Source organism: Ruegeria sp. R13_0 (assembly GCF_017743995.1).
Classification (GTDB): domain Bacteria; phylum Pseudomonadota; class Alphaproteobacteria; order Rhodobacterales; family Rhodobacteraceae; genus Ruegeria.
Map to the genome: position 1 here is coordinate 223829 of NZ_JAGHRB010000004.1, position 101178 is coordinate 325006.

95 protein-coding genes and 1 tRNA gene (1 of these 96 running past the window's edge) are annotated in these 101178 nt (G+C 56.9%); 60 read left to right on the plus strand and 36 right to left on the minus strand.

Translation table 11 applies throughout. The annotated features are described in order from the left end of the window. The 4 genes from gcvP to J7394_RS07210 form a co-directional block, all read left to right on the plus strand. Positions 1–1232 carry the end of an aminomethyl-transferring glycine dehydrogenase gene (gcvP, locus tag J7394_RS07195; RefSeq protein WP_209251923.1) on the plus strand. Its footprint begins 1624 nt before the window's first position, so only the last 1232 of its 2856 coding nucleotides appear in the window; the start codon falls outside the window, past its left edge; the stop codon is at positions 1230–1232. Between the two features lie 195 nt (positions 1233–1427). Beyond that, positions 1428–2582 (plus strand): phosphoserine transaminase, encoded by a 1155-nt coding sequence (locus J7394_RS07200; RefSeq protein WP_209251925.1) that lies wholly within the window; start codon positions 1428–1430, stop codon positions 2580–2582. A gap of 57 nt (positions 2583–2639) precedes the next feature. Beyond that, the gene (gene serA, locus J7394_RS07205; RefSeq protein WP_170482243.1) at positions 2640–4235 is read left to right on the plus strand and encodes a phosphoglycerate dehydrogenase; all 1596 of its coding nucleotides are present in this window, start codon (positions 2640–2642) and stop codon (positions 4233–4235) included. A gap of 121 nt (positions 4236–4356) precedes the next feature. After that, complete coding sequence (locus tag J7394_RS07210; protein ID WP_209251928.1) at positions 4357–5082, plus strand: metallophosphoesterase family protein; 726 nt, start codon at positions 4357–4359, stop codon at positions 5080–5082. On the opposite strand, the gene J7394_RS07215 is transcribed toward J7394_RS07210, so the two are convergent. Next, positions 5069–6586: a malonyl-CoA synthase gene (locus J7394_RS07215; protein ID WP_209251930.1), complete on the minus strand. Its 1518-nt coding sequence runs from the start codon at positions 6584–6586 to the stop codon at positions 5069–5071. The two genes, J7394_RS07210 and J7394_RS07215, sit on opposite strands and share 14 nt — an antisense overlap. A 144-nt stretch (positions 6587–6730) precedes the next feature. On the opposite strand from J7394_RS07215, the gene serB reads away from it, so the two are divergent. Then, the gene (gene serB, locus J7394_RS07220; RefSeq protein ID WP_209251932.1) at positions 6731–7606 is read left to right on the plus strand and encodes a phosphoserine phosphatase SerB; all 876 of its coding nucleotides are present in this window, start codon (positions 6731–6733) and stop codon (positions 7604–7606) included. On the opposite strand, the gene J7394_RS07225 is transcribed toward serB, so the two are convergent. Beyond that, complete coding sequence (locus tag J7394_RS07225; protein ID WP_209251934.1) at positions 7603–9849, minus strand: caspase family protein; 2247 nt, start codon at positions 9847–9849, stop codon at positions 7603–7605. The two genes, serB and J7394_RS07225, sit on opposite strands and share 4 nt — an antisense overlap. Before the next feature lie 74 nt (positions 9850–9923). Further along, entirely contained in the window at positions 9924–10226 is a 303-nt protein-coding gene (locus J7394_RS07230; RefSeq protein ID WP_209251936.1) for a hypothetical protein, read from the minus strand. Between the two features lie 184 nt (positions 10227–10410). On the opposite strand from J7394_RS07230, the gene J7394_RS07235 reads away from it, so the two are divergent. The 3 genes from J7394_RS07235 to J7394_RS07245 are packed head-to-tail and all read left to right on the plus strand — an operon-like array spanning position 10411 to position 11499. Continuing rightward, on the plus strand, positions 10411–10740 hold the full coding sequence (locus J7394_RS07235; RefSeq protein ID WP_209251937.1) for a helix-turn-helix transcriptional regulator: 330 nt from the start codon (positions 10411–10413) through the stop codon (positions 10738–10740). After that, positions 10728–11156, plus strand: coding sequence for an SRPBCC domain-containing protein (locus tag J7394_RS07240; protein WP_209251938.1), 429 nt, complete (start codon positions 10728–10730; stop codon positions 11154–11156). Before J7394_RS07235 ends, J7394_RS07240 begins: the two co-directional genes overlap by 13 nt. Before the next feature lie 22 nt (positions 11157–11178). Continuing rightward, a complete protein-coding gene (locus tag J7394_RS07245; RefSeq protein WP_209251939.1) occupies positions 11179–11499 on the plus strand; it encodes a YciI family protein in 321 nt (106 codons plus the stop codon). Between the two features lie 5 nt (positions 11500–11504). Here J7394_RS07245 and J7394_RS07250 read toward each other — a convergent pair whose 3' ends face one another. Continuing rightward, a complete protein-coding gene (locus J7394_RS07250; protein WP_209251940.1) occupies positions 11505–12503 on the minus strand; it encodes an asparaginase in 999 nt (332 codons plus the stop codon). Between the two features lie 181 nt (positions 12504–12684). On the opposite strand from J7394_RS07250, the gene J7394_RS07255 reads away from it, so the two are divergent. The 4 genes from J7394_RS07255 to J7394_RS07270 all read left to right on the plus strand — a co-directional run bounded on the left by J7394_RS07255 (position 12685) and on the right by J7394_RS07270 (position 15759). Continuing rightward, positions 12685–13218 (plus strand): invasion associated locus B family protein, encoded by a 534-nt coding sequence (locus J7394_RS07255; RefSeq protein ID WP_209251941.1) that lies wholly within the window; start codon positions 12685–12687, stop codon positions 13216–13218. A gap of 55 nt (positions 13219–13273) precedes the next feature. Continuing rightward, positions 13274–13651, plus strand: coding sequence for a lysozyme inhibitor LprI family protein (locus tag J7394_RS07260; RefSeq protein WP_209251942.1), 378 nt, complete (start codon positions 13274–13276; stop codon positions 13649–13651). A 93-nt stretch (positions 13652–13744) separates the two neighbouring features. Next, complete coding sequence (gene rlmN, locus J7394_RS07265; protein WP_209251943.1) at positions 13745–14935, plus strand: 23S rRNA (adenine(2503)-C(2))-methyltransferase RlmN; 1191 nt, start codon at positions 13745–13747, stop codon at positions 14933–14935. 200 nt (positions 14936–15135) lie between these two features. Beyond that, positions 15136–15759, plus strand: a complete 624-nt coding sequence (locus tag J7394_RS07270) for a cytochrome P460 family protein (RefSeq protein ID WP_209251945.1) — start codon at positions 15136–15138, stop codon at positions 15757–15759. 2 nt (positions 15760–15761) lie between these two features. On the opposite strand, the gene J7394_RS07275 is transcribed toward J7394_RS07270, so the two are convergent. Then, positions 15762–16100, minus strand: a complete 339-nt coding sequence (locus J7394_RS07275; protein ID WP_170375995.1) for a hypothetical protein — start codon at positions 16098–16100, stop codon at positions 15762–15764. Then, positions 16097–17017, minus strand: a complete 921-nt coding sequence (locus tag J7394_RS07280) for a DnaJ C-terminal domain-containing protein (RefSeq protein WP_209251947.1) — start codon at positions 17015–17017, stop codon at positions 16097–16099. Before J7394_RS07280 ends, J7394_RS07275 begins: the two co-directional genes overlap by 4 nt. A gap of 159 nt (positions 17018–17176) precedes the next feature. Here J7394_RS07280 and J7394_RS07285 point away from each other — a divergent pair, with 159 nt between their 5' ends. Then, positions 17177–17560 carry a hypothetical protein gene (locus J7394_RS07285; RefSeq protein WP_170644204.1) on the plus strand — a complete coding sequence of 128 codons (384 nt, stop codon included), beginning with the start codon at positions 17177–17179 and terminating at the stop codon, positions 17558–17560. On the opposite strand, the gene J7394_RS07290 is transcribed toward J7394_RS07285, so the two are convergent. Together J7394_RS07290 and J7394_RS07295 are read right to left on the minus strand one after the other, a co-directional pair. Continuing rightward, on the minus strand, positions 17561–18658 hold the full coding sequence (locus tag J7394_RS07290) for a cystathionine gamma-lyase (RefSeq protein WP_209251949.1): 1098 nt from the start codon (positions 18656–18658) through the stop codon (positions 17561–17563). A 3-nt stretch (positions 18659–18661) separates the two neighbouring features. Continuing rightward, positions 18662–19504 (minus strand): TIGR00730 family Rossman fold protein, encoded by an 843-nt coding sequence (locus J7394_RS07295; RefSeq protein WP_170644200.1) that lies wholly within the window; start codon positions 19502–19504, stop codon positions 18662–18664. A gap of 79 nt (positions 19505–19583) precedes the next feature. Between J7394_RS07295 and J7394_RS07300 the strand changes: the two genes are divergently transcribed. The 15 genes from J7394_RS07300 (at position 19584) to J7394_RS07370 (ending at position 34107) form a co-directional block, all read left to right on the plus strand. Beyond that, the gene (locus tag J7394_RS07300; RefSeq protein ID WP_209251951.1) at positions 19584–20495 is read left to right on the plus strand and encodes a threonine/serine dehydratase; all 912 of its coding nucleotides are present in this window, start codon (positions 19584–19586) and stop codon (positions 20493–20495) included. A 44-nt stretch (positions 20496–20539) separates the two neighbouring features. Further along, on the plus strand, positions 20540–21139 hold the full coding sequence (locus J7394_RS07305; protein ID WP_209251953.1) for a GntR family transcriptional regulator: 600 nt from the start codon (positions 20540–20542) through the stop codon (positions 21137–21139). 109 nt (positions 21140–21248) lie between these two features. After that, entirely contained in the window at positions 21249–22076 is an 828-nt protein-coding gene (gene dapD, locus J7394_RS07310; protein ID WP_209251955.1) for a 2,3,4,5-tetrahydropyridine-2,6-dicarboxylate N-succinyltransferase, read from the plus strand. 108 nt (positions 22077–22184) lie between these two features. Continuing rightward, the gene (locus J7394_RS07315; protein ID WP_209251957.1) at positions 22185–22811 is read left to right on the plus strand and encodes a LysE family translocator; all 627 of its coding nucleotides are present in this window, start codon (positions 22185–22187) and stop codon (positions 22809–22811) included. Positions 22812–22859: 48 nt separating this feature from the next. Next, on the plus strand, positions 22860–23204 hold the full coding sequence (locus tag J7394_RS07320) for a hypothetical protein (protein ID WP_170375977.1): 345 nt from the start codon (positions 22860–22862) through the stop codon (positions 23202–23204). A 70-nt stretch (positions 23205–23274) separates the two neighbouring features. Next, on the plus strand, positions 23275–24660 hold the full coding sequence (locus J7394_RS07325) for a trypsin-like peptidase domain-containing protein (protein WP_209251960.1): 1386 nt from the start codon (positions 23275–23277) through the stop codon (positions 24658–24660). A 3-nt stretch (positions 24661–24663) separates the two neighbouring features. Then, positions 24664–25977: a replication-associated recombination protein A gene (locus J7394_RS07330; protein ID WP_209251962.1), complete on the plus strand. Its 1314-nt coding sequence runs from the start codon at positions 24664–24666 to the stop codon at positions 25975–25977. Positions 25978–26071: 94 nt separating this feature from the next. Then, on the plus strand, positions 26072–26878 hold the full coding sequence (locus J7394_RS07335; RefSeq protein WP_209251964.1) for a crotonase/enoyl-CoA hydratase family protein: 807 nt from the start codon (positions 26072–26074) through the stop codon (positions 26876–26878). Between the two features lie 117 nt (positions 26879–26995). Further along, positions 26996–28039, plus strand: coding sequence for an RluA family pseudouridine synthase (locus tag J7394_RS07340; RefSeq protein WP_170459807.1), 1044 nt, complete (start codon positions 26996–26998; stop codon positions 28037–28039). After that, a complete protein-coding gene (locus J7394_RS07345; protein ID WP_209251966.1) occupies positions 28036–28707 on the plus strand; it encodes an HAD-IA family hydrolase in 672 nt (223 codons plus the stop codon). The genes J7394_RS07340 and J7394_RS07345 overlap by 4 nt, the downstream gene beginning before the upstream one ends. Positions 28708–28711: 4 nt before the next feature. Further along, complete coding sequence (locus tag J7394_RS07350; protein ID WP_209251968.1) at positions 28712–29419, plus strand: ATP12 family chaperone protein; 708 nt, start codon at positions 28712–28714, stop codon at positions 29417–29419. A gap of 207 nt (positions 29420–29626) precedes the next feature. Further along, the gene (locus J7394_RS07355; RefSeq protein ID WP_209251970.1) at positions 29627–30643 is read left to right on the plus strand and encodes an amino acid ABC transporter substrate-binding protein; all 1017 of its coding nucleotides are present in this window, start codon (positions 29627–29629) and stop codon (positions 30641–30643) included. A gap of 125 nt (positions 30644–30768) precedes the next feature. Further along, positions 30769–32001: an amino acid ABC transporter permease gene (locus J7394_RS07360; protein ID WP_170375961.1), complete on the plus strand. Its 1233-nt coding sequence runs from the start codon at positions 30769–30771 to the stop codon at positions 31999–32001. Positions 32002–32004: 3 nt separating this feature from the next. Beyond that, positions 32005–33303 carry an amino acid ABC transporter permease gene (locus tag J7394_RS07365; RefSeq protein ID WP_209251972.1) on the plus strand — a complete coding sequence of 433 codons (1299 nt, stop codon included), beginning with the start codon at positions 32005–32007 and terminating at the stop codon, positions 33301–33303. Positions 33304–33315: 12 nt separating this feature from the next. Continuing rightward, complete coding sequence (locus J7394_RS07370) at positions 33316–34107, plus strand: amino acid ABC transporter ATP-binding protein (RefSeq protein ID WP_170375957.1); 792 nt, start codon at positions 33316–33318, stop codon at positions 34105–34107. A 46-nt stretch (positions 34108–34153) separates the two neighbouring features. Here the strand turns inward: J7394_RS07370 and J7394_RS07375 are convergent, their stop codons facing one another. The 10 genes from J7394_RS07375 to ttcA form a co-directional block, all read right to left on the minus strand. Continuing rightward, complete coding sequence (locus J7394_RS07375; protein WP_209251973.1) at positions 34154–34651, minus strand: histidine phosphatase family protein; 498 nt, start codon at positions 34649–34651, stop codon at positions 34154–34156. Continuing rightward, the gene (locus J7394_RS07380; protein WP_209251974.1) at positions 34648–35322 is read right to left on the minus strand and encodes a ferredoxin; all 675 of its coding nucleotides are present in this window, start codon (positions 35320–35322) and stop codon (positions 34648–34650) included. The genes J7394_RS07375 and J7394_RS07380 overlap by 4 nt, the downstream gene beginning before the upstream one ends. An 18-nt stretch (positions 35323–35340) precedes the next feature. Beyond that, complete coding sequence (argB, locus tag J7394_RS07385) at positions 35341–36204, minus strand: acetylglutamate kinase (RefSeq protein WP_209251975.1); 864 nt, start codon at positions 36202–36204, stop codon at positions 35341–35343. A gap of 114 nt (positions 36205–36318) precedes the next feature. Further along, on the minus strand, positions 36319–37722 hold the full coding sequence (locus J7394_RS07390) for a PepSY domain-containing protein (RefSeq protein ID WP_209251976.1): 1404 nt from the start codon (positions 37720–37722) through the stop codon (positions 36319–36321). A 69-nt stretch (positions 37723–37791) separates the two neighbouring features. After that, positions 37792–38160 (minus strand): DUF2946 domain-containing protein, encoded by a 369-nt coding sequence (locus J7394_RS07395; protein ID WP_247748102.1) that lies wholly within the window; start codon positions 38158–38160, stop codon positions 37792–37794. Continuing rightward, positions 38157–38810 carry a ribosome biogenesis GTP-binding protein YihA/YsxC gene (yihA, locus tag J7394_RS07400; protein WP_170482335.1) on the minus strand — a complete coding sequence of 218 codons (654 nt, stop codon included), beginning with the start codon at positions 38808–38810 and terminating at the stop codon, positions 38157–38159. Before yihA ends, J7394_RS07395 begins: the two co-directional genes overlap by 4 nt. Continuing rightward, positions 38807–39544: an MOSC domain-containing protein gene (locus tag J7394_RS07405; protein ID WP_209251977.1), complete on the minus strand. Its 738-nt coding sequence runs from the start codon at positions 39542–39544 to the stop codon at positions 38807–38809. The genes yihA and J7394_RS07405 overlap by 4 nt, the downstream gene beginning before the upstream one ends. Beyond that, positions 39541–41370, minus strand: a complete 1830-nt coding sequence (gene yidC, locus J7394_RS07410) for a membrane protein insertase YidC (RefSeq protein WP_209251979.1) — start codon at positions 41368–41370, stop codon at positions 39541–39543. Before yidC ends, J7394_RS07405 begins: the two co-directional genes overlap by 4 nt. 126 nt (positions 41371–41496) lie before the next feature. Further along, positions 41497–43032, minus strand: coding sequence for a bifunctional diguanylate cyclase/phosphodiesterase (locus tag J7394_RS07415; protein ID WP_209251981.1), 1536 nt, complete (start codon positions 43030–43032; stop codon positions 41497–41499). A gap of 66 nt (positions 43033–43098) precedes the next feature. Continuing rightward, a complete protein-coding gene (gene ttcA / locus J7394_RS07420) occupies positions 43099–43992 on the minus strand; it encodes a tRNA 2-thiocytidine(32) synthetase TtcA (RefSeq protein WP_209251983.1) in 894 nt (297 codons plus the stop codon). Positions 43993–44106: 114 nt separating this feature from the next. Between ttcA and J7394_RS07425 the strand changes: the two genes are divergently transcribed. Next, positions 44107–45042, plus strand: a complete 936-nt coding sequence (locus J7394_RS07425; RefSeq protein ID WP_209251985.1) for an alpha/beta fold hydrolase — start codon at positions 44107–44109, stop codon at positions 45040–45042. Here J7394_RS07425 and yidD read toward each other — a convergent pair. From yidD to rpmH, 3 genes are read right to left on the minus strand one after another with little or no spacing between them, the layout of a single operon-like run. Next, on the minus strand, positions 45039–45275 hold the full coding sequence (yidD, locus tag J7394_RS07430; protein ID WP_209251986.1) for a membrane protein insertion efficiency factor YidD: 237 nt from the start codon (positions 45273–45275) through the stop codon (positions 45039–45041). The genes J7394_RS07425 and yidD overlap by 4 nt on opposite strands. Further along, positions 45272–45697 carry a ribonuclease P protein component gene (gene rnpA, locus J7394_RS07435; RefSeq protein ID WP_209251987.1) on the minus strand — a complete coding sequence of 142 codons (426 nt, stop codon included), beginning with the start codon at positions 45695–45697 and terminating at the stop codon, positions 45272–45274. Before rnpA ends, yidD begins: the two co-directional genes overlap by 4 nt. Before the next feature lie 26 nt (positions 45698–45723). Continuing rightward, complete coding sequence (rpmH, locus tag J7394_RS07440; protein ID WP_005980833.1) at positions 45724–45858, minus strand: 50S ribosomal protein L34; 135 nt, start codon at positions 45856–45858, stop codon at positions 45724–45726. Positions 45859–46154: 296 nt separating this feature from the next. Here rpmH and J7394_RS07445 point away from each other — a divergent pair, with 296 nt between their 5' ends. From J7394_RS07445 to J7394_RS07460, 4 genes are all read left to right on the plus strand, one after another. After that, a complete protein-coding gene (locus J7394_RS07445) occupies positions 46155–46886 on the plus strand; it encodes a TVP38/TMEM64 family protein (protein WP_209251988.1) in 732 nt (243 codons plus the stop codon). 5 nt (positions 46887–46891) lie between these two features. Then, positions 46892–48310 carry an NAD(P)/FAD-dependent oxidoreductase gene (locus J7394_RS07450; protein ID WP_209251989.1) on the plus strand — a complete coding sequence of 473 codons (1419 nt, stop codon included), beginning with the start codon at positions 46892–46894 and terminating at the stop codon, positions 48308–48310. A gap of 18 nt (positions 48311–48328) precedes the next feature. After that, positions 48329–49711, plus strand: a complete 1383-nt coding sequence (locus tag J7394_RS07455) for a HAMP domain-containing sensor histidine kinase (RefSeq protein WP_247748103.1) — start codon at positions 48329–48331, stop codon at positions 49709–49711. 64 nt (positions 49712–49775) lie between these two features. After that, positions 49776–49852: transfer RNA gene (locus J7394_RS07460), tRNA-Arg, on the plus strand. Positions 49853–50319: 467 nt separating this feature from the next. On the opposite strand, the gene J7394_RS07465 is transcribed toward J7394_RS07460, so the two are convergent. The 3 genes from J7394_RS07465 to J7394_RS07475 form a co-directional block, all read right to left on the minus strand. After that, the gene (locus tag J7394_RS07465) at positions 50320–52506 is read right to left on the minus strand and encodes an ATP-binding protein (RefSeq protein ID WP_209251990.1); all 2187 of its coding nucleotides are present in this window, start codon (positions 52504–52506) and stop codon (positions 50320–50322) included. A 91-nt stretch (positions 52507–52597) separates the two neighbouring features. Then, on the minus strand, positions 52598–53083 hold the full coding sequence (locus J7394_RS07470; RefSeq protein ID WP_209251991.1) for a hypothetical protein: 486 nt from the start codon (positions 53081–53083) through the stop codon (positions 52598–52600). 523 nt (positions 53084–53606) lie between these two features. Beyond that, a complete protein-coding gene (locus J7394_RS07475) occupies positions 53607–54212 on the minus strand; it encodes a helix-turn-helix transcriptional regulator (protein WP_209251993.1) in 606 nt (201 codons plus the stop codon). Positions 54213–54480: 268 nt separating this feature from the next. Between J7394_RS07475 and J7394_RS07480 the strand changes: the two genes are divergently transcribed. The 8 genes from J7394_RS07480 to J7394_RS07515 all read left to right on the plus strand — a co-directional run bounded on the left by J7394_RS07480 (position 54481) and on the right by J7394_RS07515 (position 65085). Continuing rightward, positions 54481–54720, plus strand: coding sequence for a helix-turn-helix domain-containing protein (locus tag J7394_RS07480; protein WP_247748104.1), 240 nt, complete (start codon positions 54481–54483; stop codon positions 54718–54720). A 190-nt stretch (positions 54721–54910) separates the two neighbouring features. Beyond that, positions 54911–55624, plus strand: coding sequence for a hypothetical protein (locus J7394_RS07485; protein WP_209251995.1), 714 nt, complete (start codon positions 54911–54913; stop codon positions 55622–55624). Further along, on the plus strand, positions 55621–57816 hold the full coding sequence (locus J7394_RS07490; protein ID WP_209251997.1) for a DDE-type integrase/transposase/recombinase: 2196 nt from the start codon (positions 55621–55623) through the stop codon (positions 57814–57816). The genes J7394_RS07485 and J7394_RS07490 overlap by 4 nt, the downstream gene beginning before the upstream one ends. Further along, complete coding sequence (locus J7394_RS07495) at positions 57809–58771, plus strand: TniB family NTP-binding protein (RefSeq protein WP_209251999.1); 963 nt, start codon at positions 57809–57811, stop codon at positions 58769–58771. Before J7394_RS07490 ends, J7394_RS07495 begins: the two co-directional genes overlap by 8 nt. After that, positions 58768–60573: a TniQ family protein gene (locus tag J7394_RS07500; RefSeq protein ID WP_209252001.1), complete on the plus strand. Its 1806-nt coding sequence runs from the start codon at positions 58768–58770 to the stop codon at positions 60571–60573. Before J7394_RS07495 ends, J7394_RS07500 begins: the two co-directional genes overlap by 4 nt. Next, positions 60566–60859 (plus strand): hypothetical protein, encoded by a 294-nt coding sequence (locus J7394_RS07505; RefSeq protein WP_209252003.1) that lies wholly within the window; start codon positions 60566–60568, stop codon positions 60857–60859. The genes J7394_RS07500 and J7394_RS07505 overlap by 8 nt, the downstream gene beginning before the upstream one ends. 814 nt (positions 60860–61673) lie before the next feature. Continuing rightward, positions 61674–63500 (plus strand): GAF domain-containing protein, encoded by a 1827-nt coding sequence (locus J7394_RS07510; RefSeq protein WP_209252005.1) that lies wholly within the window; start codon positions 61674–61676, stop codon positions 63498–63500. A 1261-nt stretch (positions 63501–64761) separates the two neighbouring features. Beyond that, complete coding sequence (locus J7394_RS07515; protein WP_209252007.1) at positions 64762–65085, plus strand: Atu4866 domain-containing protein; 324 nt, start codon at positions 64762–64764, stop codon at positions 65083–65085. A gap of 130 nt (positions 65086–65215) precedes the next feature. On the opposite strand, the gene J7394_RS07520 is transcribed toward J7394_RS07515, so the two are convergent. The 3 genes from J7394_RS07520 to J7394_RS07530 form a co-directional block, all read right to left on the minus strand. Next, positions 65216–66052 (minus strand): ergot alkaloid biosynthesis protein, encoded by an 837-nt coding sequence (locus J7394_RS07520; protein WP_209252009.1) that lies wholly within the window; start codon positions 66050–66052, stop codon positions 65216–65218. Next, a complete protein-coding gene (locus J7394_RS07525) occupies positions 66045–66500 on the minus strand; it encodes a nuclear transport factor 2 family protein (RefSeq protein WP_209252011.1) in 456 nt (151 codons plus the stop codon). The genes J7394_RS07520 and J7394_RS07525 overlap by 8 nt, the downstream gene beginning before the upstream one ends. Before the next feature lie 69 nt (positions 66501–66569). Then, entirely contained in the window at positions 66570–67031 is a 462-nt protein-coding gene (locus tag J7394_RS07530) for a DMT family transporter (RefSeq protein WP_209252013.1), read from the minus strand. A 105-nt stretch (positions 67032–67136) separates the two neighbouring features. Here J7394_RS07530 and J7394_RS07535 point away from each other — a divergent pair, with 105 nt between their 5' ends. Continuing rightward, the gene (locus J7394_RS07535) at positions 67137–67748 is read left to right on the plus strand and encodes a TetR/AcrR family transcriptional regulator (RefSeq protein ID WP_209252015.1); all 612 of its coding nucleotides are present in this window, start codon (positions 67137–67139) and stop codon (positions 67746–67748) included. Positions 67749–67824: 76 nt separating this feature from the next. Here the strand turns inward: J7394_RS07535 and J7394_RS07540 are convergent, their stop codons facing one another. Beyond that, positions 67825–69234: a PLP-dependent aminotransferase family protein gene (locus tag J7394_RS07540; protein WP_247748105.1), complete on the minus strand. Its 1410-nt coding sequence runs from the start codon at positions 69232–69234 to the stop codon at positions 67825–67827. A gap of 120 nt (positions 69235–69354) precedes the next feature. On the opposite strand from J7394_RS07540, the gene J7394_RS07545 reads away from it, so the two are divergent. Next, positions 69355–69744, plus strand: a complete 390-nt coding sequence (locus J7394_RS07545) for a DUF983 domain-containing protein (RefSeq protein WP_209252017.1) — start codon at positions 69355–69357, stop codon at positions 69742–69744. A gap of 350 nt (positions 69745–70094) precedes the next feature. Here J7394_RS07545 and J7394_RS07550 read toward each other — a convergent pair whose 3' ends face one another. Beyond that, positions 70095–70583 carry a GNAT family N-acetyltransferase gene (locus J7394_RS07550; RefSeq protein WP_209252019.1) on the minus strand — a complete coding sequence of 163 codons (489 nt, stop codon included), beginning with the start codon at positions 70581–70583 and terminating at the stop codon, positions 70095–70097. 274 nt (positions 70584–70857) lie between these two features. On the opposite strand from J7394_RS07550, the gene J7394_RS07555 reads away from it, so the two are divergent. From J7394_RS07555 to J7394_RS07565, 3 genes are all read left to right on the plus strand, one after another. Next, positions 70858–71847, plus strand: coding sequence for an AraC family transcriptional regulator (locus tag J7394_RS07555; RefSeq protein WP_209252021.1), 990 nt, complete (start codon positions 70858–70860; stop codon positions 71845–71847). A 124-nt stretch (positions 71848–71971) separates the two neighbouring features. Further along, the gene (locus J7394_RS07560; protein ID WP_209252023.1) at positions 71972–72799 is read left to right on the plus strand and encodes an oxidoreductase; all 828 of its coding nucleotides are present in this window, start codon (positions 71972–71974) and stop codon (positions 72797–72799) included. Between the two features lie 47 nt (positions 72800–72846). Next, positions 72847–74448 carry an aldehyde dehydrogenase family protein gene (locus J7394_RS07565; protein WP_209252025.1) on the plus strand — a complete coding sequence of 534 codons (1602 nt, stop codon included), beginning with the start codon at positions 72847–72849 and terminating at the stop codon, positions 74446–74448. 272 nt (positions 74449–74720) lie between these two features. Here J7394_RS07565 and J7394_RS07570 read toward each other — a convergent pair whose 3' ends face one another. Next, positions 74721–75743: a permease gene (locus tag J7394_RS07570; RefSeq protein WP_209252027.1), complete on the minus strand. Its 1023-nt coding sequence runs from the start codon at positions 75741–75743 to the stop codon at positions 74721–74723. A gap of 85 nt (positions 75744–75828) precedes the next feature. On the opposite strand from J7394_RS07570, the gene J7394_RS07575 reads away from it, so the two are divergent. Then, positions 75829–76686 (plus strand): LysR substrate-binding domain-containing protein, encoded by an 858-nt coding sequence (locus J7394_RS07575; protein ID WP_209252029.1) that lies wholly within the window; start codon positions 75829–75831, stop codon positions 76684–76686. Between the two features lie 472 nt (positions 76687–77158). Here J7394_RS07575 and J7394_RS07580 read toward each other — a convergent pair whose 3' ends face one another. The 5 genes from J7394_RS07580 to J7394_RS07600 all read right to left on the minus strand — a co-directional run bounded on the left by J7394_RS07580 (position 77159) and on the right by J7394_RS07600 (position 82815). Further along, positions 77159–77830, minus strand: a complete 672-nt coding sequence (locus J7394_RS07580) for a response regulator transcription factor (protein WP_209252031.1) — start codon at positions 77828–77830, stop codon at positions 77159–77161. A 99-nt stretch (positions 77831–77929) separates the two neighbouring features. Further along, complete coding sequence (locus J7394_RS07585; protein WP_209252033.1) at positions 77930–79513, minus strand: ATP-binding protein; 1584 nt, start codon at positions 79511–79513, stop codon at positions 77930–77932. A gap of 1 nt (position 79514) precedes the next feature. Then, positions 79515–81044: an ABC transporter transmembrane domain-containing protein gene (locus J7394_RS07590; protein WP_209252034.1), complete on the minus strand. Its 1530-nt coding sequence runs from the start codon at positions 81042–81044 to the stop codon at positions 79515–79517. Continuing rightward, a complete protein-coding gene (locus tag J7394_RS07595) occupies positions 80954–82105 on the minus strand; it encodes a hypothetical protein (RefSeq protein ID WP_209252035.1) in 1152 nt (383 codons plus the stop codon). Before J7394_RS07595 ends, J7394_RS07590 begins: the two co-directional genes overlap by 91 nt. Positions 82106–82338: 233 nt before the next feature. Next, complete coding sequence (locus J7394_RS07600) at positions 82339–82815, minus strand: EF-hand domain-containing protein (RefSeq protein WP_209252036.1); 477 nt, start codon at positions 82813–82815, stop codon at positions 82339–82341. A gap of 1015 nt (positions 82816–83830) precedes the next feature. On the opposite strand from J7394_RS07600, the gene J7394_RS07605 reads away from it, so the two are divergent. Beyond that, entirely contained in the window at positions 83831–84358 is a 528-nt protein-coding gene (locus J7394_RS07605) for a roadblock/LC7 domain-containing protein (protein ID WP_209252037.1), read from the plus strand. 1357 nt (positions 84359–85715) lie between these two features. Here J7394_RS07605 and J7394_RS07610 read toward each other — a convergent pair. After that, positions 85716–86369 carry a GntR family transcriptional regulator gene (locus tag J7394_RS07610; RefSeq protein ID WP_209252038.1) on the minus strand — a complete coding sequence of 218 codons (654 nt, stop codon included), beginning with the start codon at positions 86367–86369 and terminating at the stop codon, positions 85716–85718. Between J7394_RS07610 and J7394_RS07615 the strand changes: the two genes are divergently transcribed. The 12 genes from J7394_RS07615 to J7394_RS07670 all read left to right on the plus strand — a co-directional run bounded on the left by J7394_RS07615 (position 86368) and on the right by J7394_RS07670 (position 100648). Beyond that, positions 86368–87669, plus strand: coding sequence for a Gfo/Idh/MocA family protein (locus J7394_RS07615; protein WP_247748106.1), 1302 nt, complete (start codon positions 86368–86370; stop codon positions 87667–87669). The two genes, J7394_RS07610 and J7394_RS07615, sit on opposite strands and share 2 nt — an antisense overlap. Positions 87670–87759: 90 nt before the next feature. Continuing rightward, positions 87760–88770, plus strand: a complete 1011-nt coding sequence (gene dctP, locus J7394_RS07620) for a TRAP transporter substrate-binding protein DctP (protein WP_209252039.1) — start codon at positions 87760–87762, stop codon at positions 88768–88770. Positions 88771–88800: 30 nt separating this feature from the next. Beyond that, entirely contained in the window at positions 88801–89376 is a 576-nt protein-coding gene (locus J7394_RS07625; protein WP_209252041.1) for a TRAP transporter small permease, read from the plus strand. Beyond that, the gene (locus J7394_RS07630) at positions 89373–90668 is read left to right on the plus strand and encodes a TRAP transporter large permease (RefSeq protein WP_209252042.1); all 1296 of its coding nucleotides are present in this window, start codon (positions 89373–89375) and stop codon (positions 90666–90668) included. The genes J7394_RS07625 and J7394_RS07630 overlap by 4 nt, the downstream gene beginning before the upstream one ends. Continuing rightward, positions 90668–92560, plus strand: coding sequence for a bifunctional sugar phosphate isomerase/epimerase/4-hydroxyphenylpyruvate dioxygenase family protein (locus J7394_RS07635; RefSeq protein WP_209252043.1), 1893 nt, complete (start codon positions 90668–90670; stop codon positions 92558–92560). The genes J7394_RS07630 and J7394_RS07635 overlap by 1 nt, the downstream gene beginning before the upstream one ends. Further along, the gene (locus J7394_RS07640; protein WP_209252044.1) at positions 92557–93384 is read left to right on the plus strand and encodes a citryl-CoA lyase; all 828 of its coding nucleotides are present in this window, start codon (positions 92557–92559) and stop codon (positions 93382–93384) included. The genes J7394_RS07635 and J7394_RS07640 overlap by 4 nt, the downstream gene beginning before the upstream one ends. Further along, complete coding sequence (locus J7394_RS07645; RefSeq protein ID WP_247748107.1) at positions 93374–94561, plus strand: Gfo/Idh/MocA family protein; 1188 nt, start codon at positions 93374–93376, stop codon at positions 94559–94561. Before J7394_RS07640 ends, J7394_RS07645 begins: the two co-directional genes overlap by 11 nt. Then, positions 94551–95225 carry a hypothetical protein gene (locus J7394_RS07650; RefSeq protein WP_209252045.1) on the plus strand — a complete coding sequence of 225 codons (675 nt, stop codon included), beginning with the start codon at positions 94551–94553 and terminating at the stop codon, positions 95223–95225. Before J7394_RS07645 ends, J7394_RS07650 begins: the two co-directional genes overlap by 11 nt. After that, positions 95218–96408 (plus strand): Gfo/Idh/MocA family protein, encoded by a 1191-nt coding sequence (locus J7394_RS07655; RefSeq protein WP_209252046.1) that lies wholly within the window; start codon positions 95218–95220, stop codon positions 96406–96408. The genes J7394_RS07650 and J7394_RS07655 overlap by 8 nt, the downstream gene beginning before the upstream one ends. A gap of 154 nt (positions 96409–96562) precedes the next feature. Continuing rightward, positions 96563–97477 carry a sugar phosphate isomerase/epimerase gene (locus tag J7394_RS07660; RefSeq protein WP_209252048.1) on the plus strand — a complete coding sequence of 305 codons (915 nt, stop codon included), beginning with the start codon at positions 96563–96565 and terminating at the stop codon, positions 97475–97477. Then, positions 97458–98867 carry an aldehyde dehydrogenase family protein gene (locus tag J7394_RS07665; protein ID WP_209252050.1) on the plus strand — a complete coding sequence of 470 codons (1410 nt, stop codon included), beginning with the start codon at positions 97458–97460 and terminating at the stop codon, positions 98865–98867. The genes J7394_RS07660 and J7394_RS07665 overlap by 20 nt, the downstream gene beginning before the upstream one ends. Continuing rightward, on the plus strand, positions 98867–100648 hold the full coding sequence (locus tag J7394_RS07670) for a thiamine pyrophosphate-binding protein (protein WP_209252052.1): 1782 nt from the start codon (positions 98867–98869) through the stop codon (positions 100646–100648). The genes J7394_RS07665 and J7394_RS07670 overlap by 1 nt, the downstream gene beginning before the upstream one ends. The last annotated feature ends 530 nt before the right edge of the window (positions 100649–101178 follow it).

A 101178-nucleotide genomic window follows, 5' to 3' on the forward strand; every position in this document is an offset into this window, starting at 1 on the left:
TTGCCGATCTGAACGATAAGCTGTGCCAGATCACCGGCTATGACGCGATCTCCCAGCAGCCCAACTCGGGCGCGCAGGGCGAGTACGCAGGCCTGCTGACCATCCGTAACTATCACTTCGCCCGCGGCGAAGGGCACCGCAATGTCTGCCTGATCCCTACCTCGGCGCACGGGACCAACCCGGCCTCGGCGCAGATGGTGGGCTGGCAGGTGGTCCCGATCAAGGCCGACGAGAACGGCAATATCGATCTTGTCGATTTCCGCGAAAAGGCCGAGAAACACTCGGATCATCTGGCCGGTTGCATGATCACCTACCCCTCGACCCATGGCGTGTTCGAGACCACCGTGCAGGAGGTCTGCCAGATCACCCATGATCACGGCGGTCAGGTCTATATCGACGGGGCCAACATGAACGCCATGGTCGGCCTGTCGCGTCCCGGTGACATTGGCGGCGACGTCAGCCACCTGAACTTGCACAAGACCTTCTGCATCCCGCATGGCGGTGGTGGCCCCGGCATGGGTCCGATCGGCGTCAAGGCGCATCTGGAAGAGCATCTGCCCGGCCACCCGGAATACGGCACCGCTGTGGGTCCGGTCTCGGCGGCGCCCTTTGGCTCTCCGTCCATTCTGCCGGTCAGCTGGGCCTATGTGCTGCTGATGGGCGGCGCGGGCCTGACGCAGGCGACCAAAGTGGCGATCCTGAACGCCAACTACATCGCGGCGCGTCTGCAGGATGCCTATCCGATCCTCTACACCTCCGAGACCGGACGCGTGGCGCATGAATGCATCCTCGACACCCGTCCGCTGGACGAGGCAGCGCATGTGACCGTGGATGACGTCGCCAAACGGCTGGTCGACAGCGGCTTCCACGCGCCGACCATGTCCTGGCCGGTGGCGGGCACCCTGATGGTGGAGCCCACCGAGTCCGAACCCAAGGACGAGCTGGACCGTTTCTGCGACGCCATGCTCTCGATCCGGGCCGAGGCGCATGACATCATCGACGGCAAGATCGACGCGGAAAACAACCCGCTGAAAAACGCCCCCCACACGGTGCGTGATCTGGTCGGCAACTGGGACCGCCCCTACACTCGCGAACAGGCCTGTTTCCCGCCGGGTTCCATGGGCGTCGACAAATACTGGTCACCCGTCAACCGCGTCGACAACGCATACGGAGACCGAAACCTCGTCTGCACATGCCCACCAATGGAAGCATACGAAGAAGCCGCCGAATAAAACTAATAGACCCCGCCGCGAAATCGGCGGGGTTTTCGCTTATCGGAAACCTGCGTTCTGATTTGTACGCCTCAGGCATGTCGTTTTATGTCGCAATAGCGTCTTTTCCGCTTGCTGCATCTGCAAAGCCACCATAGCTCTGTCCGCGGGACACCCCTCCCCAACGAGGGGCGTGTATCTGGAAGGGTAAAACAGATGAGCAATACTACACCGGCGACGCGGCCGGCGAATCCGCGTTTTTCCTCGGGCCCCTGTGCCAAACCCCCCACATTTGATCTGTCCAAACTGGCCGATGCCGCGCTTGGTCGTTCGCACCGCGCGGCCGTTGGCAAGGACAAGCTGAAGGCGGCCATCGAAGGCACGCGTGAGATTCTAGGCATTCCAGCGGATTACAAGATCGGCATCGTTCCCGCCTCGGATACCGGCGCGGTCGAGATGGCGCTTTGGTCTCTGCTGGGCGAACGCAAGGTTGAGATGCTGGCCTGGGAAAGCTTCGGCGCGGGCTGGGTGACCGATGTGGTCAAACAGCTGAAGATCGACGCTGAGGTGAAGACCGCTGACTATGGGCAGCTGGTCGGTCTGGCCTCGGTCGATTTTGCCAATGACGTTGTGTTTACGTGGAACGGTACCACTTCGGGCGTGCGGGTTCCCAATGGCGACTGGATCGCGGATGACCGTCAGGGTCTGACGATTTGTGATGCGACCTCGGCGGCCTTTGCGATGGACTTGCCCTGGGACAAACTGGATGTGACAACCTTCAGTTGGCAGAAAGTGCTGGGTGGAGAAGCGGCTCACGGGATGCTGATCCTGAGCCCGCGCGCTGTTGAGCGGCTGGAAAGCTATACCCCCGCATGGCCCCTGCCGAAGATTTTCCGCCTGACCAAGGGTGGCAAGCTGATCGAGGGTATCTTTACTGGGGCCACGATTAACACGCCCTCGATGCTGGCGGTTGAGGACTACCTGTTCGCTCTGGATTGGGCACGCTCGGTTGGCGGGCTGCAGGGGCTGATTGCGCGTGCCGATGCCAATGCCGGGGCGGTGCATGCCTTCTGCGACCAGAACGATTGGATCGCCAATCTGGCCGAGGATGCGGCGACGCAGTCGAACACCTCGGTCTGCCTGAAATTCACAGATGGGCGCATTCAGGACGGTGCAGCATTCGCGAAAGCCGTGGCCAAACGGCTTGAGGCCGAGAACATCGCCTTGGACATCGGTGCCTATCGTGACGCGCCTGCGGGCCTGCGCATCTGGTGCGGTGGTACGGTCGAGACCTCGGATATAGAGGCGATGCTGCCATGGCTCGCATGGGCCTTCGAGGCCGAGATCGCGGCGCAGTCTGAGGCTGCCTGATTTTTCACCGGGCCGTCCAAGGCCCGGACCTTCCATACAATTCAAGGACCAGAGAATATGGCCCCCAAAGTACTCGTATCTGACAAGCTCAGCGAAACCGCCGTGCAAATCTTCCGCGATCGCGGCATCGACGTGGATTTCATGCCCGATCTGGGCAAGGACAAAGACAAACTGGCCGAGGTGATCGGTCAGTATGACGGTCTTGCCATTCGTTCGGCCACCAAGGTCACACCGACCATTCTGGAGAAGGCCGACAAACTGAAAGTGATCGGTCGTGCCGGGATTGGTACTGACAATATCGACAAGGATGCGGCCTCGAAAAAGGGTGTGATCGTGATGAACACGCCCTTCGGCAACATGATCACTACCGCTGAGCATGCGATCGCGATGATGTTCGCCGTGGCGCGGCAGATCCCCGAGGCCAGCACCTCGACCCATGCGGGTAAATGGGAAAAGTCCAAGTTCATGGGCATCGAACTGACCAACAAGACCCTCGGCGTGATCGGGGCAGGCAATATCGGCGGTATCGTTTGCGAACGCGCGCTTGGCCTGAAGATGAAGGTTGTGGCCTATGACCCCTATCTGGGTGAAGAGAAAGCCGCGCAGATGGGTGTTGAAAAGGTCGAGCTGGACGAGCTGCTGGCCCGCGCTGACTTTATCACTCTGCATGTGCCTCTGACCGATCAGACACGCAACATCCTGAGCCGAGAAAACCTGGCGAAAACCAAGAAGGGCGTACGGATCATCAACTGTGCCCGTGGTGGTCTGGTCGACGAAGACGCGCTGGCCGAGGCGCTGCAATCGGGTCATGTCGCAGGCGCAGCGTTTGACGTGTTCAGCGAAGAGCCGGCGAAAGAAAACGCTCTGTTCAACCTGCCCAACGTGGTCTGCACGCCGCACCTTGGCGCGGCAACGACCGAGGCGCAGGAGAACGTGGCTCTGCAGGTGGCCGAGCAGATCTCGAACTACTTGCTGACCGGCGCAGTGGAAAACGCGCTGAACATGCCCAGCGTGACGGCGGAAGAGGCCAAGGTCATGGGGCCGTGGATCAAACTGGCGGGCCATCTGGGCAGTTTCATCGGCCAGATGACCGATGAGCCGGTTCAGGCGATCAACATCCTCTACGATGGTGTGGCGGCTGAAATGAACCTTGCCGCGCTGAACTGTGCTGTCGTTGCGGGCATCATGAAGAAGTTCAATCCCGAGGTGAACATGGTCTCGGCCCCGGTTGTCGCCAAAGAGCGTGGCATCAAGATCTCGACCACCAATCAGGACAAATCCGGTGCGTTTGAGGGCTATATCAAGGTCACTGTGGTGACCACCAAGCGCGAACGCTCGATCGGTGGCACAGTGTTCAGCGACGGCAAGCCTCGCTTCATCCAGATCAAAGGCATCAATATCGACGCCGAGATCGGGGCGCATATGCTCTACACCACCAACGAGGATGTGCCGGGCATCATCGGTGCGCTGGGTCAGACCATGGGCGAGAACGACGTCAATATCGCGAACTTTACCCTCGGCCGGTCCGAGGCGGGGGGTGAGGCGATTGCGCTTCTGTATGTGGACGAACCTGTGCCGGCCGAGGCGCGCGCCAAGCTGGCGGAAACGGGCCTATTCACGCAGATCAAACCGCTGGAATTCGACGTCGCCTGATGGGCGCCCTGTGACATTTCAGACAATTTGACACCCGCGCCAAGGACCGGCGCGGGTGTTCCTGATTGCGCTATCAGCACTTTCGTCGCTAAACTGCCGTGACAGCAGCCGAGACCTTTTCATGACCAAACCGATCTACGCCATCGGCGACCTGCACGGGCAGAGCGCCGAGTTCGACCGACTCCTTTCTCTGATCGACCGCGACGGCGGGCCAGAGGCTCAGGTGGTGTTTCTGGGCGACTATACAGACCGGGGGCCAGATAGCCGGGGTGTTCTCGACCGCTTGATCGCGGGATGCGCCGAAGGGCGGGACTGGATCCCTTTGATGGGCAATCATGACCGGATGTTTGCATGGTTTCTTGAGGATTTCCCCCGCCATGATCCGCATCTTCTGGTCGGCTACCACTGGTTGCATGAACGTCTGGGCGGGGTGGAAACACTTGCCAGCTACGGGGTCGTGTTCGAGGGGCAAACCCGGCTTGAGGATCTGCACGCCATGGCGTTGCAGGCGGTGCCCGAGGATCATCGTGCGTTCCTGCAGGGGCTGGTTTTGATGCACCAGACACCCGATCTGGCTTTTGTTCATGCGGGCATCCGCCCCGGTATCGCGCTGGATCAACAGGACGAAAACGATCTGGTCTGGATCCGGCAGGAGTTTTTGAAACATACCGCGCCGCATCCCAAGCTGATCGTTCACGGCCATACTCCGGTCGACCGGGTGACGCATTGCGGCAATCGCGTGAACCTGGATACCGGCGCGGGGTATGGGCGCCCGGCCAGTGCCGTTGTCTTCGAAGGCCGTTCCTGCTGGGAAGTGACTGAAAAGGGACGGGTCAGCCTTGCGTAAAGCTGTCTTTATAGGTCTCGCGCAGGGCGTTCTTTTGCACCTTGCCCATGGTATTGCGCGGTAGCTCATCCAGCACGATCAGTTTGCGCGGATGTTTGAACCGGGCCAGTTGATCCTGAACGCGCGCCAGAATGGCGTCCAGATCAAGGGCCTGTCCGGGCTGAGGCACCAGAATGCCCAGCACGGTTTCGCCAAAATCCGGATGCGGCACACCGATGACCGCGCTTTCCAGAACGCCGGGTTGGTCATCCAGCAGAAGCTCGATTTCCTTTGGGTAGATATTGTAGCCGCCCGAGATGATCAGGTCTTTGCCACGGCCGACGATATGGACATAGCCATCCTCGTCCACCCGGCCCAGATCGCCGGTGATAAAGAACCCGTCCTCGCGTAGCTCGGCGGCGGTTTTCTCGGGCATCTGCCAATAGCCCTTGAAGACGTTCGGACCGCGCACCTCGATCATGCCGATCTCGCCTTGGGGCAGAGGCGCACCGGTTTCGGGGTCCGTGACCTTCAACTCGACATCCGGCAGCGGGAACCCGACGGTCCCGGCGCGGCGTTCGCCGTCATAGGGGTTTGAGGTGTTCATATTGGTTTCTGTCATGCCATAGCGTTCGAGGATACGATGCCCGGTGCGGGCCACGAACTGCTCATGAGTTTCCGCCAGCAGAGGCGCCGAGCCCGAAATGAACAGCCGCATATGGCGCGCCAGATCACCGGTAAACCGGTCATCGCCCAGCAGGCGAGTGTAGAAGGTTGGCACACCCATCATCGAGGTGGCCTCCGGCATCAGACGCAGGATATTGTCAAGATCGAACTTGGGCAGAAAGATCATCGACCCGCTAGAGGCCAGCACCACATTGGTCGCTACAAACAGGCCATGGGTGTGAAAGATCGGCAGCGCATGCAGCAGTACATCGTCCTTGGTGAAGCGCCATTCCTGCACCAGCGTTTCGGCATTGGACAGCAGGTTGGCCTGCGTCAGCATCGCACCTTTCGACCGCCCCGTGGTGCCAGAGGTATAAAGGAACGCGGCCAGATCATCCTCGGACCGGCTGACAGGTTCGAACGCAGGCAGCATCCCCAACGCTCGGCGCATCAGGCTGCCGCTGCCATCGGCGTTCAGCGTCGCAAGATGGGCGTTCTGCGCTTGGGCTATCGGGGTCAGGCCAGCCTCATTCGAGGTATCGCAGACCACCAGCTTTGCGCCGCTGTTTTCGATGAAATACTGCAGCTCAGTAGTTGTATAGGCGGTGTTGAGCGGCAAGAAGATAAGCCCGGTCTGCGCGCATGCTGCGTAGAGGGCAAGCGTCTCGGGCGATTTTTCGACCTGAACCGCGACGCGATCTCCGGGCTCAAGCTCCAGCCCCATCAGCGCGTTGGCCAGCCGCGCGGCCATGTCGAGAAAGGCGGCATGGGTCAGAACCTGACCGTCGGGCAGATGCAGGAACGGCGTGGCTTTCCCGGCGTGAATGCCAAACAGACGATCATAAAGCGAGTTGGCCATTCGGTGTTCCTTTCCGTGCGTCGCGGGCTGAATCTGGCTGGGAAAACCGGGACCGTAAAGCCCCGTTTGCCAGATATTTCCAACCAACTCTGGCGAAAATGCTGCACCTGCGATATGCGCTATGCAGATTGCCGGAGACCTGCCATGTACGTTGCCACCTTGCTCACAAATCCCACCACGCCCTCGCTTGAGGTCCCGATGGTGGACGCGCTGCGAAATGCGTGGGGCGGGGGCGAGGTCACGTGGCTAAACCCTGGTGAGGCGGCCGAGTTCACGCTGCCCGAGATGCCAGACAATCGTTGGGACGTCTGGGCCGATCTGCAAGAGATGGGCGTTGATCTGGTCGTTCAGCCATCCGAGGGGCGGCGCAAAAAAATGCTGCTGGCGGATATGGACAGCACCATGATCCAGCAGGAATGCATTGATGAGTTGGCGGATGAGGCGGGTGTTGGTGAGCGCGTCAAAGACATCACCGCCCGCGCGATGAATGGTGAACTGGACTTCGAAGGCGCGCTGATCGAACGGGTCGGCCTGTTGAAAGGTCTGGACGAGGCGGTCATTGACCATGTTCTGAACACGCGGATCACCTTCATGCCCGGCGGGCGCGCGTTGGTGGCGACCATGCGCACGGCTGGCGGCTATGCGGCCTTGGTCTCGGGCGGGTTCACAGCGTTTACAGCCCGTGTGGCGGCGCAGTTAGGTTTCGATGAGAACCGGGCGAACACACTGTTGACCGAGAATGGGCAGCTAACGGGCGATGTGCAGCGCCCGATCCTCGGGCGGCAGGCCAAGGTTGAATCGCTGGAGCGGATCACCGCAACGCTTGGATTGTCCGAGGGCGACGTGATCGCGGTTGGCGACGGAGCCAACGATCTGGGCATGCTGGGGCGGGCCGGAACCGGCGTTGCACTGCACGCAAAGCCCTCGGTCGCAGCTAGTTGCGACGTGCGGATCAACCACGGAGACCTGACGGCCCTGCTTTACATTCAAGGCTACAGCAAGGCTGACTTCAGCGTCTAGAACAAGTCAAAGCGCACCGGGTTCTGCGCCCAGTACACACGCGCGGCCAGCAACAACCGGGCCTTTGGATCGCTGGCGGCGGCATAGGGAACCGGAACACCGAACTTGGCGCTGATATTTTCCAGCGCTGTCAGGGTCGCCGGGCCGACCTGCCCGTCGACAGTGACGTCTTCCCCAAGTTCATTCAGCGCGAGTTGTAAAGCCCGATCCAGATCCCCACGCGAGAGGCTGTCGAGCTGCGATTGAGCCTGCGCGGCGGGTTCCTCGTTCGGCAGCAGGGCCGCTTTGGCTGCCCTGAGCGCTGCGTCAGCCGGACCTTTGCCCGGTACCTGGCCGTCCAGGATGATATAGGCTCCGTTCGCGCCGCCCCAGGCATCACCGCGTTCCAGAGATGTATCGTACCAGGCCAAGGCTTCGGTGCGGGGCCGGCCTTTCAACTGATCCCGCAGGATCATGCGGGCGATACTGGCCGGAGCAGTAGGGTGCCCGCCTTGGGCGGCCGCCAGAAAGTAGGCTTCGGCTTTGTCGAAATCGACCGGATTGCCGCCCAGCCCATTCAGAGAGACATAGGCCAGATTGTCGTATCCATAGATATCCTGCCGCAATTCGGACGCGCGCAAATATCGCAACCCACGTTCGGGGATATAGTGGTCCGAACTTTCAAGCAGGAAATACAGGCCCAGCTCATTCATTGAATAGGTATGGCCAAGCTCGACGGAGCGCTCCAACAGCTCGAAACCGCGCCTTTTCTCTTCGGTTGTTTCGCCGTTGCGTAGAAGCTGTTGACCCAGCCGGTGCATGGCATAGGGGTCTTGCTCGGCTGTGGCTTCCTCCAGCAGGGCGCGTGCTTTTTCCGGGTCAAAGGGGGTCTTGGTGACCGCGCGGTCGATGCGTTTTGTCTCAAGCAAGGTTGCCAGTGCGTATTTGGCGCGAATATGCCCGCCGTCAACAGCACTCGTGAAACTTTCAAAGGCGCTTGGCACATTGCCTGCAGCTTGTTGCAAACGGCCCAGTTGATACTGGAACCGCGCGTTTCCCGGATAGTCCTCGACCGCTTGTGAACAGGCGGCCAGGCCATTGGTGATATCCAGTTCATTCGGCAGGCGGAACACGCCAACGCCATTAAGATCCAGCGCGTCCCCCGCTTCGAGATCGCAGGCGTTCATCCCCAATTCCAGAGAGACCTCAACCGTCTGTCGCGTCTGATCAGCGGTTACAACTTCGACCGCAAAGGTGTCGGCGAAATCGGTTTTAGGCAGGTCGACGGCACGCGTGTCCGTGATCTCGGGCGTATAGGTTAGAGATGTGTCGCTGGCGCTGACAGCACCCCGGTCAGGGGTTTCCGTCACCCGCACATCTACGATATCCCGCCCCAGCGCTTGGCTCAAGCTTTGGGAGAGCGGGACGGATTTATCGAACTGATAGCTGAGCGAGAGGGATTGGGGGGCACCATCCTGCAGCGCCTCGGGTTCAACCTCGACCTTTTGCTGCGCCAGATAGAACGGGCGCACCAGTGTCGAGCTTTCCCAAGGGATCTGCTGCCCCGAAGTCTTGGTGTGAACCCTCTCGCGAATGACTGGAAAGAGCTGTTGGATATTCTCAAACGGAGAGGATTGGGCGGTTTCCAGAACGGCCGCCGTATATGGGCTGTTGTGGCCGATTTCGCCATCACTGGCCACCGCACCTGGCGAGGTAGAATACGCGATCAAAGAGTTCAGTGGCGTCTTGAACACGTCAAACCCTTCGCGGGTTTCAAAAAGGTTCGCGTCCAGATCCGCCGCTAATCTGAGGTCTTGAAACGGATTGTCCCTGCACGAGTCCAGAATGGCCACATGGGCCGCGCTACGGGCGGACAGGGTGTCAATCACGCGATCCAGCGTCATCGTTGCCAGTGGCACATCATAGACGCTTTCAAACTTGGCATCCACGGGAAGCAAATAGTTTCGCCGCCCGATCTGAATGCCGTGACCCGCATAGTAGAACAGAACATCTGCGGAATCCGGGATGTTCAGAACCGCTGTGCGGATCAGCTCTTCAAACTCGCGTTTGGTCAGGTCATAGCCGTCGAAAACTTGGAAATCGAAGTCCCGCAGCATGTCCGCGATGTCTTCGGCGTCTTTTCTGGCATTGGTCAGGTCGCCAACGCTCGTGTAGTCCTGATTGCCGATGACGATTGCAACCCTGCTGTTGGCGCTGGTTGCCGACGTGGACTGCGCGCTGAGGCCGCTGGCGCAAATCGTCAAGATAGAAGCTGCTGCCAGTAGATGCCGTCGACCTGTTTCAAACCCAAGATTTAGCATCTGGTGTCTTTCCCGGCTTAACCGCCGCTCCAGCCACCGCCACCGCCGCCGCCGGCTCCACCGCCGCCGCCGCCACCACCGCCGCCGTCGCTTTCACGCTCATAAGCTTTTTTCGGGGCCGGTTCGGGTTTGCTTTCAGGGGCTGCCGCCGCAGTTGTGGTCGCAGGCGCGGGAGTTGCCGCTACCGCCGCCGCCGCAGGGGTGGGTTGAGGGGCGGTTTCCGCTGGGGTGACAGTCTCTGTCTGTGACCAAGGGGTCGAAGAACAGCCTGCGACAACAAGGGTACAGGCGATAAACAATGAAGTGGACGCGAAGCGCATCTCAAGCCTCCTAAAATAAAACAACTTACTAAACTCACACATAACACCATGCCTTGTGTCTTTGGAGCAGGTCTATGAACCTTTTCACACATACACCAAAAGAAGGCGCGCGGCCAATTTTCCGAAGTGGCGCTGACAAAAGGTAGGCTTTCCTTTATTTAACTTTTATGTTAAATAAAGTGGCATGACCGATCTTGTTTCAGCCTTTTCTGCCCTATCTGACCGCACTCGGTTTGCCATCGTTGAGCAGCTGATGGACGGTGGCGAACTGCCCGCCGGAGACCTGATCGAAGGCAAAGGCATGTCCGGTGCCGCAATCTCGCGCCACCTGAAGGTGCTGCGCGAGGCCGGATTGGTGCAACAACGCGTGCTGGGTACCCAGAGGCTGTATTCTGTCCACTCCGAAGGCCTTCGTGCAATTGCCGAGTGGACGATCTCGAAACGACAGTTCTGGGAAAGCAGTCTGGATCGTTTGGGTGACATCTTGGAAAGGGAAAATTCATGGCCGACCTGAAATTGGAGCGGGACTTTCCCGTCAGCCCAGAAGACCTTTTTGTTTGGGTGACAGATGGCGCGAAACTGCTGCAGTGGTGGGGGCCGGAAGGCATGCATGTGCCGGATCACAATCTGGATTTTTCAAGAACCGGCCCATGGTTTTCGGTGATGGAAAACAGCGATGGGCAGCAATTCAAGGTTTCGGGACATGTCACGCATGTTGATCCACCGAACTCGGTCGGCTTCACGTGGGGGTGGCATGACGATCAGGATCAACGCGGCCCGGAAAGCCATGTGACTTTTTCAATAGCGGCAACCGAAACCGGTGCCCGACTTGTTATCGATCACCGTGAACTCGCAGACGCCGAAGCGGCTGAGAACCACAACACAGGCTGGACATCCTCGCTGCGTAAACTCGAAGCGCAGTGCCAATAGATTTCATTCAGGGAGGACCGAAATGCCCCAATATCTATTTGTTTATCACGGGGGCCACACCCCAACTGACCCCGCTGAGGTCGAAGCAACCATGGCCGCATGGGGCGCATGGTTTCAGAACATGGGCGAGGCTTTGGATATCCCGGGAAATCCGGTAGGCCAGTCCTATACCGTCAGCAACGGCGGCGTCGTCGACAATGGCGGGGCTAACCCGGCCTCTGGCTTCACGGTGATCAATGCCGACAGCATGGATGCCGCGACTGAGATGGCCAAAGGTTGCCCGATGGTCGTCAACGGATCAGGCTCGGTCGAAGTGGCGGAAATCCACGAAATCGAAATGTAGCTGCTTTAGTTCGGAAAGCCCGGCGCGGGTCGGATCACGCCGCATTCCAGCCCTCGGCGGCTGTATTGCGTGGCATTCATGAATTTGCGCGTGGCCGGGTGATCGGCCTCCATCACCCCAAGACTGACCAGAATGGCGGCAATGGCGCATTCACTAGCGCGGGTGGTGCCATCGGTGATCTTCAGCGCGACACCCATGCGTTTTTCCGGCAAGATAGCCACAAAGACGGCCTCGGCCCCGGTTTTGATCGCAGCGCGCCCGTTCATTGCGCGCATCAACTCGGTACAGGCGCGGGTTTCGCCCGCGACAAGCTCTGGGTGCTTGATCATCGCGGCGGTCAGCTGCTGCGCCGCATCGCTCGACCGGTCCGACCGATCAGCGGCCGAGGCGAACCACGCCATGGACCGCGCAAGCCCGACCAGCGAGGTCGCGAAATTCGGGGCCGAGCATCCGTCGATGCCGTAGCCAGGGCTGGTCTCGCCGGTTGTTTCCTCAATGGCAGACAAGCACGCTTGTTGAACGGGGTGGTCGATCTCAAGGTATTCCGGCCCGGCCCCCATATGCTGAGACAGGGTCAGAAACCCGCAATGCTTGCCCGAGCAATTGTTGTGGATCTGGCACGGCGTATCGTCGGCCAGAATAAGCCGGTCGCGCGCGGCGATGTCGGCGGGCTCTTGCGGGCCGCAGCGCAGATCATGCTCGGTGAGACCCAGATGATCCAGCCAGGCCGAAACGCGATCCGTGTGAATGGCGGCCCCGTTATGCGAGGCGCAGGCCAGCGCAAGATGTTCCGAGTTCAGCCCGTATTTGGCCGCAGCGCCAGACGTAACCAAAGGCAAAGCCTGGATCATCTTGGCTGAGGATCGCGGATAGATCACTGCGTTCGGATCGCCCCAGCTTTGCACGATCTGCCCGGTGTCGTCGCAGACCACTGCATGGCCCAGATGCAGGCTTTCCAACAGATCGCCGCGCCATAGTTCTGTCATCGGGATGGGCTGCGTCATCTGGACCTCCGGATTTATGCGCAAAATTCTGCCAATCGCCCTTTCGCCTGTGGCGAAACCTGCGTTAGTGTGTGTATGTCGACAATCATCGGAATGCGCAACGTTTCCAAGACGAACTGGCAGGGTTCGCAGGCCTTTCCGATGGGTATGAGGTAGAAGGTCGAGCTAGGAGGCTGGACAAATGGGATCAATGCTAACCCGCGTGCTTGCGGGTCTGTGTGTGGCGGGTATGGCCACAACTGCAATCGCACAGCAGGGGACAAGTACGAACCGCGTCGCGGCAAAAACGGATTGGAGCGTTTTTGTCGAAGATGATCCCACCGAATGCTGGAGCGTTTCGGCCCCCAAGGAAACCGTCAATACACGTGGTGGACGTGTCGTTTCCGTGCGCCGCAGCGACATTTTGCTGTTCGTCTTCTATCGCCCCAATGCCGAGGTCAAAGGGCAAGTGACCTTTACCGGCGGCTACCCGTTTGCATCGGGTTCGACCGTGAACCTGGTTGTAGACGGGGCTGAATTCGAATTGTTTACCGAGGGCGAGTGGGCCTGGCCGGCGACGGCCGCCGATGATGCCAAAATCGTCACCGCCATGAAGCGCGGGACCGAGGCGGTGTTGACCGCGCGCTCGGAACGCGGAACACAGACCAAGGACACGTTCTCTCTGCTGGGGTTCACCGCCGCAATCGAGGATGCGGAAACACGCTGCACGAAGTGATACGGGCACGGCAATGATGTGCTAACGTGGGGCATCCGCAATAGGAGGCCCTGACATGCGCTATACCTTGCTTTTTTACCTTTTTCCTTGTGCCGTTTTGGCCGACCCGGCGCTGGAATGCGCCGATGCCGCGTCGCAGGTCGAGATTGGTGCTTGCGTATCCGACATGGAGCAGCGCGTGGATCTAGCATTGAAGGCCGCCTATGGGTTCGCCTCTGATGCCGCTCAAGAGCTTGATGAGGTGACTGGTCGTGCCGCGGCGAAACCCGCGCTAGAGGCCGCTCAAACGGCTTGGACCACCTATCGCGACGCGCAATGCGAGGCCGTGGGGGCGTTGTTTGGCGGAGGGTCGGGTACAGGAATTGGGATATCCTCATGCAGGGTCGAACTGGGCAGGGCGCGAGTAGAGGAATTGCTGGGCCTCGCAAATTGAGCGGTACGATTCCTTTTGATCTTTGCGCGTGATCCTATATAGAGGCGCATCCCAATCCGGAATCCACCTGAGATACGCCCAGTAGGTACCCAAATGTCGCCCAAAGCGCCGATCACTCAAGACGTCATGACCATCCCCCGCAAACTGCCTGAGGGGAAGGTGAACCTTGTCGGTCTGACTCGCGATCAGCTCCGCGCGGCTTTGATCGAACATGGCACGCCGGAAAAGCAGGCCAAGATGCGGACCGGTCAAATCTGGCAGTGGATCTACCAATGGGGCGTGCGTGATTTCGCACTGATGACCAACCTGGCCAAAGCCTATCGCGCGCAACTGGCCGAGAGCTTTGTGATCGAAATTCCCGAAGTGGTCACCCGTCAGGTGTCAGGGGACGGCACGCGCAAATACCTGTGTCGTATTGCGGGCGGGCATGAGGTCGAGGTCGTTTATATCCCCGAAGAGGATCGCGGCACGCTGTGTATCTCGTCTCAGGTGGGGTGCACGCTGACCTGCTCTTTCTGCCATACCGGAACGCAGAAACTGGTGCGCAACCTGACCGCGGCCGAGATTGTCGGCCAGGTGATGATGGCCCGCGATGATCTTGAGGAATGGCCCACCCCCGGCGCGCCCAAGGATGAGACGCGCCTACTGTCGAACATCGTTCTGATGGGCATGGGTGAGCCGCTTTACAATTTCGAAAACGTCCGCGACGCGATGAAGATCGCCATGGACCCCGAAGGGATTTCCCTGTCGCGTCGGCGGATCACTCTGTCGACGAGCGGCGTGGTGCCGGAAATCGCGCGCACGGCCGAAGAGATTGGCTGCCTATTGGCGATCTCGTTCCACGCCACTACAGATGAGACCCGCGACGTGCTGGTGCCGATCAACAAGCGCTGGAACATCGAGGAGTTGCTGCAGGCGCTGGCCAGCTATCCCAATGTCTCGAATTCCGAGCGGATCACGTTCGAATACGTGATGCTGGATGGTGTGAATGACAGCGACGAGGACGCGCATCGTCTGATCGACCACATCAAACGTCATAAGATCCCGGCCAAGATCAACCTGATTCCGTTCAACGAATGGCCTGGTGCGCCGTACAAACGCAGCTCGAACAATCGTATCCGGGCCTTTGCGAATATCATCTATCAGGCCGGCTATGCCTCACCCATCCGCAAAACACGCGGCGAGGATATCATGGCGGCCTGCGGTCAGTTGAAATCGGCAACCGAGCGTGCGCGCAAATCGCGTAAGCAGATCGAAGCTGAGGCCGGGTTGAGCGGCAACTGAGCCACTTCTGCCAATGGTTGCGGCGGTAAACTTAATGTTTCCGGTGCTGATTTTGTCTTCAATATTTGCTATGTGTTGGGGCGTCCGTTCCTGTTTCGGACGCTCGGCTTTCCCTTGAAACGCCGGGGCTTTTTCGCCGCGAGCTTATTTTCTCGCAACGCGCAGCGTGCAGGCAAACTGATTTTTCAGGTGAGCCCAAAATGATTGAACGACCTCGAAGTAAATTGAAAACCATTGCATTTGCAGTCCTATTTGTACCGCTATCTGCGGCGGGCGCTTTTGCGGAAGACCCCGATGCGCATCTGGCCATCGAAAACCCGGCCCAGCTGAGCAAGGACGAAGCTAGCGCGCATTATCGCGCGCTGTCGAAACGTATGGCCCGTGGCTATGCGACGTCGCAGCTGGATCTCATTTTGAATTACCAAAGCTGGCCGCTGTTCAATGATGCGCCCTATATCTCGGCAACACACGGGCAGCGGTTCGTGAACAGCTACGCTAACCGCATGGCGCTGAACTACGCGACCCTGCAACCGGGTGAGCTTTTGCCCATGGGCTCGGTTCTGGCCAAGGACAGCATGACGGTGACCGATGAGGGCAAGATTTACCCCGGTGCGATGTTCGTGATGGAGAAACTTGCACAAGGTGCCAACCCCGAGACGGCAGACTGGCGCTACATCATGGTACTGCCCGATGGGTCTTTGTTTGGCGACACTTTGGGCGATCGGGCCGGGGCCGTGGCCTATTGCCATGACTGCCACGTGCAGGTGGCCGACAGGGACTACACCTTTTACGTTCCCGAAGACTACCAGATCAAAGGTAACTAGACCTACCCGCGACGAAAGCGGGCGGTTCCGATAACCTCAATCAGTTGCTGCCGCACGGGATCGGGTTGCGCCTCGACCGCGTTCAGAACTTCACGCAGTTCAGCGCGTAGCCCGTGCATCTGGTCGATCAGAGAGATCATCATCGACAAAGCATCAGCCTCCATATCGTATTGCTCGTGCAATTCGCAGGCCAGTTCCAGCCGGGCGACGTCGATGCTGTGGTAGACCACGCCTTGATCTGATTGCTCAGGGATCACGATCTCGGCGGCCAGGTATTCGGTCAGGCGGTCCGAGGTCAGGCGAGTGATGGTTTCGATCAGTTCCTCTTCGGTCAGGGTCATGACGGCATTCCTTTCCGAGGATCATAGCGATGGGCGTCGCGCCATGTCTCCATGAATTGCTTGAGGTCGTCGTCGATCTGGTCGGGCAGGGCGACGGTGAGTTCGATCAGTTGATCCCCCCGCTCGGATGAGCCGCGTTTTTTGACTCCCTTGCCCCGCAGGCGCAGGGTTTTGCCGCTGCTGGTGCCTGCCGGGACGGTGACGTTGACGCCACCGTCGATTGTGGGGGCAGGGACTTTGCCGCCCAGTACAGCCTCATCAATGGTGATCGGCAATTTGATGTGGATGTCATCCCCCTGCCGGTCAAACACCGGATGGTCCGCGACCGAAATGGTGACCAACGCATCCCCCGGAGGCCCCTCACCATAGCCCGGAGCGCCCTTGCCTCGCAGCCGGATCGTCTGGCCTGTGGTGATACCCGCCGGGATTTTAACCTCGATCCGGTTGCCATCGGGCAGAGTCAGTTTCTGGCTGGCCCCAAACACGGCATCCAGAAAGCTGATCTGTAGCGAGTAATTCAGATTGTGACCCGGCGCATGGAATTCCTGTGTGCGCTGGCCGCCAAAGCCACCGCGTCCACGCATGAATTCGGCGAAGATGTCTGACATGTCATCCGGGTCCGCCTGCCGTCCGCGATAGGGGTTTCCGGCGGCCTCGGCATAGTCGCGATAATATTGCTGTTGAGGGCGCTCCTGACCCGAAGCGTCAATCTCGCCATTGTCATAGCGGGCACGGGTTTCGGGGTCTTTCAGCAGATCGTAAGCAGCGGCGGCGTCTTTGAACTTGGCCTCGGCCTCGGCATCACCGGGTTTGAGGTCCGGGTGGCATTCCTTGGCGATGCGCCGATAGGCTTTCTTGATCTGGGCTGCACTGGCGTCTTTGGCGACGCCGAGGATGGAATAGGGATCGTCGCTCATCTCACCTCTCGCGGATGTGGGTCGGTCTGATCTTTATGAATGTGTTTTATCATGCGATTTCAACCGACCAAAAGGAAGAGGCAATTGAATTGGCTCGAAAAATCCTACAGGCTTGATAATATCTGCATGTCTGTACCTGTTCATACACGGAGAGCCTGAATGTCGCGCAGAATCAAATCCGCTCTGGCCCTGCTGGCCGGGAATGCCATCGGCCTGTTGCTGGCGTCGCTCATTTTGAACGGCTTTGCCATCAAGCCGATCTCATTCATCGTTGTGGTGCTTGTGTTCACCGTCGTTCAGGTGATTGCCGAGCCGCTGATCCTGAAGCTTGGGGAAAAGAAGGCGCCGGCGCTCAAGGGTGGGATCGCGTTGATCGTGACCTTTGTGGGTCTGCTGGTCACCGACCTGATTGCCTCGGGGCTGACGGTTGGGGGTGTTTCCAACCTGCTGGCCGCAACGCTGTTGGTCTGGCTGGGGGCGTTGATCGCCAGCGTGGTGCTGCCGATCTACGTGTTTAAGGAACTGCGCGAAGCCAAGAAATAGTCAGAGCGCGTTCAGGCTGGCCTCGAACGCCTGCCAAAGCTCATCAACCGGCTCACACCCGACCGAAAGGCGGATGAAGGCGGGGTCGACAGCGTCTCCCCAGCGCGCGCGGCGCTCGGCTGAGCTGTGAACGCCGCCGAATGACGTGGCGGGCCGCAGCAGAGGGCAGGTGTTGATAAAGGCCTCGGCCTTGTCTTCGCTTTCCAGCGTCAGGGATAGCAGGAACCCGAACCGCGTGGTCTGGGCCTGCGCCAGCGCGTGGGAGGGATCGTTCGACAAGCCGGGATAGCGGATGTGCTTGACTGCCGGATGCGCTGCCAGACGCTCGGCTAGCACCTGGGCCGAGGCGCACATGCGGTCAAAACGCACGTCCAGAGTCTCGAGCCCGCGATGCAGAAGCCATGCTTCGTGCGGTCCGGGGATTGAGCCTGAGACGCGGCGCCATTCCTCAACTCGCTCCATGATCTGCGCGTCGCGGCTGGCGACGTGGCCCATCAGCATGTCCGAGTGCCCGCCCATGGCCTTGGTGTCCGAGGACACGACCACGTCGATACCCAGATCCAACGGCCGCTGGCCCAGCGGTGTCAGGGTGGTGTTGTCGGCAATGGTGATGCCTCCGGCAGCGCGAACCTGTTTGGCCACATCCGCAAGGTCAATCATGTCGAGGCCGGGGTTCGAAGGGCTTTCTACGAAGACCACGTCGAAGCCCTCAAACCCTCCGTCTGCAAAGCTTGTGGTCGGCCGTTCTTCGACCGCAACGCCCATTCGGGACAAGAACCTGTCCGCCAGCAGGCGCGTCACGTAGTAGCCATCCGATGGGATCAACAGGCGCGAACCGGCCTGAACGGTTGCAAACAAAGCGGCCGAGATGGCCGCCATGCCCGACGGGAAGCTGAGGCAGGGCGCGTCCTCAAGATGGGACAAGACATGTTCCAGATGCACCCAGGTCGGGTTGTCGACGCGGCCATAGGTGGCATGCCCATCCGGCAGGCCGGGCAGGTGGTACATGCTGCTTTGGGTCAGTGGCAGGGCGACGGGTTCGCCCTTTTCCAACGCGTTGCCACGCAGGTGAAGCATTTCTCCGGGTTTGTTGGCCATGGCTCAGCGTCCCGGAATGGCGTCGCGAGGCGGGGCGGGTTCCCAGTTTTCGATGATCTCAACCGCTTCTTGCGCGGTGTCGACGAAGCGGAACAGGTCGAGGTCTTCGTCCGAGATCGTGCCCGCATCGGCCAGCGCTGACCAATTGATGACCTTTTCCCAGAATTCGCGACCAAACAGCAGGAAGGGCACACGCTCCATCCGTCCCGTTTGGATCAGGGTGAGGGACTCGAACAGTTCATCCATCGTGCCAAACCCGCCGGGGAAGATGGTGATGGCGCGGGCGCGCATCAGGAAGTGCATCTTGCGGATGGCGAAATAGTGGAAGTTGAAGCTGAGGTCCGGCGTGACATAGAGGTTCGGCGCTTGTTCATGCGGCAGAACAATGTTCAGACCGATGGAGCAACCACCCGCATCCTGCGCGCCGCGGTTTCCGGCCTCCATAACGCCGGGGCCACCACCCGTGACGATGACGTTTTCGCGGCAGCCGGTCTCATTCGACTTCTCGGTCATAAGCCGCGCGAACTCGCGCGCCTCGTCATAATATTGCGATAGACCGGCCAGCGTTTCGGTGCGCGCGGTGTGTTTCTGCGACGGTTCCGGAATGCGCGCACCGCCGAACATGACGATGGTCGAGGTGATCTCGCGCTCGCTCATGATCATCTCGGGCTTCAGCAGTTCCAGCTGCAGACGCACCGGGCGCAGCTCATCACGGCAGAGGAATTCGTCATCGGCGAAGGCCAGACGATAGGCCGGAGACCGCGTTTGGGGCGTGTCCGGCACCTCGCTCGCGGTCGAGCGGTCGGTCTGCGCGTCGCGGAAAGGGCTGTGGCGGTCTTCTCTCATTGGTGAACGATCCCTGCTTGCGTGTTTGACAAACAGCTATAGGGTTCGCGGGCAGAGTGCCAGTCACGGAAAGACAAGAATGGATTGGAAAACGGAAATTCAGGCGGCAGCAGAACGCATTGCCGGTCACGCGCAGATAACCCCGGTGATGGAGAGCCATATTCCCGGCTATCCGATCGAGCTGAAGCTTGAGCATATGCAGCACACCGGCAGCTTCAAGGCGCGTGGGGCGTTCAACACGTTGCTGAGCATGGAGGTGCCGCAGGCGGGTGTTGTGGCGGCCTCGGGCGGCAATCACGGGGCGGCAGCCGCCTATGCAGCGCGCGCGTTGGGACATCCGGCCAAGATTTTTGTGCCAGAGATTGCGGGCCCGTCCAAGATTGCCCTGATCGAACAGATCGGCGCGGATCTCAGCGTGGTGCCCGGCGAATATGCCAACGCGCTGGCGATGGCGCAGGCGCATGAGGACAAGACCGGCGCAATGCAGATCCACGCCTATGATGCGCCCGCCACGGTCGCCGGGCAGGGCACATGCTTCGCCGAATGGGAGTCGCAGGGCTTGCTGGCCGATACCGTCCTGATTGCCGTGGGCGGCGGCGGGCTGATCGCAGGCGCTCTGGCCTGGTTTCAAGGCGCGCGTAAGGTCGTGGCGGTCGAGCCTGAGACCTCATGCGCGTTGAACGCCGCCTTGCAAGCCGGTGAGCCGGTCGATGTTTCGGTTTCCGGCGTTGCGGCCAATGCGCTGGGCGCGCGGCGGATCGGGTCGATCTGTTTTGAACTGGCGCAAGGGATGGAGTCGGTGCTGGTGTCCGATCAGGCCATATCTGAGGCGCAGCGCGCGCTGTGGCAAGCGCATCGCATCCTTGTCGAACCCGCCGGAGCCGCCGCCTTGGCGGCGTTGATGTCGGGGGCCTACACGCCAGAGCCGGGCGAACGCGTCGCCGTTCTGGTCTGTGGCGGGAACATTGCACCGGACCCGTTTGCAGGCTGAATTATCGCCTTGTGAAAACAGGTTGAGGATTTTATCTATAATTCATGAGCGCCACGATTGCCGATACAATCTACGAAAATCTCAGGCAGCAGATCATCACCGGTGATCTGAACGCCGGTGAGAAGCTGCGCCAGGATCACATCGCCAAGGCCTTTGAGACCAGCCACGTCCCTGTGCGCGAGGCTCTGCTGCGGCTCGAAGGGCATGGCCTTGCCAAAAGCGAACCGCGGCGCGGTATGCGGGTCGCCGTTCTCGACCCGGCGGAGGTGCGCGAAGTGGTCGAAATGCGCGTGGTGCTTGAGCCTTTGGCCCTGCAGCATTCCGTGCAGAACATGACACCCGGCGATGTGAAGCGCGTGGATGAGGCGCGGATCGCTTGCGACGAGGCGCAGACCATGCCCGACTGGGAAACGCGCAACCGGGTCTTTCACCGGGCGCTTCTGACGCCCTGCGGTATGCCGCGCCTGCTGCATACGATTGATGACCTTCATATCGCCAGCGCGCGTCATCTGTTCGCCCATTGGCGACCCAAGTGGAAACAGCGTGTCGACAAGGATCATCTGGCGATTGTTCAGGCGCTGAAACACAAGGATCTTGCCGCGGCAACGACCATCCTAATCCGGCATATCCGCCGTGCCAGCTGAGGGCCGCACGATTCCGCCGCAAAAGAGCCCCTGTTCGTCGCATTGCGCCGTGGGCTTGGCTTTCGTATAGGCCACACCGACACGAACAGATTCTGTAGGGAGACGCCCAATGTCCAATGCGCAACTGGAAGCCGCCATCGAAGCCGCATGGGAGGCGCGCGATACAATCACCCCCGCAACCACAGGCGAGCAACGCGAAGCCATCGAAGACACGCTGAACGCGCTGGATAGCGGCGCATTGCGCGTTGCCGAAAAGCTGGACAGCGGTGACTGGCATGTAAACCAGTGGGCCAAGAAAGCGGTTCTGCTGGGCTTCCGTATCAAGGACATGGAAATTCAGACCGGCGGCCCTCAGGCCGGTGGCTGGTGGGACAAGGTGGACAGTAAGTTCGCCGGTTGGAGCGAAGACAACTGGAAGGCCGCCGGTTTCCGTGCCGTGCCCAACTGCGTTGTCCGCAAATCTGCCTATATCGCGCCAGGCGCAGTGCTGATGCCGTCCTTCGTGAACCTCGGCGCCTATGTCGACGAAGGCACCATGGTGGATACATGGGCGACCGTCGGGTCCTGCGCGCAGATCGGCAAGAACGTGCACCTGTCGGGCGGCGTCGGGATCGGCGGCGTGCTGGAGCCGATGCAGGCTGGCCCCACCATTATCGAAGACAATTGCTTTATCGGCGCGCGCTCTGAGGTGGTCGAAGGCTGTATCGTGCGCGAAGGCTCGGTTCTGGGCATGGGCGTGTTCATCGGCAAATCGACCAAGATCGTCGACCGTGAGACCGGCGAGGTCACCTATGGTGAGGTTCCGCCCTATTCGGTGGTCGTTGCAGGCTCGATGCCATCGAAGAACAACATCAGCCTCTATTGCGCGGTGATCGTGAAACGGGTGGATGAAAAGACCCGCTCGAAAACCGGGATCAACGAGCTGCTGCGCGATTGATCCGCGACACGCGAGATTGACAAAAGGCCGTGGCATCGCACCACGGCCTTTTTTATGGCCGGGTCCTGTTGTTATACCGGCCAGCACGAACCGCAAGAAAGAGACGCCATGATCCCCATAGATGTCGCCCTTCTGTTCATGGGTGCCGCCATCGCGCTGGCCGCCGTACCGGGGCCTGACAATATTTTCGTGATGACGCAATCGGCGCTGTATGGGCGCGTGTCGGGGGTGATCGTGACGCTGGGCCTAGCCTCGGGGCTGATCGTGCACACCACGGCGGCCGCGCTCGGCGTTGCAGTGATCTTTCAGACCTCGCAAACCGCCTTTGCCATCCTGAAATACGCAGGGGCGGCCTACCTTGTCTATCTGGCATATCAGGCGTTCACGGCGTCCGGATCAAAGCTGAATGCCGAAGATGCCCCACGCATCCCGACCCGCAAGCTGTACCTGCGCGGGTTGATCATGAATATCGCAAACCCGAAGGTGACGATCTTCATTCTGGCGTTCCTGCCGCAATTCGTGGATCCGGCCAATGGCCCTCTGATCCCGCAATTCTATCAGCTGGGGGCCTTGATGTTTTTGGCCACGCTGATCGTGTTCGGTGGGGTTGCGCTTGCGGCGGGCACTCTGGGGGCGCTGCTGAGGGGGTCGGCGTCGGTTCAGCTGTGGCTGAACCGCGTGTCGGGCATGATTTTCGTGGCCCTTGCCCTCAAGCTGGCCACGGCTGAGCGTTAGTCTGGGCCGTGCTTGACCAATCTCTGGCGCGGCGCTAAGGCCCGTGACATGGAAAAGCAAAAGAAACCCTCTCGTCAGCAAGTCTACACCCTGCTCGTGCAGATCGGCCGTAAGGAGGGCGATGGCCTGCCAGATGGCGCGACCGGAGCGGCCCTGATGTGCTTTGCCAGCGGCGTGGATGAGGCCGAAGCGGTGCGTGAAACGGTTGCGATCCTGAAACAGGCCGACACGGCCCCTCTGGACGTGACAGGCTATGGCACATTGGCCGAGCGCGAGGCGCAGGGGCATGACATCGACCCTGATGAACGCGCCCTGATGCAGCGGGCACTGGACGAGAACGCGGTCATTGTCGCGCAGATGACACCGTTTTTTGACGAAGGTGCAAAAGGCTGACGACTGGCCTTCTTGCATTGACGATCCGCTCGGCGCATATCCAGAGGGCTTTACTGGATTGAGGTTCCTCATGCGTCGCTGGATTTTCATCGCTGTTTCGGTCGCCATGGCATCGGTCGCTCATGCCGAGACGCGCGTCCCTCAATCCCAGGCCGAAATCTCGCTTGGCTTTGCCCCCGTGGTGAAAGAGGCCGCGCCTGCAGTTGTAAACATCTATGCCAAGATCGTGCGGCAGGGGCGGTCACGGCCGTTATTCTCGGACCCGTTCTTTCAGGATTTCTTTGGGCGCGGATTTGGAGAGCCTCAGCAGCGGGTCCAGAACTCGCTCGGGTCCGGCGTGATCCTGTCCGAGGATGGCTATGTGGTGTCGAATTACCACGTGGTCGGCTCGGCCACTGAAATTCGCGTAGTCACAACCGACCGGCGCGAATTCACCGCCGAGGTGGTGTTGGGCCATGAGGAAAGCGATATCGCGATCCTGCGGCTGGAAGAGGCTCAGGACCTGCCCTTCCTGAACATGCGCGATTCGGATCATGTTGAGGTGGGCGAGTTGACCTTGGCGATTGGTAACCCGTTCGGGATCGGGCAGACGGTGTCCTCGGGCATTGTCTCGGGATTGGCGCGCACAGGCACGGCGACCGGGAATGCGCGCGGCTATTTTCTTCAGACCGATGCGGCGATCAACCCGGGCAACTCGGGCGGGGCCTTGATTGACGTCAACGGCGATCTGATCGGGATCAACACCTCGATCCTGACGCGGTCCGGTGGTTCAAACGGGATCGGCTTTGCCATCCCCGCCAATCTGGTGGCCGAGTTCTTGCGGCAGGCGCAAGAGGGCAATGACACGTTTGTCAGCCCCTGGGCGGGAATGAGCGGCCAGCACATGAGCGCCGACATTGCCGAGTCTTTGGGTTTGGTGATCCCTATGGGCGTGGTGATCTCGGATTTGCACGACCTGAGCCCTCTGGCCGAGGCCGGATTGCGGGTTGGCGATGTGGTTACCCATGTGGACGGGGATGAGGTGAACTCTCCGGCTGAGATGAAATTCCGCATGTCCGTGGCGGGGGTCGGAGGCACATCGGTGCTGACTCGGCTGCGCGGTGAGGAAAGCGACGACGTAGAAGTGGCGCTGATCCGTGCGCCCAATACGCCGGATGCCGAAAAGACGACCTTGGATGAACGCACCGTACTGCCCGAACTGACCGTCTCGGGCGTCAACCCGGCGGTGATCATTGATCTGGGGCTGAAACTGTCCCAATCCGGCGTCGTTGTTGTGGACCCCGGCCCATATGGCGCCCGCGCGGGTTTGCGTGCAGGCGACGTTCTGGAGGCGATCAATGGCGCAGACATCGCGCGTCCCAACGACGTGGTGCGCGCACTGACCGATCCTGGGCGCAGGCTTAACATGGTGATCCAGCGTGGCGGCCGCAGCCTGTCCCTGCGATTCCGGCTGTAGCGTATGAGCGATCTGTTCGACACCAGAGCGGCCGAGCCTGCCGCGAACCCGCACCGCCCTTTGGCAGACCGCCTGCGCCCGCAAACGCTGGCCGAGGTGATCGGGCAAGAACAGGTTCTGGGCCCCGACGCGCCTTTGGGGGTCATGTTGGCCTCGGGCAGCCTGTCCAGCCTGATTTTCTGGGGGCCTCCGGGCGTTGGCAAAACGACCATCGCGCGGTTGCTGGCACAGGAAACCGATCTGCATTTCGTTCAGATCAGCGCGATCTTTACCGGTGTGCCGGACCTGAAAAAGGTATTCGAGGCCGCGAAAATCCGGCGTCAGAACGGACAGGGGACGTTGCTGTTCGTGGATGAGATCCACCGCTTCAACAAGGCCCAGCAGGACGGGTTTCTACCCCATATGGAAGACGGGACCATCCTGCTGGTCGGGGCGACGACCGAAAACCCGTCGTTTGAGTTGAACGCCGCGGTTCTGAGCCGGTCGCAGGTTCTGGTGCTGGAGCGCCTGAGCCTTGCCGATCTGGAACGTCTGACCCAGCGGGCCGAGAAAGAACTGGGCAAAGCGCTCCCCCTGACACCTGCGGCGCGCGATTCACTGCACGAGATGGCAGATGGCGACGGGCGGGCTTTGCTGAACCTCATCGAACAGGTTGCCGCATGGAAGGTTGATGCACCGCTGGACCCGGATGCGCTGTCGACGCGGCTGATGCGCCGCGCGACGAAATACGACAAATCCGGCGATGAGCATTACAACCTGATCTCGGCCCTACACAAATCGGTGCGCGGGTCCGACCCGGACGCAGCGCTCTATTGGTTTGCGCGGATGCTGACCGGGGGCGAGGACCCACGCTATCTGGCCCGTCGCATTACGCGCATGGCAGTTGAGGATATCGGTCTGGCCGACCCTCAGGCGCAGGCGATCTGTCTGCAATCGTGGGAGACCTATGAACGGCTCGGCTCCCCCGAGGGAGAGCTGGCGCTGGCGCAGGCACTGGTCTATCTGGCGCTGGCCCCGAAATCGAACGGGGCCTATGTGGGCTACAAGGCCGCGATGCGCCTGGCGAAGCAATCTGGCAGTGAGCCGCCGCCCAAGCACATCCTGAACGCGCCCACCTCGTTGATGAAGGATCAGGGCTACGGCGACGGTTACGCCTATGACCACGATGCAGAAGATGGGTTCTCGGGTCAGAACTACTTCCCCGAGACGATGAAGCGACCTGTGCTGTATCAACCGGTCGAACGTGGGTTCGAGCGAGAGTTGAAGAAGCGGCTGGACTATTTCGGCAAGCTGCGCACGCAGCGCAACAGCGGGTAACGCAGGGTCAATTTCACGCTGCCGTGGCGTCACAGGCGACAGGAGGTGCCCGTCCGGCTTCCCCTGGGTCAATGACCATGAGGGAGGACATGTCATGCCCGTTTCCATAGACAAAACCGAAAACGTTTGGACCATCATCCATGACCGGCCCGAGGCGCGGAACGCTGTTGATCCGGATCATGCAAAGGCTCTGGTGGATGCGTTTCTCGAGTTCGAACACGGCCCTGCAAAGGTTGCCGTTTTCTGGGGGAAGGGGGGCAATTTCTGCGCCGGGTGGGACTTGAAGCTCGCCGCCAGTCTGTCTGACCCTGAATTGGGTGAGGCCTATTGCGAGAAACACAGCTTTCCTATTGGATCCGCCACCTCGACGCTCGGGCCAATGGGGCCATCTCGGCTGGAATTGTCAAAGCCAGTCATCGGAGCAATCGACGGTGCAGCCGTCGCCGGCGGGATGGAGTTGGCCTTGTGGTGCGACATACGGGTGATGGCTGAGACGGCCTACCTTGGGGTTTTTTGTCGCCGCTGGGGAATTACTCTGATGGACGGCGGCACAGTTCGCTTGCCGCGCTTGGTTGGGCAGGGCAAAGCGCTTGAGATCGCTCTGACCGGGCGCAAGGTCGCGGCTAAGGAGTGCCATCGGATCGGGTTGGCAGAGAAAGTCGTGCCGCACGGAGAAGCGCGGGCCGCTGCCGAGGCCATAGCCTGCGACATCGCCCGTTTCCCGCAGGAGGCTGTGCGGGCCGACCGACGCTCGATCATCGAAACGCGCGGGATGTCAGTGCGCGACGGGCTAAAGGTTGAATGGGCCAACGGTCTGGAGGCGATCCGGCGCGAGGGGACCGCAGGCGCAGGGCGGTTCCGAGACGGGGCCGGGCGACATGGAGATTTCTTGAATATCTGAAACACCTACGATTGCTTGACTCTCGACCCGTTGCAGGCCACAGACGCGCATGTTTTCTAGGATGTTGGTAACAGGATACTCCGGGCGGATCGGCCGTGCGGGACAAGGGGCGATGGCATGAGTGGCGTGCAGATGATTACGGTCGCAGAAGGTGACGGAGACCAGCGTGTGGATCGCTGGCTACGCCGCCTGTTTCCGCATGTCAGCCAAGGGCGGATCGAAAAGATGTGCCGCAAGGGTGAGCTGCGCGTAGATGGCAGCCGCGCCAAGGCCTCGACCCGGCTGGAGGTCGGGCAGGTCGTCCGCGTGCCCCCTCTGCCGGATGCCGATCACAAACCGGCTGAGGTAAAGCGCAGCGTGTCCGAGGCGGATGCGAAAATGATCCAGTCCTGCGTGATCTATCGCGACGATCACGTCTTGGCGCTGAACAAGCCGCACGGCCTGCCGGTGCAGGGCGGCAGCGGCCAGACCCGCCACGTAGACAGCCTGTCAGAGGCTTTGCGCTTTGGCTATGATGAGAACCCGCGGCTGGTCCATCGGCTGGATAAGGACACCTCGGGCGTTTTGCTTCTGGCTCGCACGCGAGAGGCTGCGAAGGGGCTGACGGCTGCCTTCCGCCACCGCGACACACGCAAGATCTATTGGGCGCTGGTCGCCGGTGTACCGACGCCTTATCTGGGCGAGATCAAGACCGGTCTGGTCAAGGCCTCGGGCCATGGCAAACAGGGCGAGGGCGAAAAGATGATCCCCGTCCATATGGGCGACATCGACAGCACCCCGGGGGCGAAGCGGGCACATACCCATTACGCGACGCTCTACCGTGTCGCGGGCCGCGCCGCTTGGGTTGCGATGGAGCCGATTACGGGCCGCACCCATCAGCTGCGCGCGCATATGGCCGCGATCGGGCATCCGATCATAGGCGACGGCAAATATGGTGGCTCGGGCCAGGAAAACCTTGGCGATGGTTGGGGCGCGCAACTGGGCGGGATAATCAGCAAGAAACTGCACCTGCACGCACGCCGTTTGTCTTTCCAGCACCCGATGACCCGCAAGCCGATCACGGTCGAGGCCCCTCTGCCCGAACATATGAAGCACAGCTGGGATACATTTGGCTGGACCGAAGACCTTGCCGCCGACGACCCCTTCGAGGAGCTGCAATGAGCGCACCTCTGCGTTTGGTCCTGTTCGATGTCGATGGCACGCTGGTCGACAGTCAGGGCAGCATCGTCCATTCGATGACGGCCAGTTTTCAGGCCGCCTCGGTCGAGGTGCCAAGCCGCGAAGCCATCCTGTCGATTGTCGGCCTGTCTTTGCCTTTGGCCATTGCACAGCTTGTGCCACAGCAGTCTACGACGGTTCAGGCGCAATTGGTTGACGGGTACAAGCAGGCCTATCACGCGCACCGGCTGGATCTCGGCGCGGCGAGTTCCCCCCTTTATCCCGGCGCGCGCGATGCGATTGAAGCCCTGCATGCGGTGCCCGAGATTCTTCTGGGCGTCGCCACAGGCAAATCGCAACGCGGTCTGGATGCGCTGATCGAAGCGCATGGGTTGGAGCGCTATTTCGTCACCCGGCAGGTGGCGGATCATCACCCCTCAAAACCTCATCCCTCGATGGTTCAGACTGCGCTGGCGGAAACCGGCGTTGAGGCCGCGCATGCGGTCATGATCGGGGATACCAGCTTTGACATGGACATGGCCGCCGCTGCAGGCGTGACCGGGATCGGGGTGTCGTGGGGGTACCATGACACGGCTGCGCTTAGTGCGGCCTCTTGTGTGATTGAAACATTCGACCAGCTGCCGGATACGCTGGCAACTCTTTGGAAGTGAAGACATGAGCGACTGGAAACCGAAACGCTTTTGGACAAACAGCACCGCGGTCGAGGCCGAGGACGGCTATACGGTCGAACTCGATGGCCGCCGGGTCAAAACGCCAGCCAAGGCCGCGTTGATTCTGCCGACCGAAGCGATGGCCGAAGCTGTCGCTGCCGAATGGGATGCGCAAGACAAAGAGGTCGACCCGACCACCATGCCCTTTACCCGATCAGCCAATGCGGCGATCGACAAGGTGCGCATCCAGCACAGCGAAGTGGCGGATATGTTGGCGGACTACGGTGACTCCGATCTGCTGTGCTATCGCGCCACCCATCCTCAGGAACTGCAAGAGCGTCAGGCCGCAGACTGGGATCCCGCGTTGGACTGGGCCGCCGAGACCCTGCAGGCCCGACTGATTCCCGTGGCGGGCGTCCTGCACCAGCCTCAATCGGCTGAGGCGTTGGCGCAGTTGCGTCAGCAGGTCCATGCGCTGGATGCGTTTCAACTGGCGGCCTTCCACGATCTGGTCAGCTTGTCCGGGTCGTTGATTCTCGGGTTTGCCGCAGCGCAGGACTGGCGCGAACCGGACGAGATATGGCGCATTTCGCGACTTGATGAGGCCTGGCAGATCGAACAATGGGGCCATGATGACGAGGCCCACGCCGTGGCGGAAACAAAGAAAGCCGCGTTTTTGCACGCCAAGACCTTCTTCGATCTCTCTGTTTGATCCTTCCAACGTTGGTTTTTTTACGCATCTGCCTAATCCAGAGGCGGTGACCCATCGTTTTCCCTGATCCGACCCTTGACGTTTGTTTATGAATGCGACCAAACTCAAGCCCACTAAAGGGGAGACACCTTTGGGGTAACCTTTCCGGCATCCACTATGCCGGGCAGAGCCGCCCTTACCGGGGCGGAAAATCAGGAAGAGGTAAAAATGAAAAAATCCGTAATCTTGGGCGCGGCAACAGTGGCCGGTCTGGCCGCAGGTGCAGCCGCGGCGGGAACTGTAGACGACGTCAAGGCGCGCGGCACTCTGAACTGTGGTGTGACCACCGGTCTGGTTGGCTTTGCTGCACCTGACGCGAATGGCGAATGGAAAGGCTTCGACGTATCGCTGTGCCGTGCCGTTGCCGCCGCTGTACTGGGTGACGCAAACGCAGTTGAATTCGTTCCGACCACCGGCAAGACGCGCTTCACCGCTCTGGCCTCGGGCGAGATCGACATGCTGGCCCGTAACACCACATGGACCTTCAGCCGTGACGTCGACCTGAAGTTCGAATTCACCGGCATAAACTACTATGACGGTCAGGGCTTCATGGTTCCCAAGGCACTGGGCGTAAGCTCGGCCAAGGAACTGGACGGCGCAACTGTCTGCATCCAGACCGGCACCACCACCGAGCTGAACTTGGCCGATTTCTTCCGTGCAAACAACATCAGCTACGAGCCGGTTCCGATCGAAACCAACGCCGAAGCGCAGCAGCAGTACCTGGCTGGCGCATGTGACGTTTACACCACCGACGCTTCGGGCCTGGCCGCAACCCGCGCCACGTTCGAAAACCCCGGTGACCACGTCCTCCTGCCCGAAATCATCTCGAAAGAGCCGCTGGGTCCGCTGGTCCGTCACGGCGATCACGAGTGGGGCGATGTTGTCCGCTGGACCTTGAACGCACTGGTTTCGGCTGAAGAGCTGGGCGTGACCTCGGCGAACATCGACGAGCTGGCAGCTGGCACCGACAACCCGGAAGTCAACCGTCTGCTGGGCACCGAAGGTACCCTGGGCGAGATGCTGGGTCTGGACGCACAGTGGGCCATGCGCGCCATCAAGGCGGACGGCAACTATGGTGAAGTGTTTGCCAAGAACATCGGTGAAGAAACTCCGATCGGTCTGGCACGCGGCCTGAACGCTCAGTGGACCGAAGGCGGCCTGCTGTACTCGCCGCCTTTCCGCTAAGACATCCACGGAAAAGGGCGCAGGACATCCTGCGCCCTTTTTCACTAATACTTACGCGAACGGACGCAGAGCGGGGACAACCTCGCCAAAAAAACAAAGTCCGCTAGCTACGGGGATTCCAAAATATGTCGACTATGACTGACCCGCCGAAAGCTGATTTTCGGCTGTCGATGCTCATAAACGATACCCGCTACAGATCGCTGACCTTTCAGGTGATCGCGGCTATCGCTATTGCGCTATCCATTTGGTATCTGGGCAACAACCTGATCCAGAACCTTCGGGCCGCCGGCCTGAACATATCCTACACATTCCTCGGCGATTCCGCCGGGTACGACATCAACCAGCGTCTGATCGAATATGACAGCCAGTCCTCGCATGGGCGGGCCGCGGTTGTGGGGCTTTTGAACACGCTGCTTGTGGCGTTTCTGGCCTGTATCACCGCAACGATATTCGGTGTGATCGCCGGGGTTCTGCGGCTCTCGAACAACTGGCTCGTCTCAAAGTTGATGGCGGTCTATGTCGAGATCTTCCGCAACATTCCGGTTCTGATCTGGATCATCATCATCTTCACGATCATGACGGCTGTTCTGCCGGGTCCGCGGGCGTTCCGCGGTGATAACCCGACGTCGAGCATGCTGTTTGACGCCTTCGCTTTCACCAACCGTGGGGTCTATATCCCCCGTCCGGAATTCGCACATGGTCTGTTCAGTGCAACCATTCTGAACTGGCTGTTGGTGATTGCCGGTCTGGTCGGATCATGGTTCGCCTCGCGCGAGATCGAAAAGCGGGCGACCAAGAAGCAGGAAGAGACCGGTGAACGCCCCAGAACGCTGCTGGTGAAACTGGGCGTCTGGCTGGTGCCGTTTGCGTTGCTGATGGTTCTGATGGGCCTGACCTGGGACATTCCCGCGCTGAAGGGCTTTAACTTCAGCGGAGGTATCAAGGTCGGTGGTCCGCTGATCGCTTTGTGGTTCGCGTTGTCGATCTACACCGGGGCCTTCATCGCGGAAAACGTGCGGGCCGGTATTCAGGCGATCTCGAAAGGTCAGACCGAGGCTGCGGCCGCGTTGGGTTTGCGTCAGGGTCGGATCATGAATCTGGTCATCCTGCCGCAAGCGCTGCGGGTGATTATTCCGCCGCTGATTTCGCAGTACCTCAACATCACCAAAAACTCGTCTCTGGCGATTGCCGTTGGCTACGCGGATATCACCGCGACGCTGGGCGGTATCACCCTGAACCAGACCGGTCGTGCGATCGAATGTGTTCTGCTGCTGATGCTGTTCTACCTCACCGCCTCGCTGGTGATCTCGATGGTGATGAACGTCTACAACGCATCCGTCAAGTTGAAGGAGCGCTGAGCCATGGCCGATCAAACAACCAATCCGATCGCCTTCGTGGCCGACGGCACCATCCCTCCCTCACCGCCTCCGGCGAATGAGACGGGCGTGGTCAAATGGCTGCGCGAGAACCTGTTCTCGGGCGTTGCCAACACCATCCTGACGGTTCTGTCGCTGATCCTGATCTACATCCTTCTGAAGAATACTCTGCCGTGGATTCTGAACGGGGTGTGGAATGCGAACTCGCTGGCCGAGTGCCGTGAGATTCTAGGTGGCAAGACAGGCGCGTGTTTCGCGGTTCTGACCGAACGCTGGCCTCAGCTGATCTACGGCTTCAAATACCCGGTTGACGCTTACTGGCGCCCCAACCTGGCCTTTGTGCTGATGCTGGTGGCCTTTGCGCCGGTGCTGTTCTTCGACTTGCCGCGCAAGTTGCTGATCTTCACAGCGCTTTACCCTTTCATTGCGTTCTGGCTGATCTGGGGCGGCACCATTCTGGTTCCGCTTGTGGCCCTCGTGGGTTGCGTCGCGGGCGGTGCCGTGTTCCAGAAGTTCGGCAAGAACAGCTTTGCTGCCGGCTTCTTCGGGGCAATCATCGTTGCGCTGGTCGTTTGGAATGTTGGCGGAGCGCTGATCCCGGAAGGGGCGTCAGAGAACGCGTGGCTGTCCGCTGTTCCCAGCCGTGATCTGGGTGGCTTCATGCTGAATATGATGCTGGGCGTCACCTGTGTGTCGCTGTCGGTTCCGCTGGGCATTGCCCTGGCGCTGGGCCGCCAGTCCGACATGCCGCTGATCAAGTGGGTGAGCGTCATCTTCATCGAATTCATCCGTGGCGTGCCTCTGATCACGCTGCTGTTTGTGGCTTCGGTGATGCTGGCCTACTTCTTCCCGCCTGACAGCACGGTCGATCTGTTCCTGCGCGTTGTGATCATGATCACCATGTTCTCAGCCGCCTATATCGCCGAGGTGATCCGCGGCGGTCTGGCAGCGCTTCCACGTGGACAGTACGAAGCAGCAGACAGCCTTGGTCTGGATTACCCTCAGGCGATGCGTCTGATCATCCTGCCGCAGGCTCTGAAGATCTCGATCCCTGGTATCGTGAACGTGGCTGTTGGCCTGTTCAAGGACACCACATTGGTTTCGGTCATTTCGATGTTCGATCTGGTGGGCATGATCCGAGGCCCCATCCTGGCGTCAACCGAATGGAACGGCGTCTATTGGGAGCTTCTGGGCTTTGCCGCGCTTCTGTTCTTCGTCGTCTGCTACGGCATCTCTCAATATTCTCAGTGGCTCGAGCGTCGCCTTGCCACCGATCATCACTAAGGAGTTCAACACATGTCTGAACTTGCAATTGACCGCGAAATTGACCGCTCGAAGATGCAGGTGAGCGACGAGGTCGCCATCGACATCAACGGAATGAACAAGTGGTACGGCTCGTTTCACGTGCTGCGCGACATCAATCTGACCGTCAACCAAGGCGAACGGATTGTTATCGCGGGCCCGTCGGGCTCGGGCAAATCCACCTTGATCCGCTGCCTGAATGCGCTGGAAGAACACCAGCAGGGCAAGATCGTGGTGGATGGGATTGAACTGTCGAATGACCTGAAAAACATCGACAAGATCCGGTCCGAGGTTGGTATGGTGTTTCAGCACTTCAACCTGTTCCCGCATCTGACCATTCTGGAGAACTGCACGCTGGCCCCGATCTGGGTGCGCAAGACGCCCAAGAAAGAGGCCGAAGAGCGCGCGATGCATTTCCTTGAGAAGGTGAAGATCCCAGATCAGGCGCTGAAGTATCCCGGGCAGCTGTCCGGTGGTCAGCAGCAGCGTGTGGCGATTGCCCGTTCGCTTTGCATGATGCCGCGGATCATGCTGTTCGATGAACCGACCTCAGCGCTGGATCCCGAGATGATCAAAGAGGTGCTCGACACCATGATCGAACTGGCCGAAGAAGGCATGACCATGCTCTGTGTGACCCACGAGATGGGCTTTGCCCGTCAGGTCGCCAACCGCGTGATCTTTATGGATGCCGGGCAGATCGTGGAACAGAACGAACCGGAAGAGTTCTTCAACAACCCCAAGAGCGAACGCACCAAGCTGTTCCTCAGCCAGATCCTCGGACACTGATCGAGATTACATCAAAGGAAAAGGCGGGGTTTTGCCCCGCCTTTTTTCATTTCAGAAGCTCGCGCGGGATCGCGAAGCCCAAGACCTTGCCGCTTTGCTTCTGGATGTCGGACCACTTGTCGATCTCAAACTGGATCACCGTTGTGGCGCAGGTCGGGTAGTCATGGAACCGAGCGTGCTCAGGCGCGGTTTCGACAAGCTGAGCTGCGAATTGGGCGATCCCGGGGTTGTGACCTAGCATCATCACGGTTCGGCCCGTTGCCGTCTTCAACTCTGCCAGCATCGCATCTGGCCCCGCCAGATAGAGGTCATAGGCGTAGTAGGCGTTTTCAGCATGCAGGCCCATGTGGTCCCAGGTCTCGCGCGTGCGGACCGAGTTCGAGCTCAGAAGCTCATCCGGGACCCAACCATTTTTCTTGAGCCAAGACCCAATCGCTGGGGCTGAGGCGCGCCCGCGTTTGTTCAGTGGCCTCTCATGATCGCTAAGGTTGGGTTCATCCCAGCTGGACTTGGCATGGCGGGTCAGGATCAGGGTGTGTATCATGACGGATGAAAGGCCCTCATATGATGTGCGGATTGGTCCGGGTCTCGGCCTGCGCGGGCGCTGACCGGGCAGGAGAGGCGCGCGAGGCATCCTCCGGTCATGCAGACCTGCCCCTCGGGCGTGGCTAGGTGAGCGTGGCAGGCCTCGACATTGTAGAAGCTCTGATCATTCAGCGCCCCCACAGGGCAGGTTTGTGTGCAAGGCGCTGCGCATGAGGTGCATGGCGAAGGGGCGGTTGCCAGGGGTATTGGGAATTCGTCGGCGAAATGAAGCGCGCCGCGGAGCGAGATCATCATGCCCATCTGGTCATGTACCAGCGCGCCCACCGGGCTGCTGAAGGTCCGCCCTGATTTCAACGCCCAGTCGATGAACGGCGCGTAGGGAGGGCCGCCAAAGGGGAAATGTGCCTCGGCACCCAAGTCCTGTGCCAATTGCCCAACCACACGGAGGGACCAGCGATCGACCGGGTCCTTGCCCTGCCATTCCGGCGCGGCTTTCAACTGGGGCCAGAACTCGGGCCCTGCGCCCAGTAGGATCAGCGTTCCGCCATCCAGTTGTTTCGCTTGAACCTGACGCGGGTGCAGCGCGCCCATGACAATCAGCCCAACCCGCTGAGCTGCGTGTTCGACACGATCATAACTGTGGCGAGAGGAGGCGGGCTGTTGGGTCATATCTCCTCCGATTTGGCACTAGTCGGGGCGTATCAGCGATCCGGCACCGTGTTCGGTGAACAGCTCCAGCAGGACCGCGTTGGGCGCGCGTCCGTCCAGAATAACCACCGCGCGCACTCCACTATGCAGCGCATCCAGCGCGGTTTCGGTCTTGGGGATCATACCACCGGCAATCGTCCCTTCCAGAGTCATTTCACGGATCTGACCGGCCTTCAGCTCGGTCACCACCTCTCCGGCGGCGTTCTTGACGCCCGACACGTCCGTCAGCAGCAGCAACCGGTCGGCCTTGAGCGCGGATGCGATGGCACCGGCGGCCGTGTCGCCATTGATGTTGAAGGTCTCTCCCTCGGTGCCCGCGCCAAGCGGTGCGATGACCGGGATGACGTCATGCGAGAACAGGTCGTGCAGGACCTTGGGGTCCATCTTCGACGGAGACCCCACAAAGCCCAGTGAAGGATCGGTCTGTTCGCAGGTCATCAGATTGGCGTCCTTGCCTGACAGGCCCACAGCGGTACCGCCCTGACGGTTGATCGCCTGCACGATCCGCTTGTTCACAAGGCCGGAGAGGACCATCTCGACCACTTCGACCGTCGCTTTGTCGGTGACGCGCTTGCCGCCCACAAACTCGGACTGGATGTCCAGCTGTTTGAGCATCGCGTTGATCATCGGTCCACCGCCATGCACAATCACTGGGTTCACACCGACCTGCCGCATCAGCACGACGTCGCGGGCAAAGCTGTCCATCGCCTCGTCGCTGCCCATGGCATGGCCGCCCAGTTTGATGACGACAATCGCGCCATCGTAGCGCTGCAAATAGGGCAACGCGCTGTTCAGGGTTGCGGCGGTGGCGATCCAATCCCGGTTCATGTCTCGTGTCTTCATGGCTGTCAGTCCTCTGATCCACCCTGTTAGGGCGTTTGGACCGGGCTGCCAAGACCATACCGCCGCAAATGCGGCTATGGGGGTCGCGCCGGGTTGGCGCGGCCCCTGTTCAGATCAGCTCATCGCGCGTTTCATCGCGGGAATATTGCTTAGGATCAGCAAGTCGAAGGCCAGTACAACCAGCAACGTCAGCCCTACCAGCGGGAACGCCATAGCTGTGAACAGCCCGATCAGGACCGCCCCTTTCCACATTGGGAGTTCCGCCGGCATCGGAGGCGCCGCCAGACGACGCGCCTTTTGTGGGCGGCGCTTGACCCACATCACCACGCCTGAGTCGCAGACGAAGATGACCGACAGGCAGAACACCACGTTGAGAATGAAGTTCCACGTGCCCATCAACCCCATATGGAATGGGATTCCGACTGCCATGGATTTGCCCATCAGCGAATAGTCCTCATACCGGACATCGGCCAGGATTTTGCCGGTGTACTGGTCGACATGGACAGTTCGGTCGTTCACCGGATCGGTCGAGTCGCTGCTCATGCTGTCGCGGTTGAGTGTCCAGACGCCATCCTCGCCGCCCGGATAGGCCACTCGGAATCGTCCGCTCATCTCTAATGCCGTCCCCAAAGCGACCAGGGCGTCGATATCGATCACAGTCCCTTCTGGCACGCCCTCAATGCCCGCGCCAGAGCCAGAGGCAGGCATGGGTGTTTGCTCTAGCGCCCAGGGGACGTCGTTCTGATGACCGTGGTTCATGCTGGCGTGGGTTTCATCCGACAAGGGTACGTTGTCCCACTTCTCGGCTGGGAAGCTGCTCCAGGGTTGAACGATCATACCGCCCCAGACCCCGGCCCAAGACAGACCTGAGACAAGGAAGACGACCAGCAAGAGCGACATCCAGAAGCCGACCACTGCGTGCAGGGACTTCCACAACGCGCGCCCTCGCGCCTTGAGGTTGGGCACAAATGCCGCCATCGCATTGCTGCGCGGCCACCATAGATAGAGACCGGTGAACACCAGAACGAGGCTCAATCCTGCCGCGATTTCAAGGATGCGGTCCCCAGTGGTACCGATCAGAAGGGTCGAGTGGATATTGTCCGCCAGATCATACCATCCGGCGCGGCGATCCCAGATTTCCAGAACCTGACCTGCGTAGGGGTCAACCGCGACCAAGCGTTGGCCTTCATCGGTTTTGATGCGGAAGACGGTGGCCAGATCCTCGGCCTTGGGGCCGATCCATTCGACGACCTGCCCGGGAACCTCGGCCAAAGCGACTTCGGCCTGTTGCGAGACGGGCAGGGCTTTGCCTTCGACCGTGACGGCGATCTTCTCACCATCGCGCCCGTCAAACTGAGTGATAAACATCATCATCAAACCGGTGACGGCGAGGATGATCAGAAACGGGATTACGAAAATCCCGGCGTAGAAGTGCCACCGCCACGCGGCGAAGTAGAATTTTTGCGCAGCTGTATTCTGCATCGGGGCTGTGCCCGAAGTTTGGCTATCCATTGCCATTTGAAATCTCCATTTACAGACAGCCCTCGCGCGTTGGTACGCGCAGGGTCAAAACAAGGTTTCGCTGTTTCAGGAGAAGCGGGGTGGTCCCCGCGCATCATAGCGGGCGTAAAACCCCGCACTGCGATGGGTAAAATCGGATTGATCCCAACGCGGCTGCATCTGGAAATCTGCCGGAATGATCAACTCAAACCCGGGCAAATTGGCATCCGCAGTGAGCCCCGCAAAAGGGCACATGGAGCGCGTGTCGTGCTCGTCATGGATTGGGTTGTCCGGGTCCAGATCGACCCATTGCTCGACCGTCCCCTCGCCGGTGCAAAGCACCAGTAGGATCTTGCCGTCATTGCCCTGCGCCGGCATCCAGCCCTGCGGAATTGCACTGGTCGTGAGCAGTGCAAGCAGGGTCAGGACACCAAAGACGCGCAGGATCAGGGTCATTCCAGATGGGCGATGATCGAGCGGAGTGTTGGCACCCCATCCCCTTTTTCCGAGGATGTCAGAACGATCTCAGGGTAGGCGGCGGGGTGTTTGGACAGGGCTGTACGAACTTGGTTCAGCACTTTCTCGCGGTCGTTGGCCTTCACTTTGTCGGCCTTGGTCATGACGCATTGAAAGGTCACGGCGCTGGTGTCCAGCAGCTTCATGATTTCGTCATCCACGGGTTTCACCCCGTGGCGCGAGTCGATCAGAACAAAGGCCCGACGCAGGGTTTGCCGCCCGCTGAGATACTGTTTCAGCAGTCGCTGCCATTTCTCAACCACCTTGACTGGAGCATTGGCGTAGCCATAGCCGGGCAGGTCTACCAGATACAGCTCAGGCCCTTGGGTGAAAAAGTTGATCTCTTGCGTGCGGCCGGGTGTGTTTGAGGCGCGCGCCAGACCCTTGGTGCCGGTCAGCGCGTTGATCAGGCTGGACTTGCCCACGTTCGAGCGTCCGGCAAAACAGACCTCAAGCCGGTCGGGGGCGGGCAGGCCGTTCATTGCGACGACGCCTTTGACGAACTCGGATTCACCTGCAAACAGCTTGCGCCCACGCTCCAGCGCGAACGCGTCAGGATCTTCGGCCAGAGGGAAGGGCAGGGCAGTCATAGCAGTTGAACCTTATCGTCGATGCGGATCTCACCGCCTCGGATCACCTCGGCATAAACACCGAAATCCTGATGGCCCCAACTGTTCAGGGCACCAAGGGTATCTGCATCCCGCTCGCCCGTGTCAGGGTTGGCGGTGGTTGCCAGACAGCGCGTTATCCGTTCGCGGACGTGGAACACGGCCCGTCCAATCTGAACGTCACGCCCAAGCCAGTCGAACTCCTCCCACAGGGGCAGGCCATTGAACCAGATATTGCCGCGCCAGCGTATCGGCGACAACTCCTGGCCCAGCTTCTGTTCGACCGCGCGGTGGCTGGCCATGTTGCACAGGCTGATCGAGGGGAAATCACTGTCGGTCATGCCCCGACCGGGCACACGCACGATCCGTGCGGAGGCGGCGCGATCCGCAGGCATCAGTGGTTTGACCCACTCCAAAAACACGTCCTGCTGGGTATCGGGTGCAAAACTCAGATCCGGACGATCAGGGTGGCGCAGGGTCACGCGGTCGCCGTGGGATTCGGCCGAGATCGCCATCAGCTTGGGCGCCTTCGCGCCGCGGCTGAAATTGGTGCAAGGTGCCCATTCCGAGCCGTCGGTTTTGGCAGCCTCATGCGCGACGGCCCAAACACGATCCCCGGGCATGGTTTGCCCGGGGAGTAGAGTGATCTCGGTCAGGGCTTCGCGCCCATGGCTCTTGATCGGGTGCCGCCAGATGGCTGAGACCTGCCCGCTCATTTGCCGTCCGTCTTTGGCGTTTTCTTGAAGCCGGACTTGATGTTGCCGAACACGTCCGGCGTATAGCCTTGGCTGCGCATGATCAGATATTGCTGGGTGAAGGTGATGGTGTTGTTGGCAATCCAGTAAACCACCAGACCGCTGGCAAACCCGCCCAGCATGAACATGAAGACCCACGGCATCCAGGCAAAGATCATCGCCTGCGTCGGATCGGTTGGTGCCGGGTTCAGCTTTTGCTGCAGCCACATCGAGATACCCAGCAGCAGGGGCAGGATCCCGATAAAGATCAGCGCAAGGAAGCTTTCGGGCGCGGGTGCGGCCCAGGGCAACAAGCCAAACAAGTTGTAGATCGAGGTCGGGTCCGGCGCGCTGAGGTCCTGGAACGGACCAAACCACGGGGCCTGACGCAGCTCGATGGTGACGAAAATCACCTTGTACAGCGAGAAGAATATCGGGATTTGCATCAGGATCGGCAAACAGCCTGCGGCGGGATTTACCTTTTCCTTCTTGTACAGCTCCATCATGCCCTGCTGCATCTTCTGGCGGTCGTCGCCTGCGGCTTCTTTCAGGGCCTCCATCTGCGGCTGAAGCTCCTTCATCTTCGCCATCGAGACGTAGGATTTGAACGCCAGCGGGAACAGGATCGCCTTGATGATCAGCGTCAGGCCGATGATGGACCACCCCATGTTGCCGATCAGAAGGTTGATGTTGTGCAGCAGCCAGAAGATCGGTTTCGTCAGGAAGAAGAACCAACCCCAGTCGATGCTGTCGATGAATTTCTGAACGCCCTCGGATTGGTATTCCCGAATGGCTTCCCATTCCTTCGCACCCGCGAACAGGCGGGTGCTGACCTCTTCCGTTGCACCCGGAGCCACGGTCAGGGTCGGAAGTACGGTTTCGGTCTGATAGATTTTACGGCGCGAGTCGTATTTTGCGGCTGCTTTGAAGGCCGATCCGGGCTCGGGGATCAGCGTGGTCATCCAGTAGTGATCGGTGAACCCGATCCAGCCGTCCTCTTTGACCTGATAGACTTCGGCCTGAGCGCGTTCGTTCGGGTCGATGTCGAAGTCGCGGACATCTCCATAGTCGACCTCGGTCAAGGTTCCGTCGGCCATGCCAATCACGCCTTCATGCAGGATGAAGAAGTTCTTGAGCCCCGGCAGATCGCCGCCTTCGCCGATGCCATGGCGGGCCAGAATGCCATAAGGGGCCATGCTGACTTCGGCGCCAGTGGCGTTTTCGACCGATTGGGTCACCGAGAACATGTAGTTTTCGTCCACCGAGACTGTGCGGCGGAAGGTCAGGCCGTTGCCGTTGTCCCACGCTAGTGTGATGGGGGTGTCCACGCCCAATGTCTCGCCCTGCTCAAGGGTCCAAAGGGTGTTGGGGCCGGGTACGTCCGTGCCGCTCACGCCGGATCCGGGGGCCCAACCATAGAGGGCGTAATAGGCCGAGTCCGACCCGACAGGGGCCAGGAGTTCGACGATCGGTGCGTCTTCCTCAAGCGAGACTTTGTAGTCCTTCAGGAACAGCTCATCAATGCGGCCGCCCGACAGCGACAGGCTGCCTTTTAGACGGGGCGTATCAATCGAAACGCGCGGCGCTTGTTCTTCGGGCTGGGCTTCTTCCGCGGTCGCGGTTGCCTCGCCGACCGTTCCGGTGCCGCTTGCGCTGGGCGTTTGAATCTCGGACCCTTCGGTTGCTGCAATCTCGGTCTGTTCCGTTCCGGGCGTGGGTTCCGGCGGAGGGAACAACACGAACCAGACCAGGATCACGAGAAAGCTGAGCGCGGTTGCAAGGATGAGATTCTTGTTCTGATCGTCCATCTGGGACAGCCACCTTGAGCAGTGAAAGACACCCGCAGGGTTCAACAGAGTGCAGGCCCAAAGGTCAAGCGGAATCGGCTGCAAATTCGTCGCGCCGTGGCATTCCGGGGCACTCTTTCACGGAATTCAGCGGGTTTGGCGTCCGATTTTCGGAACCCCGTTCATCTTGCCGTTATGCGCGGCCATCCAGTCCAGCGTCTTTTCGAACGGCATTGGCTTGCCGATACCAAAGCCCTGCACGTGATCACATCCAAGTTGGGCCATCACGGCATGTTCCCCCGGTGTTTCGACTCCTTCCGCCAGCGTCTCGAGATTCAAGCGTTCGGCCATGGTCAGGATGGCGCTGGCCATCTGTTGCTGACTGGGGTCCTGATCGGACTTGGCAACGAATGAGCGGTCGATTTTGATCCGCGTGACATTGAACCGCTTGATCGACGCGATCGAGGCATGCCCGGTGCCGAAATCATCCAGATCGATACAGCACCCCAAAGCCGCAAGGCCCGTGACATTACGGGTGATCACGTCGTCGGGACGGCGGGAAAAGACGGTCTCTAACACTTCGACGGTCAGCCGGTCGGGGGTCAGGTCGAATTGATCAAGCTCCCATTTGAGGCGGTCGATCAAGCCCGGTGCGCGCAGCTCATCCGAGGAGAAGTTGACGCCCATACGCGGCACAATAACGCCCGCCTTGTCCCACGCCCGCATGGCGGTGAAGGCGTGGTGCCGGATGGCCTGACCCAGACGCTCCATCAGGTCGGCTTGCTCGGCAAAGGGCAGGAACACTTGTGGGCTTAGCACGCCTTTTTGCGGATGTTCCCAGCGGGCCAGCGCCTCAAAACCCGTGACGCGGCCAGTATCTGTGGACACCTGTGGTTGGAACCACGGGCGGATATCGCCATGATCCAGTGCCGCCTCGAACTCCTTGCGCAGATTGCTGCGGACCAGTGACCTGCGCCGGGTTTCAGAGGAATAGGCCCGAATCGTCGAAGGCCCACTGCGTTGCGCCTCGGTCAGCGCATCGGTGCTGGCGGCTTTCCAGTCTGCGACCGTATCGTCAGCAATTGTTTTGTTCATGCTGAACCCAATCGAACAGGTCAGGTAGAGGCCGATTCCATTGAGCATGATCGGCTCTTCTACTGCAGACTGGATGCGCCCGGACATCTGAATGCAGGCCTCGAGATCCAGTTGCTGCGACGGATGCAAGCCGATCATCAGGCCGTCATCCCCGACCAACATCGCAATGTCATCGTCGCGGATCATCGACAGAACGCGGCTACAGAACTGCTGGTGGATGTGATCGGCGGCGGCCTGGCCGTGAATATCCACAACCTCGGAAAAGCCGTCGATTGCAATGGCGATGCAGGCTGTGCCAGCTTCTTGCCTTTGCGCGATCTCAAGCTTTTCTGACAGGGCCAGATTGAACTGATCACTCGGCAGCACACCACCGATTGCCTGCCCTGCGCGCGCTTTTGACTGACTGTTCACAATCCCTGCCACCGCGAACATCAACGGCACCCCAAGCGCCACACTGACAAGCGCGCGTTCGCCGCCCAGCCAAAATGCGCCAAGGCTGAGCGCTGGCAGAAAGGCCAGCGCAGATGGACCACTGAGGGCAGAGGTCACAGGACGAAGAAAACGGTCAAATTCAGGAAGGTTCCGCATGTCTATTCCGGGCCTTGGGCATAAAACGCTCAAGGTGAACGGTAGGAAACCAGTCTGAGTCAGACGTTAACGCAACTGCGGAATTTCAGCAGAATTTTCGCCTTTTTTGCTGAAACCCAGGGAAAGCCCTGAAAAGTCGAACAATTTCGGGTCCAGCAAATGGGAGGGGCGGGCGTTGGTCAGCGCGCGGAACATGACCTGACGGCGGCCGGGGCTGTTCTTTTCCCACTGATCGAGAATCTGTTTGACCTGCTGGCGCTGCAAACCGTCCTGACTGCCGCAAAGATCGCAGGGAATGATCGGGTAATTCATCGCTTTGGCGAATTTCTCGCAATCGGCCTCGGCCACATGGGCCAGCGGGCGAAAGACAAACAGGTCGCCTTCCTCATTAACCAGTTTGGGGGGCATTGTTGCCAGACGCCCGCCGTGGAACAGGTTCATGAAGAAGGTTTCCAGAATGTCATCGCGGTGATGACCCAGCACCACGGCCGAGCAACCCTCTTCCCGCGCGATGCGATACAGGTTGCCCCGGCGCAGGCGCGAACACAGGGCGCAATAGGTCCGGCCTTGCGGGACCTTGTCCATCACAACGGAATAGGTGTCCTGATACTCAATCCGGTGAGGAACGCCCATCCGCTCCAGAAACTCGGGCAGGACGGTGGCGGGAAACCCGGGTTGCCCCTGATCCAGATTGCAGGCCAGCAATTCGACTGGCAGCAACCCGCGCCATTTCAGCTCATGGAGAACAGCAAGCAGGGTGTAGCTGTCCTTGCCGCCCGACAGGCAGACCAGCCAGCGTGGCGGCTTGCCGTCCTTGTCATGAGCAGACGGGTCGATCATCCCGTACTGCTCGATCGCCTCACGGGTCTGGCGCACGATGCGTTTGCGCAGCTTCTTGAACTCGGTCGTCGAGGGCGCGCCAGCAAACAGCGGATGGATATCGTCGGCTTCATCAAACATGGGCCGTGATTACAGCGCAGGATGCGCGCGGGCAAGGTGTCGTGAACCCGGGCCAGTTTTTGGGGGAAAGCGCCGCCTGTGCTATGCTCTGCGGATTTACCGACGGAGTTTAATATGGACTATTTCTTTACCGTTCGCGGACGCAGCGGCAATACCTATTCCAACAAACTGGGCAAGGCGCGCTATCTGGCAATACCGTCCAACGTAAAGACACCAGCACGTAAACATGAAATCCGAATCTCTGACTGGCTGGACAAGGTACAGCATGCCGCCGGGGCGACGGATCATGAGAAGGGCCACATCGTCTTTTTCGTGCATGGCTTCAACACCGAGCAGTTCGAGATGCTGGAGCGGCACCGCAAGATCCGCAAAGGGCTTGAGGCCCATGGTTTCAAAGGTGTGATCGTCAGCTTTGACTGGCCAAGCGACGGGTCGGTCTTGGGCTATAGCTCGGACAGGGCCGATGCCCGGCGTTCGGCGGATAAGTTGTTCAATGACGGGATCAGACGCCTGTCCAAAATGCAGACCCCGGATTGCCCCCATAATGTTCACGTTCTGGCGCATTCCATGGGGACGTTTCTGGTGCGCGAGGCCATGGACTATGCCGACGACGACCATGAGATCGCCCAACACAGCTGGACCACAAGCCAGATCGCCTTTGTCGCGGCGGATGTTTCGGCCAAGTCTTTCCGCGAGGGTAGCGCCAAGACCTCATCCCTGATGCGGCGGTGTACGAGGCTGACCTGCTACTACAGCCCGTTTGATGAGGTTCTTTCGATCTCTGAGGTCAAGCGCGTGGGCGTTTCGCGCCGGTTGGGGCGGGTGGGTATGCCCTCGGACCATCCTGAAAAGGCAGTCAACCTGTATTGCGGCAAGTTCTTCAATGACAACCGCACAGATTTCCCGGATGGGCCATCCGCCAGCCACAGCTGGTATTTCGACTCGCCCCGGTTCTACGAGGATTTGCATCACACTCTGCTTGGTAAGTTGGATCGTGAAGTCATCCCGACCCGAAGCTTCACGGACCGAGGGAATCTGGCGCTGGTCTAGTCGTCTTTGGATTTCTCCGGCACCGGGTCATACCCTGTGCCGCCCAATGGGTGGCAGCGCCCGATTCTACGGGCGGCCAGCCACGCGCCCTTGATCGCGCCGTGTTTCTCTAGCGCTTCCAGCGCATAGGCCGAACACGTCGGCTGGTAGCGACAATTGAATCCGACCCAGGGGCTGAATACCAACCGGTAAGCGCGCACGGGCAAGGCGAATATGCGCGCCAGCAGGGTCATTTGCGAGGGGCGTGGATTTTGCGCAGCGCATAGTGCAGATCGTCGAGCATGGCGTCAAACGCCCGCCCGGCGGTGACCTCGGCGCGGCCGATCAGGACATAGTCCCAGCCCTCATGCCCCTGTGTGGGTAGGACTGCGCGGGCGGCTTCGCGCAAACGGCGCCTGGCCCGGTTGCGGGCCACCGCATTGCCGACCTTCTTGGAACAGGTGAACCCGACGCGAATGCCTGCGCCCTCATCCGGGGCACGCTTGCGCGCCTGCACCATCATCGAGGATGTGCCTTGTCGACGCGCCCTTGCCGCTTTCAGAAAGTCGGAGCGATTCTTGAGAACGCTCAGAGGTTTGGGCGCGCAAACGGACGCCGCCGGGGGCTTGACCCTCGGTTGGTTGATACCATCCTCAGGGGCCTCCGGCGGCGTCATGTTCATAACCTGATCGGTGAGGCGGTTTACGCGCTCAGCGATTTGCGGCCGCGTGCACGGCGCGCGTTCAGGATTTTGCGGCCGGCTTTGGTGGCCATGCGCGCGCGGAAACCGTGGCGGCGTTTGCGAACCAGGTTCGAAGGCTGATAGGTGCGTTTCATCGCTCCGTCTCCAATCTATAGCGGTGGGTGCGGCGCGGATTCGCCTGGCCCGAGTGTTCGAAGCCCGTCCTCTACTGCCAAGCGGGGGGTAAGTCAAACCCCAAGGCACGGGTTTTCGCGCCTTTTGCAACAATTCTGTAACCTGGCCGGTCAAAAGATTTCAGAATCCGGTTTATTGCGCCCCGAACCCTCACATTCCCTAACGTAGAGTTCAAGGCCGCGTGAGGGGCCTGTTGCAGGACCACAGGGAAGCGCATGTTAGGGTCAGAATGAAACAACCAAAGCCGGACAGCCAGATGAGCGAAACGACCCAAGCACCGCGCAGCGGGTTTGCGCGGCATATTCCATTGCTTGTGATACTGACCGTTGCCGCGGTGGGGTTCTTCACCCTTGGGGACTACCTGAGTTTCGAAACCCTGCGCGACAATCGCGAGGCCCTGTTGGCCTGGCGGGATGAGTATTACTGGGCTATGGCCGCAGCTTTTGTTGGCATCTATATCGTGATCGTGGCGTTTTCCCTGCCCGGGGCCGCCGTCGCCTCGATGACAGGTGGTTTCCTGTTCGGCCTGTTCGCAGGCACCGCGTTCAACGTGTTCGCGGCAACCATCGGCGCATCCGCTATCTTTCTGGCCGCGCGTTGGGGCTTGGGTGAGTCGCTGACGGCGCGGCTCGAATCCTCGGAAGGGACCATCAAGAAACTCAAGGACGGCCTGCGCGAGAATGAGATTTCGGTCCTGTTCCTGCTGCGTCTTGTGCCCGTGGTTCCGTTCTTTGTGGCCAATCTGGTCCCGGCACTGGTGGGCGTGAAGTTCCGCAACTTCCTGTTCACGACGGCGCTGGGCATCATTCCGGGCGGGATTGTCTACACCTGGATCGGCGTCGGCCTAGGCGGTGTCTTTGATCGCGGGGAGACGCCTGATGTTTCGCTGCTTTGGGAACCTTTTGTTATCGGTCCGATCATAGGCTTGTGCGTATTGGCCGCTCTGCCCATTCTGATCAAAGCCCTGCGCGTGAAAAAGGACGCCTGAATTCCATGAAAGAGCTGAAAACAGATATCCTGGTCATCGGCGCCGGGTCGGGCGGTTTGTCGGTTGCGGCAGGGGCAGCGCAGATGGGGGCCGATGTGATCTTGCTGGAAGGCCACAAGATGGGTGGGGATTGCCTGAACTTTGGCTGTGTCCCCTCCAAGGCCCTGATCGCAAGTGGCAAGATGGCCTATGGGCAGGCCCATTCCGCGCCCTTTGGTGTGGCCGATGTTGTGCCGCAGGTGGACTATGCCGCCGCCAAGGATCACGTGCATGGTGTCATCGCTCAGATCGAGCCGATGGACAGTCAGGAACGGTTCGAGGGCTTCGGCGTCAAGGTGATCCGCAAATTTGGCACCTTCCTGTCTCCGACACAGGTGCAGGCCGGTGAGAACGTTATCACCGCCCGGCGGGTTGTCATCGCCACCGGCTCATCGCCGCTTGTGCCGCCCATCCCGGGGCTGGACTCGGTGCCGTTCTACACGAATGAAACCATCTTTGATCTGAAGGATAAGCCCGACCACCTGTTGATTATTGGCGGCGGCCCCATCGGGATGGAGATGGCGCAGGCCCATATCCGGCTGGGCTGCAAGGTGACCGTGATCGAAGGCGCAAAGGCGCTGGGCAAGGATGACCCCGAAGCTGCAGCCCTTGTTCTCGAAACCCTGCGGGCCGAAGGCGTCGACATTCAGGAACAAGCAATGGTCGCGCAAATCCGAGGCTCGGCTGGCGCGGTCGAGGTTGTCACCCAGAACGGAGACATCTTTGCCGGGACCCATCTTCTGATGGCGGCCGGCCGCAAGGCCAATGTCGAACGCCTGAACCTTGAGGCCGCCGGCATCGATCGCACGCGCACCGGGATCAAGGTCGATGACGCCCTGCGCACGACCAACCGCAAGGTCTTCGCCATTGGTGATGTGGCGGGTGGTCTGCAATTCACCCATGTGGCGGGGTATCACGCGGGCATCATCATTCGCTCGGCCCTGTTTGGTCTGCCGTCAAAGGCCAAGACAGCTCATATCCCCTGGGCCACCTATACGGACCCCGAACTGGCTCAGGTCGGCCTGACCGAGGCGCAGGCCCGTGAACAGCATGGTGACACGATGGAGGTTGCTCGGTTCGACTACCACCACAATGACCGCGCCATATCCGAGCGTAAGACAAAAGGGTTCATAAAGGTGATGGTGGTGAAAGGACGCCCGGTGGGCGCGACAATCGTCGGCCATCAGGCCGGAGAGCTGATCAACTTGTGGTCCCTTGCGCTGGCCAATAACCTCAAGATGGGGCAGATCGCCGCGATGGTTTCGCCCTATCCGACGATCGGAGAGCTTAACAAACGTGTGGCGGGGGCTTATTTCTCGCCAAGGCTGTTTGAGAATCAGACGGTTAAACGCGTGGTCAGGTTCGTGCAACGCTGGATCCCCTGACCGGAAGAGGAGCGCCAATTGAACTCGCTGTCCGGCCGATTTCTGATCCTGACGACGGTCTTCGTGATGTTGGCCGAGGTCTTGATCTTTGTGCCGTCCATCGCGCGTTTCCGGGAAGACTTCCTGCTGAACCGCTTGGAACGCGCGCAGATCGCGTCTTTGGCGCTGCTGGCCGACGATATGCTCGCCGACGATCTTGAGGCCGAGTTGCTGGCAAATGCAGGTGTCTACAACGTTGTCCTGCGGCGCGATGAGGTGCGGCAGCTGATGCTGTCTTCGCCGATCCCGGAACAGATCACCAACACCTATGACCTGCGCGACGCGGGCCCCTGGATTCTGATCCGCGATGCGATGACCCGCATTTTCACCACCGAGAATGAAGTCATCCGCGTGATCGGCGAGCCAGTCAAAGGGGCCGGTCTGCTGATCGAGGTAACCATAGACAGCATGCCCTTGCGCATGGCGATGGTCGACTACGGGCTGCGCATTCTGGGTCTGTCCTTCGTTATTTCGATCATCACGGCCTTCTTCCTGTTCCTTGCGGTGCGCGTCGTGCTGGTGCGTCCGATCAAAAGCGTCGTCGGCTATATGCAACGCTATGCCAGCGCGCCCGAGGATGCGCGGGGCATTATCACTCCCAACTCCAAGGTTACCGAACTGCGTGAGGCGGAGGAGGCCCTGAAGATGTTGCAGACCGACCTGACGCAGGCGCTAAAACAGCGTGAGCGCCTGGCGCAACTGGGTGGTGCGGTGGCCAAGGTCAGCCATGACCTGCGCAATATCCTGACTTCAGCACAGCTGTTTACGGATCGGATCGAGGCGAGCGATGACCCCCTTGTCCGCCGCATGGCCCCCAAGCTGGTCAACTCGATTACACGTGCGGTTTCGCTATGTGAAAGTACCCTTGCCTTTGGCCGCGCGGAAGAGCCAGCGCCGACCCTGACCATGGTGCGCGCCCGCGACATCGCCGAAGATGTTGCCGCAAGCGAACAACTGGCCGTTGCTGATGCCTGCGTCGAAATCGTCAACGAAGTGCCCGAGGATCTGGTTGTGCGCGCCGACCCAGAGCAGCTTTTCCGCGTGATCATGAACCTTGTGCGCAACGCGCGGCAGGCTCTGGTCTCTTCAGGCAAACCCGGGCGCGTCACTGTCACCGGCTGCGCCATGGAGGCCAGCTGGTGCATTGAAATTCGCGATAGCGGCCCCGGCCTGCCGCCCAAAGCCCGCGAGAATCTGTTCACGCCATTCCAAGGCGGCGTGCGCAAGGGCGGCTCGGGCCTTGGACTTGCGATTTCACAGGAACTGGTGCGCGGACATGGCGGGGATCTCGTGCTGAAAGAGACCGGACCCACCGGTACAACCTTTGAAATAAGCCTCCCACGCGGCGATCTAACTTTTTGAAGATTTTTTGCAGAATCGGCTTGCACGTCCCCCGCACCGGGTCTAAACACCGCTTCACCAACGCGGACCGATAGCTCAGCTGGATAGAGTACTTGACTACGAATCAAGGGGTCGGGGGTTCGAATCCTCCTCGGTCCGCCACTTCCCCCTTGTTGGACGTCAGACGAATTTGACCTTTGCGTCACAAACTGACCCAACACCCCCTTTTCGTACTCCCGCAGACTGCTTCGTTTGATCTGAATTTCCTTCTGGAAATCAGGGCTGATTTGCAGATCAGACGGCGAAGCCGCCTGTTCCTGCTAATCTGCCACGTGGCGAACGCGGGAGGGGGCGAGGCAATGCTATTCGACAGGGGTGGTGCGGCCCGCAGGCACAGCCGAGGACACGGCCCTGTCTAATAGGGTTGCCCGAGGGGGAGGGCAGCGCCCTCACCCTGACGGCCAGTGGCGTTTGGCTTGTCCAAATCCCGCTGGCCCACAAAAAGATCGATGGTCGATAAGACGCCTCAGCAAAGAACAGTGTAATTGTTGATTTCCCAGCCCCAATTTGGAAACAACAACAATGAAGACAACAAACCACCTGATATTGGGTGGTTTGTAAAACGAACTTCAGAACTGGGTAATTCGAGGGCCGACTGACAGAGCTTCCTCTGCTGCAGGCTCAGGTTCCTCACTTTGGCGAGAGTTGGATTGGATTGCTAAACTTGCCTCCTGCAAAGCCGGATCGAATTCTCGTTTGAGGACAATCGGTCTTTCTGCTTTTATCGCCTTTCCAAAGGCCAAAAACTCGAACCGCCCAAGGTTTGGAATAAGCCGTGTATGCTGGGCGCTATAAACGCTCTCAAGGAAGTTGAGGCTCGTTTGGTCGATCAAGCTATGGGTCAAAAATGTATTGCACTGTGACAGAATAGTCTTGCTGACTAGTGCAGTGCGCTGGCTGATCACCATAAGTCCAACGCCATATTTTCGGCCTTGCAAAGCAATTTGCCCGATGCGGCTAACTACAAACTGCGTATTTGCGTCAAAACCCGCCCCAAACACCTCGGGGACGATTGTGTGGGCCTCTTCCAAGACGATTAGGATTTGCCTTTCACGACGGTTCCTTTGAGCCCAACGCATAATCGTCGACAAGTACAACTCGGTCAGCCGGAGTGTGGCTTTTGTGTTGGCGATTTCTGCCAACTCGAAAATCCCGAGGTAGGTTTCTTCGGACCTCAGAAACTCATCAACTTGCGCTTCAGCGTGCGCTTTAAGCGCGTCTACGCCCTCCTGCAGAGCTTTCTTTTCTGCTGGTGCACCGTAGCTTCCAGTCTCAACCGCGAATAGTTTTTCCTCCAATTCGGCGGCCTGTGTAGGCGTAGGAGATGGAAAAGCTGGGTCCAATTCCGCGAGCCGCGCCCGATAGTCGCCGGTGAAATCGACGCAAAAGACTTTTGTGCCTCTCGCAACTGCCTGCCGAACTACGTCGAGAGCCAGTTCAGTTTTCCCTGTACCAGTCACACCAAGTACGGCCGTGTGATACTCAACCAGTTCATCAATTCTCGCAACCGCTTGGACATTAGTGGATGGCACCGTACCAATAGGGAATTCGCGGTCGCCCACGACAGGATCGTCAAACTGCCTGCTGCCAGCGGAAAACAGCGGGGTATTCATGGAAGGCAGCCAAGTGTATTTGGTGAAACCGTCGTCGGGCGAATAAACGCCAAGTTGAGATGCCTTTACTATGTGAGTTCCGCGTGGATTTTGATCGAAGTTTTCTTCGTACGTCTCTGCGCCCACGATCTGATAAAAGATGTCTTGACCTTCAACGTGCGCAAAAATCACATCACCTTCATGTAGCCCCGAACGGCTGGAAACTTCAAAATGCAGAGTACCGATTGTTGAATTTTCCACAACGAAGCCGACCAGCTTGCCATCTTTCGCACCGCTGAGGTTCTCCAGGAATTCAACCGTCTTTGCTTCGTCGTGGCTGGCGCAGACGGAGCCCACAGGTAAGGGAACTGGTTCAGCCAAAGTCGCTACGCACAGTCCTGTTCCAACCACGTCAGAACCCTGCGTCTGCGAAAACAATGAGATCACGTAACGCTGCGATCCATCGGGTAGGCTAGCTGTAAACAAGTGGTTCGGTTTCCATGCTCCCACCGAGTTTAGTTTGACGCGGACTATGTCTGGATGATCGACTCTTGCGATAGAGCCAACCGTCGGCTGCTTTTGTAGCTCATCGGCGTCAGACGAAAGTTGTCTAACAGCAGAGAGCAGGCGTTCTATGGGTTTCCCAACCACAATCAGGATCCAATAGAGAATAAGCCAACTCATTTTTTCAAACGAGGCTTGATAGTGCGCGATGATGCTAACAATTGCTGGAGCAGAGAACAGGATTTCGCCTCGCCCAAACACGCTGGTCAGCTTGAACGCAAAATGACCCGTTGGCGACCTTTGATCCTTATCATGTAAAATCAACGCTGTGACGGCCGAAAACACAACCGCACAGGCGAAAAAGACGGTTCCCCATCTCACATGTTCGAGTTGCGCTGAAAACAACTGAACGTTGGTGAGGTCCATCGTTGTAAGCACCAAGATGGCCCCTACAGCGCTGATGATTGCATCCCTTGGCGGGACAAACCAAGGTGCAGATAATAGCGCTAGGAACCAAAGTGAGATCGCACTTATCAGCCAAACAGACTCCAGCCCGCCAGTCGGCAACGTTTGACCAGTCGCCCAGAAAAAAACTACGTACGCAACAAGTGTGTTCAGCAGAAGCGCAAGAAAGCGTTCCTTGATAGATGGAAAAGACAAATCAATTCTCGTTCAATTCTTGGTTGTGGCTAATCCTAGTGCTTATCAGCCGTAGGGGGAAGCGCTGAACATCTTCTGGACTTTTTTGCGTCTAGCGCCAACCACCATTGAATGCCTCATTGGGTTCTCGAAGGCGTCGAGCAAGGGCATCAATCGACGCGGCTGTCTGGCGGATTTCGGGAATACCACTTTCAAGATCATCGAGGTTCATCAGATCAATAGATTGAAACCTCTCATCAACTGAGCGCAGCAATCTGGCTCCTTGAGTACGAAGCGCACTGGTTTCCTGCTCTTCCTTCGTTGGTTCAAATGGATTGGAGCCTATCATTAGGCCCTTACCTAGTTCGTGCTGCCGCCACTTTTCGAGATTCAAATCGCAGTCCGATGCGAGCTTTTGATAGCTCCCTTGGACGTCAGCCAGCGCTGACCGGGCTTGAAGCCTGACGTCCCGCTCATGTGCTTTGTCAGCGGATAGGAATGATTGTCTTGCGACACCCAAAGCCAATATTGCAATACGCACAGCAATTATGCTCGATACCACTGCGATGAGCGTGGCGGTTAGCATAATTGCTTCCATCCAGTTGTTCTGAAACCATGAGATCAAATTAGACACGACGGAACCTTATGTAGATATTCTCATTCAACTGTGTCTACATATGGTGCCACAGATGCCTGATCACAAGCCAAACTCACTACGCATAACGCGACCCTTGCAAAATCCTCGTACCCCTCAGCGCCCAGCGTCCGCCTTGTCAGAAGAGCAAGGCAAAAACGATAGTAGTCGAACAACGTCCGAATTTTCTCTAGCGCAAAGGCTTTGTCAGGTGCACCCAGAGAAAGGCTTCGAACATGTAGCTAAGTTTGGCGGCGGTAAAGCTGTCTATAGAGCTGTACATTCTCGGATTGCGGGGACTTCATAAATTACTGATATATAATAGATTATCTTTATGAAGTGGTGCCGGGGGCAAAATCGAACTACCGGCACGAAGATTCTCAAGGCCAGAACCAATAGATCGAGTGTAGTAAGTCTGCTGTCAATGGCAGCTTTCCAAAATCTCTCGACAAGGTTTCGCGCTTGCTGCGAATGACCGGAATCCGCCTTAGACTTCACCAAAGTCACCGTCATCGTTCACTTTCAGGCCCCATGGAAGGCTTTGGAAAACTGGGATCAGAAGTACGCTCATCACCATAAAGGCGGTCACGAAGACAATGTCTCGGTAAACGCTTGGATCTTCGTGCATCACCGGGAGTGCTCGGAACGCCTGTTCGACTAAGAAAACAAACGTGGCTGCAAAGAAAACCGTGTGCACTGCACCTTCGACAAATCGCCTTTTCGGAGAATAAATCTGGTTCCTGATGATTTTGTACCTCGTGCGCAGGCGGGCCAGCTTCCAAGGCACAGCTCGGGGCGTACAGCTTTCCTCCTTCGGCTGAGGCACCTCTGGCACCTGTAAAAGTCGTTCTGGGCTTTCCTCGGGGTTAAGGGGTGTTGGGTTCAGACCGTATCCCTCATTGACCGCGCGCCAGAAGCTGGGTGGCATTTCGGTAAGTCCACGTTCGTAGTTGCCGATGGTGCCGACCGAAACCTGGAACTCAACTGCAAACTCAGCCTGAGTCTTCCGGTTTTTTCGCCTGATCAGAGAAAGCCGCCTTCCATCATTTTGATGCGCTTTTGATTCGGCAATCTTCATCTTCTTGGACTTCATTCTCCGACTTTCCCCAAAATTTGGTACACGAGCGCCAACAACCTCACGCAGCACCAAAAAATACCTAGCCTTTGTCTCTCCAGATGCATCAGTTGAAATCAAACGGTGATTTTCAACATTCTGCAAAATATTGTGGATCGTTTCTACTTGCGATCAAGATGATGTGGAGCCTTGGTGCTGACCAGCCTCTTGCCTGCTGGAGGTTTACACGCAAACTTGTCGGCAATTGGCGAGGCCAAAGCAGGACAAACAGCGTGAGTATCTGGCGATGACTAAGGTCGATCGGGACGTATTTGCAGCTCATGAAGCGTTGAAAATGGAGCTGCGCCTGAGGGGCTCATCGCTGGCCGCTATAGCACGGGAGGTCGGTGTCTCACGCACGACCGTGTCGCTCGTCGGCTTACGAAAAATGAACGTGCCGCGGGTGGAACGCGCCTTGGCGGCGGCCGTCGGTAAACCCGTCGAAGAGTTGTTCGGAGCAGCTAATGAGGAGGAGGACAAACAATGAGCCCATAAAAACCAAAGGCCTCGAAAGAAGCTAGCGACTTCCATCAAGGCCCGAGGTGCAAAAGTTTGAAGCCCTTTGCACCTCCTTCATGACCCAAATTTCGAAACCCGTCAACCGCGCAGAGCGTTTCTGCGGGCGGGTTTCGTTCATCCCAACATAAAGGAGAGCCACCCGGCGCTGGTGTGAACCGGTGGCCATGGCAAACACTATGACAAAAGATGATGATGACGACTTCTATCGTCCACCTTCCCAAACCGTAGCGGGGCTGATGTTTCCCGCGCGGTCTAAACAGACCGTACGTGGATTCACACTGGCTATGACGCCTGCAGAGCAACGTTGGCGGCAGATTATCAGTGCCAGCCAAGGGGAGCGTGAAACCTGCCTGTTGTCGCTGGCAATGCCAGATCTCTGGAACCTCATCGATCAGCCAAAGCCGGTGAGCTTTGTGGACGTGGATGGCAGACAGCGAACCCACAGGTTCGACTACCTCGCCGTGTTCAAGAATGGTCGCCGCGTCGCCATTGCGGTGAAACCTTCGGAGCGCGTTGAGCGACTGAACTTCAAAGCCACGCTGCAAGCTATCAAGCGCGACTTGCCCATTGGCTTTGCCGAGCAGGTGGCCTTGGTCACAGAGCGAGAGCGGCACAAGGTCGAGGTTCGCAATGCTGAGCTGCTGAATTTCTTTCGGCGATGTTCTGACGAAGAGGCTGACAACATCGTTGTCGATCTGATTAACGGGCTCTTTGGCGAGGTTCCGATCAGTGATCTGGTTGAGAAATCTGGCCTTGGTGCCCGGGCGTTTCGCGCGACGTTCCGTGCGATCTACGCGGGCAGGCTCAATGCGAATACGCGAGAGCACATCTCCATCAACTCCATCGTTGCACCAGGAAAGGGCTGGGCATGAAACATGAACCTATCCGGCTTGGCGTGACACCGTGTGATGCCATCGTCGCCAACGGGACAATACAAGCCATCACCAAAGTGACTGACCTGTTTGTCGAAATGAAACCTCTGCGCGGGGACACCGAACCAATCTCCTTGACCCACGCAGAGCTATCAGAGCTCATCAGCACCGGTCAGTTCTCCATTCAGTATGGGTATTTTGAAAGCCGTCAGGTTGCACGTCGGGCAATAGCTGGCCGGTCTTTGATGTCGCGTGTGTCGACGAAATCTCAACTCGATGCCTTTTGGAAAGAGTGCTGGAGCACAACGTTCCTGGAGATTGAGGCTGAAGATAAGCTCAACCGCTCAGCGGAACGATGGGAAGAGTTCCTGCCGGAGCTGGAACGCCGTGTCACAGAAAAGCTGAAGAAAGGACTGAAAGCGGCAACTGCCGGGGCCAGCTTTGATAGTATTGAGCTGCGCAGAACACCTTGCAGAACCTCAGTCATGTCTTGGCTGCGGGAGTGGGAAACGTCCAAAGACCCAATGGTCTTTGTAAAGAAATCCATCTTCAACGGTAGTAATGCTCGGCGTATCGACGCTGAGCGCGAAGCTATCATTCAAGGGATTCTCGAGAGCTACCTGCATCCAAATCAGCTTCTCGCCGGTCACATCCATGATGACGTAAATGCGGAAATCCGACGGCGCAACGCAATCCGTATCGCGAGCGGTGAGCCGCCTTTAACTGAGGTCTCCAAAAGCACCATCGAACGCCGGATAAAGGAACTCGACAAGTTCGAGGTGCTTGCCGCCAGAAAAGGGCTAGCTGCTGCGAAGAGCAAGCTAGGGTCTCATGGTGGCGGATTGAAGCTGGATGTCCCACTTCACCGCATTGAAATGGACGAATGGGAGATTGATCTCATCGCTCTGCTCAACAAGAGCGGATACGATATCAGCCAAGACAATGTGCGGGATCTCGAAACCGGTCGATACTGGGTGTGCGTCGCGTTTGATGCCGCCAGCCGCAGTATCCTTGGTCTGAAGCTTTCGCGAAGTCCCACTTCTGAAGACGCTAAAGCTGTCTTGTGGATGGCAATGCGCGACAAGACTGAACTGGCTCGTCAACTGGGCTGCGAAACGGACTGGAAACAGTATGGTCATATTGGCCATGTCGTGGTCGACAACGGCCCAGCATTCGTCAATGCAGAATTCAAAGCGGCACTCTCAGATCTATGCATTGACTACTCGGTCCTTCCTGCGGGAGTACCGAAACTGCGCGGTCGCATCGAGCGGGTGTTTCGTTCCATCATAACTCTTTTGATGCCGCATCTGACGGGACGCACGTTCTCAAATCCTCAAGAACGTGGTGACTATCCATCCCAGAAATATGCGGTGCACACCGCCGAAAGCATCATTGAACTTTTGGTTCGGTTCACTGTCGATGTGTACCACAACCGCAAACATCGGGGATTGGAATACGCAACCCCCAACATCGTTTGGGATCGACTCATCAAGGAATTTGGGTGGTCACCGCCCATGAGCCATCACACCCTGCGGCATATCCTTGGGGTCGCAATGTCGCGTGATACCGGTCCTCACGGTGTTCTCGTGAATGGTGTGAATTATCACTCTGACCGTCTTGCGAAGCACTTCCAGAAATGTGGCAAACAACATGTGGATATAAGCATCGACCCCGAAGATATGGGGCATATTTCCGTCTGGCTGGAGAAGGGGAAAGACTCTGGCTGGTCAACTCTGAAAGCCCAGATAGACGGGCTGGAAGGTGTGTCCTTTGCCGCCTGGGAACGATCCGTGTTTGAGCTTCGGCAGAACAATCGCAATGCGGCATCGCTGACGCAGGGCGTGGTGGATCGCGCCATCAAAAGGATCAAGGAGATAGATGCGGAGCAATGCTCTCTGCGACAGCTTGGTCCGATTGGCGACACCTACGATCAGATCAAAAGGGCTCAGAAAGAAACCTTCTGGGGGCTCTCATTGGGGGGCGATCCAGAGCTGTGCCCAGCTCCATCCGTGGGTGGTGGCGGTGAGCCTCAGGGTCTTCTGTCGAACGAGATCACGCACGATCCAACTCCCAGCCGCGCCGACCGTCCCGTTCTGCGCGACAAGCAAAACCCACCCATCGAATTCTGGTCATTCAGCGATGAAGACGAAGACCAGCCCCACACGTCTGACAAGGATGAAAACAATGACTGAGATCAACAATGAAACTCGCAAAACTGTTCAAGATCTGCGGTCGGTATACGTGCCCACTCCGTCATATCGCAAACTGGAAGCGGATTTTCACAAGCTGCTTGAGCAACGGCGTGCAGATATGGCAGACGGCATTGTGAACAAAGCCGAGGGAATTGTCCTGGTCGGGCAATCCGGCAGTGGGAAAACCACCGCCATTCGGGAGTTGATCCGTAAGAACAAGTCGTTGCTCCAGACGGACTCCACGCAGGATATCTGCGAGTTCTTCAGCCTTCAGGTTCCAAGCCCGGCAACCATGAAATTTGTTGGCGCAGCGACGCTTCGCGCTCTTGGCTATCCCTATTCCGGGGACAAGCAGGGTCCGGCCATATGGGATCAGGTCAAGGTTCAGCTCAAGCTAAGGCAGACCTGTTTTCTGCATCTCGATGAAGCACAGGATTTGGCTCGATATCAGACAGATAAAGAGCGCCAGTCTGTCGTTAACACCCTCAAATCCGTAATGGAGAACTCCCTCTGGCCAACCGGGCTCATCCTGTCCGGCATGCCGGATCTTAAGAAGATCGTGAACCAGGACCCTCAATTGGCGCGCCGCCTTTATCCCGTCGAGATCGGCAGATTGCATGCGGTCCGAGATGTGGAGCCTGTACTCGACATCGTCCAGAAATACGTCGCGAGGGCGAAGGTTAAAGCACAATCGTGTGTGCGAAAGGAAAGCTTCGCGAAACGTCTCATGCATGCAGCGGATTATGAGTTTGGCCTGATGACAGAGATAACGGTTCAAGCCCTTTCAAAGGCTCTGTTCAACGAAGGGTTTGAAGCCGAATTACAGCTTCGTCACTTTGCGGATGTGTTCTTCGATCGAAGTGCCGCTATCGATGCCCTAAATCCGTTTGTCGCGGAAGACTTTACGCGGATAGATCCGCGACAGATCTTCGAATTCGACGGAGAGGATGCATGACTGCGCCTCTAAAACTTGCTCTCCCCTTCATCGAAGGGGAGACGCTTTCTGGCTACGTCAGCAGAAACGCGAAGCTCCATGAAACCACCCCGAGAGATTTCTGTTCCGATCTCGGGATGCGCTGGCCGTTTCTATGCAGCGGCCGCGATCATCAAATCGAGCGACTGGCGTGGCTGTTAGGTGTCCAGCCGTCCCTGTTAAAGACGTGGAGAACCCGGAAAATCGGGATCGGTCGTTATGAGGTGGGTCGGGCGATTGCCAGTACGGGCACGTTGAGGCGCACAGCAGTACGGCTTTGCCCGCGTTGTGTGGAGAGTGCACTTTCGGACGTCGGATCACATGGCTTATTTCAAATGCTTGAATGGTCAATTCTTTGCATAGAAAGATGCGCGCATCACGGTTGCCAGTTGATGACGATCCCGTCTGCGGCGTTTTCTCATGCGACTTACGATTTCGTTACGCGCGTGATGGAACACAGGGATAAAATTTCCAGGGCTAACGATTCATGCGTGCTCCTACCTGACATCAGCTTTGAAGCCTATGTCCGGCGAAGGATCTGGCGTGGGCCAGAGGATGATTGGCTGAAAGATCTTGAGCTTACGCAAATCCACCGCGGAAGCTTGTCGCTTGGCGCAGCAATGAGTGGGTTCAAAGAAAAGTTTCTCAAGAATCTCCCATCTACGGAGCTGCGCAGTTTCAGCCAGATTGGATTTGAGAGGTTGGTAGATGGACCCGATGCGTACAGAGAGGCGCTCATTGAACTTCATCGTCAGAGCGGGGCGGAAAAGCCATACTACACGACGGACTTCGGCCCTCACTATAGTTGGCTGCGCGAAGCTCAAAAGGAACCAGCAATGAAAGCGATGATTGACGTCGCACGCGAGCATGTATTCGATAACTATCCTACCCCAACGGGAAAGAGGGTGTTTGGAGAGCAACCGAAAAAACGGATTTGGCTCTCTATGGAAGAAGCGAGAAGGCGTACAAATCTGGGTGTTGTTTTCCTTAAGCTGTTGCTTGGCCATCTAGACGGCATATCGAAGGCTGAGGCACTTAAACGAACGGAGTTAAGTGTGAAAGAGGTCGAAAGAGCTAAGGCGTACCGAGATACTTTGCTCAACCTCAAAGATGCGGCATCGCGATTGGGTATTCTGCCCCAGCAGGTTAAAGGACTGCAAATTCGCGGCGTTCTTAATACCATCAAAATCACCTCGTCTCTTCGATACTTACTACGCAAGCAGGTGGATGGTCTCGTGAAGAAAGCTGAAACTCTGCCCCATAGCTTGCCAGGAAAATCCACTGTGCCACTGAAGGAGTTCTGCCGCGCCAAAGGTGTGCATCTGGCACGCGTGATAGAACTTTGGGACCGAGGTGGATTGGCAGGTAAGGTTTGCCGGGGCGACGGTGCTGGGTTGCAAGCGCTGGAGTTGGACTGGAATGCGCTCTGCGGAAAGACAACAGTTCAGCTTGATCGCGATTTGGAACTGACGGAAGCAGCAAGCTATCTCCAGATCAGTGTGATTTCTATCAGGCGTTTGAGGGATGCAGGATACCTGGAGGTAATTTCACGCAGAAATCCTGACACCAATCATCTGAAGCAATACGTAACCAAACACAGCATCCTGGAATTTGAACGCCAGTACGTGACGCTCGGTCAGTTGGCGCAGGATCAAAATGTGAGACCTATCCATCTTGCGCGTAAGTTTGAACATGAGAACCTTGAGCCTATCAACTGTATTGCTGGGCATGTCAGGGTCTATTCGAAAGATGGAATAAACGGATGGTTTGGTAAGAATGTCTGAAATTCTGACGATTGAGCTATCCGAGGCCGAATTTGCTGAACTCCGCGAGTTAGCACATCAGGCTGGCGTGAGTGTCGAGGAGCAAGCCGCGCATATCATCGAAGCACAATTCGAATCCCGGAAACGAGTACAAAAACCGGAGGTTTCAACCGAGTTTCTGCGTCAAAACGTAGATGCTGTCTTGGATGCGGTTAATCGCGGTCCTGTTTACATCCGAGCTGAGAATGAACTTGCCTATGTGATCATGCTGACAGAAGAGTATGACCGGCTGTCCGCACCCTATTGATGCGGGTTGAAGTTGGGCGGCGCATTTGTGCCGCCCGATCTGTCTACCAGTAATACTTGTGTGGTTTGCGTCCATCTGGCCAATTGATGTTGTCGGGATCAGCACCTTTGACAACGTGCCTCTCCAAGGACTTGGTTTTTCGCCGTGCTGGTCTCGTATGAAACAGTTTGTCGTGCCAGCGGGGCCAGTTCTCCAGCCAGTGTATGGTGTCCGGACCTTCCGACAGTCGATGCTCGAGCCCCCGTGCTGAGTAGCCGATCCGAGATACAGTGCGCGCCCGTTTGCGTTTGTAATGGGCCATTGTAGCGGCCTTTCATGTAGTTTCGTTGCTACATGGCACCCTCCATTGGTTCGTTCGTTTCAAGCCGCACTCGGCTTGGTCGGCCAAAACCGCAGCCAACCTGGATATTGGATTGCGTCCTCAAAAGCAATGGGGAGGGGACTTACGAGGCGGATCACGACACGCGGTGATTAGCAGTACGCTCAACCAGAAGGCGGTTCACATAACACCCGTTCAGAGACGTTCGCAGTTTGTTATGGCGGCGCGGAAAATCCGGTGGTTGCAGAAAGCTGCCATTCGAGACGCGGTTCGAATACGACCGCAGTGCGGGACTTTGCAGCCGTTCATTATTCTGCCTGTCGACAAGTTTCGCTCCAGAACTTAGTCAGTACTTCACGCAAGACTTTGACCTACTTTTCGAATCCAGAATTGCAATCTCTTTAAGGGCTGTTCGGATTTGTGCTTTTTGCAATTGTTTTCATTTGAATTATTATGAATTCGGCCCTGTTAGGGTGGCATAAATGAGTTACGCTGGTGGCTGAATCGGTGGCAAAAAAGGAAGACAATATCTCCAAACCCAATGATCAGGCCGGACAGGCAATGCTGGAAATACTGCAAGTTATAAGCAGCAGCCGTGATGATGAGAGGCCTGTATTCGATGCTATTTTGAAGCATGCTCAGTTGCTTTGCAGTGCTCCGCTCGCGTTCTTATCTGTTGTAAATGAGCGCCGAACTGAAGTTACCATACCGGCACAACGTGGTTCCAAACCAGAGTTTGCAAAGATTCTGGAGGACTTCAAAGAGTCCATTGAGCGAAATGAATTGGTGGCCGTACGTCCGGTTACTGATCCTCAAGTTTTCCGAATGGATGATATTTCCGATGATGATTTATATCGGACACGAGATCCTCGCCGGGTTCAAATGGTTGAGGTTGAAGGTGTGCGGTCGATCCTTGTTGTTCCACTCGTCAAGGATGGCAAGGGTATCGGCGGTATTGTGCTATACAGAAGAAAAGTCCGACCGTTTGGCGATGAGGATGTGATGTTGGCGCAAAACTTTGCGGAACATGCCGTCATTGCCATTGAAAACGTTCGGCAGTACCGCGCAATGCAAATCCGTTTAGATCGCGAAGCCGCGTCACGTCAAATCCTTCAAGCTATTAGCCAAAGTAGATCGAATGCACAGCCTGTATTCGAAGTGATATTGGAAAATGCTGCTCGCCTGTGTTCTGCGCCACGTGCATTGCTTTTGATGCGGGATGAAGCAGAGGTTCATCTGCGACTTGAAGCATCGAATTCAGCAAAGTCCGCGTTCGTTGAGTCAATTCGGAAATCACCTCATCGGCTGGAAGACAAAAACTCAATCGCAGTGCAGGCTTTCCGTGAAATGCGGGATATCCATGTGCCGGACATTCAATCTGATGAGCGGATGCAAGCGCCATCGCCCCAACTCAAAGTGGCGTCAGAGGTGGAGGGGATGCGTACTGTCCTGGTTTTGCCGCTCATTCAGAATAAAGAAGCAGTCGGTGTGATCTGCCTTTATAAATTAGAGGTTGCCCCTTTTGATGATGATGAAATTGAACTCGTACGAACTTTCGCAGCGCAGGCGGTAATCGCCATTGAAAACGCCCAACAACTAAATGCGCTTGAAGAAAGAACACGAGAAGTCCAAGCCTTAAACACCTCGCTTGAGCAACGGGTACAGGACCAAGTCGGCGAAATTGAAAGAATGGGGAGGCTTAAACGCTTTCTACCAGCGGCGGTTGCAAATACGGTTGTGTCCCGCGGGTCTGAAAAGCTCCTAAACAGCCATCGCGCGCTGCTAAGTGTATTGTTCTGTGATATTCGGGGTTTCACAGCGTTTTGCGAGACAGCTGAACCAGAGGAAACGATCGAAGTTCTCCAGACTTATCACGAGGAAATGGGAAGACTTATCAGTGACCACGGAGCAGGGGTTGATCACCGAATGGGCGACGGCATTATGGTATTGTTTAATGACCCGTTGCCCTGCGATGATCCGGCTGGCGATGCAGTTAAATTGGCCATAGCTATGCGTGATCATATGGCTGAGATTTGCGAGAAATGGAAACGTTTTGGGCATCGGCTCGGATTTGGTGTGGGGATTTCACTTGGCTACGCAACTGTTGGAATGGTGGGTTATGAAGGTCGCTACGATTACACAGCTTCCGGCACAGCAGTAAACTTAGCTGCGAGGCTCTGCGACAAGGCCAAGGATGGTGAGATTCTACTGAGCCCTCGTGCCTACACTGCTGTTGAAGAAGATCACACATGCGAACTCACCGGCGAAGTGGAGTTGAAGGGAATTCGTGCTCCGGTCGAAGTTTATCGGCTTGTCACGTAACTAGACTGTACTGCAAAGAGGCTCGCAAATAAGTTAGTTCTGGCTTTCCAGTTATGTCTGCTTTGGGCTCATTCCAAACCTTAGCCGCAACTTCAATGAATGGCGGCTACCGGTATTGGGTCATAAATGCTTGACGTTTGGGTCAGAATTGAATGACGCGATTTATCCATTTGTTGAGGTTTTGGAAGTCGATTGAGTCAGGAATCAGTGACGTTCCACACCCCTTTGTCAGGCGACACATAGTTCTGCCACCAGCGACAGAACCTTTCCATTTTCGCCTCACATCCTTCATCCAGCACCTAGACCGGTTTCAATGATCCTGACTTCTCCATTGGGAAAATCAGGGCTGATTTGCAGATCAGACGCCGAAGGCGCCTGTTCCTGCTGATCTGCCACGTGGCGAACGCGGATGGGGGCGAGGCAATGCTATTCGACAATAGTGGTGCGGCCCGCAGGCGTAGCCGAGGACACGGTGTTGTCTAATAGGGTTGCCCGAGGGGGAAGGCAGCGCCTTACCCCTGATGGCCAGAGGCGTTTGGCTTGTCCAAATCTAACTGGCCCCAAACAAGTGCGGCGGAGCAGGCTGCACCTTTACTATTTGCGCCAGAACGCGTTGTTATTCTAATGAACGGCGGAAAGTGTGAATTCGCCGCTCTGCAGCGAGAATCTTCAGAACCAGCCGAAGCGGCCTTCAACACCGGGTATCGTGATCGGTCCTGCTACCGGTCAAATCTCGAGGAACGCGAGGTTTAGCTGCGTTTACAAAGTAAAAACAGGTTAAATCGAACGCCACCATTCAATAACTTATTGATTAATTTTGATTAGATCCTTGTCACTTGGCTTGCGCTTTTGGCCAATCTTCCAATCGGCGGAGACTCTACCTTGAGATGTCAATTCGACCAGTATGTCCTTGAGTTCGGTTCGCCGCAAGTAGAGGCCCTGTTGTGCGAGAGCAGATAGTAGATCAAATTTCAGTCCACCTGGATTCTCTTCTAGCAGCGTGAGCACCTCGTCTGCTGCGCGCTGCAAGTGACTTTCACGTGTTCTTAGGTAAGGTCCCCTGACAAAGAGTTGCTCACCCATGCATCCAAATAGGTCATCTTCAGGCGGTTGTTTCTTGTTAGGTTGCAAGCAGTGGCGTGCCCGAGGTTTATCAAGACATCAACGCACGAGGAACATTCTAATGCAAAGCCAACCACCTCACAAACGGAGTATGCTAAATGTCACAACGCTCTTCATACTTGTCAGCGTGGTCGCTGCGATGACAACGCTTCCTGTTCAGGCACAGTTAGTCACAACTGACTTTCCCCGCTCTCCGCGCCCGGTCGAAGACACGAGCCCCCAGGATCACCACTTTGTGGGTATGTGGGTCACCGAAGACGGCCACATCAGGCATGAATTATTGCCAAACGGTCGCTATGACGAGGCTCGTGGAACACGTTCAAGCGCTTACAGGGGCCGCTATCGCGTCACTGGTGACATAATTCAATACTGGGACGATACAGGTTTCTACGCCGATGGTCAGTTCCGTGACGGCATTCTCTATCATGCCGGATACGTGTTCTATCGGAAAGCAAAAGACTGACAGCTAACCATCAAGTTGAATGCGGTTTAAAAAGAAGGAGTGGAGCCAGAAAGAGCCCCACTCCTAACCTGCAAGGCTTTTAGAACGTCGCAATGGTTTGCCCGATTTTCCTGCCGATCAGGGAACTCCATCAAACAGACCAGGCTTCAATGTTACTCCGCACGAATTCTGAGATCGAAATCGGAGCGCGTGCCGTCATTATCATCACATTGTTTGTGACACGATCCTCGGATCCGCCAGCGATTGCGCCGTCCATGGCAGCCAATGTCTTTGCATACTCTTCCGGCAGCCCGAGGCTCTGATGACGCTCCGCCAGTTCTTCGACGGTTAGGCGATGATGGGTGATCTTCCGCCCCAATTGATTGCTCAGTGTTTCGGCAACGACATCATAAGAAATCGCTTCCGGGCCGGTGAGTATATATTCAGTGTTTTTGACTAATGAAGTAACCAGCAGCGCCGTTGCACAGGCTGCTATATCTCCAGCATCGATAAAGCCAACTCGGCCGCCATCTGTCGCTGTGTAGATGGCGGACTCATCGCGAATGGGATCTCGGTGATGAAGCTCTGAGAAGTTCTGCATAAACCAGGTTGGTCGCAGAACGGCCCATTCTGGAGCGTTGGAGCGAAGCCAGGCGTGGACAGCGCCCATCATGGGTCCGCCTTCTTCCAAAGAAGAGGCGCTGAGTAGCACGAAGCGTTGGACGCCCGCGGAGAGTGCCGCCTCAAGACCGGGCTGCATTGCTCCCAGTGAATCCACGGTGTCTGTGGGCGCTACGAGGTAGACAGCCCCGACGCCTTCGAAAGCATCCGTGAACGTAGACGGATCGCTCCAATCGAAGCGTACCTCACCTTCGCTCCGAGGACTGCGTGTTCCCACGCGGGGGGTCAGCCCCTTTGCACGTAGCTGTTTGACGACGCGGCTGCCTGTCTTCCCGGTGCCGCCGGTGACAAAAATGGTGTTAGTCATCGATAAAGTCTCCCAGCTTGGACTTAAGAACTTCGACGCCGCCGACAGCCTTCAGCAGAACCAGAGGGTTCCAGTAGTCGCGATAGCGCGTGATACGTCCGTTTTGGACCTCGATGACCGAGATGTAATTTTGGTCGTAGCGCCCAGCCTCGCCTTTACCTTTGCAAGAGAACTCCAAAACAAAGGTTTCACCGTCTTTCGCAACATGGGTGACTGCGGGGCTCATGGATTCAAAGCTGATGAGAGCCCCGACTTTAGGTAGATAGGCGGCTAAAGTATCTCGACCACTGAGTTCTCGCACTGAGCCTTCTGGAGAAAACGGGAACTCAAAAGCTATGTTTTCATCACACATGTCCAGGAAGTTCTCGCCTGCGTCTGCGATGATTGCATCTCCAAGAGCACCGCGCAGCATCGCGCCAAAGCTTGGTATGGTGTTAGTGTCAGACATGATCTCTCCTAACGTCGTGTTGTTCTTTAATGAGGGGGTCAATGTGAGTGGTTTGAGTGGTGGCTTGCTCTATGTTGTTTTCCCGAACTGCATAAAAAGGACACCCGAGATCGACAGCGCAGCACCAGTGATGCGATGGAAGTCTGCTTGTCGAGGAGCGTTCCCAAGAAGCCCGTTCTGGTCCAGAATGAGTGCCATCGTCATTTGCCCGGCGACAACCGCGGCAATAAAAGCAGCGGCCCCAAAGCGTGGGACCAGAACCATGGTCGCCATCACGTAAATGACACCGATCACTCCTCCGACCCACGCCCAGGGAGGAGCCGCATATAGCGAAGATAAGCTTGGTAATGTTGGACGGAGCCAAGCGACCCCGACCATCAGGCAGACGAAAGAAATTCCAAACGACAACAGGGTTGCCCAGAGTGGGTGACCAGCCGCGCGACTGAGTTCTGCGTTCATTCCGGCGTGGATGGGTATCAACGCTCCGCAAAGCAGAGGTGCAAACCACAGAAGTGCGATTTTCGGGTCCATCTTCGCGTCCTTTCATCAGCCGCCAAAACGGGTTGCGGTATAGACAAGTTTGCCTCAAGATACAACGGAACGGTATCGTTACGTCCTACATAAAGGGGAATCACGATGGAACGCAAGAGTTCCGACGAAAAAAACTCCGATCGGCCGCGTCGGAAGCCGGCCGGGGCCGCCGTTTTGCAAGACACGGTGACGGAAGCAATCCAACGCGCCTTGTTCGAGGAATGGGCGGAAAGAGGTTACTCGGCTCTTCGAATGGAGCGCATTGCGGCACGTGCAGGCGTCGGAAAGGCGGCTCTCTATCGACGGAGCAAATCCAAGTTCGAACTGGTGACCGAAGCGGTGAAATCAAAGGCCACTAGTATCACTCCAATTCCGGACACAGGATCCTTTGAGAAGGACGTTGCCAAGCTTATGCGCAGAATGGCTGCAACTCTGCGTCATCCGCTTGTGAAGCGGATTCTACCGGACCTACATGCTGAGCACGCCCGTTCTGATGAATTGGCAGAATTGCTGGAGAGTGTGACGAGAGATCGTCGGGCACAGGCAACGGTCTTGCTGGACAGAGCTATTGAGCGTGGGGAGCTGACAAAAGACACAGATCGGCAAATGATCCTGGATATGTTTATCGCACCGCTCTACTGGCACGTCATTGTTCAGCATCGACTTGTCAGATCAGCAGACATACAACGATTTACCAATCTGGTACTAAGCGTATAGAAATAAATAGTAGCCATAATGCAAATTGAAGAACTGAGACGAAGATCGCTTCGGATTTTTGTCACCGCCTAACAGCCTAGGGAACCCAATTTTGATGGGTAACCGCATAATTCAACGCTTCGAGATCTTCAGTCAGCTGGCTGTATGAGATTGGCCCTCCGAGGCACACCCTGACCGCTTCGTCGGATGCACCTGTTACGGTAAAGGCATTGCTCGGCATAACTCCGACTTGACGATTGGCCATATGGCTCATCACATCAGCTCGGCTCGACCCTTCGGGCAGCTTGAGCCAGATATTGAATGCTTCGTTGCTGCCGACGAAGTTTTGGTCCTGCATAATCTTGGCCGCCAAGTTCTGTCTGCGGTTCGCCTCCTTGCGCACGAACTTTTGCACCGCCGCGGCTGTACCATTCTCGATCCATCGCGCCATCAAAGCTGTTGTGATTGGTGACGCCATGACATTTGACGCCTGCAAGGCCCGCGTGAAGTGGGTTTTCGACAGCCCGGACGGAACCACCGTAAGCGCAAGCCTCAAACCAGCGCCCAGACATTTCGAAAGACCCGCGATGTACCACCCCAATTCGGGAATCTGCTGTGAGATAGGCGGTGGAGCATCCGACGACACAAAACGACAAGCGTCATCTTCAATCAAAGGCAAACCATACTTGTCCAAAACGGACGCGATCTGCCGACGTCTCTCCATCGGAATTGTAAGCGTCAGGGGATTTTGCAGCGTCGGGTTCAGATAAAGAGCAGAAGGTGTGTGCTCTTGGATAGCGGCATCCAGATCATCAGGAAGAATACCGCTGTCGTCTGATCTCACGCCAATTAGCCGGATGCCAAGTTGAGCGCCTATGGCACGAATACCGGGATAGGTCACGCGCTCACAGATCACGGTGTCTCCGGGCTTGGCGAGCAATGTCAGGATCGACAGCAAACTGGCATGTGCGCCAGGCGTGATTGCCAAATGGTCTGCGGTAACGTCGATACCATTGATGTTCATCCAGCGCGCCGCAGTCTCCCGGTCCTGCCGGCTGCCGATTATGGACTGATAGCGAAGCAGAGGAACAAGGTTCGCGGCAACATGTGTGAGGCCTTGCTCCATACGGGCCACCATAGCCGGATCGTCCGGCTCCGGGGGCATGTTCATATTCGGGTCTTCTTCCAGTGCGCGGCGCGGGTCTGCTTTTTCTAATGTTTCTTCTGGTTTCCGGATAAACGAGCCCCGGCCGACAAAGGTGTTGATATACCCACGCTTCGCAGCCTCAGAATACCCGCGTGACACGGTTGTGAAATCCAAGCCAACAAGCTTGGCGACGCTGCGTTGAGGCGGAAGTCTATCACCTGCATCTAGCACACCTGTCTCTACATCATGTCTGATCGCTTCCGCGATCTGGACATAGAGTGGTTTCCCGTCGCTGCGCAGATTCGGTGTCCATGACTTCAAGGCATTATTCCATTCAATATAGGAGATTGTGTCTATCAACTTTACCCATGCTAAAGGCGTATTTCAACATGTTGTCGAACCTGTAGTCATAATAATTGGATATTGATTGCATTTTGTTTGAAGATGAATTATCTGAGGCGCCACAGAAGGAGATCGAAGATGTCCGAACTTGTAATTGACGCCCACGGCGACAGCGAAGAGCGCCCCATCAAGCCCGCGATCATGAATGGGATGCGCCTTAAGTGCCCCAGATGCGGGGAAGGAAAACTGCTGCATAGCTACATCAAAGTGAACGATGAGTGCTCGAATTGCGGTTTGGATCTTAGCCATCAGCGGGCTGATGATGGTCCGGCTTATCTTACGATCCTGATTGTAGGCCACCTTATGGGGTTCGCGTTGCACATCTCATGGGTGACATGGAGGCCAGAACCCTGGGTCTTGGCACTCAGCATGTCTGTGATTGCAGTTGTAGGTGCCTTGGCACTGCTGCCGGTCATGAAGGGTCTGATTGTTGGATACCAATGGGCCAAACGAATGCACGGGTTTTAGCGGGCCGAACCCCAGTAAGTTGTTCCATCCAACGTGCAAAGAAATAGACAGGTGAAAACCGACTTCAGAGAGGTTTGCAAAGATTAAATTCTTAGGTCCGCTTTGGGCTAAGACCGGTCCTTCCTTGTTTCTAAGTCAATGACGGAAAAGTCCCGCGAGGCAGCCTTTTGTACTCGTCCCACTGAATGGCCGCCACTCAACCAGAGATCGCTTCACATAAAACCGCTTTCAGAGATGTTGGTGGTTGGGTATGGCGCGGCAAGTCACCCAACGGTTGCGAAACCAGCCATTTGTGGTGCCAAACCGCCACGACCGCAATTCGGACGAAACCGACGTCGGGACTATAACGTCTAAGGGTAAGTGGCCATAGGAAGGACAAGGCCCCAAGGAGATTCCTCAGCAGGTCGCAATTCCTTGAAGCCAGCTTTCCTGTATGCAGCAATCGCGCGAACGTTTCCTGGGTGCGGGTCGGTGGCGATCACCGGTGCGCCCTCCTCAAAAAGTTTTTTGACCCTTTGTGTTATGAAGTTCGGTCCGTACCCCTTTCCAGCCATGTCAAATTCGCCAATGAACTGGTCAATGCCGCGCGATCCGTTAGGCAGATCAAAGAAATGATGATCATCCCAACCATGAACGGTGTAGTCTTGCATATATGCAAAGGGTTGATCGGAAAAACCAACAATCCACCTAGCAACCCGCGTGTCGTCGAAATCCTTGGGTTCACTGGGCTCAGTAGAATCCCACCATTCGCGGACATGAGGACGCGATTGCCAGTCTAGTAGCAGTTCAAGATCGGCAACTGTAGCACTGCGAAAAGTGAATGGTTCCGCATGTTTCATTTCGAAAAACTAGCACATTTGTAACTAGAAGAAATGGGCTCTTCACGGACCTAGCAGCCAGAGCAGCAACATAGCGTGAGTTGAAAGATCAACGTCGGGTTCGAGAGTAAACACGATGCTAGGTCCTCACTGTTGCTCTATCATATTGCGCCAAAGGACCATCAGAACATGCCAAAGGCTTTCCAGCCTCTGGCGCGGTGGAAATCACATGCGAATATAGGATGCGCTAATACACTCGCTTCAGGAGGCGAAATCGCCAAACCGTCTTTACCCAATGGCCAAATCTATCACTCAGTTGGCCAAGTTGTTGAAAATCTCACCCGAGCAGGTTTTTCTCCGGGCGGGGCTACCGCGTGATTTCCTGCACAACGAAGGCAAGGGGGTCACGCCTGCGCAGGTGTTCGATCTGTGGCAATCGGTTGAAACAGAAGCTAAACGCCCAGATTTGCCGCTCATCTTGAGTAAACTCTTTGCTCACGCGCCATTCACGCCCGCGATGTTCTCTTTCTCCTGCTCACCCGATGTACGTACCGGGCTTCAACGACTGTCGGTGTTCAAACCGCTGATGGCACCGATCACTCTGGACCTCTCCGAGGACGACGATTGCCTGCATGTTGCCATCGGCTCAGTAGATCCCACCATTCCAGTTCCACCGCGAATGCTCTGGTTCGAAGCACTTTACCTGCTGGAGTGCGCCCGTTGCCACACTGCCGAGCATATCGTGCCAGTACACGTGCAACTTCCAGTCATTGAGTATCCGGGCGAGGAAGTACTTTCTTATCTGGGATGCCACCCAACGCCTGGCGCAAGCATTTCCCTGCGTCGCGAAGACGCGGACCTCCCCCTAATCACCGAAAACGAGGAAGCTTGGCCGGAATTTGAGAAACAACTTCGTCGCAAGATGGAGACACATGAAACAGACACGCCCATCGTGATGCGCGCCAAGCGGGTCCTACATGACATGTTGCCTTCGGGTGAGGCAAATATTGAGGCGATGTGCAAAAGGATGGCCATGTCCAAGCGCACGTTGCAACGTCAACTGAAGGAGCAAGGCGAGACCTTCCAGACAGTGCTGGAATCAACCCGTTTGGAACTGGCGATGCACTATCTGAGTGAGGAGGGGCTGAACGTCGAGGAAATCTCTTATTTGCTAGCATACCGCGAGCCGAACTCATTCTATCGCGCGTTCCAAGGCTGGACGGGCATGACCCCGGCCGAGGCGAGGGATATGTCGGAACTTAATCGGCGCCCACAACACAAGTGAACTGCCGCGCTATCGTACGCTCCGATCTGCGTTTGTATCCGGAGGTTCCGAACGCATCGACTTGGGCCAAACGAAGCAAATTATCCGGAACAAGACAAGTTATCCAAAACTATTGGAGTAAATAATGGCAAACACACAGCAAGTTGCGCTCGTTACCGGTGCGTCGTCGGGCATGGGTAAAGTGATCGCTCAGCAACTGATCAAGGATGGATTGACTGTCGTCGTTGCCGCCCGACGGGTGGAGCAAATGGACGATCTGAAAGCGCTCGGCGCGCATCCTGTTGCCATGGATGTCTCGGATGAGGCCAGTCGCAAATCCGCCGTTGCCGAAATCACCAACAAGTTCGGCGGCGTGGATGTGCTGGTGAACAATGCGGGATTTGGACTTTATGGCGCGGTCGAGGACGTACCGATCGACGAAGCACGTTATCAGATGGAGGTGAACCTGTTCGGAGCAGCCGCATTGATACAGGAACTACTTCCCTACATGCGCGAGAAACGTGCGGGCAAGATCATCAACATAACGTCGATGGGTGGCAAGATCTATACGCCCTTGGGTGCTTGGTATCATGCCTCGAAACACGCTCTCGAAGGTTTGTCTGACTGCCTGCGCCTTGAGCTGAAACAGTTTGGCATTGATGTGGTCGTGGTCCAACCCGGCATCATTCAGACCTCTTTCGGCAATGTCGTCGAAGGCCCGATGATGAAGTTCTCGGGCAATACGGCCTATGGACCGATGGCCAAAACCGTCGCCAAAGCAACCGCCGAAAACTACAAGGATGGTGGCGGCTCGTCCCCACAGGTGATTGCCGATGTTGTGTCCCGGGCGGTGAAGGCCCGCAGACCCAAGACCCGCTACGCCGCCGGAAAATACGCAAGCTTGATGATGGGCGTCCGCAAATGGTTGGGCGACCGTGCTTTCGACCGCATGGTCATGTCGATCGCCCGCTGATCCAATTTTTCCCAACTCGCTCCGACCGAACACTTAAGGACAATTAGATGAAAACCGACGACGCCATTGCTCACCTGAGCCCTCAGAAATGGGCCGACACCTCTCCCGCCGAGCGGTTAGCCCTACTGGAAGCTGTACGCGAAAACCTAAAGAAATTTGGAGGTGAACTCGCCGCCTCGGACACCGCCATGAAGAATGGTCAGATGGGCGAAGAGATTTATACCGACCCGTTATCAAAGATCGCCACGATTGTTCCGATGGCCAATACCGTTTCTGCTGCCATCGACGTTTATGAAGGCATCGTGCATGGAAAGATGCCAGAGCCGATCAGCATCACCAAAGTTGGTAATGATCGCTATGACATTGCGGTCTTCCCAATCGACACCAAGGACAAGCTGATGAACGGCGACCGGAAGGATGTCATTCGGGTCAAGGGCGAGCCGAAGCAAGTGAATCCGATGGACAAATCTGCCGGTATCACCGCCGTATTGGGCGCAGGGAACTATTCGTCGTCTTTGGAGATGCTCAAGGCACTCTTTTTCGACAACAAAGTTGTTGTGCACAAACCACACCACCTGAATGCCGAAAGCGATAAGGTTTGGGAAAAAGTCATGGCCCCGCTGATCGATCATCAGGCCCTGGCTTTCGCCGATCACGACCAGGGCCGTGTGCTGACGACCGATACCAGGATCGACAAGATCTACTTCACGGGCGGTGCGGATACCGCCAAAGCAATTCAAAGCGCCACCCAAGCCGAATTGATCTCCGAATGCGGAGGCAACAACCCGGTGATCATCGTGCCGGGCGACCGCCCGTGGACCGATAAGGAAATCGCTCATCAGGCGCACCAGATCGTCACAATCAACAAACTCAACGGTGGTGCAGTCTGCGGTCGAGTTCAAACATTGGTAACCTCGAAACACTGGGCCCAGCGGGATCAGTTCCTGGATGCCATTCGCAAGGCGATCGTCGAAGACACGCCCGCCGAGGGCACCTATTATCCGGGGGCTGGCGAGGTGAAAGACGGGTTCCTCACCGCCTATCCGCAAGCTGAGCGGCTTTCGCCGGAGGGCGGTCAGTTCAAGGCGGCTGAAAACCTGCTGATCACCGGGATCGAAGTGGACAGTTATGGCACGCGCAACGAGGCCTTCTGCCAGATCACAGGTGAGGTGCCGTTGGACGTGCCTGCCAACGCTGCTGAATTCCTGCCCGCTGCAGTTGCCTTCTGCAATGAAAAGCTGCTTGGCACATTGGGCAGCGCAATCCTGATCGACGAAGACACCAAGAAGACGCATCAGGCTGCTCTGGACCGAGCGGTGACTGAAATGGAGTATGGTGCAATTGCCGTAAACGCCATGCCACCCTTCATCTTTCTTTCGCCCTGGCTGACATGGGGCGGCAACGAAGAAGGCAAGGAGTTCGTCTCGGGAGTAGGCAACTTCGGCAACGCCATGTGCTTCGAGAATGTCGAGAAATCTATCTTGACTGCTGGCTTCATGTCGCCCGGTCACATGATAAAAACCAACAAGGGTGCCTTTGACACGCTGGCTACGGAAATGGCCAATTATGCGGTTGAGCCATCCTGGCGAAACCTAACATGCCTGATGGGTGGTGCTATCATAGGCGGTTTCCGTCGGAAGGATTTCTGAGGCCAGTGACCCTTAGCCACGGTGCGTTGTACGTGATGACCCTACTGCCATCTTGGCGGTAGGGTTTGAGGTTGTGGGCACTTTTCAACATGCTGAATTGGGCGGTTTTGCGCCTCTCGCGACCATTGGGAGCAGGCAGTTACCTACAGATAGAGGCGTTTAGTTACGATAAGAACGACCCACACCGGACGTTCAACTCGAGTCTTGAGATTTCTGTGTTGGTGGGCAGATTAGCCATTCGTTGACTGCTTGCTTTCAGTTGGCGTTGTCTCTTAGACGATCCACTCAAAGGCATACCCCGCTCCAATCGACCCGAAGACAGCAAGCAACAGATATAACATGAATGGCTTCAGTTTAAGCACCGGTGCGATGGCCATTGCACCCCAGATGCTGACTACGCCACCCGATACAAGGAAAGCCATCGCTGCGCCTTCGGACATGCCGCTGTCGATCAGCCCTCGCGTCAGTGGGAGTGCCGCGTACCCGTCGATATAAGCTGGGGCACCAATGAAGACAGCGGCGGGTATGGCCCACCATTTGTCTTCCCCGACATATACTGCCAGCGATCCAGGCGTCAGTGCCGTGTTTAGGGCGTACTCGGCTGCAAACGCCGGTATCAGGCAAATTAGGATAAGCCGACTGGTTGCCGAGAACTGTTTGCCAAAGGAACGTCGTCTCGCCTCGGACCTCCATACCCAGGGATCAAAAGGCTGACCTTCGCCGCATCGCGCAGCACTTAGTTGGCGAGCGAGATCATTATCGCGAAGCGCATTCATTGCCCAAGGCGCCCTGGAAAATAGCCCGGTAATCGCCCCCCCGAATACACCCAATCCGAAAGCTGCAAGAGTTTTGCCAATCGCAAAGCTCAGACCCAATGTTGCGGCGGTGGTCGCGAGCATCGCCGGGTCCGTTATCGGAGAGGACAGCCAGAATGCCATGATCGGTGCAAGCGGTACACCTGCAGCCAGCAACCCAGCCATTAACGGCAACACTGTAACACCGCAGACGGGCGTAACAGCTCCGATCAGCGACGCGGCCAACACCGATCGAAATGTCCTGCCCTCAAAGGCAGCAGCAATATGAGTGTCCGCGCTGCTGGCAATGATCCAGGCCGCAAGGATGATACCCGGAATGACGATTGGGGCGACGACAATCAAGCCCAAAACGACAAACTTTACAGCGTTTGCCGCGTGTTCCGGCCAAACAAGACAGACACCCGACAACAGCACCAGAGAAACGCCCCACATCAGGTTTTTCCGGGTAGATGGTCGATGGGCAGCGGTTTGATCGGACATTGCCTACTCCTTTGAACTTGAAAACTAGAGTGGCACGAGTCATCTTTGAAACGAATAGTTTCAATTTCAGATATTGGAAAAATAGATGGAAAAGCTGGATAGCGATCTTTTGCGAACCTTCGTCGCCGTTGCTGAGGCCGGTAGCGTCACGGATGGAGCAGCTCGTATCCACCGGTCCCAATCTGCAACGAGCCTTCAGATCAAACGCCTGGAGTCCATTCTGGGCCGCCCTGTTTTTGATCGGCATGGTCGCGGGGTTGTGTTGAGCGATGCGGGGCAGACGTTGCTGTTCGTTGCGAAAGACGTGACGGCCCGCCTTGACGCGATACAGCGGGAGATTTCCCACAATTCTGTGAGCGGAAAACTACGCTTGGGCATACCCGACGATCACGGGCGCGCCAAACTCGCGAAGATTATTGCGGCGTTTACCAGTCATCATCCTAAAGTCGAACTGGAGGTCACCTGCGCCTTGAGCGCACATTTTCCTGATGCGCTCGACAAAGATCTGTTGGACCTTGCGGTCTACGAGGTCGAAACTCCATCTGGTTTTGAGGAACTCCTCTATGAAGACCCGACTTGTTGGGTGTCTTCGGCACATCGGGATTTTTCAGTCGAAGAAGTCCTACCGGTGGCCCTTTTCGATGAAGCGTGTTGGTGGCGCGACGCAGCAATCAGTTCCTTACAAGCCCGTAAAAAGCCCTACCGTATCGTCTATTCAAGCCAAAGCGTTTCTGGCGTGATCGCAGCGGTAGAGGCAGGGATCGCGGTTGGATTGCTGGGCCGGTCGTCGCTTCACATCGGGCTATCCGTGGTCAACGAGACATTTGGATTTGGGAGCACACCTGCCTCCAAACTTGTGATGGCTTCAGGCAGACCGAAAGGGCGTGGGCCGCAGGACGCAATGAAAGCTGCTATTCGAACGGCATTCTTGTCCAGAGCATGATGGGCCGTTCTAGTCCTTTTCCAACCTTCTCTGCCTGCAGGATCAATGGCCGCTAGCAGGTGAATTGAAGCAATGGGCGTTGGGCTCGATGATTAGCTGACCACTCAACCGGAGATCGCTTTACAAAAATTCTCTATGCCGTCACGTATGTCATCCAAATGAACGGTCTGCTGGCGGAAGATGGTGAGATCGGTCAAGAAACGCTGCATCAGGTACTGATGCCTGAACAGAGCTGTCACGGCAGCCTTTGGGGAGGGCAGAAGAGTATTGAGTAGCGCCAACGAAAGTAGTCTGACCCGCCACATTTTGCGCTTTCATCTGGCAAGGCGGCGATGGGTCCAATCGTGGGAGGGCAATGTCTTAACCCGTCAGAATGCCGGAAATGTCGGCTAAAAACAGAAAGTGACCATCTTCTAAAATACTGAATTTGTCGCGGCCAACTAACCTACAGACTAAGTTTTCTGTGTGCTAGTCAACTCATCCTATACCCAACATTTCTAAGCGTAACGATCCGCTGACCCTCGCTTCCAATTTTGCGCCTTAGGCGGCCAACGTAAACATCGACGACGTTGGTTAATGGATCTTCGTTCATGCCCCATACGGAGTTTAGGATACGCTCTCGTGACAGGACACGACCTACATTGGTCAGAAACAGCAAAAGAAGATCGCGTTCTTTTTTGGACAGCTGCACCTCTTCACCAGCTACGGACACGTGGAGAGACCGCCGGTCGAAGCTTAGGGTTCCGCACGTGATGACGGACACCCCAAGATCGCTGGCGTAATTGTTGGCGCGCCGGTGCAGAGCTTCAACGCGCGCTATGAGTTCGTCGAAGTCAAATGGTTTCGGAAGATAGTCGTCAGCGCCAATTTTCAATCCTTCGACCCGTTCTTCGGGGCTGTCCAATGCGGTTAGCATCAGGATGGGGATTTTGGATTTACGGGCGCGCAACTTGCGGCAGACATCCTGCCCTTGAATTCCCGGCAGCATCAGATCCAAAAGGATGACATCGTATTCGCCTGTGGTCACGTGCTCTAGCGCTTCTTCCCCGCTTGAGGCATGATCGACGGTCCAGCCTTCCGCGGACAAACCACGACGGATGAAATCGGCAACGCGTACCTCGTCTTCCACAAGTAGAATATTCATGTCAGCCTCAATTCACTCGGTGCTTCAATCCATCACAATGCCAAAAGGAGTATGGCCGCTTCGGTTCTGGAAACAGATATTCAGATATACAAAAGAACATCAGCCCGTCTCTCGCCACGTATCAGATTGCACAACTTTCATCCGTGGGCCCTTGGGCAGTGTTAAGACAATTTTCAAACCACCCTTTCGACGGTCCTGAAGGTCAACGGTTCCACCATGGGCCTCGACAATCGATTTGACGACAGGAAGGCCAAGACCGCTGCCCTCGATCCCCTGACCCGAAGCGTTCGAACCTCTATAGAAACGGTTGAACGCCTGGGACTTTTCTGCAGCGCTTAAACCGGGCCCGTTGTCTTCGATTGTAATTGAGCTAGAGGCGAGGCCCTCTTCCAGCTTGGCCTCGATCGTTGGGCCGCCATAGCGCCGGGCGTTCTGCAGCAATGCGAGAAGGGACTGGCGCAGGCGGACTTCGTCAACGGATGCGAGAACTTTGTCCTTAGGTGTTTCGACTTGAACTGGCTCAGGGAACATGGCGATGGCATCGTGCAATATCTTTCGCAAGTCGGTCTTCCTGCGATCAAGCCGAAGCTGACCCGCCTCGAACCGTGCCACCGTCAACATATCGTCGACGATCTGATTGGTGTGCTTGGCAGAATCCCGGATACGGGCCAGGGAATCTGAGACTTCTTCGGACAGCTTGTCAGATGTCCTTAATGTGACATCGGCCTCTCCAAGTATGATCGCCAATGGCGTGCGCAATTCGTGGCTTATGTCGGCCATCAGCGTTTTGCGGTTTTCTTCCCCGGTCTCAAGTTTGTCGATGAGTTGCTGGAGCTCGGACGTTCTTGCCGCGACGGTTTGTTCAAGTTGTCTTTTTTGTTCCGCGCGGCTGGCTTCACGTGCGGCCAAACCTTCGGCCATGCTATTCAGAACGGTACCGAGTTCCCTGAACTCGCGACTGCCACCAAGCCTCACAGGCTCAGAGTAATCAGCCCTGCGCAGATGGCCGATACCTTCGGCAAGTCGGATCAAAGGCTTCCTGATCTGACGATTGAATGACACGAGGGCCACCAGTAGCACTCCAATGGCAGCTGCCACAATCATGTAGACCAATCGTTTGTTCCATTCCCGGAAAGCCGTGGCCTCTGTCAGAACGTCTTCGACTTCCTCGATCTCTTCATCGAGCGCGGATTTGATTTTTCGGTCCAGTTCGTCATCGATGTCTCCGTCCAGAAGGGCTGCCAGACGTTCGATGCGAACAAAGGTTTCAACCGGGCTGCCTTCTGCTGTGAGGCTGGCAATGGCTGCGTTCACGGATTCAATATCGTCTTCAATCTGATCGAGCAGTTCCAGTTCTTCGATTTCCTCGTCACCAACCATTTGGATTTCGCGCGCAATGACATTTCGAATGTCTTCGAGAGTTTTCGCGATTTTAACTTGTAGCTCTACTTCCCGGGCGCCGTCATCCCGATCCCCGATCAAAAGCGCGTCGCCATGTTGTTTGAACAGGCGATAAAGGTCCGCCTCAAGCCGGAGATGGAGTCCATAAGACTCTTGGGCCAGCAATATCCGGGCATCCCACCAGCGGGTTTTTTCCAGACTGTAGAGAGTCAGCCCCGCAAGCCCGCCCAGAAACCCGACGAGTACAGCAGCGTATATTCCAAACAGGGTGGATGAGCGCATATCAAATGACCCTTGAGTTCTCACGCATATTAGAAGGGACGGAGTCTTCGGCCAATATTATCGTTGCAGAGGAAAGCTCTTGAAACGTCGCGAGCAGTTCAGCCTTGTGATGTCGGCAGGCCGTCCATCTGATTGAGGCGATCACGACAACTTCGGCCTTGCCCAGAACAGCGCGCGCAAGATCCAGCCGCAAAGTCTGATCAGAGGTCAACCCGTGACCGTTTTCCGCGATGCGCTGGTTGAGTCCTTCTGTGGCCATAAGTAGGTCTGTTAGACCAAATTGCCCCAACACTTTCGCGATCCTGCGATCACTGGGACGTTTCCGGCACATCAAGGTTGCGGATCTGCGCAAACTGCCCTGAAGCCCGATATGGGCGTCTCCGATGAAAGCGAGTTTTGGTGGGGTTTGCTGATCACCATAGTGAACTGCGATGCCCTCATCAGTGTCAAAGCCCGCGATACATCGCGCAAGCCTGCTGGCATATGGCCCCCTCAGCTCCGAGATGCTGTTCGGTCGGGCAACAAAAGTAACAGGCGTTCCGTCAAGCTCTCCAGTGACGTCAATACCTATGGTATTGGTCTGTTTTGCGATGCTTCGTTTGACCGTTGGCTCTGAAAGAAGCCGTTGAGCTTTCTCGCGCGCGACGCGCCAGGCGCAGTGATAATCCCATGCACTGGCGAGGTTCTGCAGTGGCAGAGCGATCAGCGCCAACACCGAAAGACAGGCCGCAACGATCGCTGGTGCAATGTCTGTTTGGCCAGCTTGCCAAAGCACGAAGAGACCCGCAAAAGCCACACCTAATTGCAGAAACGCCTGAAGGCTGACCACTCGACTGCGGCGCACCAGCGCATCATTGCGCAGTGACGCACCTTGCGTGTCCAGCTTTTTCAACTCGCGGTCTGTGCGACCCATCAGATCGAGTTCGGGGGCGATCGCAATCCGCTCGATCATGGAGATCGCAATGTTGGCCCGGCGCCGGCGCAGTCTTTGGTGCTTATGCTCAAGATGCCAGGCCAAAGCAGCTGCCAGCAGGAGCGACAAACCAAGCGCTGCCGCGCCACTAACCGCAAGCGCGGGATTGAGACTATAAAGGATGAATGCCGCGCCCGGGATCACAACTGCCGCAGAACAGACGCTTGGTAAACCGCGTCCAAACCACAGCCGGGCAGCTGACAAATCACCAACAAACCTGAGGGATAGCGCACCAACTCGGCGCTTCTCATGGCGTGATTTGGGAAGCTGCGCGATTTGCTGATACAACACACGCCGCAAAGAGATCGCATAGCTTTGGCCAAGCGCTTCCGCGCGATATCGGGACAGAAACATACACGCGGCGCCGACCACTCCGGAGATGGCCAATTGCATTACTGTCTCTATGGCAAGCGCATGTCCCGCGTGTATCGCCCCAAACGCGTCCCGTGTCGCGAAAGCAGCAAAGGCTAGTGCAATCGCTTGAAAGACGCTGCTTGATACCACGAGGACCGCATCGGTGATGCGATCCCGTGTGGCCAATCTGGGGAGGGGGGGCATGCGGCCACGTTCTCTGGTTCATGCCGCATCAGGGGTGCAACATGCTGGGCGATCATTGCAGACGACCAAAGGTCTTCACGCGACAGGATCGGGCACCCGGTGACCTCAAGCGCTTCGGCTGAGGCGAGTGGTGAGCAACTTACCTTCCCGGAAATCGCAAACGGGCTCAGCCCAACCCGTTTCAGAACGGTAACTGCGCCTAATGCGCTCAGCGCGTCAGGTGCTGCAAACAGGATACCGTCCAGACGATCCCGAATGCGTGAGGATCGGAGTATTGCGCGGGTTTCTTGTTGGAATACGCCATCTGCGATTTCTACAACCACCACCTCGGCCCCTCGCGATGCGGCTGTCGCGACCAGAGTGTCAAAGCCGGTTTCGATCTTCTCCAGAGGCATCCGATAGGTTGTCGCCATTCCAACATCCGTAAAATCTAGCGCGGACGCGCCTGCATCCTCGAAACTGTTGAAATCGCCAAATGCACCGGTGCCTGTGGCTTTGATACCTGACACGGAATACCCCGCTCGCGTCAGGCCATGGCCCAGGCTTGACGCAGCGGTTGTCTTGCCGGAGTTCATCGATGCCCCAAAAACGCCGATGACAGTTACCCGGTCATTGGCAGGCAATTGGGGCAGAGCGTAATCCGCGATATTGATCACCCGGTCTTTGGCGTCGATGAGAAGGCCTAGGGGTTTCAACCTTGTGGGGTCCTCCATACGGATATGCGCGGCATCCACCCGGCCCGCTACACCGCCGCCCGCAACCAGATCGATGAGATCATCTTCGACAACGGCGCTGGCAAGAAACTGGTCTGGCGCATAGCGATCACCCAGGCACAAAACAACAAAATCGCCCGGATAGCTGGTCGAAACACGCCGCTCGGCTAGCTGTATTTTTTTGTGGTGCCCGATCTCGACGATCTCGCAGAGGATCAGATCACCTGCTTTTGCATTGCTCATCTGAGCGCTGAGGCCGTGTACATCCGACCGATCAACGCGGCGGGTTGTGAATGCCCATTTTGCGATTTCACAAGCACTGAGGGGGATTGGGGAAAACTGTTTCATGCTTTGCTCCGTGGCTGACGTGTCCATGGTTTCATTTTGTCAGCACCATGTGAGAAAGGTTGAAAAGGCGCATGAAGGGGCATGGTGCGATTGAATGAATAGTAGATGAACGTGCCGCGCTGCTGGGAGTGTTGGGCACAAGCTTAGCTTGATGCTAGCCCCACCCAAGTTTGAACCCGTGTTGGCGTTGATGGACGGGATGAGTCAAACGTTCTGCGATGGCTCGTCGACGATCAATCATCATCGCCGTCATCATCCCCACCATTGTCATCACCGTTGTCGTCGCCGTTATCATCTCCTCCGTCGTCATCACGATCGTCGTCTCGGTCTCCTCCGTTCCCATTTCTCCGATCTTCGCGCTCGTCTCGATCATCATTCTTCCTGTCCGAGCTTTGCCGTAATTCCCTGATCGAAATGCGGCTGTCACCATTTCGGTCGATATCGTCAATCAATCTGCGCGCACCTGCTTCTCCGAATGCAGCCACAAGTTCATTGAAACTAAGAACGCCGTCAGAGTTTGTATCGACAGAGCGAAAGCTCGCTGTCTGTGCAGTGGCATTGCCCGATAGACCAATCCCGATCATCAGGATAAGGGCGAAAATGAACGAATAGAACGTATTGCCGGATGTCTTTTTTCTGCACTTCGTCGCCTCGCGTCGATCTAACAACAAAGATATCCCTTTAACCGACGTTTGTTCCTTGAGATTCAAGTTTTTCTATCTCAGTAGGACAAGGTAGCGCGCTCGGATGAAGCGCTGATATTCTGATGATGAACGTGAGATGAATTTTGGCGACGTTATGGAGTGTTTTGCAGATTGTTTGGCGTGGAATCTAAATTAGCGTGTTCACTGGCTAAACTCATCAGATGATCAATTGATTATACTTTGCAGCGGCGTGAGTGGTCGGGTCCGACATGTTTACTTTTGGTCAGATTGTAACAGACCTTGAGTCAGTTCACTTCCCGTCTGAGATAATTTAATGATTTCGTTTTAAGTACTTCTACCCGAAAAAATGTAGGGGCTTCTCAACCGTTTTGTGGAGCTTGACGAGATCGTGACAGGTTCTTAACTGGTTGTGCCATCGCAAAATTCGTCAGGGAGTTTAGCGACTTTCTTCAATAGGCCAACAACTTGCTTGCGCTCATCGTTAGAAGGCATAGCAAGTGTTTCAACGTTAAGCCACAGCCGGTGTCTGAATACTCGCAAGGTCAGTTGATGAACCACTTGCGCCGAAGCTTCCATTTTTCGCCAGCATTAAAAATCAATTCTTACAAAGTTTTAAGCTTTCTGAAAGGTCGGTTAAAACTCTGGATACTCTACGGACCACTTATTCGTTTGGTAACGAGGCGAAGGTCTGATGCTGAATTCTGTTTTACCCGTTTTAGCTTGCGTTCTTTTCGAACTCGGACATTTGTGGCCCGCATTCCTTATGGGTCCGGAAAGTGTATTGCCTCTTTCAACCAACACTGCCCAATACTTGGCCCCTGCCTGCGTTGTCGCGTTGAAATTTTTGCACAAAGGTCAGAATAGCTCGCGAGACCCAAGCGCAACAGTTTTGAACGTGACATCAGGACCCAAGTGTCTTCCCCGTCAAGGGATAAGCGATCTCCCTTGTTTGGATGACAGATTGGTTGATCAGCTGTTTCTTCACGCCCAAGCAGTTCGAAGCAACAGGCACCTAGTTCGACATTCTACTTCCACGATCACAGCGAGAACTGGATAGCAAATGTCGAGACATAAAGGTGATGCCACCTCTGTGCTGGCCAGATTTGGCGAAAGGTTTGGCTTGGTTCAAAAGCTCGTCATTACCATCCCGCCTGCAAACAACAGGACTCGTCCAATCAATCACACGCGCGGTGCGGGTCAGATCAACCATTCCAAGGCTAAAAAGGAGCCAAACATGTCGTTAGACATTTCTAAACTAAGTGAAATCAAAGGTCTTCTGGGGGCATGCCTCGTCGACAGCGATACAGGCCTTACTTTAGGCACAGAAGGCGGTTCCAAGTTTGATCTTGATACCGCCGGGGCAGCGAATGTTGAAGTCGTCCGTGCCAAACTTCAGGCAATTGAAGCTTTGAAACTTAACGATACCATCGAAGACATTCTGATTACGCTTGGCAAACAGTTTCATCTGGTTCGTCCACTGGACAATAACCCAAACATTTTTGTGTATGTCGCGCTAGACAAGAAGACCGCCAATCTGGGTCTCGCCCGACTACAAGTAAAAGCTGTCGAAGAAACGCTCAGCCTCTAGTCCGCAACGAAATGCCAAATGGACTTAGCCATCACGTTATGGCTGAGTTCAGTTAACCCCGCATTGGTAACTGCGATAAACGGATCCAACGGTAAAGTCGGAGGTCTTAAAATGAAAATACTCGTCGCAGAAGACGACAAAAAGACTGCCGAATTTGTCAATTCCGGGCTGAGATCGAACGGTTTTAGTGTGGAATGGTATGATGGTGACGTAATTTCCTCGTCGCGCATTCGTACCGCGATCTGATAGTCGTTTATGACGAACCTCAACCACTTCTCATTGCTTGAAGGAGCCATAGGAAGCGAAGGCGCAACTAGAACCTTGATCTCAAGCAGCCTCCCCACTCGCGGACTCTTCGCCATGTCATCTGATTGCGAAGTCTTCTGTGCGATCGATTCGAATAGTGGTTTTTCGTACGTGGGCTGATAATCAAGCTGAACTACTGAGGACCAGCATTCCATCCATCTTAGTGCCTCTTGATATTCCTTTTCACCCGAAGGACGTGTTTCATTCGGCCAAATCGAAGCATATACAGTCCCACTTGGACCAACGCAGTTGGCGGCCCAAGCTATCCAAGTCGAAACTTGTTCCGGATACCAAGGAGGATCCACGATCGCAGTGAGGAATCCAGGGACACGGCTTCCCCCAAGGTTCACATCTCGGACTATTTGGGTTTTGTTACGTTGAAATGGCTGACGATCTATCAGTACCGCTTCACGACCAGTCCTGTTGAAATGTTGGGCTAGCGAAGGACATCCAATAGCCAATACTGGTTCGCCTTTGTAGACAATGTCCGACAAATCAGCGACAGTCTTTGAGTCAAATCGCCAATCAAAATCTAACGGGTGCGGTTCAGGGATAGAGCCCACAGATTGTCCAATCAAAATATCCTAAATCATTGCCACTCAATAGGTTGTACGACAGTTTAGTGCAATGCTACTGCTATGCTTTGAGCTTCGCAATGTGGCGCACTACAGACTTCGCCACCACATAATGCATCAATGGCAAGGATGGGCTCATTGCGGCAGTTCTCTGCAGGTAGGGTCAACTTCTGCTGCCAGACAGAACTAAATGAAAGTGTGTTGGAGACACAGGTCAGTTGACCACTCAACCAGAGATCGCTTCACATAAAACCGCTTTCAGAGATGTTGGTGGTTGGGTATGGTGGTGCAGGGCAACCCTTGGCTGCAGAAGCTTGGCGTTCTCGTCCCTGTTCAAACGGCTGCCTGATGCAGCGGGGTTAGGAAGTTGAATAGTGAACTTACGAAATTCATCTGGTAAGCACAGAAATTAAACTTGCCTATCAGGCCCCGCGGCGCTGATCCAAGTGATGGTGATAGGCAGCAAAAACAGCGAGCTACATAGCCTCAAGCGTATGTGAGAGGCCGTTTCGGATGTGATCTTCCAACAGCTTCTTTGCGGTGCTCGCGTCTCTTGCCAATGCGGCATCGAACATGCCCTTGTGCTCCTTGACGGCCTCTTCGCCGCGATAGGTCAGCACGAGCATCTGATACCGCAGGTACTTGTCGTAGATGATCGAGTGCAGTGACAGAAGGTTCTTGGAGTTGCAGGCCGCGATCATCGCTTGGTGAAACTCCCAATCATATCGTTTCCAGGTTTCTTTCTCGGACTCGTCGCCCTTGAGAAGCTGTTGTTCCATCAGGTGCAGTTTGTGGTGTGCCGCAACCAAGTTGCCCTCCCAGTCCGTGTCGCCGTTCGCAATGGACAATTCCAACGCGTGGCATTCCAACAGAACGCGCAGCTCTGATATCTCGGTCAGGTCTTCTCGTGAAACCGGCGTGACCAGGAATCCTCGTTGCTCGGGAGCTTCGACAAATCCGTCGCTGGCGAGCCTGTTCAGCGTTTCACGAAGTGTCGAAAGGCTTGCCGAGTAGCGTTCCTTCAAGGCGTCCAGCTTCAGTTTAGAGCCGGGCTGCAGCTCCCCGAAGATGATATCCCGCTTGATGCGCTGATAGGTGCTTGCACCTATCGTAGAAGGCTGTTTCGCCATGCGTTTCACCCGATATTATCAGTTTCCTCGTTCAATTAGCATTTTTCAGAGACATCAGCAATCCAAACTGATGTATGGTAAAAATAAAAATATCATACATTATTGCGGAATCGCAAAAACCCCAATACGGTCGTGGCCAAGTTGGGCAAAGCAGCCCGGTCGAAATCATCGGTTTCGGGATTGTCCGGACCCTCCGGAAGGAAGCAAAGTGTCTAAGAACTTTCGCATTGCCATTGTCGGCATTGGCCTTGTTGGACGCCGCCACGCAGACGCTATCCGAGCGTTGCGCCATGTTGATCTCGTCGCGGTGGTCGACCCCAGTGATGAAGGTCGTGCTTACGCCGTTGAGCACGGGGTCGCATGTTACGAGACCCTAGAGGAAATGTTTGCAAATCAAACGCCGGACGGAGCTGTGCTTGCGACCCCGACCACGCTTCATGTCGAACAAGGCCTCAAGTGTGTCCGACGTGGTTGTCCCGTTCTTGTCGAAAAACCGATCGCCGTAGAAGCCACTGCTGCACTTGAGCTTGTTCAAGCAGCGGAGAAGGCCAATGTACCACTGATGGTCGGACATCATCGTCGACACAATCCTTTGATCCGGTCGGCTAAGGAAGCCATTGTCGATGGGAAGATTGGAGATGTGCGCGCTGTCCATGCGAATTGCTGGTTCTATAAGCCAGACGAGTATTTTGATGCTGCGCCGTGGAGAAAGAAACCCGGTGCAGGGCCCATCTCGGTCAATCTTGTCCACGATGTGGATCTGCTGCGGTACCTGGCCGGAGAAGTCATGACCGTACAAGCTCAGTCGGCTGCATCGCAGCGGGGTTACGACAACGAAGATGTTGCCGGTGCGCTATTGACGTTCGAAAGCGGGGCGATAGGGACCATAAGTGTGTCCGACAGCATCGTTGCTCCATGGAGCTGGGAGATGACGTCTCAGGAATATCCAATCTATCCTTCAACTACTGAGAGTAGCTACATGGTAGGTGGCTCTCATGGGTCGTTGTCCGTTCCCGATCTTCGCCTGTGGAGTTACCAGAGAGAGCAAAGGGATTGGTGGACGCCAATCTCATCAACCGCGCTGAAGAAGGGCGCGTCTGACCCTCTGGTCAATCAACTCAGGCACTTTGTTGAAGTAGCTCGGAACGGAGCAGAGCCGATTGTGTCTGGATGGGAAGGTTTCAGAACGCTTCAAGTTATTGAAGCTATTCAGAATTCTTGCAGAACTGGCGAGACTGTCAGGATAAGAACCCTTCAGGAAGCGCAGCAACAGAGATTGCAGGTAATGAAAAATATCTGATATTTTGTAAAACATCTTGCAAAATGTCCAAAATAGGTCAAAACTCTGAATCGCAAAAAGAAGCATCATGATGTCTCAGGGAGGAGCAAAGTGATTACCAAACTTACCCGCCGGGCTGCCGTATCAGCCCTGGTTGCAACCGGTGTTCTGTTTAGCGCAACAAGTGGTGCGCTGGCGGAAGACAAAGTGCAACTTCGCCTCGCAACATCAGGATCGGAGACCGACCAGCGCTCGGTCGCCATGGCCGAGGTTTTCGCGCCCATGGTCGCTGATTTCGCAAATTATGAGCCCAGCTATAATGGAACCATCTTCGCCCAAGGCACCGAGTTGGACGCCATTAGCCGGGGTAACCTGGAAATGTCGATCACCTCGGCGCAGGAACTGGCGCAGTTCTTCCCCGAGTTTTCGATCTTTACCGCCGGCTACGTCCACCAGGACGCCGCACATCAGGTGGCTGTCTTCAACGATCCCTTGATGGATGCCTTCAAACAAAAGGCCGAAGAAGAGCTGGGCGTTAAACTCCTATCGGTCATGTATTTGGGACGTCGTCAGGTCAACCTACGCCAGCCCAAGGATGAGCTAACGGTTACAACTCCGGCCGATCTGGAAGGCGTGAACCTGCGGATGCCGGGCACAGATGCGTGGCAGTTCCTTGGCAAAGCGCTGGGTGCCGCACCGACACCAATGGCGTTCTCAGAGGTCTATACCGCTCTGTCGACCGGTGCGGTTGACGGGCAGGACAACCCGTTGCCGACCGTGGTTGATGCCAAGTTCTACGAAGTGACCAATCAGATCATCCTGACATCGCACTTGGTCGACCTGAACTACATCGCCATCGGCAAAGAGGTTTGGGACGGGTTGACGCCGGAACAGCAAGCCAAGGTTCAGGAAGCTGCGGATGCAGCGGCTGAATCCGGTCGCCAAAAGCAGCTTCAGAAAGAAGAGGATCTTGTCAGTTTCCTGAAAGAGCAAGGCATGGAGATCTACGAACCCGATCTCGCGGCGTTCCGCGATCAGGTACAGTCTATGTATCTGGAAAGCGAGTTCGCGGGCTCATGGCCCGAGGGCGTTCTGGATCAGATCAACGCTCTGGGCAACTGAGCCCAGCAAGACAAGGGAGGGAGAACCATAATGAAAGCCTTTGTGAAGGGGTTCTCCCGACTGACCGAAGCGATTGCCGGCGGGATGCTGGCGGCAATCTTCTTGATCTTCCTTCTCCAAATACTACTACGGTACTTTTTCACCCCAGCAGGCTGGACGCTGGAATTGATCGGCATTCTTTGGGTCTGGGTGATTTTCTTCAGCTGCGCTTTCATCGTGCGCGAACGGGATCACGTGAAGTTCGACATCATCTATCTTTCGGTGCCGATGCGCGTGCGGCAGGTCTTTGCGATGCTGGCGGCCGCAGCGATTGTGGTCGGGATGCTCTACAGTTTCCTGCCGACGTGGGACTACATCGACTGGATGAAAATCCGCAAAACCTCGACTGTGCGCAATCCGTTCTCGGGTGAAAAGATACCGCTGCGCACCGTGTTCTCAATTTATGCGGTGTTCATGCTGGTCGTGGCCGCGCGGTATGGATGGCTGTTCTTTGACATCTTGCGTAATGGCCCACCTAAAACCGAGCTGGAACTGGTCGTTGGGTACAACGTGGTTGACGATCATCCCCGCGTCGACGGTGAAGACGACGAGGAAGCAGACAAATGAGTTTTGAACTTCTTTCCTGCCTGCTCGCTCTCTTTCTTCTGGCAGGCATCGGGACACCTATCGGCTATTCCATCCTCTTGGCCTCATTGGTGTATCTGGGCACGGCCGGATTGGACGTCGCCCTCGCGGGCGAGAAAATCCTGCAAGGCTTCTACAAGAGCACGATCCTGCTTGCCGTGCCTTTGTTCATCGTTGCCGCGAATATAATGAACGCGGGGTCGATCACAGACCGCTTGCTGAACTTCTGCGTCGCTGCGGTCGGGCGTTTCAAGGGCGGCCTCGGGCATGTCAACGTGGTGGCATCTTTGATCTTTTCGGGTATGTCCGGGTCGGCTGTCGCGGATGCTGCGGGGATCGGCAAGATCATCATTGAGATGATGACCAAGGATGGTCGATACAGCCGGGGCTATGCTGCTGCTATTACCGCGGCGTCGGCGACGATCGGCCCGATCATTCCGCCCTCGATTCCAATGGTCCTTTACGCGCTGGTGTCGAAAGCCTCTATTGGGTCCTTGTTCCTGGCTGGCATTCTGCCTGGCCTGATCATGGGCGTCGTTCTTATGGCGATGAACTATTATCTGGCCGGAAAGCGGAACTTTGCTTTGGAAGAACCTGTTCCACTGCGCGAATTGCCTGCAAAAACCGCCAACGCATTCCCGGCACTGCTGATGCCCGCAATCCTGCTGTACGGCATATATGGCGGCGTTACCACTCCGACCGAAGCCGCCGCAGTTGCTGCATTCTACGCTTTGCTACTGGCAGCGTTGTTCTACCGCGCGCTGACCTTCCGTGGCCTTTATCAAGTGTTCGTCGACAGCGCGCGCTCCTCCGCCGCCGTCGGGGTGGTCATTGGTGGCGCGTTCATTCTGAACTTCATCGTCATTCAGGAACAGATTCCACAGTCGATCTCGGCACTGCTGGAGGGTTCCGATGTCAGCCCGATTGTATTCCTGATCCTCGTAAACCTGCTGATCCTCGCGCTGGGATGCGTGTTAGACGCAACAACGATCATCCTGGTGATCGTGCCCCTGTTCATTCCAACCTGCGAAGCGCTCGGGATTGATCTGGTGCATTTCGGAGTGCTGGTCGTCGTGAACTCAATGATCGGTTTGATCACGCCGCCCTATGGCATTCTACTCTTTGTGATCAACGCCGTGACGGACATTCCGCTGCGCGAAATCATCTCCGAAATCTGGGCCTTCCTTGCGGTGCTTATCTCCGCCCTGATTGTCATGATGCTGATGCCGGATCTGGTCCTGTGGTTGCCGCGTATGTTTGGGTATCAGGGATAATGTGCCTCTCGGTTTCGACAACGTCGATCCCCGGTGATCTGGCCGAAAAACTAAGTGCTATCGCTGACGCGGGATTCGGTGGCGTCGAATTACACGAACCGGATTTGACCGCTTTTAACGGGCCGCCATCGCAAATTCGGAAAATTGCATCAGATCTCGGCCTGAAGATTTGCCTGCTACAACCCTTCCATAACCTTGAGGGCCAGCCCAATGCCGAACGGAAGCGCGCCTTTGATCGACTGAAGCGCAAACTCGACCTGATGACCGAGTTGGGAACGGAATTACTGCTAATCGGGTCTGCCTTCGAGGTCGATGTCGCCGCGATCGAAGAACAGGTAATCGCAGATCTTGGCGAGGCGGCTGAGATCGCGAAAGAGATGGGGTTGCGTCTGGCCTATATGGGCTTGCCATGGTCGGATCTTATTCACTCGGATGAACAGGCGTTAGACGTCGTTGAAGCCATCGACAGCCCTCATCTGGGGTTGGCTTTGAACTCATTCTTCTCGCTCGCTGACGGGTCCAAACCCGCCCGCCTTCGGGACATTCCCGGCGATCGGCTGTTCCATGTGCAACTGTCTGATGCGCCCCGCCTTGAGATGGATATACGTCGGCTCAAGCGGCACTTTGGGCTTCTGCCGGGGCTTGGGTCGCTGAATCTTGCGGGCTTCGTACGGGTTTTGTCCCGCGTCGGTTACAAGGGGCCTTGGTCCATTGCGCGCGTCAACGAAGCAGCTCCTCAACCCGGTGGCCGAACACTGGCCCGAGACAGCTACAGGTCGCTGGTGAACCTTCTGGATGAGGTATCGCGGACCGAGCCGGGAAGTGATTTCGGCATCCCGGACCTGCCGGAACGTGTCTATGCGTCAGGCTTTGAGTTCGTCGAATTTACAGTTGATGAAGTAAGCGGCGCGCAGCTGGCAGATATGCTGTCAGCAATGTGTTTTCGAATGGAGCGAAAACACGTCACCAAGTCCGTCGAGCTGTGGCGGCAGGGCGCGATCAACATCGTTGTGAATACCGAAAAGGAAGGGTTTGCCCATTCGGCGTTCCTGGGTCACGGCCCCTCCGTTTGTGACATGGGGTTGCGTGTCAGGGATGCGGATCAGACGGTTCAGCGGGCGACCGCGTTGGGCACTCCGAATTTCTCGCAGCCAGTGGGAACAGGAGAGCTGGATATCCCGGCCATTCGTGGTGTTGGCGGCAATGTTGTTCATTTCATCGATGAGAAATCCGATCTGCATCGGGTGTGGGACATCGAGTTCGAGCCGGTTGCGAAAACCAAAGCGACCCAGCCTGCCGGTCTGCGCCGTATCGATCATTTGGCACAGACGATGCGTCACGATGAGATGCAAAGCTGGCTACTCTACTACATTTCGACTTTCGAGATGGCAAAATCCCCTATCGTGAACGTCGCCGACCCGTCTGGTGTCGTGCAAAGCCAGGCTATCGAAAGTCCCGAAGGCGAAGTGCGCTTAAACCTGAATGGGGCAGTTGGGCGTCGAACACTGGCGGCGTCATTCCTTGAAGATGGCTTTGGGGCTGGTGTTCAGCACATTGCCTTCCAGTCGGATGATATTTTTGAAACTTCAGCCCAGTTGCTCAAGTCTGGCTTTCCCAGCCTGTCCGTCCCGGAGAACTACTACGCTGATCTGCAAGCGACATTCGGATTGGATGACGATTTGGTCGCCCAATTGCGCAGGGGGAACATTCTCTACGATCGGGCGGCGGGTGCTGAGTATTTTCAGATATACAGCCGCCCCATCTTTAACGGCTTCTTCTTCGAAATTGTTGAACGCCGTATGGCCTATGCCGGTTATGGCGCGCGCAATGCACCCATTCGCCTTGCTGCGCAAAGCAAAACCCAGCCGGTGAAAGAGGTGCAGACGCAATGACCGCGCAGACGACAGACGATGAGCGCGCCGTTCGCCAATGGTGGCGTACCTCCATCATCGACATGAAACCCGGACAGATCTCTTTTCGTGGCAACGCCATAGAGGACCTGATCGGAAACGTATCTTTCCCGCAGATGATCTGGCTTATGGTGCGGGGCGATCTACCCAGCGACGCCCAAGCGCGTCTGTTCCAGGCCGCTTTGGTCGCTGGCGTGGATCACGGCCCACAGGCTCCCTCAATCGCGGCTGCGCGTATGGCCGCCACCTGCGGGGTAGGTCTCAATAATGCGATGGCGACTGCGGTGAACATGCTGGGCGACGTGCACGGCGGGGCAGGAGAGCAGTGTGCAGAGCTGTACTATGATATCGCAGTCCGCATGGATGCGGGAGGTTCGCTGAATGACGCTGTTCGGGATGGCTTGGACAGTTGGCGCGAGACCTACGGCAAGATCGTATCGGGCTTTGGTCACAGGTTTCACAAACCTGTCGATCCACGCGCACCCCGATTGATGCAACTTGTTAGAGATGCGGCGGCAGAAGGCACAGTTTCTGGCCGGTTTGCCGATATCGGAGAAGAGGTTCAAGCCGAACTCGGTCGTCAACGAGGCGGTCTGCCAATTGCCATGAATATTGACGGCGCGACAGCTGTGATCTTCTGCGAACTGGGCTTTCCTGCGCCCTTGTCGCGAGGGCTGTTCTGCCTGTCCCGCTCGGTCGGAATACTTGCCCACGCTTGGGAACAGATGAACCAGGGTGGCCGCAACAAAGGGCCGATGCCCGCTAATTACTTACCCCTCTACGAAGACAGGAATGATGACACGTGAGACATCGAAATCCTTCCGGGTCGGCCTTATCGGCTGTGGTCGTATCAGCGATATTTATCTAAAAACACTATCCAAATTCTCAAACGTTGAGGTCGTGGCTTGCGCAAGCCTTGACCCTTCGGAAAGCCGCACCAAGGCAGATCAATACGGTATCGCCAAGGCCTGTGCGCCAGATGGGGTGTTTGACGATCCGACGATTGACTGCGTTCTGAATCTGACAATTCCGGCGGCGCATGCCGAAATCAGCCTGCGTGCGTTGGAGGCGGGCAAGCACGTCTATTCCGAGAAGCCGCTGGTTATGGATCGAACGGATGGTAAGACGATTCTGCACATGGCCTCTGAAAAGGGGCTACTGGTCGGTTGCGCACCCGACACATTTCTGGGCGGTCGTTGGCAAACCGTTCGGCGCTTGATCGATGAGGGTGCCATTGGCAAACCGACAGGGGTTTTTGCCCATGTCGGTACCCACGGGACGGAACGCCACCATCCCAACCCGGATTTCTACTACCAGGCCGGTGGCGGGCCCTTGCTGGACCTTGGGCCATATTACCTGACCGCCATGGTTTGCTGCCTTGGTCCGGTTGACCGGGTCGCCGGAATGGCTCGGCGCACGTTCGACAAAAGGATGATCGAAAACGGCCCTCGCAACGGTGAATGGATGGATGTCGAGGTCGACACGCATTCCCTAAGCCTGCTGCAGTTCTCTTCCGGGGCTATAGGGTCGATGACCATGAGCTTTGACGTCTGGGATAGCGAAACGCCGCGGTTCGAGATCTACGGTGAAAAAGGCACCATCAGCATCCCAGACCCTGACCCGGTACATGGTGCCAACATCTTTCAGGGGGATGTCTGGCTGAAAACGCGGGAGACCTCGCGCTGGTCTCATCAGCCGCGCCCATCCGGTCGCGAAGGCTGGCAGGTGGTCGTCAACAAACACGGGTTCAATGAGGACAGCCGTGGTCTCGGCCTTTTGGATCTGGCCCTGGCGGCGCAAGAAGGACGCCAACCCCGTGCAAGTGGAGCGCTCGCCTACCACGTTTTCGAGGTTATGGACGCGATCGAACGGGCACCAAAATTTGGCGCCTATCAGACGATAGAAAGCCGTTGCGCGGCTCCGGAGCCTTTGCCGGTCGATTTCCTTAACGATGAGAGGAAGGAATTGGTTCATGCCGATTGAGACACTCGACTTTGCTCAGCCATTCTTTCGCGTCCAGCACATAACTGACGAGCGCAGAATTTCTATCGAGGGTCGCGCCATCGTCCTTAACCTTGGGGGGCGAAATCTCTCTGTCGAGGATCAGACCATTGCACCGCTTTCCTCTGTGATCGTGCAAGACAGCACGCTTAGCGGCGTGGAACGTGCAGTCATTGTCCACGATTTCGACGCCCATGCCGATGACAACGAGTTGTTCGCATGGGTGAAAGATACATGGCCATCTGCTTTTGATGTTCGCCAAGAGGAGCGTTTACGCGGTGTCAGCCACTACATGTCGCCAAAGGTCTTTGTGGCTAACGTTGGGCTGACCATGTACCATTCCGGCTCGGTGCCGCTGAATGTCGGATTGCACAAGGATCATCCGTTCTGCCCGGTACCGGGGTTTCGCGAAGTGCATACGCAAATTGTAGGCTTTGGCAAAATGCAGCAATGCCGCGAACGGGACGTTGAAACCCTTTACCTCGAAGAATTCCTGGCCCCCGGCACGACGCACAAACCGATGTATGACGCTGAAGGCAACTATCCCTGGCATCAGTACGAGACGATTACCCCCAGCATTTTCATGGCGGTGGAAATGCTGCCGGAAGGCGCGCGGGTCCCGGACATGGAGATTCAGAATGGCTGAGAGACTTTTACCCGAAGACCTGAACTTTGACGGACCTTTCCCCAGGTTGTCTCGCCGTTTGCGACTGGGCGTTGTTGGCGGCGGACGTATCTCTGTCACGCAGGCAACGGCTGCGCGGATGACCGACCGGTGGGAGGTCGTCGCAGGTGCGCTCAGTTCAGACGCTGCGCGCAGCAAGGCACGCGGGGCTGAGTGGTTCCTGCCAGCAGACAGGTGCTATGCGTCCTTCGACGAGATGGCTAAGGCCGAGGCGGAGCGCCCGGATGGCGTGGATGCCGTGATGATCACTACCCCGAACCACGTTCATTTCGAAGCGGCCAAAGCGTTTCTGGAGGCGGGCATTGACGTGATGTGCGACAAGCCCCTGACCAACGAAGTCGCCGAAGCAGGGGGGCTTGAGGAGATCACCGCGCGCACGGGGCAGGTTTTTGCCGTCGGTTATTCGATGTCGTGTTTTCCGGTCATCCGGCAGGCCAAGCAAATCGTGTCCGAAGGCGGTATCGGCAAGATCAACCAGATCCATGTTGAGTTCATGCAAGACTGGATGACGCCCGATGATGTGGCCGATGCGCCCCATGTGAAATGGCGGCTGGACCCCAAGATTTCAGGTCCAACCAGCTGTGTCGGCGATATCGGCACCCATGCCGCGCATCTTGCCAGCTTTGTCTCGGGCCTGCCGATGACCGACCTGAGGGCCGAATTCCATGTCTGCGGCGCGCCAAAGCCTTTGGAAGACACGGTATTCATGTTCACCCGCTATCAAAACGAGGTTCCGGGCACCCTGATGGCAACGCGCCTTGCCCCCGGAAACCGGGGCGGGTTGCGGTTGCGGGTCTTCGGCAGCGAAGGGGGCTTGGAGTGGGATCTGGAGAACTCGGAACAGCTGAAGTTCAATCGGTTTGGTGAGCCGGATCGTATCATCAGCCGAGGTCACGGGCACGGCATCGGCCGCGGTGCGGAACGTCTGATCCGTACCGCGCGTGGCTTCCCCGAAGGGATTATCGAAGCCTGGGCCAACCTCTATACGGAATTTGCCATGGCCGTGGCCGCGCGTTGGGATGGCGTTACCGTTCCGGCCGATTGGCTTGCTTACCCCAGTGTCGAACAAGGCGCAGACGGTGTCCGATTCATTGATGCCTCTGTGCGCTCTCACCAGTCCGGAGGTGACTGGGTCACCATCTAATGCTCTGCCAGCACAAAGGTTAAACACGCCCGGGCTATTGCTCGGGCGTTTCTATTTTCTGCTCAGCATTAAAAGTTGATATTTTAAAAAATATCAGATATTTTTTACTACATGTGGTGAAAATAAGATTCGCAGACACCCGGAGCTGTCGTTCATGGCGAAACCCGAAGAGGCTGGCGCAAGCCCCTCTCTCTATTCCTTGGCGCATCTGACGCTGATTGGCTGTACGCCGCCCGAGCTGGTCTATATCGCCGCGCGGGCCGGTTACGATGCTGTCAGTCCTCGGTTCATTCCGATGCATGTGCCCGGTGAATTCACCCAGTCACCGATCGACAAGGCACAGGTGCAGGCTACCAAAACTGCTCTCACTACCACCGGCTTGAAAGTCCTTGATGTCGAGCTTGCGCGCATAACCGAAGATGTCGATCCGCGCAGTTTTGAGCCTTCTCTTGAGATCGGCGGAGAACTGGGGGCCAAGCGCATGATCATGAGCGCGTGGACCAACACCCGCGATGATCGTGACTTTCTGATCGACGTCTATTCCGAGACTTGCGAGTTGGCAGCGCCCTACGGGTTAACGGTGGACCTGGAGTTCCCGAGCTTCTCTCGCTTGCGAACTCTGGATGAGGCGCTGGATATTGTCCGCGCCTCTGATCAGCCGAATGGCGGTATTCTGGTCGATACGCTTTATCTGCACCTCAGCCGAGTGGATCTTGGAGAGCTTTTGCACGTCCCTTCGGACCTGTTTCACTTCCTGCATATCTCTGATTGCCTGCCTGGCATCGCTGATACGCGTGAGGGCATGATCCAACTTGCCCGCGATGCGCGGCTCTATCCCGGCGAAGGCTGGATTGACTTCACCGGCATCATCGAACGGATGCCGCCCGTCGACTATTCCATCGAACTGCCCAACCAAAGCCGCGTTGCCGAGTTGGGATATGAAGAACACGCGCGTCGCTGTCTCAGCCACGCAAAGCGAACATTCGGCGAGGCGCGGTCACAGCGTCGTATGCCCGATGCAGCATTTCCAAAACACCAAGAGGATCATCATGGGCAAAGAGCTCACTGAAAACGACCGCAACATGGCGGCCGAAATGCTGGCACGCGCCCGCGCTGCCATGGCCGAAATTGAGGATTGGGATCAGGACAGGCTGGACCGCCTGTCTCAGGCAATTGCGTGGTATGCTGGGAACGAGAAGACCTTCACGCGTCTGGCCCAGCAAGGCGTGGACGAAAGCGGTATCGGAGATCGCGAAGGGCGCCCTGCGAAGCGATTCAAGATTCACATGGTGCTGCGTGATGTCTTGCGGACACCATCGACCGGGATCGTCGAAGTAGACGATGAAAAGGGTCTGGTAAAATATGCCAAGCCTGCCGGTGTGATCGCATCCCTGATTCCGATGACCAATCCAGCGATGACACCACCGGTGACCGGTGTTTCCGCCGCCAACGCCCGGAATGCTGTTATCTTCAGCCCGCATCCGCGAACCGCCCATACCACCTTCGAGATGGTCGAGGTCATGCGCGCGGCCTGCCGTGCCGCCGGTGCCCCCGAGGATTTGTTTCAATCCATTCGCAAACCGTCGATCCCATTGACGCAACATCTGATGGAGATCTGCGACCTGACTTTGGCGACGGGCGGTAAGCCCATGGTCAAAGCGGCGTACAGCTCAGGGCGTCCGGCCTATGGCGTCGGCGCGGGCAATTCATCCATTGTCATCGATGAGACCGCCGACTTGGATATCGCCGCTCAGAACACACGCATTTCGAAGACGTCCGACTTTGGGTCAGGCTGTTCGGCGGACGGCAACATCATTATCCAGCGTTCGGTCTACGACAATATGATCAAGGCGCTTGAGGCCGAAGGTGGGTACCTGTGTTCGGACGAAGAGAAGGCCATGCTCGAAGCGGCCATGTGGGACGAAAAGGGAAACCGTACGTTTCCGACCATCGCCTGTCCGCCGCAGCAAACGGCCAAGGTCGCCGGTTTTAGCATCCCCGAAGATCGCAAGTTTCTGATGGTTGAAAATCAGGGTCAAATCGGGCCGCAGCACAAGTTTTCCAAGGAGAAACTGACCACGCTGATGGCGCTTTATCACTTCGAAACATTTGATGACGCGCTGGAAACGGTCAGCCAGATCTACAACACTGGAGGTAAGGGTCATTCCTGCGGGATTTATAGCCATAGTGACGATCACATCGATCGGCTGGCGCGTCTGGCTCCGGTCAGCCGTATGATGGTGCGACAGCCTCAGTCCAAGGCCAATGCAGGTGCCTGGACCAATGGCATGCCCATGACCAGCAGCCTGGGCTGCGGCATCTGGGGCGGCAACATCACCAACGAAAACGTCACTATGAAACATATGATGAACTACACTTGGGTCAGCCGCCCGATCCCTGAGGATCGCCCCTCGGAGCCGGACCTGTTCGGTGAGTTCTACGGACAGGAGGTCGCGTGATGGACGGAGCGAAACTGGACGGCAAAACCGTTGCCGAACATATCGTTGACTTTCTCGAACGCCGTGAGGTCAAGCATGTATTTGGCCTTTGTGGGCACACGAACATCGCGGTTCTGGCTGCGCTGGCGGAAAGTCCCATCGATTTCGTCACCGTGCGGCACGAACAAATAGCCAGTCACGCGGCGGACGCTTATGCCCGCGTGACGGGCAAGGCCTCGGTGGTGTTGTCCCATCTCTCCCCGGGGCTGACCAATTGCGCCACCGGGGTCGCCAACGCCGCACTGGACTGTATCCCGATGGTCGTGATCGCGGGCGATATTCCTACGCACTACTACGGCAAGCATCCGCATCAGGAAGTGAACCTGCATGCAGACGCCGCCCAGTGGGAGATCTATCGACCCTTCGTAAAACGCGCTTGGCGGGTGGACAGGGCAGACCTGATGGCCGAGATTCTGGAAAAGGCGTTCCATCTCGCCGAAAGTGGTCAGCCCGGGCCGGTGCTGGTCAATGTCCCCATGGACATTTTCTCAGAGGTGATCCCATCGGACAGCTTCGACCGTATCCGCGACAACACGCGTGCGCTCAAGAAACCGTCGATTGACGACGAGACAGCGGGAGAGATTGTCGAAGCGTTGGCTAAAGCTGAAAACCCAGTCGTTTATGTCGGAGGTGGTATTCTTCTGGCACAAGCCAGCGAGGAGTTGCGAGAATTCGTTGAACATATGGGCCTGCCAGTCGCGCATTCCCTGATGGGGAAAGGCGCGTTGCGGGACGACCATCCACTTGTGCTGGGAATGACTGGGTTTTGGGGCACCGAATTGGTCAACCAGTCCTGTCTGAATGCGGACTACATCTTTGCCGTGGGAACACGGTTCAAAGAGGCAGATTGTTCCAGCTGGTATCCTGGCTATACGTTCAACATCCCCGGGTCCAAGGTCATTCATATCGACATTGAACCACAGGAGATCGGTCGGAACTATCCCACCGAGATCGGAGTCGTTGCTGACGCCAAGGCCGCGTTGCGCGTCCTCAACCGGGTTGCCCGCGAGATGTATCCGGACCGTTTCAAACGCCCCGCGCTTGAACAGAAGATTGCTGGATTCCGGACCAACTTCAAAGAGCGCAACGTGGAAATGGCGACTTCATCGGCCTTTCCAATGATGCCCGAGCGTATTCTGGCAGACACCCGCAAGGCACTGCCCGAGGATGCCATCATCACCACGGACGTTGGGTGGAACAAGAACGGTGTCGGGCAACAGTTCGACATTTTGACGCCGGGTTCAATCCTCACCCCGGGCGGGTTCGCGACGATGGGTTTTGGTCCGCCAGGAGCGATCGGTGCGAAACTGGCAGCGCCAGATCGCGTGGTGATCAGCCTGGTTGGCGATGGTGGTTTCGGTCAAAACCCGTCAATGCTGGCAACGGCTGTCGAACTTGATCTGGGCATCATCTGGCTGGTTATGAACAACAACGCCTTCGGAACGATCGCAGGTCTGCAAAAGGCGCATTATGGTCTGACCTACGGGACTACGTTCCCTGGATCAGCCGCAGCTCCAGCAAACGGACCGGGATATGCAGACATCGCACGAGCTTATGGTGCAGAAGGGCATAGGCTCAGCGCTGCTGATGAATTGTTGCCCGCATTGGAAGCGGCGATCGCCAGCGGCAAACCAACAGTTCTCGACGTCCCAATGATCAACAACCCGACACCAACAACCGGACATTGGAACATCCTCGACATCTATTCGCCAGACAGGGATGTTTCGCACGTTGCCACCTAAAGCAACTTAGAGTGTGCGATCCGCCTGTGCATACGGCTTTTGCCTGTAACTGTTTAACAGAAGGGCAATTGCCGCTATGCGATGGCTTAAGCTTGATGGAAAACCTTTGAGTCGCAAATGGCAAGACTCGTGCCTCGTGCTATTCTAGGGGAATTTAAAATCAAAGGCTTAGATGTCGATGAATGGCAAAACTATGTGTCGCCCGACACCCTTGTGGAACGTCACACGAACCCGACCCAGCCGTCGTAGTTGCACCAGAAAAGCGGTGAGCTCTCGACAATAGAGGGCACCCCAAGTCAAATTTCGTTTCAGAAACGAATTGAGATGCAAAGCTGCAGACAGTTCTCTGGAGCTCGAATTTGGTCCCATCTTTCAGATAATCAGAAAGTCGTCACTTCCGGCCCAAACCTGATGGTGTGGATGGCTCCTGCTCCAACGGGCGTCGCAATGCGCCATAGTGCAGTTGTCTAAGACTGCTTATGAGAGGAGCCACCCCATGCAAGTTACCACAATCGGCGTTGATCTGGCCA

Excerpts from the sequence above, each read along its gene's own strand:
- J7394_RS07405 (WP_209251977.1), bottom strand. The coding sequence starts at position 39,544 with ATGAGCGGGCAGGTCTCAGCCATCTGGCGGCACCCGATCAAGAGCCAT.
- rpmH (WP_005980833.1), bottom strand. The coding sequence starts at position 45,858 with ATGAAACGCACCTATCAGCCTTCGAACCTGGTTCGCAAACGCCGCCAC.
- J7394_RS07545 (WP_209252017.1), top strand. The coding sequence starts at position 69,355 with ATGTCCGAACTTGTAATTGACGCCCACGGCGACAGCGAAGAGCGCCCC.
- J7394_RS07495 (WP_209251999.1), top strand. The coding sequence starts at position 57,809 with ATGACTGAGATCAACAATGAAACTCGCAAAACTGTTCAAGATCTGCGG.
- J7394_RS07345 (WP_209251966.1), top strand. The coding sequence starts at position 28,036 with ATGAGCGCACCTCTGCGTTTGGTCCTGTTCGATGTCGATGGCACGCTG.
- J7394_RS07505 (WP_209252003.1), top strand. The coding sequence starts at position 60,566 with ATGTCTGAAATTCTGACGATTGAGCTATCCGAGGCCGAATTTGCTGAA.
- J7394_RS07340 (WP_170459807.1), top strand. The coding sequence starts at position 26,996 with ATGAGTGGCGTGCAGATGATTACGGTCGCAGAAGGTGACGGAGACCAG.
- J7394_RS07360 (WP_170375961.1), top strand. The coding sequence starts at position 30,769 with ATGTCGACTATGACTGACCCGCCGAAAGCTGATTTTCGGCTGTCGATG.
- J7394_RS07560 (WP_209252023.1), top strand. The coding sequence starts at position 71,972 with ATGGCAAACACACAGCAAGTTGCGCTCGTTACCGGTGCGTCGTCGGGC.
- J7394_RS07630 (WP_209252042.1), top strand. The coding sequence starts at position 89,373 with ATGAGTTTTGAACTTCTTTCCTGCCTGCTCGCTCTCTTTCTTCTGGCA.
- ttcA (WP_209251983.1), bottom strand. The coding sequence starts at position 43,992 with ATGTTTGATGAAGCCGACGATATCCATCCGCTGTTTGCTGGCGCGCCC.
- J7394_RS07215 (WP_209251930.1), bottom strand. The coding sequence starts at position 6,586 with ATGGCCAACTCGCTTTATGATCGTCTGTTTGGCATTCACGCCGGGAAA.
- J7394_RS07230 (WP_209251936.1), bottom strand. The coding sequence starts at position 10,226 with ATGCGCTTCGCGTCCACTTCATTGTTTATCGCCTGTACCCTTGTTGTC.
- J7394_RS07635 (WP_209252043.1), top strand. The coding sequence starts at position 90,668 with ATGTGCCTCTCGGTTTCGACAACGTCGATCCCCGGTGATCTGGCCGAA.
- J7394_RS07605 (WP_209252037.1), top strand. The coding sequence starts at position 83,831 with ATGTCGAGACATAAAGGTGATGCCACCTCTGTGCTGGCCAGATTTGGC.
- J7394_RS07565 (WP_209252025.1), top strand. The coding sequence starts at position 72,847 with ATGAAAACCGACGACGCCATTGCTCACCTGAGCCCTCAGAAATGGGCC.
- J7394_RS07530 (WP_209252013.1), bottom strand. The coding sequence starts at position 67,031 with ATGGACCCGAAAATCGCACTTCTGTGGTTTGCACCTCTGCTTTGCGGA.
- J7394_RS07555 (WP_209252021.1), top strand. The coding sequence starts at position 70,858 with ATGGCCAAATCTATCACTCAGTTGGCCAAGTTGTTGAAAATCTCACCC.
- J7394_RS07475 (WP_209251993.1), bottom strand. The coding sequence starts at position 54,212 with ATGAAGTCCAAGAAGATGAAGATTGCCGAATCAAAAGCGCATCAAAAT.
- J7394_RS07595 (WP_209252035.1), bottom strand. The coding sequence starts at position 82,105 with ATGAAACAGTTTTCCCCAATCCCCCTCAGTGCTTGTGAAATCGCAAAA.
- J7394_RS07445 (WP_209251988.1), top strand. The coding sequence starts at position 46,155 with ATGAGCGAAACGACCCAAGCACCGCGCAGCGGGTTTGCGCGGCATATT.
- J7394_RS07315 (WP_209251957.1), top strand. The coding sequence starts at position 22,185 with ATGATCCCCATAGATGTCGCCCTTCTGTTCATGGGTGCCGCCATCGCG.
- J7394_RS07380 (WP_209251974.1), bottom strand. The coding sequence starts at position 35,322 with ATGACCCAACAGCCCGCCTCCTCTCGCCACAGTTATGATCGTGTCGAA.
- J7394_RS07575 (WP_209252029.1), top strand. The coding sequence starts at position 75,829 with ATGGAAAAGCTGGATAGCGATCTTTTGCGAACCTTCGTCGCCGTTGCT.
- J7394_RS07500 (WP_209252001.1), top strand. The coding sequence starts at position 58,768 with ATGACTGCGCCTCTAAAACTTGCTCTCCCCTTCATCGAAGGGGAGACG.
- J7394_RS07370 (WP_170375957.1), top strand. The coding sequence starts at position 33,316 with ATGTCTGAACTTGCAATTGACCGCGAAATTGACCGCTCGAAGATGCAG.
- J7394_RS07610 (WP_209252038.1), bottom strand. The coding sequence starts at position 86,369 with ATGGCGAAACAGCCTTCTACGATAGGTGCAAGCACCTATCAGCGCATC.
- J7394_RS07280 (WP_209251947.1), bottom strand. The coding sequence starts at position 17,017 with ATGAGCGACGATCCCTATTCCATCCTCGGCGTCGCCAAAGACGCCAGT.
- J7394_RS07275 (WP_170375995.1), bottom strand. The coding sequence starts at position 16,100 with ATGACCCTGACCGAAGAGGAACTGATCGAAACCATCACTCGCCTGACC.
- J7394_RS07255 (WP_209251941.1), top strand. The coding sequence starts at position 12,685 with ATGGGATCAATGCTAACCCGCGTGCTTGCGGGTCTGTGTGTGGCGGGT.
- J7394_RS07260 (WP_209251942.1), top strand. The coding sequence starts at position 13,274 with ATGCGCTATACCTTGCTTTTTTACCTTTTTCCTTGTGCCGTTTTGGCC.
- J7394_RS07535 (WP_209252015.1), top strand. The coding sequence starts at position 67,137 with ATGGAACGCAAGAGTTCCGACGAAAAAAACTCCGATCGGCCGCGTCGG.
- rlmN (WP_209251943.1), top strand. The coding sequence starts at position 13,745 with ATGTCGCCCAAAGCGCCGATCACTCAAGACGTCATGACCATCCCCCGC.
- J7394_RS07375 (WP_209251973.1), bottom strand. The coding sequence starts at position 34,651 with ATGATACACACCCTGATCCTGACCCGCCATGCCAAGTCCAGCTGGGAT.
- J7394_RS07525 (WP_209252011.1), bottom strand. The coding sequence starts at position 66,500 with ATGTCTGACACTAACACCATACCAAGCTTTGGCGCGATGCTGCGCGGT.
- J7394_RS07235 (WP_209251937.1), top strand. The coding sequence starts at position 10,411 with ATGACCGATCTTGTTTCAGCCTTTTCTGCCCTATCTGACCGCACTCGG.
- J7394_RS07665 (WP_209252050.1), top strand. The coding sequence starts at position 97,458 with ATGGGCAAAGAGCTCACTGAAAACGACCGCAACATGGCGGCCGAAATG.
- J7394_RS07660 (WP_209252048.1), top strand. The coding sequence starts at position 96,563 with ATGGCGAAACCCGAAGAGGCTGGCGCAAGCCCCTCTCTCTATTCCTTG.
- J7394_RS07590 (WP_209252034.1), bottom strand. The coding sequence starts at position 81,044 with ATGCCCCCCCTCCCCAGATTGGCCACACGGGATCGCATCACCGATGCG.
- J7394_RS07655 (WP_209252046.1), top strand. The coding sequence starts at position 95,218 with ATGGCTGAGAGACTTTTACCCGAAGACCTGAACTTTGACGGACCTTTC.
- yidC (WP_209251979.1), bottom strand. The coding sequence starts at position 41,370 with ATGGACGATCAGAACAAGAATCTCATCCTTGCAACCGCGCTCAGCTTT.
- J7394_RS07520 (WP_209252009.1), bottom strand. The coding sequence starts at position 66,052 with ATGACTAACACCATTTTTGTCACCGGCGGCACCGGGAAGACAGGCAGC.
- J7394_RS07295 (WP_170644200.1), bottom strand. The coding sequence starts at position 19,504 with ATGAGAGAAGACCGCCACAGCCCTTTCCGCGACGCGCAGACCGACCGC.
- J7394_RS07320 (WP_170375977.1), top strand. The coding sequence starts at position 22,860 with ATGGAAAAGCAAAAGAAACCCTCTCGTCAGCAAGTCTACACCCTGCTC.
- J7394_RS07650 (WP_209252045.1), top strand. The coding sequence starts at position 94,551 with ATGCCGATTGAGACACTCGACTTTGCTCAGCCATTCTTTCGCGTCCAG.
- J7394_RS07285 (WP_170644204.1), top strand. The coding sequence starts at position 17,177 with ATGTCGCGCAGAATCAAATCCGCTCTGGCCCTGCTGGCCGGGAATGCC.
- J7394_RS07305 (WP_209251953.1), top strand. The coding sequence starts at position 20,540 with ATGAGCGCCACGATTGCCGATACAATCTACGAAAATCTCAGGCAGCAG.
- J7394_RS07395 (WP_247748102.1), bottom strand. The coding sequence starts at position 38,160 with ATGACCCTGATCCTGCGCGTCTTTGGTGTCCTGACCCTGCTTGCACTG.
- J7394_RS07240 (WP_209251938.1), top strand. The coding sequence starts at position 10,728 with ATGGCCGACCTGAAATTGGAGCGGGACTTTCCCGTCAGCCCAGAAGAC.
- J7394_RS07425 (WP_209251985.1), top strand. The coding sequence starts at position 44,107 with ATGGACTATTTCTTTACCGTTCGCGGACGCAGCGGCAATACCTATTCC.
- J7394_RS07550 (WP_209252019.1), bottom strand. The coding sequence starts at position 70,583 with ATGAAACATGCGGAACCATTCACTTTTCGCAGTGCTACAGTTGCCGAT.
- J7394_RS07580 (WP_209252031.1), bottom strand. The coding sequence starts at position 77,830 with ATGAATATTCTACTTGTGGAAGACGAGGTACGCGTTGCCGATTTCATC.
- J7394_RS07585 (WP_209252033.1), bottom strand. The coding sequence starts at position 79,513 with ATGCGCTCATCCACCCTGTTTGGAATATACGCTGCTGTACTCGTCGGG.
- J7394_RS07200 (WP_209251925.1), top strand. The coding sequence starts at position 1,428 with ATGAGCAATACTACACCGGCGACGCGGCCGGCGAATCCGCGTTTTTCC.
- J7394_RS07290 (WP_209251949.1), bottom strand. The coding sequence starts at position 18,658 with ATGGCCAACAAACCCGGAGAAATGCTTCACCTGCGTGGCAACGCGTTG.
- J7394_RS07480 (WP_247748104.1), top strand. The coding sequence starts at position 54,481 with ATGACTAAGGTCGATCGGGACGTATTTGCAGCTCATGAAGCGTTGAAA.
- serA (WP_170482243.1), top strand. The coding sequence starts at position 2,640 with ATGGCCCCCAAAGTACTCGTATCTGACAAGCTCAGCGAAACCGCCGTG.
- J7394_RS07390 (WP_209251976.1), bottom strand. The coding sequence starts at position 37,722 with ATGGCAATGGATAGCCAAACTTCGGGCACAGCCCCGATGCAGAATACA.
- yidD (WP_209251986.1), bottom strand. The coding sequence starts at position 45,275 with ATGACCCTGCTGGCGCGCATATTCGCCTTGCCCGTGCGCGCTTACCGG.
- J7394_RS07470 (WP_209251991.1), bottom strand. The coding sequence starts at position 53,083 with ATGGAAGCAATTATGCTAACCGCCACGCTCATCGCAGTGGTATCGAGC.
- J7394_RS07250 (WP_209251940.1), bottom strand. The coding sequence starts at position 12,503 with ATGACGCAGCCCATCCCGATGACAGAACTATGGCGCGGCGATCTGTTG.
- yihA (WP_170482335.1), bottom strand. The coding sequence starts at position 38,810 with ATGACTGCCCTGCCCTTCCCTCTGGCCGAAGATCCTGACGCGTTCGCG.
- J7394_RS07245 (WP_209251939.1), top strand. The coding sequence starts at position 11,179 with ATGCCCCAATATCTATTTGTTTATCACGGGGGCCACACCCCAACTGAC.
- J7394_RS07640 (WP_209252044.1), top strand. The coding sequence starts at position 92,557 with ATGACCGCGCAGACGACAGACGATGAGCGCGCCGTTCGCCAATGGTGG.
- J7394_RS07570 (WP_209252027.1), bottom strand. The coding sequence starts at position 75,743 with ATGTCCGATCAAACCGCTGCCCATCGACCATCTACCCGGAAAAACCTG.
- dapD (WP_209251955.1), top strand. The coding sequence starts at position 21,249 with ATGTCCAATGCGCAACTGGAAGCCGCCATCGAAGCCGCATGGGAGGCG.
- J7394_RS07625 (WP_209252041.1), top strand. The coding sequence starts at position 88,801 with ATGAAAGCCTTTGTGAAGGGGTTCTCCCGACTGACCGAAGCGATTGCC.
- J7394_RS07490 (WP_209251997.1), top strand. The coding sequence starts at position 55,621 with ATGAAACATGAACCTATCCGGCTTGGCGTGACACCGTGTGATGCCATC.
- serB (WP_209251932.1), top strand. The coding sequence starts at position 6,731 with ATGTACGTTGCCACCTTGCTCACAAATCCCACCACGCCCTCGCTTGAG.
- J7394_RS07350 (WP_209251968.1), top strand. The coding sequence starts at position 28,712 with ATGAGCGACTGGAAACCGAAACGCTTTTGGACAAACAGCACCGCGGTC.
- argB (WP_209251975.1), bottom strand. The coding sequence starts at position 36,204 with ATGAAGACACGAGACATGAACCGGGATTGGATCGCCACCGCCGCAACC.
- J7394_RS07270 (WP_209251945.1), top strand. The coding sequence starts at position 15,136 with ATGATTGAACGACCTCGAAGTAAATTGAAAACCATTGCATTTGCAGTC.
- rnpA (WP_209251987.1), bottom strand. The coding sequence starts at position 45,697 with ATGACGCCGCCGGAGGCCCCTGAGGATGGTATCAACCAACCGAGGGTC.
- J7394_RS07515 (WP_209252007.1), top strand. The coding sequence starts at position 64,762 with ATGACAACGCTTCCTGTTCAGGCACAGTTAGTCACAACTGACTTTCCC.
- J7394_RS07615 (WP_247748106.1), top strand. The coding sequence starts at position 86,368 with ATGCGTTTCACCCGATATTATCAGTTTCCTCGTTCAATTAGCATTTTT.
- J7394_RS07210 (WP_209251928.1), top strand. The coding sequence starts at position 4,357 with ATGACCAAACCGATCTACGCCATCGGCGACCTGCACGGGCAGAGCGCC.
- J7394_RS07450 (WP_209251989.1), top strand. The coding sequence starts at position 46,892 with ATGAAAGAGCTGAAAACAGATATCCTGGTCATCGGCGCCGGGTCGGGC.
- J7394_RS07330 (WP_209251962.1), top strand. The coding sequence starts at position 24,664 with ATGAGCGATCTGTTCGACACCAGAGCGGCCGAGCCTGCCGCGAACCCG.
- J7394_RS07325 (WP_209251960.1), top strand. The coding sequence starts at position 23,275 with ATGCGTCGCTGGATTTTCATCGCTGTTTCGGTCGCCATGGCATCGGTC.
- J7394_RS07415 (WP_209251981.1), bottom strand. The coding sequence starts at position 43,032 with ATGCGGAACCTTCCTGAATTTGACCGTTTTCTTCGTCCTGTGACCTCT.
- J7394_RS07670 (WP_209252052.1), top strand. The coding sequence starts at position 98,867 with ATGGACGGAGCGAAACTGGACGGCAAAACCGTTGCCGAACATATCGTT.
- J7394_RS07335 (WP_209251964.1), top strand. The coding sequence starts at position 26,072 with ATGCCCGTTTCCATAGACAAAACCGAAAACGTTTGGACCATCATCCAT.
- J7394_RS07645 (WP_247748107.1), top strand. The coding sequence starts at position 93,374 with ATGACACGTGAGACATCGAAATCCTTCCGGGTCGGCCTTATCGGCTGT.
- J7394_RS07300 (WP_209251951.1), top strand. The coding sequence starts at position 19,584 with ATGGATTGGAAAACGGAAATTCAGGCGGCAGCAGAACGCATTGCCGGT.
- J7394_RS07365 (WP_209251972.1), top strand. The coding sequence starts at position 32,005 with ATGGCCGATCAAACAACCAATCCGATCGCCTTCGTGGCCGACGGCACC.
- J7394_RS07355 (WP_209251970.1), top strand. The coding sequence starts at position 29,627 with ATGAAAAAATCCGTAATCTTGGGCGCGGCAACAGTGGCCGGTCTGGCC.